Annotated in this window: 92 protein-coding genes and 4 pseudogenes; 59 read left to right on the top strand and 37 right to left on the bottom strand. The window is 70.9% G+C overall.

The window, feature by feature from the left end; genetic code table 11:
• The 4 genes and pseudogenes from ACZ4LX_RS26290 to ACZ4LX_RS26275 form a co-directional block, all read left to right on the top strand.
• A pseudogene (locus ACZ4LX_RS26290) lies at window positions 1-86 on the top strand (IS5/IS1182 family transposase); the annotation flags it as partial.
• A 45-nt stretch (window positions 87-131) separates the two neighbouring features.
• Window positions 132-1,355 carry an FAD-dependent oxidoreductase gene (locus tag ACZ4LX_RS26285; protein WP_467638628.1) on the top strand — a complete coding sequence of 408 codons (1,224 nt, stop codon included), beginning with the start codon at window positions 132-134 and terminating at the stop codon, window positions 1,353-1,355.
• A 3-nt stretch (window positions 1,356-1,358) separates the two neighbouring features.
• Window positions 1,359-2,369, top strand: a complete 1,011-nt coding sequence (locus ACZ4LX_RS26280; protein ID WP_467638625.1) for an NAD-dependent epimerase/dehydratase family protein — start codon at window positions 1,359-1,361, stop codon at window positions 2,367-2,369.
• A gap of 448 nt (window positions 2,370-2,817) precedes the next feature.
• Window positions 2,818-4,935, top strand: coding sequence for an eCIS core domain-containing protein (locus tag ACZ4LX_RS26275; protein WP_467638622.1), 2,118 nt, complete (start codon window positions 2,818-2,820; stop codon window positions 4,933-4,935).
• 234 nt (window positions 4,936-5,169) lie between these two features.
• Here the strand turns inward: ACZ4LX_RS26275 and ACZ4LX_RS26270 are convergent, their stop codons facing one another.
• The gene (locus tag ACZ4LX_RS26270) at window positions 5,170-5,460 is read right to left on the bottom strand and encodes a hypothetical protein (protein ID WP_467638619.1); all 291 of its coding nucleotides are present in this window, start codon (window positions 5,458-5,460) and stop codon (window positions 5,170-5,172) included.
• Between the two features lie 821 nt (window positions 5,461-6,281).
• On the opposite strand from ACZ4LX_RS26270, the gene ACZ4LX_RS26265 reads away from it, so the two are divergent.
• The 10 genes from ACZ4LX_RS26265 to ACZ4LX_RS26220 all read left to right on the top strand — a co-directional run bounded on the left by ACZ4LX_RS26265 (window position 6,282) and on the right by ACZ4LX_RS26220 (window position 29,540).
• The gene (locus ACZ4LX_RS26265) at window positions 6,282-7,895 is read left to right on the top strand and encodes a PhpK family radical SAM P-methyltransferase (RefSeq protein WP_467638616.1); all 1,614 of its coding nucleotides are present in this window, start codon (window positions 6,282-6,284) and stop codon (window positions 7,893-7,895) included.
• Window positions 7,896-8,120: 225 nt separating this feature from the next.
• Window positions 8,121-14,306 (top strand): SDR family NAD(P)-dependent oxidoreductase, encoded by a 6,186-nt coding sequence (locus ACZ4LX_RS26260; RefSeq protein WP_467638613.1) that lies wholly within the window; start codon window positions 8,121-8,123, stop codon window positions 14,304-14,306.
• Window positions 14,307-14,323: 17 nt separating this feature from the next.
• On the top strand, window positions 14,324-19,942 hold the full coding sequence (locus ACZ4LX_RS26255; RefSeq protein ID WP_467638610.1) for a type I polyketide synthase: 5,619 nt from the start codon (window positions 14,324-14,326) through the stop codon (window positions 19,940-19,942).
• The gene (locus ACZ4LX_RS26250) at window positions 19,939-23,214 is read left to right on the top strand and encodes an amino acid adenylation domain-containing protein (protein ID WP_467638608.1); all 3,276 of its coding nucleotides are present in this window, start codon (window positions 19,939-19,941) and stop codon (window positions 23,212-23,214) included. The genes ACZ4LX_RS26255 and ACZ4LX_RS26250 overlap by 4 nt, the downstream gene beginning before the upstream one ends.
• A gap of 1 nt (window position 23,215) precedes the next feature.
• Window positions 23,216-23,449 carry an MbtH family protein gene (locus tag ACZ4LX_RS26245; RefSeq protein ID WP_467638605.1) on the top strand — a complete coding sequence of 78 codons (234 nt, stop codon included), beginning with the start codon at window positions 23,216-23,218 and terminating at the stop codon, window positions 23,447-23,449.
• Window positions 23,446-24,243 carry a thioesterase II family protein gene (locus tag ACZ4LX_RS26240; protein ID WP_467638602.1) on the top strand — a complete coding sequence of 266 codons (798 nt, stop codon included), beginning with the start codon at window positions 23,446-23,448 and terminating at the stop codon, window positions 24,241-24,243. The genes ACZ4LX_RS26245 and ACZ4LX_RS26240 overlap by 4 nt, the downstream gene beginning before the upstream one ends.
• A 56-nt stretch (window positions 24,244-24,299) precedes the next feature.
• Complete coding sequence (locus ACZ4LX_RS26235) at window positions 24,300-25,568, top strand: MFS transporter (protein ID WP_467638599.1); 1,269 nt, start codon at window positions 24,300-24,302, stop codon at window positions 25,566-25,568.
• A gap of 49 nt (window positions 25,569-25,617) precedes the next feature.
• Entirely contained in the window at window positions 25,618-26,955 is a 1,338-nt protein-coding gene (locus ACZ4LX_RS26230) for a condensation domain-containing protein (RefSeq protein WP_467638596.1), read from the top strand.
• Between the two features lie 190 nt (window positions 26,956-27,145).
• Window positions 27,146-28,420, top strand: coding sequence for a DUF1266 domain-containing protein (locus ACZ4LX_RS26225; RefSeq protein ID WP_467638593.1), 1,275 nt, complete (start codon window positions 27,146-27,148; stop codon window positions 28,418-28,420).
• A 166-nt stretch (window positions 28,421-28,586) separates the two neighbouring features.
• Complete coding sequence (locus ACZ4LX_RS26220) at window positions 28,587-29,540, top strand: DUF4862 family protein (protein ID WP_467638590.1); 954 nt, start codon at window positions 28,587-28,589, stop codon at window positions 29,538-29,540.
• A gap of 33 nt (window positions 29,541-29,573) precedes the next feature.
• On the opposite strand, the gene ACZ4LX_RS26215 is transcribed toward ACZ4LX_RS26220, so the two are convergent.
• Window positions 29,574-30,941 (bottom strand): M64 family metallopeptidase, encoded by a 1,368-nt coding sequence (locus tag ACZ4LX_RS26215; RefSeq protein ID WP_467638588.1) that lies wholly within the window; start codon window positions 30,939-30,941, stop codon window positions 29,574-29,576.
• A gap of 215 nt (window positions 30,942-31,156) precedes the next feature.
• Between ACZ4LX_RS26215 and ACZ4LX_RS26210 the strand changes: the two genes are divergently transcribed.
• Together ACZ4LX_RS26210 and ACZ4LX_RS26205 are read left to right on the top strand one after the other, a co-directional pair.
• Window positions 31,157-32,593, top strand: a complete 1,437-nt coding sequence (locus ACZ4LX_RS26210; protein WP_467638585.1) for a helix-turn-helix domain-containing protein — start codon at window positions 31,157-31,159, stop codon at window positions 32,591-32,593.
• Window positions 32,594-32,761: 168 nt separating this feature from the next.
• Window positions 32,762-33,598 carry an alpha/beta fold hydrolase gene (locus tag ACZ4LX_RS26205; RefSeq protein ID WP_467638582.1) on the top strand — a complete coding sequence of 279 codons (837 nt, stop codon included), beginning with the start codon at window positions 32,762-32,764 and terminating at the stop codon, window positions 33,596-33,598.
• Window positions 33,599-33,702: 104 nt separating this feature from the next.
• Here ACZ4LX_RS26205 and ACZ4LX_RS26200 read toward each other — a convergent pair whose 3' ends face one another.
• From ACZ4LX_RS26200 to ACZ4LX_RS26185, 4 genes are all read right to left on the bottom strand, one after another.
• Window positions 33,703-34,695 carry an NAD(P)H-dependent flavin oxidoreductase gene (locus ACZ4LX_RS26200; protein WP_467638655.1) on the bottom strand — a complete coding sequence of 331 codons (993 nt, stop codon included), beginning with the start codon at window positions 34,693-34,695 and terminating at the stop codon, window positions 33,703-33,705.
• Window positions 34,696-34,766: 71 nt separating this feature from the next.
• The gene (locus tag ACZ4LX_RS26195) at window positions 34,767-35,546 is read right to left on the bottom strand and encodes a CoA-transferase subunit beta (protein ID WP_467638580.1); all 780 of its coding nucleotides are present in this window, start codon (window positions 35,544-35,546) and stop codon (window positions 34,767-34,769) included.
• The gene (locus ACZ4LX_RS26190; protein WP_467638653.1) at window positions 35,543-36,391 is read right to left on the bottom strand and encodes a CoA transferase subunit A; all 849 of its coding nucleotides are present in this window, start codon (window positions 36,389-36,391) and stop codon (window positions 35,543-35,545) included. Before ACZ4LX_RS26190 ends, ACZ4LX_RS26195 begins: the two co-directional genes overlap by 4 nt.
• 14 nt (window positions 36,392-36,405) lie before the next feature.
• Window positions 36,406-37,161 (bottom strand): enoyl-CoA hydratase family protein, encoded by a 756-nt coding sequence (locus ACZ4LX_RS26185; RefSeq protein ID WP_467638577.1) that lies wholly within the window; start codon window positions 37,159-37,161, stop codon window positions 36,406-36,408.
• A gap of 216 nt (window positions 37,162-37,377) precedes the next feature.
• On the opposite strand from ACZ4LX_RS26185, the gene ACZ4LX_RS26180 reads away from it, so the two are divergent.
• Window positions 37,378-38,298 (top strand): SDR family oxidoreductase, encoded by a 921-nt coding sequence (locus ACZ4LX_RS26180; protein ID WP_467638574.1) that lies wholly within the window; start codon window positions 37,378-37,380, stop codon window positions 38,296-38,298.
• A gap of 56 nt (window positions 38,299-38,354) precedes the next feature.
• Here the strand turns inward: ACZ4LX_RS26180 and ACZ4LX_RS26175 are convergent, their stop codons facing one another.
• Complete coding sequence (locus ACZ4LX_RS26175; protein ID WP_467638571.1) at window positions 38,355-38,846, bottom strand: nuclear transport factor 2 family protein; 492 nt, start codon at window positions 38,844-38,846, stop codon at window positions 38,355-38,357.
• Window positions 38,843-39,718 carry an LLM class F420-dependent oxidoreductase gene (locus ACZ4LX_RS26170; RefSeq protein WP_467638569.1) on the bottom strand — a complete coding sequence of 292 codons (876 nt, stop codon included), beginning with the start codon at window positions 39,716-39,718 and terminating at the stop codon, window positions 38,843-38,845. Before ACZ4LX_RS26170 ends, ACZ4LX_RS26175 begins: the two co-directional genes overlap by 4 nt.
• Before the next feature lie 209 nt (window positions 39,719-39,927).
• Between ACZ4LX_RS26170 and ACZ4LX_RS26165 the strand changes: the two genes are divergently transcribed.
• Together ACZ4LX_RS26165 and ACZ4LX_RS26160 are read left to right on the top strand one after the other, a co-directional pair.
• The gene (locus ACZ4LX_RS26165) at window positions 39,928-40,542 is read left to right on the top strand and encodes a TetR/AcrR family transcriptional regulator (protein ID WP_467638567.1); all 615 of its coding nucleotides are present in this window, start codon (window positions 39,928-39,930) and stop codon (window positions 40,540-40,542) included.
• A 120-nt stretch (window positions 40,543-40,662) separates the two neighbouring features.
• Entirely contained in the window at window positions 40,663-41,439 is a 777-nt protein-coding gene (locus ACZ4LX_RS26160; protein ID WP_467638564.1) for an SDR family oxidoreductase, read from the top strand.
• 67 nt (window positions 41,440-41,506) lie between these two features.
• On the opposite strand, the gene casG is transcribed toward ACZ4LX_RS26160, so the two are convergent.
• Window positions 41,507-43,162: a steroid-24-oyl-CoA synthetase gene (gene casG, locus ACZ4LX_RS26155; RefSeq protein WP_467638561.1), complete on the bottom strand. Its 1,656-nt coding sequence runs from the start codon at window positions 43,160-43,162 to the stop codon at window positions 41,507-41,509.
• A gap of 331 nt (window positions 43,163-43,493) precedes the next feature.
• Between casG and ACZ4LX_RS26150 the strand changes: the two genes are divergently transcribed.
• The 7 genes from ACZ4LX_RS26150 (at window position 43,494) to ACZ4LX_RS26120 (ending at window position 51,966) form a co-directional block, all read left to right on the top strand.
• A complete protein-coding gene (locus tag ACZ4LX_RS26150; RefSeq protein WP_467638560.1) occupies window positions 43,494-45,113 on the top strand; it encodes an ABC transporter substrate-binding protein in 1,620 nt (539 codons plus the stop codon).
• Window positions 45,114-45,270: 157 nt separating this feature from the next.
• Complete coding sequence (locus tag ACZ4LX_RS26145; protein ID WP_467638557.1) at window positions 45,271-46,239, top strand: ABC transporter permease; 969 nt, start codon at window positions 45,271-45,273, stop codon at window positions 46,237-46,239.
• Complete coding sequence (locus tag ACZ4LX_RS26140) at window positions 46,232-47,266, top strand: ABC transporter permease (RefSeq protein ID WP_467638554.1); 1,035 nt, start codon at window positions 46,232-46,234, stop codon at window positions 47,264-47,266. Before ACZ4LX_RS26145 ends, ACZ4LX_RS26140 begins: the two co-directional genes overlap by 8 nt.
• The gene (locus ACZ4LX_RS26135; RefSeq protein ID WP_467638552.1) at window positions 47,263-48,315 is read left to right on the top strand and encodes an ABC transporter ATP-binding protein; all 1,053 of its coding nucleotides are present in this window, start codon (window positions 47,263-47,265) and stop codon (window positions 48,313-48,315) included. Before ACZ4LX_RS26140 ends, ACZ4LX_RS26135 begins: the two co-directional genes overlap by 4 nt.
• Window positions 48,312-49,346, top strand: coding sequence for an oligopeptide/dipeptide ABC transporter ATP-binding protein (locus ACZ4LX_RS26130; protein ID WP_467638549.1), 1,035 nt, complete (start codon window positions 48,312-48,314; stop codon window positions 49,344-49,346). Before ACZ4LX_RS26135 ends, ACZ4LX_RS26130 begins: the two co-directional genes overlap by 4 nt.
• Entirely contained in the window at window positions 49,343-50,569 is a 1,227-nt protein-coding gene (locus tag ACZ4LX_RS26125; protein WP_467638546.1) for an NADH:flavin oxidoreductase, read from the top strand. Before ACZ4LX_RS26130 ends, ACZ4LX_RS26125 begins: the two co-directional genes overlap by 4 nt.
• A complete protein-coding gene (locus ACZ4LX_RS26120; RefSeq protein ID WP_467638543.1) occupies window positions 50,566-51,966 on the top strand; it encodes an amidase in 1,401 nt (466 codons plus the stop codon). Before ACZ4LX_RS26125 ends, ACZ4LX_RS26120 begins: the two co-directional genes overlap by 4 nt.
• A gap of 106 nt (window positions 51,967-52,072) precedes the next feature.
• Here the strand turns inward: ACZ4LX_RS26120 and ACZ4LX_RS26115 are convergent, their stop codons facing one another.
• From ACZ4LX_RS26115 to ACZ4LX_RS26105, 3 genes are all read right to left on the bottom strand, one after another.
• Window positions 52,073-52,852, bottom strand: coding sequence for a hypothetical protein (locus ACZ4LX_RS26115; RefSeq protein ID WP_467638541.1), 780 nt, complete (start codon window positions 52,850-52,852; stop codon window positions 52,073-52,075).
• A 221-nt stretch (window positions 52,853-53,073) separates the two neighbouring features.
• A complete protein-coding gene (locus tag ACZ4LX_RS26110) occupies window positions 53,074-53,412 on the bottom strand; it encodes a hypothetical protein (RefSeq protein ID WP_467638538.1) in 339 nt (112 codons plus the stop codon).
• Between the two features lie 45 nt (window positions 53,413-53,457).
• A complete protein-coding gene (locus ACZ4LX_RS26105; protein WP_467638535.1) occupies window positions 53,458-53,691 on the bottom strand; it encodes a hypothetical protein in 234 nt (77 codons plus the stop codon).
• 202 nt (window positions 53,692-53,893) lie between these two features.
• On the opposite strand from ACZ4LX_RS26105, the pseudogene ACZ4LX_RS26100 reads away from it, so the two are divergent.
• From ACZ4LX_RS26100 to ACZ4LX_RS26065, 8 genes and pseudogenes are all read left to right on the top strand, one after another.
• Window positions 53,894-54,818: pseudogene (locus ACZ4LX_RS26100) on the top strand (RNA polymerase sigma-70 factor).
• A gap of 427 nt (window positions 54,819-55,245) precedes the next feature.
• Complete coding sequence (locus ACZ4LX_RS26095) at window positions 55,246-56,097, top strand: HipA family kinase (protein WP_467638532.1); 852 nt, start codon at window positions 55,246-55,248, stop codon at window positions 56,095-56,097.
• The gene (locus ACZ4LX_RS26090; protein ID WP_467638529.1) at window positions 56,094-56,477 is read left to right on the top strand and encodes a DUF3037 domain-containing protein; all 384 of its coding nucleotides are present in this window, start codon (window positions 56,094-56,096) and stop codon (window positions 56,475-56,477) included. Before ACZ4LX_RS26095 ends, ACZ4LX_RS26090 begins: the two co-directional genes overlap by 4 nt.
• A 216-nt stretch (window positions 56,478-56,693) precedes the next feature.
• A complete protein-coding gene (gene fabG / locus ACZ4LX_RS26085; protein ID WP_219567929.1) occupies window positions 56,694-57,455 on the top strand; it encodes a 3-oxoacyl-ACP reductase FabG in 762 nt (253 codons plus the stop codon).
• A 20-nt stretch (window positions 57,456-57,475) separates the two neighbouring features.
• Window positions 57,476-58,231 carry an SDR family oxidoreductase gene (locus ACZ4LX_RS26080; RefSeq protein WP_467638525.1) on the top strand — a complete coding sequence of 252 codons (756 nt, stop codon included), beginning with the start codon at window positions 57,476-57,478 and terminating at the stop codon, window positions 58,229-58,231.
• A 118-nt stretch (window positions 58,232-58,349) separates the two neighbouring features.
• Window positions 58,350-59,930 (top strand): ABC transporter substrate-binding protein, encoded by a 1,581-nt coding sequence (locus ACZ4LX_RS26075; RefSeq protein ID WP_467638522.1) that lies wholly within the window; start codon window positions 58,350-58,352, stop codon window positions 59,928-59,930.
• Between the two features lie 116 nt (window positions 59,931-60,046).
• On the top strand, window positions 60,047-60,730 hold the full coding sequence (locus ACZ4LX_RS26070; protein ID WP_467638520.1) for a uracil-DNA glycosylase: 684 nt from the start codon (window positions 60,047-60,049) through the stop codon (window positions 60,728-60,730).
• Window positions 60,731-60,892: 162 nt separating this feature from the next.
• A complete protein-coding gene (locus ACZ4LX_RS26065) occupies window positions 60,893-61,378 on the top strand; it encodes a hypothetical protein (RefSeq protein ID WP_467638517.1) in 486 nt (161 codons plus the stop codon).
• Window positions 61,379-61,475: 97 nt separating this feature from the next.
• Here the strand turns inward: ACZ4LX_RS26065 and ACZ4LX_RS26060 are convergent, their stop codons facing one another.
• A complete protein-coding gene (locus ACZ4LX_RS26060; RefSeq protein ID WP_467638514.1) occupies window positions 61,476-61,925 on the bottom strand; it encodes a hypothetical protein in 450 nt (149 codons plus the stop codon).
• Between the two features lie 421 nt (window positions 61,926-62,346).
• Between ACZ4LX_RS26060 and ACZ4LX_RS26055 the strand changes: the two genes are divergently transcribed.
• Window positions 62,347-63,246 (top strand): Gfo/Idh/MocA family protein, encoded by a 900-nt coding sequence (locus ACZ4LX_RS26055; RefSeq protein WP_467638511.1) that lies wholly within the window; start codon window positions 62,347-62,349, stop codon window positions 63,244-63,246.
• A 109-nt stretch (window positions 63,247-63,355) separates the two neighbouring features.
• Entirely contained in the window at window positions 63,356-63,712 is a 357-nt protein-coding gene (locus tag ACZ4LX_RS26050; protein ID WP_467638508.1) for a hypothetical protein, read from the top strand.
• Window positions 63,713-63,811: 99 nt separating this feature from the next.
• Here the strand turns inward: ACZ4LX_RS26050 and lnt are convergent, their stop codons facing one another.
• The 3 genes from lnt to ACZ4LX_RS26035 form a co-directional block, all read right to left on the bottom strand.
• Complete coding sequence (gene lnt / locus ACZ4LX_RS26045) at window positions 63,812-65,464, bottom strand: apolipoprotein N-acyltransferase (protein ID WP_467638505.1); 1,653 nt, start codon at window positions 65,462-65,464, stop codon at window positions 63,812-63,814.
• Between the two features lie 145 nt (window positions 65,465-65,609).
• Window positions 65,610-66,107 carry a nuclear transport factor 2 family protein gene (locus ACZ4LX_RS26040; protein ID WP_467638502.1) on the bottom strand — a complete coding sequence of 166 codons (498 nt, stop codon included), beginning with the start codon at window positions 66,105-66,107 and terminating at the stop codon, window positions 65,610-65,612.
• A 119-nt stretch (window positions 66,108-66,226) separates the two neighbouring features.
• Window positions 66,227-67,093, bottom strand: a complete 867-nt coding sequence (locus tag ACZ4LX_RS26035; protein ID WP_467638499.1) for a universal stress protein — start codon at window positions 67,091-67,093, stop codon at window positions 66,227-66,229.
• A gap of 194 nt (window positions 67,094-67,287) precedes the next feature.
• Between ACZ4LX_RS26035 and ACZ4LX_RS26030 the strand changes: the two genes are divergently transcribed.
• The 3 genes from ACZ4LX_RS26030 to ACZ4LX_RS26020 all read left to right on the top strand — a co-directional run bounded on the left by ACZ4LX_RS26030 (window position 67,288) and on the right by ACZ4LX_RS26020 (window position 68,703).
• Window positions 67,288-67,674, top strand: a complete 387-nt coding sequence (locus tag ACZ4LX_RS26030) for a hypothetical protein (RefSeq protein WP_467638496.1) — start codon at window positions 67,288-67,290, stop codon at window positions 67,672-67,674.
• 36 nt (window positions 67,675-67,710) lie between these two features.
• Entirely contained in the window at window positions 67,711-68,331 is a 621-nt protein-coding gene (locus tag ACZ4LX_RS26025) for a flavin reductase family protein (RefSeq protein WP_467638493.1), read from the top strand.
• Between the two features lie 213 nt (window positions 68,332-68,544).
• Window positions 68,545-68,703, top strand: coding sequence for a hypothetical protein (locus ACZ4LX_RS26020; protein WP_467638490.1), 159 nt, complete (start codon window positions 68,545-68,547; stop codon window positions 68,701-68,703).
• A 122-nt stretch (window positions 68,704-68,825) separates the two neighbouring features.
• Here the strand turns inward: ACZ4LX_RS26020 and ACZ4LX_RS26015 are convergent, their stop codons facing one another.
• From ACZ4LX_RS26015 to ACZ4LX_RS26000, 4 genes are all read right to left on the bottom strand, one after another.
• On the bottom strand, window positions 68,826-69,050 hold the full coding sequence (locus ACZ4LX_RS26015; protein ID WP_326734886.1) for a hypothetical protein: 225 nt from the start codon (window positions 69,048-69,050) through the stop codon (window positions 68,826-68,828).
• 254 nt (window positions 69,051-69,304) lie between these two features.
• Complete coding sequence (locus ACZ4LX_RS26010; protein ID WP_467638487.1) at window positions 69,305-69,961, bottom strand: class I SAM-dependent methyltransferase; 657 nt, start codon at window positions 69,959-69,961, stop codon at window positions 69,305-69,307.
• A 195-nt stretch (window positions 69,962-70,156) separates the two neighbouring features.
• Entirely contained in the window at window positions 70,157-72,208 is a 2,052-nt protein-coding gene (locus tag ACZ4LX_RS26005) for a pentapeptide repeat-containing protein (protein WP_467638484.1), read from the bottom strand.
• A 531-nt stretch (window positions 72,209-72,739) separates the two neighbouring features.
• A complete protein-coding gene (locus tag ACZ4LX_RS26000; protein WP_467638481.1) occupies window positions 72,740-73,315 on the bottom strand; it encodes a TetR/AcrR family transcriptional regulator in 576 nt (191 codons plus the stop codon).
• 63 nt (window positions 73,316-73,378) lie between these two features.
• Here ACZ4LX_RS26000 and ACZ4LX_RS25995 point away from each other — a divergent pair, with 63 nt between their 5' ends.
• The gene (locus ACZ4LX_RS25995; RefSeq protein WP_467638479.1) at window positions 73,379-73,882 is read left to right on the top strand and encodes a hypothetical protein; all 504 of its coding nucleotides are present in this window, start codon (window positions 73,379-73,381) and stop codon (window positions 73,880-73,882) included.
• Window positions 73,883-74,080: 198 nt separating this feature from the next.
• Here the strand turns inward: ACZ4LX_RS25995 and ACZ4LX_RS25990 are convergent, their stop codons facing one another.
• Window positions 74,081-74,380, bottom strand: coding sequence for a hypothetical protein (locus tag ACZ4LX_RS25990; RefSeq protein WP_467638476.1), 300 nt, complete (start codon window positions 74,378-74,380; stop codon window positions 74,081-74,083).
• Window positions 74,381-74,784: 404 nt separating this feature from the next.
• Between ACZ4LX_RS25990 and ACZ4LX_RS25985 the strand changes: the two genes are divergently transcribed.
• Window positions 74,785-75,699: a hypothetical protein gene (locus ACZ4LX_RS25985; RefSeq protein WP_467638472.1), complete on the top strand. Its 915-nt coding sequence runs from the start codon at window positions 74,785-74,787 to the stop codon at window positions 75,697-75,699.
• A 208-nt stretch (window positions 75,700-75,907) separates the two neighbouring features.
• On the opposite strand, the gene ACZ4LX_RS25980 is transcribed toward ACZ4LX_RS25985, so the two are convergent.
• Window positions 75,908-76,780 carry an undecaprenyl-diphosphate phosphatase gene (locus ACZ4LX_RS25980; protein WP_467638469.1) on the bottom strand — a complete coding sequence of 291 codons (873 nt, stop codon included), beginning with the start codon at window positions 76,778-76,780 and terminating at the stop codon, window positions 75,908-75,910.
• 181 nt (window positions 76,781-76,961) lie between these two features.
• On the bottom strand, window positions 76,962-77,675 hold the full coding sequence (locus tag ACZ4LX_RS25975; protein ID WP_467638466.1) for a TVP38/TMEM64 family protein: 714 nt from the start codon (window positions 77,673-77,675) through the stop codon (window positions 76,962-76,964).
• A 49-nt stretch (window positions 77,676-77,724) separates the two neighbouring features.
• Here ACZ4LX_RS25975 and ACZ4LX_RS25970 point away from each other — a divergent pair, with 49 nt between their 5' ends.
• The 4 genes from ACZ4LX_RS25970 to ACZ4LX_RS25955 all read left to right on the top strand — a co-directional run bounded on the left by ACZ4LX_RS25970 (window position 77,725) and on the right by ACZ4LX_RS25955 (window position 81,747).
• Window positions 77,725-78,465 carry a DNA alkylation repair protein gene (locus tag ACZ4LX_RS25970; RefSeq protein ID WP_467638463.1) on the top strand — a complete coding sequence of 247 codons (741 nt, stop codon included), beginning with the start codon at window positions 77,725-77,727 and terminating at the stop codon, window positions 78,463-78,465.
• A gap of 317 nt (window positions 78,466-78,782) precedes the next feature.
• The gene (gene tuf / locus ACZ4LX_RS25965; protein WP_467638460.1) at window positions 78,783-79,958 is read left to right on the top strand and encodes an elongation factor Tu; all 1,176 of its coding nucleotides are present in this window, start codon (window positions 78,783-78,785) and stop codon (window positions 79,956-79,958) included.
• Between the two features lie 75 nt (window positions 79,959-80,033).
• Window positions 80,034-80,879, top strand: a complete 846-nt coding sequence (locus ACZ4LX_RS25960) for a patatin-like phospholipase family protein (protein ID WP_467638457.1) — start codon at window positions 80,034-80,036, stop codon at window positions 80,877-80,879.
• Between the two features lie 22 nt (window positions 80,880-80,901).
• Window positions 80,902-81,747: a spermidine synthase gene (locus tag ACZ4LX_RS25955; RefSeq protein ID WP_467638455.1), complete on the top strand. Its 846-nt coding sequence runs from the start codon at window positions 80,902-80,904 to the stop codon at window positions 81,745-81,747.
• On the opposite strand, the gene ACZ4LX_RS25950 is transcribed toward ACZ4LX_RS25955, so the two are convergent.
• Together ACZ4LX_RS25950 and ACZ4LX_RS25945 are read right to left on the bottom strand one after the other, a co-directional pair.
• On the bottom strand, window positions 81,709-83,016 hold the full coding sequence (locus tag ACZ4LX_RS25950; protein ID WP_467638452.1) for an MFS transporter: 1,308 nt from the start codon (window positions 83,014-83,016) through the stop codon (window positions 81,709-81,711). The genes ACZ4LX_RS25955 and ACZ4LX_RS25950 overlap by 39 nt on opposite strands.
• Window positions 83,017-83,069: 53 nt before the next feature.
• On the bottom strand, window positions 83,070-84,173 hold the full coding sequence (locus ACZ4LX_RS25945) for a DUF8017 domain-containing protein (protein ID WP_467638449.1): 1,104 nt from the start codon (window positions 84,171-84,173) through the stop codon (window positions 83,070-83,072).
• 461 nt (window positions 84,174-84,634) lie between these two features.
• Between ACZ4LX_RS25945 and ACZ4LX_RS25940 the strand changes: the two genes are divergently transcribed.
• Window positions 84,635-85,390: a DedA family protein gene (locus ACZ4LX_RS25940; protein ID WP_467638446.1), complete on the top strand. Its 756-nt coding sequence runs from the start codon at window positions 84,635-84,637 to the stop codon at window positions 85,388-85,390.
• Between the two features lie 36 nt (window positions 85,391-85,426).
• Here the strand turns inward: ACZ4LX_RS25940 and ACZ4LX_RS25935 are convergent, their stop codons facing one another.
• Window positions 85,427-85,957, bottom strand: coding sequence for a gamma carbonic anhydrase family protein (locus tag ACZ4LX_RS25935; RefSeq protein WP_467638443.1), 531 nt, complete (start codon window positions 85,955-85,957; stop codon window positions 85,427-85,429).
• 165 nt (window positions 85,958-86,122) lie between these two features.
• Between ACZ4LX_RS25935 and ACZ4LX_RS25930 the strand changes: the two genes are divergently transcribed.
• From ACZ4LX_RS25930 to ACZ4LX_RS25920, 3 genes are all read left to right on the top strand, one after another.
• Window positions 86,123-86,860 (top strand): acyltransferase, encoded by a 738-nt coding sequence (locus ACZ4LX_RS25930; RefSeq protein WP_467638441.1) that lies wholly within the window; start codon window positions 86,123-86,125, stop codon window positions 86,858-86,860.
• Window positions 86,861-87,037: 177 nt separating this feature from the next.
• Entirely contained in the window at window positions 87,038-87,610 is a 573-nt protein-coding gene (locus tag ACZ4LX_RS25925; RefSeq protein WP_467638438.1) for a helix-turn-helix domain-containing protein, read from the top strand.
• A 44-nt stretch (window positions 87,611-87,654) separates the two neighbouring features.
• Window positions 87,655-88,215, top strand: a complete 561-nt coding sequence (locus ACZ4LX_RS25920) for a YbaK/EbsC family protein (RefSeq protein ID WP_467638435.1) — start codon at window positions 87,655-87,657, stop codon at window positions 88,213-88,215.
• Window positions 88,216-88,305: 90 nt separating this feature from the next.
• Here ACZ4LX_RS25920 and ACZ4LX_RS25915 read toward each other — a convergent pair whose 3' ends face one another.
• Both ACZ4LX_RS25915 and ACZ4LX_RS25910 read right to left on the bottom strand, forming a co-directional pair.
• Window positions 88,306-89,196 carry an AAC(3) family N-acetyltransferase gene (locus ACZ4LX_RS25915; protein ID WP_467638432.1) on the bottom strand — a complete coding sequence of 297 codons (891 nt, stop codon included), beginning with the start codon at window positions 89,194-89,196 and terminating at the stop codon, window positions 88,306-88,308.
• 60 nt (window positions 89,197-89,256) lie between these two features.
• On the bottom strand, window positions 89,257-89,667 hold the full coding sequence (locus ACZ4LX_RS25910; protein WP_467638429.1) for a CoA-binding protein: 411 nt from the start codon (window positions 89,665-89,667) through the stop codon (window positions 89,257-89,259).
• Window positions 89,668-89,726: 59 nt separating this feature from the next.
• On the opposite strand from ACZ4LX_RS25910, the gene ACZ4LX_RS25905 reads away from it, so the two are divergent.
• The 3 genes from ACZ4LX_RS25905 to ACZ4LX_RS25895 all read left to right on the top strand — a co-directional run bounded on the left by ACZ4LX_RS25905 (window position 89,727) and on the right by ACZ4LX_RS25895 (window position 94,759).
• Window positions 89,727-90,353 (top strand): YigZ family protein, encoded by a 627-nt coding sequence (locus ACZ4LX_RS25905; protein ID WP_467638427.1) that lies wholly within the window; start codon window positions 89,727-89,729, stop codon window positions 90,351-90,353.
• 210 nt (window positions 90,354-90,563) lie between these two features.
• On the top strand, window positions 90,564-91,730 hold the full coding sequence (locus ACZ4LX_RS25900; RefSeq protein ID WP_467638424.1) for an exonuclease SbcCD subunit D: 1,167 nt from the start codon (window positions 90,564-90,566) through the stop codon (window positions 91,728-91,730).
• Window positions 91,727-94,759, top strand: a complete 3,033-nt coding sequence (locus ACZ4LX_RS25895; RefSeq protein ID WP_467638421.1) for an AAA family ATPase — start codon at window positions 91,727-91,729, stop codon at window positions 94,757-94,759. Before ACZ4LX_RS25900 ends, ACZ4LX_RS25895 begins: the two co-directional genes overlap by 4 nt.
• On the opposite strand, the pseudogene ACZ4LX_RS25890 reads toward ACZ4LX_RS25895, so the two are convergent.
• Window positions 94,650-95,137: pseudogene (locus ACZ4LX_RS25890) on the bottom strand (Lrp/AsnC family transcriptional regulator). The gene ACZ4LX_RS25895 and the pseudogene ACZ4LX_RS25890 overlap by 110 nt on opposite strands.
• Before the next feature lie 2 nt (window positions 95,138-95,139).
• Here ACZ4LX_RS25890 and ACZ4LX_RS25885 point away from each other — a divergent pair.
• Window positions 95,140-95,618 (top strand): annotated as a pseudogene (locus ACZ4LX_RS25885) (rhodanese-like domain-containing protein); the annotation flags it as partial.
• 52 nt (window positions 95,619-95,670) lie between these two features.
• Here the strand turns inward: ACZ4LX_RS25885 and ACZ4LX_RS25880 are convergent.
• The gene (locus ACZ4LX_RS25880; protein WP_467638418.1) at window positions 95,671-97,356 is read right to left on the bottom strand and encodes a DUF885 domain-containing protein; all 1,686 of its coding nucleotides are present in this window, start codon (window positions 97,354-97,356) and stop codon (window positions 95,671-95,673) included.
• A gap of 35 nt (window positions 97,357-97,391) precedes the next feature.
• The gene (locus ACZ4LX_RS25875) at window positions 97,392-97,913 is read right to left on the bottom strand and encodes an Lrp/AsnC family transcriptional regulator (protein WP_467638416.1); all 522 of its coding nucleotides are present in this window, start codon (window positions 97,911-97,913) and stop codon (window positions 97,392-97,394) included.
• 59 nt (window positions 97,914-97,972) lie between these two features.
• Here ACZ4LX_RS25875 and ACZ4LX_RS25870 point away from each other — a divergent pair, with 59 nt between their 5' ends.
• Window positions 97,973-99,220, top strand: coding sequence for a trans-sulfuration enzyme family protein (locus tag ACZ4LX_RS25870; protein WP_467638413.1), 1,248 nt, complete (start codon window positions 97,973-97,975; stop codon window positions 99,218-99,220).
• On the opposite strand, the gene ACZ4LX_RS25865 is transcribed toward ACZ4LX_RS25870, so the two are convergent.
• The 3 genes from ACZ4LX_RS25865 to ACZ4LX_RS25855 form a co-directional block, all read right to left on the bottom strand.
• Complete coding sequence (locus ACZ4LX_RS25865) at window positions 99,150-100,556, bottom strand: GNAT family N-acetyltransferase (RefSeq protein WP_467638410.1); 1,407 nt, start codon at window positions 100,554-100,556, stop codon at window positions 99,150-99,152. The two genes, ACZ4LX_RS25870 and ACZ4LX_RS25865, sit on opposite strands and share 71 nt — an antisense overlap.
• A gap of 229 nt (window positions 100,557-100,785) precedes the next feature.
• The gene (locus ACZ4LX_RS25860; protein WP_467638407.1) at window positions 100,786-102,366 is read right to left on the bottom strand and encodes an alkaline phosphatase D family protein; all 1,581 of its coding nucleotides are present in this window, start codon (window positions 102,364-102,366) and stop codon (window positions 100,786-100,788) included.
• Between the two features lie 364 nt (window positions 102,367-102,730).
• Window positions 102,731-103,564, bottom strand: coding sequence for an alpha/beta fold hydrolase (locus ACZ4LX_RS25855; RefSeq protein WP_467638404.1), 834 nt, complete (start codon window positions 103,562-103,564; stop codon window positions 102,731-102,733).
• Window positions 103,565-103,718: 154 nt separating this feature from the next.
• Here ACZ4LX_RS25855 and ACZ4LX_RS25850 point away from each other — a divergent pair, with 154 nt between their 5' ends.
• Together ACZ4LX_RS25850 and ACZ4LX_RS25845 are read left to right on the top strand one after the other, a co-directional pair.
• Entirely contained in the window at window positions 103,719-104,603 is an 885-nt protein-coding gene (locus ACZ4LX_RS25850) for an RNA polymerase sigma-70 factor (RefSeq protein WP_467638401.1), read from the top strand.
• Window positions 104,604-104,963: 360 nt separating this feature from the next.
• On the top strand, window positions 104,964-105,731 hold the full coding sequence (locus tag ACZ4LX_RS25845) for a GntR family transcriptional regulator (RefSeq protein WP_467638398.1): 768 nt from the start codon (window positions 104,964-104,966) through the stop codon (window positions 105,729-105,731).
• 118 nt (window positions 105,732-105,849) lie between these two features.
• On the opposite strand, the gene ACZ4LX_RS25840 is transcribed toward ACZ4LX_RS25845, so the two are convergent.
• From ACZ4LX_RS25840 to ACZ4LX_RS25830, 3 genes are all read right to left on the bottom strand, one after another.
• Window positions 105,850-107,007 carry an ROK family protein gene (locus ACZ4LX_RS25840; protein ID WP_467638394.1) on the bottom strand — a complete coding sequence of 386 codons (1,158 nt, stop codon included), beginning with the start codon at window positions 107,005-107,007 and terminating at the stop codon, window positions 105,850-105,852.
• Between the two features lie 144 nt (window positions 107,008-107,151).
• Window positions 107,152-107,802 (bottom strand): response regulator transcription factor, encoded by a 651-nt coding sequence (locus tag ACZ4LX_RS25835; RefSeq protein WP_467638391.1) that lies wholly within the window; start codon window positions 107,800-107,802, stop codon window positions 107,152-107,154.
• A 4-nt stretch (window positions 107,803-107,806) separates the two neighbouring features.
• Window positions 107,807-108,979: a sensor histidine kinase gene (locus ACZ4LX_RS25830; protein WP_467638388.1), complete on the bottom strand. Its 1,173-nt coding sequence runs from the start codon at window positions 108,977-108,979 to the stop codon at window positions 107,807-107,809.
• 107 nt (window positions 108,980-109,086) lie between these two features.
• On the opposite strand from ACZ4LX_RS25830, the gene ACZ4LX_RS25825 reads away from it, so the two are divergent.
• The 3 genes from ACZ4LX_RS25825 to ACZ4LX_RS25815 all read left to right on the top strand — a co-directional run bounded on the left by ACZ4LX_RS25825 (window position 109,087) and on the right by ACZ4LX_RS25815 (window position 111,348).
• The gene (locus ACZ4LX_RS25825; protein WP_467638385.1) at window positions 109,087-110,031 is read left to right on the top strand and encodes an ATP-binding cassette domain-containing protein; all 945 of its coding nucleotides are present in this window, start codon (window positions 109,087-109,089) and stop codon (window positions 110,029-110,031) included.
• Between the two features lie 2 nt (window positions 110,032-110,033).
• Complete coding sequence (locus tag ACZ4LX_RS25820; protein WP_467638382.1) at window positions 110,034-110,771, top strand: ABC transporter permease; 738 nt, start codon at window positions 110,034-110,036, stop codon at window positions 110,769-110,771.
• A 139-nt stretch (window positions 110,772-110,910) separates the two neighbouring features.
• A complete protein-coding gene (locus ACZ4LX_RS25815; RefSeq protein WP_467638379.1) occupies window positions 110,911-111,348 on the top strand; it encodes a hypothetical protein in 438 nt (145 codons plus the stop codon).
• The last annotated feature ends 397 nt before the right edge of the window (window positions 111,349-111,745 follow it).

The raw sequence follows: 111,745 nt of genomic DNA, 5'->3' as shown, positions 1-111,745 counted from the left end.
GGCAGATCTTCCGAAGATCCCGCATCAGCCCCAACCGCATGAGCGTCATCACGAAAGCCGTCCTCACCCTGGAGAGGCAACGCTGAAAATGCTCACTGACGTCGTCCGAGCGTGGCCCTGATTGCGACTATGTGGTGATCGGCGGCGGGTTCGCGGGGCTGCACTGTGCGCGTCGGCTGGCTGACGCGGGGTTCCAGGTCACGGTGCTGGAACGCACCGGGCGGCTGATGGCGGGGGCCTCGCACGCGAACATGGGCCGGGTCCACTTGGGCTGGCACTTCCTGGGAAGCCCGGAGACGGCGTTGGGTTGCATCCCGGCAGCGTTCGACTTCCTGGAGAAGTTCGGCGATGTCATGATCCCCGGCAGCCCCGCCGGCGGGCTGCCGTTCGCGTCGAGTCTGCTGGTCTTCGCCAAGGACTCCTTCAGCACCGTCGCCCAGCTCATGGATACCGCGGAGCTGATGCGCGCCTGCTACCGGGAGCAGTGCGAGAAACGTTCGGTGAGCTTCGGTGAGCCGGAACGGTTCTTTCGTGTGCGTGAGCCGGGAGCGTGCACCCCCGGGATCGATCCGGCCAGGGTTCAGGTCATGGCGGAGACCGTCGAGTCGTTCGTCGACCTGCCCGCGCTGGCCAGGCGCGTGACGCAGGCCGTACTCGACCATCCGAAGGTCACCGTGCTGACCGGCCACGACGTCGTCGGTGCCCGCCCCGGAGGCGAGGACAGCGAGGGTTTCGATCTCGACGTGCGGGTGGATCGCGGAGCCCGCACGGTGCTGAGGGCCCGGCGGGTCCTGAACGCCAGCTGGATTTCACGCCGTCGCCTGGACGCGGAGATCGCGGCCCACACCGGGGTGGGGCCACCGGCGGACACGGTCTACCGGCTGCGGGCGCTGCTGCGGGTGGGCCTGTCCGGCGAACAGCTGACCCTGCCCTCGGTGCTGGTGGCCCACGGTCCTTTCTGCACCTTCACCAACTGCGGCGACGGCACCGGACTGATGATGTACGAACCGGTCTCCAACCTCGCCACAGCCGAGGATCACGTCCCCGCGCATTGGTGGCCTCTCCTTGAGAAGTCGTTCCCTCCCGCGCAGAGCGACACCCTGGCCCGCACCATCCTCGCGGGGGTCGCGGACTTCATTCCGGCGCTGCGCGGCGCCGAACCCCTCGACGTCATGGCCAGTGCCCTCTATCACGGAGGCGAGGCCGACATCTACGACCCCGCTTCCGAGATCCACCACCGGCTCGGCACCGGAGTCAAGGAACTGTCCCCCCACTGGCTGTCCCTGGACAGCGGCAAGCTCTCCTGGATTCCCCGCTACGCCGACCACGTCGTCACCATCGGAATGAGCACCTGAGCCATGACCGACGCCACCTGGTCCACCCGTTTCTTCGGCCGCCATGTCATGATCGCCGGCGCCACCGGCTTCCTGGGATCCAACCTCACCACCCATCTCCTCGACCACGGCGCCAAGATCTCCACCCTCGTACCCGAGCACGAACTCGGAACCGCGGTGGCACCGGCCCCGCGGTTCGAAGAGGTCACCGTGCACGTCGGTACCGTCGCCGACTACACGGCCGTCGACCAGCTCATCCGGGGACAGCAGATCGACACCGTCTTCCATCTCGCCGCCATCGCCACCGCCGCCGCCCACGACGACCCGCGCCGGGCCTTCGACACCAACATCCGAGGCACCTACAACGTCCTGGAGGCCTGCCGGGTCAACGACGTGGCCCGCGTCGTGGTCGCCTCCAGCGACAAGGCCTACGGCAACGGTCCCCGCCTCCCCTACACCGAAGACATGCCCATGGCGGGCCAGGGCACCTACGACGTCTCCAAGAGCTGCGCCGATCTGCTAGCCCGCAGCTATCACACCGGCTACGGGCTGCCGGTGGCCATCGGCCGCTACGGCAATATCTTCGGTGGAGGCGACCTGCACTGGAGCCGCCTGGTCCCCGGCACCATCCGGCGCCTGCACCACGGCCAGGCACCCGTGGTCCGCCAGGCCGCGGCAGGTCCCTTCTCCCGCGACTTCCTCTACGTCACCGACGCCGTCACCTCCTACGTCGCCATGGCAGCCGCCCTGGACGCCGGCCACGGCGCCGGACAGGCCTACAACTTCGCGATGGGCCTGAACCTGCAACCGGTCGACGTCGTCCGGCGCATCCAGCACCTGATGGGCCGCCAGGACATTCAGCCGGTCCCCGCGCCCTCTCAGCCCGGGGAGATCGCCCACCAGCAGATCGCGAACCACAAGGCCGTACACACCCTGGGCTGGACCCCCTCCTGGACCCTGGACCAGGGCCTGGCCCGTACCGTCGACTGGTACCGCGCCTACCTCACCCACACAGGCCTCGGCCCCCTCATCTGACCGGAAGGCCCAGCAGGCCGGCGAGACACCGGGAGCCGACGGCAGCGTGAAGTCCGGGCCGGAACAGCTGCGCGGGAGACATCCTCGACCCCGCCATCGTCACCGGCTATGCCGCCGGCCGCACCGCCCGTGACCGGCATGAGTACCCCAAACACCGGTCACACCAGCCCTTTGACCCGCTACTCCGGATTGACGGAGGATCAGCGATGTCCCGGGCGTCCGGGACGGGGAAGGGACTGGCTCGCGGTCGCCCCTCGCGGAGGGGCGATCCGATGGCCTATGAATACACTGCGGTCGTCCCTCACACTCACTGATACCGGAGCGTCGGAGCAGCATCAGTGCTCACCGAAGCAGTCACGGGCTTCCTGGGCGGAGTCGCTGTCGATGTCCCCTGTCGGCTGTGCTCTCCCGGCCCAACACCACGGGCAGCACCCCGCGAGAGGATCCGATGCAGGAGAACGAACGCGCTCAGAATCCCGAGGGCAGGAAGCCGGCCCGTTCCGCCGCCAAGGATCCCGCGCAGGGTGGTGTCGTACCTGTCGGCCTTCTCGGCCACCAGAGCACCGCTGGCAACGCCGCCGTCGTCCAGATGCTCCGAGCGGCCGGCCACTCCTGGGCCCAGCCGGAGCAGCATCAGCACGGTGACGGATCCGGCCAAAGGCAGAACGGTCAGGCCGCGTCACAGCCTTCGGTGCAGCGCTCCGCCGTCCATGACGTCCTGCGCTCCAGCGGGCGCCCCCTGGACGAGGCGACGCGCACCGATATGGAAGGACGGCTCGGTGCGGACTTCTCCGACGTGCGGATTCACGACGACGCGGCCGCGAAAGCCTCTGCCGCCGAGGTCGGTGCCCGTGCCTACACCTCCGGCAGCCACGTCGTCATCGGCGACGGCGGCGCTGACAGGCACACCCTCGCCCACGAGCTCACCCATGTCATCCAGCAACGCACGGGGCCCGTCACCGGAACCGACAACGGCGACGGACTGCGCGTCAGCGACCCCTCGGACCGCTTCGAACGGGAGGCGGAGGCCAACGCCACCGCTGCGATGAACTCCCCGCTCACATCGGTGGGATCGGTCCAGCGAGCAGTGGCCGGCCTGTCGTCGCAGCCCGCGTCGGCGGGGGATCCGGCAGCTCTGCAACGGGCGATGAGTACCCGCGACATCGCGGAGGCATCGGCCGGTCAGGTCGCGGAGAAGGCCGAACCTCCCGCGGCGGCCGAAAATGTCGCAGGAATAGTCTCGCTCGCCCCGGTCGTTTTCAGCGAAAAGTTGAGCCTTGTCGAAATCGCCAGAAAGTACAGAACGGGATTCGACGAGGGCGTTCCGATGTCAGACCGATTCGCCCTGGTGATCGGTGTGAACTACTGGGACGGATTGAAGCCCGATCAAGGTAAATTGCTCTCGGCGAAAATCAAAGAGTTCCAAGAGCTGTGGGACAAGGAGGAAAATGCGTTCCCGGTGCGGGTCGTCGGGTTCGACTGGCACAACGACAAGGCCGATGAAGCGAACTATAAAGAGCAGAACATCATTCCCTACGGTCTCATCAGGCAGCGGATCATGGGTGACCCCGAAGTTCCGTCGATGATCCAGAGCCTCAAGGACTGCGGCAGGGAGCATGTCTACCTGCATACCAGTGACGCCGACACCGAATCGTTCCAGACCGACGCGGGACCGCTGTTCTCTGGGGCGGCGGGCCCGGAAGTGGCGGCGACGGAGGAGAATGAGGGCAGGGAGGCCGGTCCGCTTCAGAACGGAAAGCTGGACCTTTTCAGCGGCGGCTACACAGGTCGGGAGCCGGCCCCGGCCCCCGCTGGGAAGAGCGCAAAGAGCAAGGGTGCCAAGGCCTCTGCCGGCTCCGGAAGGGACCTCGTACTCTGGCAGGCCGGGCGGGTCGACCTGATCGTCCGGGACGCCATGGCACTGGTGAATTCGCGCTCTGTCTACTACCCCGAGCCGAACACCTTCGTGAAGGTGCTGCCGGATTACGAAGGTCTGGAGCCAGGTATCGGATTCGGGGAAGGCAGCCAGGAAGGGGCAAGCCTGGTGAACAGTCTGCGAGACAAGCGCACCACAAGAAACGCCGCAGGCAAGGGAGGTGCCGCAACGGAGAGGTTCGACTCCAGGTACGCCATCACCACTGACATGGAACGCATTGGGCAGAATGTCGAAACAGGTCAAGGCGGCAAGAAGAAGCCACCTGTCCAGGACATACTGAAGCAGATTTCCAACCTCGCGCAGAGCCATGCCAGTCAGACCACGTGGCAAGATCGCGTCGAGGAAACGTACAGCCTCCCTGCGGGGGTGAAGAAGAAGCTCGGTGATTTCGTCTATGCGGAGGCGTACGAAGGTAAAGACTTCGGAAACATTTCCGAAGAGGACATCGAAAGATCCTTCGTGAAGATGGTCAAGTCCAAGGGGAATGAAAGTCTGAAGACGGCGGTCTCCGGGATAGGGGTGGAAAATGGTGGCCCCCGGCAGCTGGTGGACATGGTGACGAAGAGCAGAAAAGCGCTGCTGACCGCCCTCGCGAGAGCCAAGGAAGTACTTTCCGGCCAAGCCGGCTGAGGGCTCTCCCGCAAGTGGGCGGGGGAGTGCCGGTACCGCGGCACCAGCGCCCGCTCGCATGGTTGATCAACGGAGGTCTGCTCGCCACTCGACCATCACATCGCGGGACTCGTCCAAGGCGGGATCGCGGCTTCCATCAGGTGCGCCACCTCGGCGACGCATGTCAGGACCGTCATGACCAACCTGCCTGGACCAGCAGTTACGGGACAAGTCGTGGGACGGTTTTCCGGAGGGTCACCGCGAGCGGGCCGCCTCGCGCGCTCCCACGATGAGAGCTTGCACGTTCATGACCACATCGTGGAGGCGTCCCGGCCGCACGCCTTCCCGTGCCATCCACTCATCGAGACGGGGATGGAGGCAACTGACGGCCCACGGCCCCGGGCGCCTCAGTATTGAGCGGCTGACCGAGATCTCTTCCTGGATCTCCCGACGCAACTCGTCTGTCCAGCCCTGCTCGCGATCAGTACTTCCCAGCGGAGCTTTCAGGGCGATCACGGCCTCACCGAGCGACTCTCGCAGATCCATGAGCTCTCCCGTCCGTGCATCTCAATCGTGAGCTGTGGCGCCCCTCGGTTCCAGCGGCACCGAGGTCGGCGTACAGCGGCGCAGTACCACGACAACCCTCCCGGCCCGCTCCTGGTGATCTTCGAGTGGGGCCGCTCGCAGCATGGACATCGCCGCTGCACCAGCGACTGCGGCGAGCGAGAACGCGCAGCGGACCCCGGAGGTCTCTACAGAACCGACGGTCGGCCAGGGTCCTCGCTTCGCCGAACCCAGGGACTTCGCTCCGCCGGCACGCGGTATGACCCGACACTCCTCTTCACGTGAGAAGTGCCTCTGGCCTGAGCCGGAACAAGGACCGGGGACTCACGTCCGTACGCCGACAACCTGAGCTGTGACGGAAGCGATACCCCGCTAAAACGCGGTGTTTCTGCGGTGAGTTGGGTCTGGTTGTGCGGGCTCGGTGCTGCCGGGGCCGGCTGTGCTCGGGGGGGTGCGTCGGCCGGCTGGTCGGGGTTCGTCTCGGGCAGTACCCACGTCCCCGCTCCGCCGCCGACGCGGCACCGCCCGAAGCCACAGGGCCTCTCGTGCCGACGGCGACAGATGCCGCACATACCCCACAAGATCACTCACACCCGCCCAACGCCCCAGAACCCAAAGCGTTTCGGGTCAATAGCACGAGATACCGCAATCGAAGATTTCGACGATCTTGATCGAAACAAAGGCTAGATGAGTGTTGCACGGATGTGCTCTAATCGGCCCCGAGTAGATGATCAACGGCGCGCCGAGCGGCACCGCTGCATGTTTAGCCTCGATGTCCGAGGTTGGTCCGATTTGGGAGAATCGTGGATTGTTTGCTGGTCGGTTTCAATGACGCACCTTTCGCGGATTACGTGGAAACTACTCGCGCGATGGGGGAGGAGTCCGGTGCGTTCCAGGACCTTCGCCTGGCCTACGCGGAGCACGAGGGTGAGCCGCTTCGCTCGCTGGATCTCCTGACCCGGCTGCACAATGAAGAGTTCCCGGACACTCCTCAGAACTTCCACAACGCCGATTTCCTTTGGCCGGTGATTACGTATCTGGGAACATATCTTCACCGGGCCGGGCTGTCCTTCGACTACGTGAACCTCTTTCACCTGGAGAAGGACCAGCTGCGGGAGAAGCTCCAGTCGCAGGACGTCCTGACGGTCGCCATCACGACGACGCTGTACGTGTCGGCCCAGCCGATCATCGAAATCGTCGAGTTCATTCGCCGGTGCAACAAGAAGGTCAAGATCGTCATAGGCGGCCCCTATGTGGCGAATCAGGCGCAGATGGTGTCCGGACCCGACCTGGAAGCCCTGCTGGACTATCTGGGCGGCGACATCTACGTCATCGGCCGCGAGGGTGAGAAGACGCTCGCCCGGCTGATCGAGGCGCTGCGTGACGGAAACGACCTGGGCGGTGTGCCGAACCTGGCCTATCGGAAGGGCGACACGTTCGCCCTGACGCTTCCCGAGGTGGAGTCCAATCCGCTGGAGGAGAACATGGTCGACTACCAGCTGTTCCCGCCGGAGCAGATCGCCGAGTTCGTCACCACCCGCACGGCCAAGTCGTGCCCGTTCTCCTGCGCCTTCTGCGGATTCCCGCAGCGTGCGGGCAAGTACACGTACCTGGATCTTGAGCACGTCGAGAAGGAACTGGATGCGCTGAGCCGACTGCCTCACGTCAGTACGGTCACCTTCATCGACGACACCTTCAACGTTCCGAAGGTCAGGTTCCGCGAGATCCTCCGGCTGATGATCGACAAGGGGTACGGCTTCCGCTGGAACTCCTTCTACCGAAGCGATCACGGCGACACCGAGACCATCGGCCTCATGCGTGAGGCCGGCTGCGAGGGCGTGTTCCTGGGTATCGAGTCCGGTAGCGACGCCATGCTCAAGCGGATGAACAAGACGGCCAGGCGCAAGGACTACCTCACTGCGCTGAAAGCCTTCAATGATGTGGGTATCTCTGCCTACGCATCCCTGATCGTCGGTTTCCCGGGGGAGACCGAGGAGACCGTCGAGGAGACCATCAGTCTCATCGAGGAGGGGCGCCCCGACTTCTACCGCGCCCAGTTGTGGTACGCGGACCCGGTCACCCCGATCTGGCAGCAGCGCGAAAAGTACGGAATCCAGGGTGAGGCGTTCAACTGGACGCACGACACGATGGATTCCGCAACCGCCTGCGATCTGATCAACGACATGTTCACATCGGTTCAGAACTCTGTCTGGCTGCCGCAGTTCGGGTTCGAGCAGTGGAGTGTCTTCTACCTCCAGCGCCGCGGAATGCCGCTGAATCAGGTGAAGAATTTCCTCCGGCATTTCAACGCCGCCGTGGCCGACCAGATGACGCACCCGGGACGCCGTCACATCGAAGCGGAAATACTGGGCCATCTCCGGGAGAGCGCGCGCTTCGACGTCGTCGCTCACTCCTGAGCGCAATACCATTCTTCCTCGGTTGACAGGGAGTCCATTCGCCGTGCGCTCCGACGCGATACGCGAGGACGAATTTATGGATGCGGCGGCCCTCGTACACATGTGGGAACGGTCCCCGAGCCGACCCGGCATCGCTTCGTCCCGGCGCCACGCACCGGCCGGGCAGACCTCCTACCACCCCACAGACCAGGCCGACGATTCCTCTGCCCCTGGAGCCAACGAGTGATGCGACGAGCCAACACGCCCGCGGACCGCGAACCCGGCGCGAGCCCCACTCCGTCCGTCAGCGAGGTAAGTGGGCTGATCCTGGCCGCGGTTGCCGACCGTACAGGCAGCACGCAGGACCGGCTGGACGCGCGGGCCCGGTTCAGCGAACTGGGCCTGGACTCCCTCGCCGTCACCTCGCTGACTCGCGAGCTCGGCGAGGCGTTCGGGCTCGATCTGCCGCCCACCCTTGCCTGGGAGTACCCGACCGTCGAGGCACTGGCCCAGTACGTGGCCGGGGGATCCAAGGCCGCCGGACAGACAACGGCCGGTTCCGCCACGCCTGTTGCGGAGCCCGTCGCGGTGGTCGGCATGGCATGCAGGTTCCCGGGCGCCGGGGACCTGGACGCGTACTGGCGGCTGCTGCTGGACGGCGTGGACGCCGTCACCGAGGTACCGCAAGGCCGTTGGGACGCCACCGCCCTGTACCACCCGGATCCGGAGGAGCCGGGCCGGGCATCGACCCGTTGGGGTGGGTTCCTGGACGGCGTCGATGGGTTCGACCCGCAGTTCTTCGGGATTTCCCCCCGCGAGGCGGCACACATGGATCCGCAGCAGCGGATCATGCTGGAACTGGCGTGGACGGCGCTGGAGGACGCGGGCTCGGACCCTGCCACACTGCGGGACCGCCGCATCGGCGTGTTCACGGCGGCACTGTGGAACGACTACGCGCGCCTGACCGGCAGACGCCCGCAGGCGATCGGCCGGCACACCGCGACCGGCGAGGACCTGAGCGTCATCGCCGCACGGATCTCGTACACGCTGGGCCTGCGAGGCCCGAGTGTCGGCGTCACCACCGCGTGTTCGGGCGCTCTGACGGCGATGCACCTGGCCTGCCAGAGCTTGCGCGACGGGGACAGCGAGACCGCTCTCGCGGGCGGCGTCAACCTGCTGCTGGCGCCGGAGAGTACCGTGGCGATGACGAAGTTCGGCGCGATGTCCCCGCGCGGCCGCAGCCGGGCGTTCGCCGCCGGCGCGGACGGCTACGTGCGTGCCGAAGGCGGCGGCCTGGTCGTCCTCAAGCTGCTCTCCAAGGCACGTGCGGACGGTGACCGGGTCTACTGCGTGATCCGTGGAAGCGCCCTCAACAACGACGGATACAGCAACGGCCTGACGGCACCCAGCCCGCAGGCGCAGGAGGACATGCTGCGCCAGGCCTACGCCCGGGCCGGTGTCGCGCCCCACGATGTGGACTACGTCGAGGCGCACGGCACCGGAACCCCGCTCGGCGACCCCATCGAGGCGGGCGCCCTGGGACGGGTTCTGGGCGCCGGACGCCCGGACGACGCCCCCCTGCTCATCGGGTCGGTGAAGACCAACCTCGGACATCTGGAGTCGGCCGCGGGCGTCGCGGGGCTGATCAAGACGGCGCTCGCGCTCCACCACCGGACGCTGCCACCGAGCCTGCACTTCGCAGAGCCGAGCCCGCACATCGACTTCGCCGGGCTGGGCCTGGAGGTGGTCGGCCGGGCCCGTCCGTGGCCGCAGCGCGAGGACGGCACCCCGGCCCTGGCGGGCGTCAGCTCCTTCGGCTTCGGCGGCACCAACTGCCACGTCGTCCTGGAGGCGACGGCGCCGGAGCCCCGGCTCCTGATGCTCTCGGCACCTGACACCACCGCACTGCGCACGCTCGCAGGCGACCTGGCCGACGCCACTGCCGGGGCCGCACCCGGTTCCGGTACCGCGCACCTGCTGGCGGAGGCACACCGACAGGCCGAACCCGGGTCCGCCCGGTCCGCGGCCGTCGTACGCTCGGTCCCCGGCCTGGTGGCCGCACTGAGGGACGCGGCGGTCTCCGACGGGGGCCGGGAGAAGCCGGCCCGGCTCGCCTTCGTCTTCTCGGGCCAGGGCTCCCAGTGGGCCGGGATGGGCCGGGATCTCCTGCGCGAGGAACCCGTGTTCGGGGCCGCCGTCGACGCCTGTGACCGGGTCTTCGCCGATCTGGCGGGCTGGTCCGTACGGGAGACCCTGCTGGAGGGCGACGCCGGGCAGCTGCGGCGGACAGAGATCCTCCAGCCCCTGGTGTTCACCGTGCAGACCGCGCTGGTGGCGTTGTGGGGCTCCTGGGGCGTACACCCGGACATCGTGCTCGGCCACAGCCTCGGAGAGGTCGCGGCAGCGCACGCCTCGGGCGCTCTCGGCCTGTACGACGCGGCGCGTGTCGTGCACCACCGGAGCAGGCTGATGGCACGCATCGACGGCGCGGGTGCCGTGGCCGTGGTGGAGCTCGACGCGGACCGGGCCGCCGAGGCCGCCGCCCGCTACGGTGCCGGCCGGGTCGAGGTGGCCGGGCGGAACAGTCCGTCGGCCACGGTGCTCGCCGGAGACCCGGACGCGGTCGAACAGTGCCTGACCGCCCTGCGCGAGCAAGCGGTGCCCGTGCACCGTGTCGCCATGGGCGTGGCCTCGCACACCGCCCACTGCGATCCACTGCTGCCCGAACTGGCCACGGAGCTGGCCGGGATCCGGCCGCTCCCGCCCCGGACCCCGCTGCTCTCCACCGTGACGGCCGCGCCACTCGTCGACGGCCCGGACGCCGGCTATTGGAGGCGGAACCTGCGCGAGCCGGTCCTGTTCGCCGACGCCGTCGGGCGAGTGCTGGACGACGGCCCCGTCGCGTTCCTGGAAGTCGGCCCGCATCCGGTGCTCGGCCGGGCGATCTCCGAGACCGCTGCCGCGCGCGGCCCGGACGCCGAGCACGTCCCGGTGTGCGCCTCACTCCACCGCGACCAGGACGCCCGTACCTCGCTGCTCACGGCGGCGTCGCGGCTGCACCGAGCCGGGTTCGACGTCGCCGCGCCCACGCCCGGACTCCCGGGCCCGTCCGCGCCGACGGCTGAGCCACGGCTGCTGACGCTGGCCGCACACAGCCCGGAGGCGGCCCGCGCCCAGGCCGGTGCGGTGGCCGACCTGCTGGACGCCGCCGCCCCGGAGGCGGCCATGGACGCCGTGTGCGCTGCGGCGGCCCGGCTCAGGAGCGGCGGAAGGCACCGGGTCGCCGCCGTGTTCCGGGACCGCGATGACGGGGTCGCCCTGCTGCGCCGGGCCGCAGCGGGCCTGCCGGACGCCTCGCTTCGGGTGGGCTCCGTGTCGCGGCGGCCGCGCAAGTCGGCGTTCGTCTTCTCGGAACAGGGCACCGAGTGGGCCGGCATGGGCCTCGGCCTGAGTCGCCGCGAGCCGGTGTTCCGCGCGGCGCTGGAGCGATACGACGGGATACTCCGCGACGTGGCCGGCTGGTCACTGTTCCGCGTCCTCGGGGAGGCGGAGGACCACCTCCGGTTCGACTCCACCTCGGTCGCCCAACCTGCGCTGTGCGCGGTGCAGCTGGCACTGGTGGAGCTGTGGGACCACTGGGGTGTACGGCCGGACGCGGTTGCCGGTCACGGCGCCGGAGAGATTGCCGCCGCATGCGTGGCCGGCGCGATGGGGCCGGAGGACGCGCTGCGCGTCGCGGTCGAACGGGGCCGTGTGGAGGAACAGGCCGTCGGCCATTCCTCCCACGGCCCGCAGAGGGAGCCCTTCGCCGCCGAACTCACCGAGCGACTGGCCCGGGTGCGCCCGGCAGCCGGCCGGCTGCCGTTCGTCTCCACCCTCACCGGAGGCGAGGCCCGGTGCGTGGACCTGGACGCCGCGTACTGGGGCCGGACCGTCCGGCACCCGGCCCGGTTCCGCGACGCCGTGGACGCGCTCGGCGGGCTCGGCTGCGACGACTTCGTGGAGATCGGCCCGCATCCGGTGCTGACTCCGGCCGTAGTGGAGTGCCTGGCGGACCGTCATGACCCTCGACGCGTCGTCGTACCGTCGCTGCGCCGGGGCGACGACACGCACACACCGCTGGTGTCACGCGGCGCGCTGTGGGCGGCTGGGCATCCGGCGCGCCGGGAGGCGGTGCCGTCGCCCGCGGCCCGTTCCGTCCGGTTGCCCGCCTACCCGTGGCAGCGGGAACGGTACTGGGTGGACGAGGCGCCCTTGGAGGCCCGCACCCGGACGGAACCGGTGTTCCAGGAACAGCTGGAGGCGCTCGCCGCCCGGCTCGGTACGCGGTCGGACCTCGGAGAGGCCGAACGAGCCGCGCTTCCCCGGCTGTTGCGTCTGCTCTCCGAGGAGGCCGAGCGGCGGACCCCGGACGGCAGGGAGACAGCTGCCGGTCCGGCGGCCGGTGAACAGGGCCCGTCGGCGCAGCTGCCCCGCTACACCGTGCGGTGGACACCCCTGCCGGCCCTGCCCGCTCCGGACCACGGGAATCTCGCGGGTCATTGGCTGCTCGTCGGCGGGCAGGCGCTGGCCGGGGAACTGGCCGACCGGCTGCGCGCGGCCGGCGGCACGGTGACGGCCGTTCCGGCGGAGACCGACGATCTCGGCACGGCCCTGACGGCGGCGCTCGACCGGATGGGCGGCCCCCTGCGCGGAGCCGTCCACCTGCACGCCGCCCAGACCGGGACCGGTACCGGCGGGGACCTCATGGGTGAGGTCACCGCGTCGGCCCTGGCACTGGTGCGGTGCCTGGCGGCCCGCTCCCCGGCGGACGCCGGCCGGCTGTGGTGCGTGACCCGGTCGGCCCGCCCGGACGCGGGGTCCGTCACCGGTTCCGAGGCCGCGACCGGGAACGCCGCCGCGGCCGGGGCGGCGCTGTGGGGCTTCGGAGCGACGGTGGCCCAGGAACACCCCGCTCTCTGGGGTGGAGTGGTCGACGTCGACGGCTCCGCGCCCGGCCTGACCGCAGACCTGCTGGCGGCCGAACTCCACTCGGCCGGCAGCGAGGACCGGCTCGCTCTGCGCGCCGGAGCGCGGCTCGCGGCGCGGCTCGCCCCGGCGGCGCCGGAGCCCGGTGACGCGCCGGTCCCGTTCCTGGACCCGGACGCCGCCTACCTGGTCACCGGTGGCACCGGAGGCATCGGACTGCTGGTGACCCGCCACCTGGCCGGACTCGGCGCACGCCGGCTGTTCCTGGCTGCCCGCGGCGAACCGTCCGCTCAGGCACGTCACGTACTCGACGAGGTGAGGGAGACCGGCGCCCGGGTCACCGTCGTCCGCACCGATCTGGCCCGCCGTGACGATGTCGAACGGCTGGTGCGGCTGATGTCGGTCGAGGCGGCGCCGCTGCGCGGCATCGTCCACGCGGCCGGTGCGCTCGACGACGGCGTCCTCCTTCAGCAGACCCCGCAGCGCCTGCGCCACGTGCTGGCGGGCAAAGCGGGCGGCGCACTGCTCTTGGACGAGCTGACCGGCGACATGCCGCTGGACTTCTTCGTGCTCTTCTCCTCCTTCACGGCGGCACTCGGTTCGGCCGGCCAGTCCGGGTACACCGCCGCCAACGCCGTGCTGGACCGGATCGCGCTGGGCCGTAGGGCGCGCGGTGTGACGGCCGCCAGCATCGGCTGGGGACCGTGGCACGAGGTGGGCATGACGTCCGGTGAGGCAGCCCGGCAGCGATGGCCGGAACGGGGGCTGACTCCGCTGGATCCGCAGTTGGGCCTGCGGGCGTTCGACCGGGCGCTCACCGGCGCGGCCGGACCGCACGAGCTGGTCCTGGACATCGACTGGGCAAGGTACGCGGCGCAGTTGCCGCGCGCCTCGGCCCCGGCCCACCTGCGCACGGTGCTGGCCGAGGACGATGTCCCGGCCCGGACGGAGACGCGGGAACCGCGGCTTGGGCAACAGCTGGCCCAGGCCCGTCCCGAAGACCACGGTGCACTGCTCGGCGACCACGTCGCGCTGCGCGTGGCCGAGGCCCTGGGCATGACCGATCCACGACGGGTGGACCGCGAGGCCGGGTTCTTCGACCTCGGCCTGGACTCCATGGACGCCGTGGGTCTCGCGGAGAGACTGAGCCAGGACCTCGGCGACGAAGTGAAGCTCCCCGCCACCACCGTCTTCGACCACCCCAGCGTCGCCGCGCTCACGGCGTACACCGCCGGACTGCTGGTGACGGCGGAGAACGCGACGCGCGAAGCCGCCGCCGCCCAGGCCTGCGTGCCCGAGGCGGACACGTACCCCACCGGAGGGGACGACGGCCGGGCACAGCCGGCCGACCGGTATGCCGGGACGGGTGGCTCGGACACGGACCTGGAGACGCTGCTTGCGGAGATCGAGGGTCTGTCCGAGGAAGAGGCGGTTCGCCGCCTGGCCGAGCTGTCCGACGACTGATTTCAGGGGAAAGAACTATGAAGGATCTGTCGGAGCGTCTGGCCGGCCTCTCTCCGGAGAAGCGCGCCCTGTTGGAACAGGTGCGCGCGCGCCCCAGCGGCTCCCCGCACACCGGCACCGCGCCCGCCGCAGCATCGGGAACAGCCCCCGACGACAGGGCGCCGGCCCCGGCCGGGAAGCACGGCGCCGAGCCGATCGCGGTGGTAGGTCTCGGCTGCCGCTTCCCGGGCGGCGCCGACGGACCACAGGCGTACTGGCAGCTGCTGCGCGACGGCGTCGACGCCACCCTGCCGGTGCCGCCCGACCGCTGGGACGCCGACCGGCTGTACGACCCGGACCCGGAGCGTCCCGGACGCGTCTACGCACGACGCGGTGGCTTTCTCACCGAGCCGGTCGACCGTTTCGACGCCGCGTTCTTCGGGATCTCACCGCGGGAGGCGGAGAGCCTCGACCCGCAGCAGCGGCTGCTGCTGGAGGTGTCCTGGGAGGCCCTGGAGCACGCGGGCCAGGCACCGGGCACGCTGTCCGGGTCACGGACCGGGGTCTTCGTCGGCATGGGCATCGACGACTACAAGTCGCTGCAGACGGCTGACGAGGAGGCCATCGACGCCTACACCGGCACGGGCAACCTGTTCTGCGCCGCCGCGGGCCGCATCTCGCACACGCTGGGGCTGACCGGCCCCAGCATGGCGGTGGACACCGGCTGTTCGTCCTCCCTGGTGGCCGTGCACCTGGCGGTGCGCAGTCTGCGTCTGGGCGAGAGCGACATGGCCCTGGCCTGCGGGGTGCATCTGATGCTGACGCCGGAGATCACGCTGTTCCTGTCGCGCGCCCGCGCGCTGTCCCCGGAGGGGCGCTGCCGCACCTTCGACGCCGACGCGGACGGCTACGCTCGCGGCGAGGGCTGTGGTGTCGTGGTGCTCAAGCGGCTGTCGGACGCCGTGGCGGCGCAGGACCAGGTACTGGCCGTGATCCGGGGTTCCGCCGTGAACCACGACGGGCCGAGCGCCGGCCTGACCGTGCCCAACGGTGCCTCCCAGCAGTCACTGTTGCGTGCCGCGCTGGCCGACGCGTCCACCGAGGCCTCCGAGGTGGACTACCTGGAGGCGCACGGCACGGGGACGCCGCTCGGTGACCCCATCGAGGTGGGGGCGTTCGGTGCCGTGCTGGCGGCGGACCGCCCGGCCGGAAGGCCGTTGGTCGCCGGGTCGGTGAAGACGAACATCGGGCATCTCGAAGCGGCGGCCGGCGTCGCCTCGCTGATCAAGGTCGTGCTGGCCCTGCACCATGGCGAGATCCCCGCGCACCTGCACTTCCAGCGGCCCAGCCCGCACATCCCCTGGTCGCAACTGGCAGTGCGGGTACCGGTGGAGGGCACGCCGTGGCCCGAGAACGAGAGCGAGGGCGACCGCGTCGCGGGTATCAGCTCCTTCGGGATCGGCGGCACGAACGCGCATGTCGTGGTGGCCGGGGCGCCGCCTGCGGCGCGTGCCGAGCGGCCCGCGACAGCCGACACCGAGCGTCGCCCTCGTCTGCTGCCGCTGTCGGCGCGGGATCCGCTGGCGCTGCGCGCGCTCGCGGCCCGCTACGCCGACCGGCTCGCCGAGGACGGCCTGCCGTGGGCCGATGTGACACACACCGCCGGGCGCGGGCGCGGCCATTTCAGCCACCGGCTCGCCGTGGTTGCCTCCGGCGGCGCCGAGGCGGCGCGGCTGCTGTCCGCGCAAGCCGCCACCGACCACGCCGTGCGGGCAACTGCACCGCGGGTGGCCTTTCTGTTCACGGGACAGGGCTCGCAGTACGTGGGCATGGGGCGCGGCCTCTACCGGGACCAGCCGGTGTTCCGGGCGGCCGTGGACCGGTGCGCCGGATGGCTCGACGATGTGCTGGAACGCCCTTTGACCGAGGTCATGTTCGGCGCCGGAGGCGACGACGACGCGGCCGTGCTGGACGACACGGCGTACGCGCAGCCGGCGGTGTTCGCCGTGCAGTACGCCCTGCTGGAACTATGGGAATCCTGGGGGGTCCGGCCCTCCGCGGTGCTGGGACACAGTCTCGGCGAGTACGCGGCGGCCTGTGCCGCGGGTGTGCTGCTGCCGCGTACCGCCCTGCGTCTGGTCGCCGAGCGCGGCCGGCTGATGTCGGCCACGCCCGGCGACGGCGCGATGGCGGCCGTGTTCGCGGCCCCCGAGCAGGTGAGCCTTGCGGTGGCCGGCCACCGCCGGACCGACGGTCCGCTCTGCGTGGCCGCGTACAACGGGCCGCGGGAGACCGTGGTTTCGGGCGCGCCTGCGGCCGTGGATGCCCTGCTGGCCGAGCTTGCCGCCGTCGGTGTGCGGGGGCGGCGGCTGGACGTGGCGCACGCCTTTCACTCGCCGCTGATGGACCCCGCGCTGGAGGGGTTCGCGCCGAGGCTGTCCGAGACCGCGCTGAGCCCTGCGCGGCTGCCCTTCTTCTCCACCGTGACCGGTGAGCGCCTCGAACCGGCCGATCCGGCGGACCCGGGGTACTGGCTGCGCAACCTTCGCGAGCCGGTCCGCTTCGACCAGGCGGTGCGTGCCCTGGCGCGGGACGGCTACGACGTCTGTCTGGAGGTCGGCCCCCAGCCGGTCCTGACAGGTCTGGCCCGCCGCAGCGAGGTGGCCCCGCCCGGTCAGGTCCGCTGGCCGGCCTCCATGGTGCGGTCCGCGGACGGGACGACCCAGATGCTGGACGTGCTGGGACAGCTGTACGTGCTGGGCGCGCACGTGACCTGGGAAGCGCTGGACGAACCGACGGCGAGGCCGAGGAAGGCGGCACTGCCGACCTATCCGTTCCAGCGGCGGCGACACTGGCGGGACACACGTGGTGCCCGGCAGGCCACGCCCCGTGGACCGGCCGCCACGTCCGGCTCTCACCTCGGGACGCGGCTGCGCTCGCCTGCCGTACGGGGCACCGTCTTCCACCGCCCCTACGACGAGCACTCCCCGGGGCACCTGCCCGACCATCTGCTGTTCGGCACGGTCGTGGTGCCCGGAGCGTCCCACCTCGCGCTGCTGCTGGACGCGGCGCGGGCGGAGTACGGCGCGGGATCCTGCCGCGCCCACGAGCTGATGTTCCCCCGGGCGCTGTCGCTGGCCGAGGGGCGGACGCGCGAGGTTCAGATCGTGCTTGCCGCGCCCGCCACGGACACGGACGGCCATTCCTTCCAGGTGGTCTCCGCCCCCGCCGACGAGGAGCGGCCCGTGTGGACGAGCCACGCCACGGGCGTCGTCGAGACCGGAGGCGGACCGGCGGAGCGGGCCGAGGTCCGTGAGCCGCTCGCCGACGTACGCGAGCGATGCACACAGGAGACCGCGGGCGAGGAACTGCACGCCCGGATGGACCGGGCCGGCTACGGCCTCGGCCGCTCCTTCCGGTGGATCCGCCGGATCCGGCACCGCGGCGGGGAGGCGCTGGCCGAGCTGATCCGGCCGGAGACGGCCGGTTCCGGACACGTCCTGCACCCCGGCCTGATCGACTCGTGCTTCCAGGCCGCCATGGTGCTGGTGCCCGAGGGCGCCCCGGGCAGCACGAGCCTGCACGTCCCGGTGCAGGTGGACCGGTTGGTGTTCCACAGCACGCCGGCCGAGGACGCCACACTCTGGCTGCACCTGCGCGAAGGGGCCTCGCCGCAGGACGACGGGGACGACCTGGTCGTCGACGTGCGTCTCGTCGACGACCGGGAACACCCGGTGCTCGACATGACGGGCGTGCGGCTGCGCCAGGTGGACAGGGCGACGTTGCTGGGTGCCGGTGGCGAGACCGTGCTGCGTACGGTGCGCTGGAAGGCGGCATCCCCGCTGTCTCCCGTGGCCGCCCCCGAGGGCCGGGCAAAGCGCTGGCTGGTGGTCTCCGAGGACGCCGAAGCCGGCGCCGGACTGGCCCGGGCGCTTCGGGAGTCGGGCAGAGCCGAGTGTCTGGTGGCCGACGGAATCGGCCTGGGCCGGCCCGAGGAGATCGCCCGGGCCGTGGCGCGTGCGGCGGGCGGCCCGGTGGACGGCGTCGTCGGACTGTGGACCGGTGCCGTCGGTGAGGTGCAGCCGGCCGCCGGGGCACTGCACCTGGTGCAGGCAGTCGCCGCTGCGACAGCCACGCCGCACCTGTGGCTGGTGACCCGCGGCGCCCAGTGCGTGGCCCCCGGCGAGCGGGCCGTACCCGAACTCGCCTCCGTATGGGGACTGGGACGGGTCGCCGCCGCCGAACTGCCGGAGAGCGCCTGTTCATTGATCGACCTCGACCCGTCCGAGCCGGTGGCCTCCGGCGAACTGGACCGGCTTGCCTTCGAGTTGACCAGGGGGGACCGGACTCATCGGACTGTCGTGCACCGTGCGGGCCGGCGGCTGGCTCCACGGATCACCGACCTGCCCCCGGCCGGGGCCGAACAGCCACGGCTGCGCGAGGACGCCCTGTACCTGGTCACCGGCGGCACCGGCGGTATCGGGCTGCGGGTGGCCCGCCATCTCGCCGAGCGCGGGGCGTCCCACCTGGCGCTGCTGGCGCGCGGGCCGCTGAGCCCGGAGGCCGAGACCGAGGTGAAGGCGTTGCGCGCGAAGGGCGTCACGGTCCGGCTGCCGCGCGCCGACGTCAGCAGCGCGGAGGCCCTGCGCGCGGCGCTGGCCGAACTGCGCCACGACGGGCCGCCGCTGCGGGGCGTGGTGCACGCGGCCGGTGTGCTCGACGACGGCATCCTCGTACGGCAGGACGCCGGCCGGCTGCGTGAGGTGGCCGCACCCAAGACGGCTGGAGCCCGGACGCTGCGCGCGGCGCTGGAGGGCGCCGACCTCGACTTCCTCCTGCTGTTCTCGTCGGCGGCGGGCACCCACGGCACGCTCGGGCAGGGCGGGTACGCCGCGGCCAACGCCGCCCTGGACGCACTCGCGCACAGCTGGCGCCGCGAGGGGCTGCCGGTCACCTCGGTCGCATGGGGCGCGTGGGCCGACACCGGCATGACGACCCGGCTGGCATCGCGGGACCTGGACCGGCTGGCCGCCCAGGACATCGGCGTCCTCGCACCGGAAGAGGCCGCGGGGCTGCTCGACCGGGTGCTGGCGGAGCCGGTGCCCGCCCATGTGCTCGCGCTGCGGACGGCGCCGCCGGTGGCCCCGGCCGCCGTGGACCGCGGCAGCTGGCATCCGCGGCCGGCCGGCCTCGGCGCGTACCAGGCGCCGACGGGCAGCGAGGAGGAGGCACTGGCCGAGCTGTGGCAGGAGGTCTTCCGGATCCGCCCCATCGGTGTCGAGGACGACTTCTTCGCCCTGGGCGGCGACTCGATGATGGCGCTGGCCATCACCACCCGCGCGCGCCGACGGAGCCTGGTGCTGAAGGAGTCGGAGTTCTTCCGCAGCCCCACCGTCCGAGGGCTCCTGCGAGCACGGCGGGACGTGGAGACCGAACCCCAGGAGCCCGTGCGTGCCGAAGGTGTGGCGGACGCGGCGACGCCCGTGCTGAGCGAGGCGAGCCGGGTCCTGCTGCTTGATCAGCTGAGTGGCAGCCCGCAGAAGGCCCCGGGCCCCGTCCCCTCCCTGCTCGCGGCACGGCTGCGCGCGGCCGGGGGCCGGCTGCCGGAGCGAACACGAACGTCCACGCATTTCGAGGCCGGAGAGGCACAGTCATGACACTCGATTCCCCGGAAGGCGTCTACCGACTGTCCTTCATGCAACAAGGCCTGCTGTACCACAGCCTGGTCGACCCGGAGGCGGCGTTCTACGTCGACCAGGTCGTCCACACCCTCGACGGGCCGCTCGACGAAGACCGCTTCGAGCAGGTGTGGCGGAGTGCGATGGCCCGCCACGAGACACTGCGCACCTCCTTCCACTGGGAAGGCATCGAGGAACTCGTGCAGGTGGTGCACCGCGATGCGGAGCTGCCCGTGGAACGCCACGACTGGCGCGACCGGCCCGGCTCGGACGACCGCGCCCTGGAGGATTTCCTCGCCGCGGACCGGCGGCGCGGTTTCGACCTGGAGCGGCCGCCGCTGTTCCGGCTCAGCCTTGTCCGGCACGCCGACGAGCGCCGGACCTTCGCATTCCGGTACCACCATCTGCTGCTGGACGCCTGGTCCGCGCTGATGGTTCTGGACGAGGCGTTCACCGACTACGCCGACGCGGCCGCCGCGCCCCGTCAGGCCGTGCCGCCGTACCGGACGTACGTGGCCTGGCTGCACCAGCAGGAACTCACCGGAACCGAGGAGTACTGGCGGCACGCCCTCCACGGTTTCGCCGAGCCGACCCCGCTGCCGGGCACGGCACAGGTACGTGGTGCCACGTGCCCGCCGGCGGAAGGGGAGGAGGCCGGGGAGACAGGGGAGAGCCCGGAGGAAGTGCTGACGCTCTCCCGGGAGACCACCGCCACGCTCACCGCGCTGGCCCGCCGGCACCATCTCACCCTCAACTCGGTGCTCCAGACCGCCTGGGCACTGGTGCTGGGCCGGTACAGCGGCCGGGACGACGTGGTGTTCGGGACGACCGTGTCGAACCGGCCGCCGCAGCTGCCCGGCGTGGAGCACACCGCAGGTCTGTTCATCAACACACTGCCGGTGCGGGTGCGTCTCACGCCCGGGGAGTCGTTCGCCGACTGCTGTGCCCGGCTCCAGCAGGAGGAGGGCGAGCGGCGGGCCCATGACCACAGCCCGCTGATGCAGGTGCAGGAGTGGAGCGAACTCCCCTCCGGTACACCACTGTTCGAGACGATCATGACATATCTGAATGTGCCGGGCATCGAGACGCTGGGCGGTCGCGAGGGCGCGCTGCGGGTGCGTGGTGGCACCTACCGGTACCGCACGAACTACCCGCTGTCGGTGATGGTGGTGCCCGGCGCCGAACTGTCGGTCCGGCTGGGGTACGACCGCGACCGCTACGACACCGTGGCGGTGCGCCGTCTGCTGGGCGCGCTGCGCGGTGTCCTGGAAGCCGTCGCCGCCGGACCGGAGCGGGCGATCCATGACATCCCGCTGCTCGACGCGGCGGACGAACACCTGCTGGTGGGCGAATGGGGCCGGGCCGGTGCGGAGGGACCCGCGGTCCGCGACTCCGCTGTACGTGCCCACGACGTGCTTGACGAGGCCGTGCGGGCCCGTCCTGACGCCACGGCACTGGTGCACGGCGACGTGTCCCTCACCTACGGGGAACTGTCGCTGCGGGCCGACCGGCTGGCCCGCTATCTGCGGCGGCTCGGCGTGGGCCCCGACGTGCCGGTGGGCGTGTGCCTGGAGCGGGGCGTGGACCTTCCGGTGGCGTTGCTCGCCGTGCTGCGGGCCGGTGGTGCCTACCTGCCGCTGGACCCGGCCTATCCGCAGGAACGGCTGGCGCACATGCTGCGCGACGCGGCCCCGCCCGTGGTGCTCAGCCACCGGGCGTTGCGGGACCGGCTGCCGCGTGAGGGCCGGCGCACGGTGCTGCTGGACGCGCATGCGCGAGCCATCGGGCGGGAGAGCGGCGATCCGGTCGAGGACGACGGGGTGCGGCCCGGCAACCTGGCGTACGTCATTTACACCTCCGGCTCCACCGGCGTGCCGAAGGGCACCATGCTCACGCACCGCGGCCTGGTGAACCTGATGACGGCGCAGCGGGAGACGTTCGCGCTGACCGGCGACGACCGTGTGCTCCAATGGGCGTCCGCCAGCTTCGACGCCTCCGTGTTCGAAATGGTGATGGCGCTGGCCGCCGGGGCCCGGCTCCACCTGGCGGGACGCGACGAGGTAGTGCCCGGACCGGCTCTGGCGCGGCTGCTCGGGGACGCGGGGATCACGGTGCTGACCATCCCGCCGTCGGCACTGGCCGCGCTGCCCGAGGCCGCGCTGCCCGGGCTGCGGCTCCTGGTCGCGGCCGGGGAGGCGCTGCCCGAGGCCCTGGTCGACCGCTGGGCCGGGGGCCGGCGGATGGTCAACGCCTACGGCCCCACCGAGACCACGGTCTGGGCGACGTGGCAGGAGGCGCGAGCCGGCATGGGCGGTCCGCCGATCGGCGCTCCTGTGCCCGGCTTCCGCGCCTACGCGCTGGACCCGGCGCTGCGCCCGGTCCCGGTCGGTGCGATCGGGGAACTGTATCTGGCCGGTCCCGGTGTCGCCCGGGGCTACCTGGGAATGCCGGGCCGCACCGCCGCGGCCTTCCTGCCCGACCCGTACGGGCCGCCCGGAGCCCGCATGTACCGCACGGGCGACCTGGTGCGGTGGCGGGCGGACGCGGCCATGGTCTTCGCCGGACGGGCCGACGAGCAGGTGAAGTTGCGCGGTTTCCGCATCGAGCCCGGAGAGATCGAGGCGGCGTTGGCCGCTCATCCCGATGTCGTCGAATCCGCGGTCGTGGTGCGACAGGGTGCCGGCCCGGAAGCGGACAGCGCCGACGCCCGGTTGCTGGCGTACGCGGTGCTGCGCTCGGCCACGGCCGAGCAGCGTCTCGCGACGGGCGGGGAGCTGCGGGCGCACGTGGAGAAACTGCTGCCGCAGCACATGGTGCCGTCCGTCGTTGTCGTCCTGGACCGGATGCCACTGACCGGAAACGGCAAACTGGACCGGGCCGCGCTGCCCTCACCGGAGCAGGCCGCCAGTCAGGACGGCAGGGTCTTGCCTCGTACGGAGACCGAGGAGTTCGTCGCCGGGATCTGGTGCGAAGTGCTGGGCGTGACGAGCCCCTCGGTGGTGGACGACTTCTTCGCCGCCGGCGGCAACTCGATCAAGGCAACGCAGCTGGGTTCCCGCATCAGCCGAGGTGCCGGGGTGGACGTCCCGCTCCGGGATGTCCTGCGGGCCCGCACGATCGAGAAGTGCGCGGTGCTGGTGGAGGAGGCCCTGGAACGGCACTTGGAGGACCTGCCCGAGGACGAGGCAGGCGTCCTGGCCGAGGGCCGGCCCGCAGCCCACCGATCCGACGCAGGCCAGGAAAGCAGCTGAGATGTTCACTGACAGAAGCGACCCGTTCGACGAGTACACCGTCGTGTTCAACGGCGAGGAGCAGTACTCGATCTGGCCGACCGCCCTGGATCTTCCCGCGGGCTGGTGCGAAGCGGACGAGCGCGGTTCGCGCACGTACTGCCTGGACAGGATCGAGGAGCGATGGACCGACATGCGTCCACGCAGCCTGCGCGAGTCGGCGCCGGGACCGGTCGAAGACGGAGGGCACGGATGACGGGCACCACGCTGTCGGACGCTGTTTTCCCGTTCCCCGACCGAGTTCTCCTGTGGTCTGCGACGGGCCGTCCGCTGTACCGGCTGGTGTGCCTCCACCACGCCGGGGCCGGTGCCTCCGCGTACGCGCCGTGGATGTCCCGGCTGCCGCAGGACGTCGAGCTGTGCGCGGTGCGGCTCCCCGGCCGTGAGTCACGGATGGGGCAAGCGCCGTACAGCTCCCCGGCGTCCGCCGTCGCCGAGGTCGTGGAGACGCTGGAGGCACTGCTGGCAGACGGTCTGCCATGGGCGCTCTACGGTCACAGCATGGGGGGCCTGCTCGCCTACGAGGTGCAGGCGGAGCTGACCGCGCGCGGAGTGCGGCCACCGCTGTGTCTGGCCTTGGGAGCCACGGTGGCACCACAGCGCAGGGCAGCCGTGCCCCCGCGCCTGCCCCGGCCGTACGGCCGTGCGGACCTGGTCGATGTCCTCCGGAGCTACGGCGGCACCCCGCAAGAGGTTTTCGCCCACCGGGAGTTGCTCGATCTGATCCTTCCGGTGCTGGCCGCCGACCTCACTCTGTTCGACAGCTATGTGCCGGTCCTGCCGCCGGCACCCGTACGGTGCCCACTGCTGGCGTTCGCGGGAGCCCAGGACTCGATGGTCGAGGCAGCCCACGTCGCCGAGTGGGAGGCGTGCGCGACCGGTGGGTTCGAATACCGGCTGCTGGATGCCGGTCACTTCTTCGTGGGCTCGCACGCCGACGAAGTAATCACACTGCTCGATGCTTCGGCGCGCTCTGCGTTTTCCGTGTAACAGACGGACGCAGCTGCTCATCCATGAGCGATCCACAATCATCGAGGAGAATTTGCATGTACGCCGTACTGCGCAATCGAGATTTCCGCCTGCTCCTGAGCGCGCAGTTCCTGTCGAGCGTAGGCGACTGGTTCATGCTTCTCGCCGTATCCTATTACGTCCTGAAGCTGACAGATTCACCCATGGCCAGTGGAATGTCTCTGGCGGTGGGAGCGATTCCGGCCATTCTCATCGGGCCGTTCTCGGGCGTTCTGGTCGACCGCTGGAATCGCCGGAAAACCATGCTCGTGTCGAATCTGATTCAGGCAGTCGCCGTCTGTTCGATGTTCTTCGTGCGTGACCCTTCCGATGTCTGGATCATCTATGTGGCATTGATGGTCGAGAGTTCCATCGGGCAGTTCTTCAACCCTGCTGCGCAAGCGATTACGCCCGCCATCACAGGGCGAGCGGAAGGGCTGGCAGAAGCGAACTCTCTTTCGGCGACGGTCCGATCGCTGGTACGTCTCGGCGGCGCTCCTGCCGGCGGAGCCGTATATGCGCTCACTGGTTTTCAGGCCATTGTCCTGGTAGATGCGCTGAGTTACCTCCTGTCCGCCATCCTGATCTTTGCGATCAGGCATGAGACGCCCATCTCTGATCGCAGTGCGACCGCATCGGAACCGCGTCAGGTGCGTGCGGCACTCGCCAGTTTTCGCACCGAGCTTGCCGAAGGATGGATCTACGCCCTCAATACCCGAGGCCTCCCCGCCATTCTGATGATGTCCCTCATGATCAGTCTGGCATCGGGCTCGATGAACTCACTGCTGGTTCCTTACACATCGAACATCCTGGGTGTCGGCCCTGTCGCGCTGGGACTGCTGATGGCCGCATTCGGCGGGGGGACACTGCTCGGGGCGGGACTGAGCAAAACAGTTCTGAGCAGACTCGACATCCGTCGAGCGTTGTTCGCGGCCTTTCCGATATCCGGGCTGCTTTTCATTCTGGCGTTCAATGTGCGGAATGTGATATTTGCCGGAGTCTTCTTCGCAGCCATCGGCGTTCCCATGGTCTGTATATCGGTGATCAACCTGACGATGATTCAACGGTACTCGGGAGACAAGATTCTGGGCCGTATCTCATCGGTCGCGATCCTCATGGGGGCGCTCGGACAACTGGCAGGCACGGCAGGTGCGTCGGTGATGGGTGAGCAAATCGGAATCGTATTCACCATGAACATCGCCGCCGGCATCATGGCGCTCACCGGGATCGGTGCGGCCTTCATCCCCTCGGACAGGCCGCAATCCGTACCTGCGGAGGGGCAGCCGTCCAGCTCTCCGACCAGTTAGTGCAGAACGGTTCGACACCGCGCCGATCGAAGGATGAACTGGAGGCATCATGAAAGAAATGTTGACGGTCGATTTCTCGGGCTCTCGCGGCGGCCGTGCGCCGGCCACGTGGGCGCAGAAAGGGACATGGCAGGGAATCAGGAGAAAGGGGCTCATCCCCAAAATCCAAAAGATGGCACAAGGGGCGGACCTCGAAAGCCTGACGGATGCCTTGCGGTGGGCCATGGAAAATTTTGAGGCCCTGCGCACCAGATACGTCATCGACGAAACCGAAGGTCTGACGCAGATAGTCGAATCGTCAGGAAGCATGGAGATCGTGATCCAGGAAATGGATGACGATCAGCATGCGGCGACGGCCGACAGGTTTGCCGCGTACGTGGCTCGGTTCGACTACGATCCGGGTACACACCTACCGGTGCGCTGGGGAATCCTCACGGTCAACGGAAATCCAACGCACCTGATCATGGCGGCCACACATCTGGCCCTTGACGGTCTGGGTTGTGCTGCTCTCCAGGAACACTTGGAGAGGCGTCTTTCGGATGGCCAGTACCAGATTCCCGCGGCCGCGAACCTCCAGCCGCTCGATCGCGCAAGGAAGGAACAGGAGAAGCCCGCCAGGGCTACGCATGCCTCAGCGCTCCAGCACTGGGAATCGATTTTCACCCGGTACCGCGACCGAAAGTTCCTGAATCCCACAACCCTCATGAGCTCGCCTGCGGCATGGCGAGGCGCGGAGATCCTGTCTGAACGTTACGCGGTGACGACTTCATCGATATTCCTGGGCACCACGGCCGCCCTGGCCGGTGTGCTCACCGGCCTTGAAGACTGTACTTTCAAGGCGCCGTCCGCCAATCGCCTCGACGAATCCGACCATGCATATGTCGGCCACTTGGTGCAAGACGCCTTCGGGATGGTCGGAAACCTCAAGGCCGGGTACCGCGACATTTGTTCCGGTGCGTTCGACGCCGCCCTGGACGCCTATTTCAACGGCCAGTACAACCCTGATGAACTCAGGCGGCTCCGCCAGGAAATGGAGTACCTGGACTCGGTGGCCATGGTCCCCGACTTCGGGTTCAACGACATGTCCGGTCCGCAGGCGGGAGGATTCTCGAAGAAACCCCTGGCCGAGCTCGCCGGCAAGACGGAAATCCGGCATGACGGCGGCATCTTCTACGAAGCGGGTTCCAAGTGCCTCACGATCCTCCTCTACGGGGATTCCCGAGGGGAGGTACCTGGAATCATCCTGACCGTCGAAAGCATGACGCGCCACATGGAAGGCGAGCGCCTGCTGCTCGCCTTCGAGGATCTGATCGTTTCGGCCGCTTCCGGCAACTCCTCGGCCGAGGAATCTCCCTGCGACTTCCTGTCGGCGCGTCTGAACCCATGACACCGGATGCCGGAGCGAACCGACGTCGGGCTTTCACTGAGGTTCGTCCGGACCGTGGCCGGGAGAGCGAAAGCGCCTTCCGGGCGGGACGACGAACCCCGAGGTGCGCCTCGGTGCCCTCGCTCAGGCCGTGACCCACGCCCGAAGGCCCGGCACCCGACCGTGCCGGACCGCCCCTTAAAGTTTGCGCATGGGTCTGACAGCAGGTCACGACGGAGGATCCCTGGCCAATCCGACGGCCATGGCGCAAAACTGGCAGGCACCGAGTGCGGTCGAACGGGGGCTGTACGAGGCGAAGGCGCGCGGCGACTGGCCCGCGTACTACGACCTCGTCGCCCAGGCCGACCTGTACATGATGCAGTCGAGGGCGTACGTCGACGCGAACCCGGGCAACACCCGCTTCCACCCCTACTGGAGCCCGCAGACCGGGACCGCGTGCCTGGCCGTCCACACCGGCGGCATGCTGCCACCGCCCGTCGCCGACCCGGTCTACAACTGCTACGACTTGGGCTGGTTCGCGCAGGTCTGGCAGCAGAACGACCCGCCCTACCTCGTGGTCAACCCCGGCAGCCCCTGCGAGGGCGTCCTGCCGGCCGGGCCGGAGGGCCGCGCCCTGTGGCAGCGCCACTCCGCTCCGGTCGAACGGCCGGGGCTGGCCCGGGACGCCGTCCACACCCTGGAGTTGGGCGGGCCACGCAGCGGTCCGGTCGCCTTCGGCCTCGCGGCCGGCGCGCACATCAATGTGCGCAACGGGCACTACTGGAACTCCTTGGCCTACCACGGTGGCGGCTACCGCGACGAGAAGCGCACGCTGGAACGCTGGTGGAGCGTCACCACCCGCGAGGACTGGCAGGAAATGCAGGAGCTGTTGCTGCGCGCCGGGATGGTCAGCGGTGTCTGGGAGTTCGTCCTGCGACTGCGCCGGTTCATGGCCCTGGACTTCGCAGGCCCCGTCGACGTCCACCACTGGCGCCAGGCCGCGGCCAACGTGGTGCGCCGACGCACCGAGGCCGCAGCCGAACCCTCCCTGACCGCGGACGGCGTCACCCGGGGAAGCACCGTCACCGCCGCGGAGCTGGAGGGCCAAGTGGCAGGCGTGCAGCGGCTGGTCGGCCGCATCGCCCGCTACGAGGCGCGGTTCCGCGCGGACGGCCTGCTGCCCGAAGGAGGCTTCGTCCGAAGTGTCGAGGGCTGGGACTACGGCCGGGCTTCCGGCATGGCCCTCTGGGGCCTGGCCGCCCGCTTGTGCTCCCTGGAGGAGACGGAAGCGGCCGTGATCCGTGCCGGCCGTCTCGTCCAGGCCAACTACCGCTCGTGGGAGGACTTCTCGGCCGCCTACGTGCTCGGCCGCTGCCTCCACTTCGACGAGGAGGAGTTCGGCACATGGTATGAGACTGCCCTCGCGACCCATCGTGCCCTGACCGGGGATCCGGCCGGGCCGTGGCGCACGCTGCCCTGGGTCTGAGGTGTGAGGGCGGGCCGGGGGTGTACGGACGGCGCCGCCAGGGCGGCTCCTGGCTCGCGTTCCGCCGAGGCCTCGCGAGTTCGGGCCCGCAGCGACGATGAGCACCGGGAGTACGCACCGCCAACCCTAGACATCTGATGTCTTACCTTAGGTAGAGTGCGACACCATGAACATCGAACGGCCCGCCGCTCTCGTCGGCGCCTATGCGGCCCTGCCCTCCCTGCGTGCCGACCGGGAACACTTCTACGAGGGGCTCGCCGATGGAGGTGTTGCCGACGGGCTGGAGATCCCGTTCCGCGACGGCCTCGGTGAGGACGCGGACTGGCTGGCGACGCAGATGCGCGGCCGTTTCACCCGTTCGGTGATCACGCTGATCCCCGGGACGATGGCGCGCGTGGGTGCCTCGGGCACCTTCGGGCTCGCCTCCGGGGACGAGGACGGCCGGCAGGCCGCGCTGGAGTTCGTGCGCGAGGCGCGCATCGCCGCCGAGGATCTGAACCAGCGCACCGGCGAGCAGTCGGTCTCCGTCCTCCACATCCACACCGCGCCCTCGGTGACGGCCGTCGCGGAGAGGTTCGCCCGTTCGCTCGGTGAGATCGCGGCGAGCGAACCCGCCTCCGCCGCCTGGTCCACCCGGCTCGTCCTGGAGCACTGCGACGCGTACGCGCCGGCCGTCCCCGGCGAGAAACGGTTCCTGTCGCTGGAGGACGAGATCCCCCTCGCGCGCGACGGAGGGATCGGCGTCGCCGTCAACTGGGGCCGTTCGGCGATCGAGGCGCAGGACGCCGGCCGCCCCCTCGCCCAGATCGCCCGGCTCGCCTCCGAGGGCCTGCTGGCAGGCGTCATGTTCTCCGGAGCGGGCCCGACCGCCAATGAGTACGGGGGGCCGTGGGCGGACGCGCACCTGCCCCTCGCCGAGGACGAGCCCACCTCGCTCATGGACGCCGAAGAGGTACGCCGCTGCCTCCGCGCGGCCGATGGCGCGATCTCCTACGCGGGCGCCAAGATCCAGGTGCCCGGCGGCGCGGCGGTGGGCGAGCGGCTCGCGATGGTGGGCCGCGTCATGCGGCTCGTGGCCGAGCGCGGGGCGGCCCCGGCGCCGCACCCGCCGGGGCTGTGAGCGGGAGCGGGTGCGACGCCGTGCGAAGGCCCGTCAGCGGCGCTTCGGGGTCTTCGGCCCTGAGGCCTTGACCGTCCAGGTCAGCCGCTCGGTGGCCTCGGCGCGGACCAGCGGGTCGCGGACCGACTCGGTCCGGTCGGTGGCCTCGGCCGTGACGGTGTGCTTCCTGCCGTCCGCGGGGACACCCAGTGCGGCGGGGACGGCAGCGGTCAGACCCTGTGCCCGCTGCACCCGGACGCCGTCGACGTACCAGCGCAGCTCCGGTGCGGCGAGGCCGGTGAGCCCGGCCAGCGAGACGTTGATGCGGCTGGACCTGGAGACCGCGCTGCCGGTGCCGACGTCGCTGCTCAACGCGTTGGCCTCGCGGTAGAAGCCGGCGATCATGGCCTCTCGTCCGGGGAGGTTGAACTCGCTGATGTTCAGGGCCCGCATGAGGGAGTTGGACGTGGGGCGGTAGATCCCGAACGGGTAGTAGCTGCTGCCCTCGTACGTACCGACGGTGCTGCCCGTGGGGTCGCTCTCGCCGAGCCAGCGGTACCACTTGGTCCGGTTCGCGGCCATCTGCTGGGCGGTGAGGACGCTGGAGTTGACGTCCCGAAGTTCGCCGCCCGTCCAGGTGCCGTAGCTGTCGTACGTGTACTCGTCCGCCAGCAGGCCCACCGAGTGGGCGATCTCGTGGGCGGCGATCATGCTCGACTGGGCGTTGTCCGAGGAGAGGGTCGAGACGCCGTCGAACGGGTATCCCTCCGCCTCAAGCCCCGAATAGCCGGCGCCGCCGTACTTGGTGGAGTGGGAGACGACGACGACCAGGTCGGCCTCGGGGGCCTTGGCGGCGTACGACGCGACCTTGTCGATGTCCGCGCAGATCAGGCGCTCTGTCTCGGAGCACCAGAAGTAGCTGCCGAGGGCGGTGTTCCTCGTGACGTCGGCGGTGGGGTCGCCGGAGATGCCGGATTCGGCGGACACCGCGTCCACGGTCCACACGTTCATCAGGCCCTGATAGCTCGCATAGGGCTCGATGCCGGTGATGTCCGCCCACTTGGCGGCCGCCGCGGCGTGGAAGGCGTCCTGCTGGTCGGCGGTGTAGCCGTCGCCGACGATGACGACGTCGAGCCGGTCGGCCGACGGGCCGGTCACGGCGAGTTCGCCGACCTCCCCGTCCGTGGTCGACGCGGCGGGTGCGGCGCTCCGGGCGGTGGCCCGGCCGGTCGCCGTCTCCGTGGTGAGCGGCACCTCCGTCCGCCGGCCCTCGCCGCCGGGCTGGGGGAAGTACTCCACGGACACCCGCGGTTCCGGGGCGGGCTCCGGGTCCACGGCGACCGCGGGAGTGGCGAGGGCCGCCCCCATGATCGCCGTGAGCGCGAGGCCCACGGATATGGCGGCTGTTCTAGAAGTGCGCATGTCAAACCTCGCTCTGGTGTCCGGCCGGAAGTGACGTAAAACGCTGATGTAAATGTGCTTAACTTTTCGCATAACCTAGGTGGGCGGCGGGCCTGTTGGCAACAGCCCCGCAGGCGCCGGGGACGGGATCCGGCCCCTGCGGTGCCCATGGCGGAGTCCGGACCACAGAATGATCCAGCCGGTGACCACCGGCAGACACGGCACGGGGGGCAGCCATGGCGGGAACCAGCGGGGCGACCGGCGGACCGGAGCGGTCGCCCGGGGCGGGGAATCCGGCCCGGCCGCTCCGGGGCCATGGCGAGGAACGGGACGCACCGGCCGCGATCGGCCTCCGGGTGAAACAGCTGCGCAAGGCCCGTGAACTGACGCAGCGACAACTCGCCGAGCCCGCGTACACCGCCGCGTACGTCTCCACCCTGGAAGCCGGCAGGGTGCAGCCCTCCGAGGCCGCTCTCCGTCATATCGCCGGCCGGCTCGGTGTCGCCTACGAGGAGGTCGCCACCGGCAGGCCCACCCACATCACCACGGCGCTCCGGATGGAACTGGCCGACGCCCAGCGGATACTGGCCGTCGAGGACGCCGCCGACGCAAGGGCCGCCTACGAGCAGCTCCTCGCCCGTACCGAGGAGTACGGACTCACCCAGGAGCGGGCGTCGGCGCTCGTGGGTCTCGGGGAATGCGCGCTGGAGACGGGCGAACTCGCCGAGGCCCTGGCCCGGTTCGAAGCGGCCGAGCACGCACTGGCCGGTGATCCGCTTCCCGCCCGGGCGCGGGCGGTCCGGGGCAGGTCGGTCGCCCACTACCTGGCCGGTGAGCTGCGCTACGCGTGCTATCTGCTGGAGAGCGCCATCGACGAACTCAACACGTCCGGGCTGCACGACCCGGGCGCGCTGCTCCAGCTCTACACGGCCTCGATCGCCCCGTACATGGACATGGGCGCCCACGCCCGTGCCGCGCAGGCGGCCGAACTCGCCCTCGCCCTGGTGCCGCAGGTGTCCGACCCCGCCCTGGTCGCCGCGATGCACCGCACGGTGGCGCGCACCCTGCTGGCCGAGGGGAGGATCGACGCCGCACAGGCATCGCTGGCCCGCGCCACCGAGCTCTACCAGCAGCTCCAGATCCGTACCGAACTCGCCCACTGCCACTGGATGCGGGGCTATGTCTGCGCCCAGCAAGGCGACCTCGCGCAGGCGGAGAGGGAGCTGCGCACCGCGCACTCGATGCTGATGTCCAAGCGGGCGGCCCTGTACGTCTCACAGGTGGAGGTCGAGCTCGCCGACGTCCTGCGAAGGGGCGGGAAGTCGGTGCAGGCCGCGGAACTTCTGGAGAGCCTGCTGGCCGGACTCACCTCCGGCCGCGGTGCGTTGCACGCAGGCGGCGCCCACCGGCTTCTCGGACTGATCGCCGAGGAGGCCGGTGACGCCGAGGCGGCCGAACTGCACTACGCCACCGCGCTCTCCCTGCTCGAACAGACGGGAGCCGCCGGGGACCTCGCCGACATCTGCCGGCTGCTCGGAGACCTGTTGCGCGGTGAGGGACGGACGGAAGAGGCGCTGAACGCCTACCGGACCGGCCTCGGACACCGTGCCGAACCGGGTACCACCACTCTCGGCCCCGCCCCCGCCCGGCCGCCGTTCGGCCGCTGGGCCTGACGGAGGACGCCCCGCCCCGGGCCGTCCTCGGCCGTCCTCGGCCCTGCCCGGCCGTCGCCTCGGCAACTGTCGTCGCCCTGGCGACCCCCGTCGTGCCGGCCACTGCCTTCGCCCGCACGACGACATTCGTACAAGACCCCTGGCGGACAGCCCCGGCACCATCCCGGCATGAGTGAATTCGACGCTGAACTCGCGCACGGCATGCACGTGGTCCACGACGGCCCGAGGGAGGGGCCACCGATGCTGCTCATCCATGGATCGGGGGCCTCGGGCGGCACCTGGAGTCCGATGGTCCCGGCACTCGCCGCCCGCCACCATGTCATCCGGATCGACCTTCCCGGCTGCGGCCAGTCCCCGCCCGCGGCGTCCTACGACGTGCCCGCGCAGGCGGGCCGGCTGGCGGCGCTCCTCGACGGTCTCGGCCTCCGCCAGGCCGCCGTGGCCGGGCATTCCAGTGGCGGCTACGTCGCCACCGCGCTCGCGGAAGGGCGACCGGACCTGGTGCGGTCGCTCGCACTGCTCAGCACAGGACCGAGTCTCGACGCGTTCCTTCCGCAACCGGCCGTCCTCCGGCTCCTGCTGGGCCCGCCCTTCGGCCCGCTCCTGTGGTCGCTCCGCTCGGACGCCGCGATCCGCGGCGGGATCGGAGCGACGGCCGCTCGCCCGGTGGACATCCCGGACGACCTCGTCGCCGGGGTACGGGGCACCACGTACCGCGCGTTCCGGGCGGTGTCCCGCCGGAACATCGCCTACGTCGACGAGCGGAGCGTGCCCGAGCGTCTGGCCGCCCTCAAGGTGCCGCTGCTGGTGGTCTTCGGAGACGCGGACCCCCGCTGGGAGCCGTCTTCGGCGCTCCGGTACGGGGCGGTGCCGGGCAGCCGGGTCGAACTGCTGCCCGGCGTCGGGCACCTGCCGCTGCTCGAAGCGCCGGAGGCGACCAGCGATCTCCTCCTGCGCTTCGCGGCCGAGACCGCCGGCACCCCGCCCGCCGCTCCGGCGGCCTGAGGCCGTCGTACGGATCATGCCGGACTCCGCGAGCCCGGCATGATCCGTACGAAGGGTCCCGCCGCGGTGGCGTCAACCCGCCCCGGGCAGACGCCGCGGTGGCATCAACCCGCCCCGGGCAGCGCCTTCAGCGTCGCCAGGGCCTCGTCCATGATCCGTTCGACCAGCTCCGAGCAGGACGGCAGGTCCTCGATCAGCCCCGCCACCTGCCCCGAGGCCATCACCCCGATGTCCGTACGCCCCTCGACCAGCGAGGCCTTCAGCAGCATCGGGGTGTTGGCGGCCAGCAGCACCTGACTCCAGGTCAGTTCCTTGCCGTGCTTCATCGCCAGCCCGTCGCGGACCAGTTGGGGCCAGCTCGCACCGGACTCCTTCCGGAAGGCCGAGGCGTGCCGCAGAGCCCGCAGCAGCGAGGTGGCGCGGCCGGAGCGCTCCAGCGAGTCGACCATGGAGGTACGCAGCATCCGGTGCGGCAGTCCGTCGACCCGCGTGGTCACCGTGACGTCCTTGACGGTGGCCGCCAGGTACTTCGCCTTCACCGCGTCGGGGACGGTGCTGTCGGAGGTGAGCAGGAAACGGGTGCCCATGCCGATGCCCGCCGCCCCGTAGGCCAGCGCGGCGACCAGACCGCGGCCGTCGTGGAAACCGCCCGCCGCGATCACCGGGATGCCGACGGCGTCCACGACCTGGGGGAGCAGCACGGTGGTGGCCACGTCACCGGTGTGACCGCCGCCCTCGCCGCCCTGCACCATCACCGCGTCGGCTCCCCAGGCGGCGACCTTCTCCGCGTGCCGGCGGGCGCCGATGGAGGGGATGACGACGACACCGGCGTCCTTGAGCCGGGCGATCAGGTCCCTGGAGGGGGCGAGCGCGAAGGACGCCACCCGCACCCCCTCGTCGATGATGACGCGGACCCGCTCGCCCGCGTCACCCGCGTCCGCGCGCAGATTGACGCCGAACGGGGCGTCCGTGCGGGACCTGACCTCGCGGACCGCCGCGCGGAGCTGCTCGACGGTCATCGTCGCGGAGGCCAGGATGCCGAGCGCCCCCGCGTTGGCGGAGGCCGACACCAGCCGGGGACCGGCCACCCAGCCCATCCCGGTCTGCACGATCGGGTACCGCACTCCGGTCAGCTCGGTGAGCGCGGTCGGGAACGGCACGGGCCCGCTCACGCCGGGACCTCGCGCTCGCGCAGCCCCCGGGGGTCGATGACCTCGCGGATCAGCCGGAGCTCGGCCTCGGTGGGCTCCCGGGTGAACGGCACCTCGTCGGGAATGGTGAGGGCGAAACCCGTTGCCTCGGTGACCTGTTCGACACTCACACCGGGGTGCAGCGAACGCAGCCGCATCGTCCGGCCGGGTGTCTCGAAGTCGAATACGCCCAGATTGCTGACGACTTCGGGGATGCGGTGGTAGCGGGTCGCGGAAGGCCCGGCCTCGGCCGCCCGGTCGTACCCGACTCCGCTGACCATGTCGACGTGCTCCACGAACACCCGCGCCGAGTGCTTGGGCACCCAGTAACTGGTCGGGTTGTTCAAGGTGTTGACAGGGGCGCCGCGCACCCCGAGCAGCTGGCGCGTGGGCCTCGCCCAGTCGCCGATGCAGGAGATGTTCTGGTTGCCGTGGCGGTCGATCTGGCTGGCGCCCATCATCACATGACGGCGGCCCGTGGCGGTGAGCGTCAGATGCTGGCGGAACGGCAGCCACCCCTCGACGCTCCCCGCCTTCGCCCCCACGGCGGGAGTGTCGGCGATGAGCAGCGCCTCCCCGTCGGTCAGCAGCAGTTCGGGGGAGAAGGTCAGCCGTGCCAGCCGGGCTCCGATGGCCGGGACGGTGCCCATGGGGCTGGCGAGGATCTCGCCCGCGCCCCGCCATGCCTCCGCGCAGGCCACCACGCAGTACTCGGCGCGGGTCGCCGCCTGGATGCCGGTGGTCTCGGTGCCGCTCATGCTTCCTCCTGGTGGAACGCGGTGACGGCGGCCTGGTAGGCGGCCTCGTCGCCGGACAGGAACCGTTCGGCGAAGGCGGGCCAGGCCTCGGGGTCGCGGGCGGCCCGGACGTAGGCGCGTTGGAAGGCCTCGTCCCGGTCGTGGTCGGGCACGCAGGAGGTGAAATGCGCGCCGTTGGGCGTTTCGACGACCCCGTCCACGAACATCCGCTTGATCAGCAGCGTCTGCGGCCCGTGCTCCTTGAGCAGGTCCGAGGTCTCCACGATCCGCTCGCAGGAGACGAAACCCTGGTCCGCGGCCTCGCAGAACAAATCGTCGAAGTACGGGTCGGGGCCCAGGTACTGAGCGTTGCCCTGGACATCGCAGCGGTTGAGATGGACCAGGGCCGCGTCCAGCCGCAGTGCCGGAGCCGCCACCAGCCTCTCCCCGTCCTCGTAGGGCGAAGTGACCGTACGCAGAGCGGGGTTGACCTCCATCAGGTCCGATCCCAGTCCGGCGCGCACCGGCATGAACGGCAGCCGCTGCGCCCCCGCCGTCAGGCCCCACATCATCATGGCCTCGTCCATCTCGACCATCTCGAAGGCGCCGCGCTGCCGGGCCGCCGTGAAGTGCGGCTCCAGCGGTATCGAGTCCAGCGTCCCGAAGGCCGCGACCAGCTTGCGGATCTTCCCGGCCGCCGCCAGCAGGCCCACGTCGGGACCGCCGTACGACACCACGGTCAGATCGGTGACGTCCGAGCGGAGCAGGGCCCGCACCAGGGCCATCGGCTTGCGGCGCGAACCCCAGCCGCCGATGCCGACCGTCATTCCGCTCTCCAGCCGGCCGACGACGTCGTCGGCCGTCATCGTCTTGTCCTGTGTCACGTCTGCTGCTCCTTGTCCGAGCCGAAGGTGTCGCGCACACGGTCGGCGACGCCGCTGAGATTGGCCTCGAAGGTGAAGCCCTGCTCGAAGCGGTAGCTGCGGCGTACGTCGACGGGGTCGATGCCGTTGATGGCGGCCTTGGCCAGCCGGATCAGAGAACCGTCCTTCGCGGCGATCTCCGCGGCGAGATCCAGGGCCGCCCCCGCGAGCCGGTCACGCGGTACGACGTCGAACACCGATCCGTGGCGGTGCAGTTCGCCGGCCGACACGGTGCGTGAGGTGTAGTACAGGGTCCGCATCAGATGCTGCGGGACCAGCCGTGCCAGGTGCGTGGCCGCGCCGAGTGCGCCGCGGTCGAGCTCCGGCAGGCCGAAGGACGCGTCGTCCGCCGCCACGATCACGTCGGCGTTGCCCACCAGGCCGATGCCGCCGCCCAGGCAGAAGCCGTGCACGGCGGCGACCACCGGGACCTCGCACTCGTAGACCGCCGCGAACGCCTCGAAGCAGCCCCGGTTGGCGCCGATCAGCGCCTCGGGCCCGGCCGCGCGCTGCAGCTCCTTGATGTCCACGCCCGCGTTGAAGCCGCGCCCCTCGGCGCTGAGCACCACGCAGCGGATGTCCGGGTCGGCCCCGGCGGCGCGTACCGCCGCGGCCAGGTCGTACCAGCCCTGAACGGGCAGGGCGTTGACCGGGGGGTAGTCCACGGTGACGAGGGCGATGCCCTCGCGTGGGACGGAGGTGGAGACACCCATGAGCAGATCAGCTACCTTTCCACCAAACGTTTGTTAGGCCCAAAAGGTAGCAGCGATACGGACGCCGCGGGAGGGTGTCATGCCACTCAGCGGTACCGGCGCCCTGTTCCCCGCGCATCGGACCCGCGCACCGGACCCCGCGCGTCGCACGTCGCGTGCGCACGCCGGACAGCGCACGTCGCTCACTGCCTGCCGCCCGTCGAAAGGACACCCGTCATGACCTCACCGACCGCCCTGTGTGCCGGACGCGTCGCCGTCGTCACCGGCGCCGGCCGTGGACTCGGCCGCGCCCACGCCCTCGCACTCGCCGCCGAGGGGGCGAAAGTCGTCGTCAACGATCTGGGCGTGGGGCTCGACGGCTCAGGCTCGGGCACCGGGCCCGCCCAGCAGGTCGTGAAGGAGATCCGCGCGGCCGGGGGCGATGCCGTCGCCCACAACGGTGACATCGCCACATCCGAGGGCGCCGCCTCCCTGGTCGCCACCGCGCTCGACTCCTTCGGCCGGCTCGACACACTCGTCAACAACGCCGGATTCCTCCGGGACCGGATGCTGGTCAACCTGGACGAGGACGACTGGGACGCGGTGATGCGCGTCCACCTCAAGGGGCACTTCCTGCCGCTCAAGCACGCGGCGGCACACTGGCGGGCCGAGGCGAAGGCCGGCCGGATGCCCGCCGCCCGCGTCGTCAACACCAGCTCGGGGGCCGGGCTGCTGGGCAGTGTCGGCCAGGGCAACTACGCGGCCGCCAAGGCCGGCATCGTCGGCCTGACCCTGGTGGCCGCAGCCGAGATGGGCCGTTACGGAATCCAGGTCAACGCGATCGCACCGGCCGCCCGGACCCGGATGACCGAGGCCACGTTCGCCGAGACGATGGCGGCCCCCGGAGAGGGCGCCTTCGACGCGATGGCCCCGGAGAACGTCTCGCCGCTCGTCGTCTGGCTGGGCTCCGCCGCGTCCGCCGGGGTGAGCGGCCGGGTCTTCGAGACCGAGGCCGGACGGATCACCGTGATGGAGGGCTGGCGGCCCGGCCCCACCGCCGACAAGGGCGCCCGCTGGACCCCGGCCGAGGCCGGAGCGGCGGTGACCGGTCTGCTGGCCGCCGCCGAGACGCCGCAGCCGGTGTACGGCGCCTCCTGACGCACCGGCGCGCGGGGTGGTGGCCCTACGTCACCACCCCGCGCGGCTACGGGCGTTCAGGAACCGGCCGGCTCACCCCGTACCCCGGCCACCAGCAGCACGGGAGACTCCTCGCGGCCGTCCAGGATGCGGTTGGTCCGGGTCACGACCTCCCAGCCGGACGCGGTGCGGCGCAGCCGCCAGTGGTTGGCCGTCGCCCGCCGCACCACGTACCGGCCGGACTCGTGGACCACCATCAGCGAATGGCACACCGCCACCGCCTCGTCGCCGTCCACCGTGATGTGCGGCGGGCCCACGACGTGGGCGCAGCCCTGCCGGATCCAGCCCTGGTGCGCGGGGGAGCGGACCATCTCACGGATCCGCTCCCGGCCCGCGAGGAAGATCTCGTCGATGTCGTACACGCCGTCAGGTGCCCACAGAGCGGCCACCGCCTCCGCGTCGCCCCCGTCCACCAGTGGCCCGTACGAAGCCATCGTGCGCGCGACGTCGCGCTCGTCCTCCAGCAGCCCGAGCCGTGCCTCGACGGCGGCGAGACGGTCCTCACTCATACCCGGGCCTCCGTAGCCGCCGTGAGGCCCGCGAGCGAGGCAAGGGCCTCCAGCTGCTCGGTGTAGTGGGCTGCCGACTCCGCGGTCAGGGAAGCGCTGACCAGCGTGGCACCGGCCTCGGACACCTTCCGCAACGCCTCGGACGTGCCGTCGGGATCGCCCGACGGATCGAGCGGGCGGCCCGCGCTCAGCACCACCTCGAAGCCCTCGGGCGGCGAGGCCGCGCCGACCATCTCGCGGAGCCGGTCGAGCGGCAGCCCGAAAGGCACCCAGCCGTCGCCGAGCGCGAGCGCCCGGCGCAGTGAACGCGGCGTGCGGCCCCCGATCCACAGCGGTACCCGGTCCTGCACGGCGTGCGGCTCCACCACCAGACCCCCGTAGTCGAAGTGCTCCCCGTGATAGGCCGGTTCGCGCCGGGACAGGGACGCCCGCAGGGCCGCGAGGGCGTCGTCGGCGATGGCCCCCCGTCCCTCGAACGCGGCGCCGAGCAACCGGAACTCCTCCTCCAGACTGCCTACGCCGAGACCCAGGACGACGCGCCCGCCGGAGAGACGGTCCAGCGTGCCGTAGCGCTTCGCTATCTCCAGCGGATGGTGGTAGCCGAGGACCAGGACCTGGGTGGCGAACCGGATCCGGTCGGTCCTGGCCGCCAGATAGCCGAACGTGGAGAGCGGGTCCCAGTAGGTGCCGCCGCGCTGCCCGGCGATCTCCGCGGGCACCGCGACATGCTCGGAACAGGTCAGATGGTCGAAGCCGAGCCGGTCCGCGGCCTCGGCGACCGCCCCCAGCTCCTCGATGCCGGCGGTCCGCTCCCAGGGGGAATGGACGCCGGGGACTGCCGTGACGACGGGACTGTTGATGCCGAGCCGCATAGGGGCACCTCTCTGGGGCAGAACGGGAGGGGTCGCAAGGGGAAGGTCCATCCAAGTCCGCCGCCCGGTCGCGTGCAGGCTCCGTCCCGGTGGGCGGGAGGCACCCGGGACGCCCGGGGCCGCGGGGCCGTCCCACTCAACGGAACGCCGCCTGCCGGGCCCGCGCGGCGCACGAGAACATCGGCGGCCGGCGGAAGGACGTCAGCACCGTGGCCCGGACGAACGGCGAGAGAACCCCCGCGCACCCCAGCTCACCCAGGCAGCACCGGCGCCACGCCCGCATGCTGCGGGCCGCGGCGCACCTCGGAGCCGTACACGGTCTCGAAGGCATGCAGATGCACGACGTGGCCCGGCGGTCCGGCGTCGCGATCGCCACGCTGTACCGCTACTTCCCCTCCAAGACGCATCTGTTCGCCGCCGTCCTCCACGACCAGGTGCGGCGCCTCGAAGACAGCACCCCGCCGCCACCGCCGGGCACGGCCCCGGTGGAGGCGGTGAGCGAACTGCTCACCGGGGCGAGCGCGCTGCTCTTCGAGCATCCGCTGCTGGCCCTGGCCATGCTCCAGTCCAACAACGTCTCCCACACCACCGGCGGCTCCGAACGCCACACGGACGAGATCATCGCGGACCTGGTCCTGCGCACGGCGGGGGTGACCGACCCCCGTGACGAGGACCGGCGCGTCGTCCGCATCCTGGAGCAGGCCTGGTACGGCCTGCTCACCACCGTTCTGTACGAGCGTTCCTCGGCCGAGGCGGCGCAGGACGGGATCCGGACGGCCTGCCGCCTCCTCCTCGGCCCGGTCCTCGCCGACCGGCGCCCCTGAGATCCCGGGGCCCCGCCCGCCCCTCGGCGTGCGTCCGTTCAGCGGGACGGCGGATGCCGGTCCTGTGCCGCACCTCCTACGGTGCCCGGGTAGGCAGCACCGACCACCCGAGGAGTACTCATGCCGCGCAACGTCGTCGTCACCGGATCCGGTTCCGGGATCGGTGCCGCTCTCACCGCCCTGTTCCGCTCCCAGGGAGACCGGGTGATCGGCGTGGACCTGCGCGGGGGTGAGATCGACGCCGACCTGTCCACGCCCGAAGGCCGTGCCGCAGCCGCCGCCGCGGTCGTCGAGGCGGCCGGGGGTGTGGTGGACGCGGTCGTCACCTGTGCGGGCACCTCCGTACCGGGAACCGCGATGGTGACCGTCAACTACTTCGGCACCACGGAGTTCCTGACGGCGCTGCGACCGGCTCTCGCCGCGGCCGAGCGGCCCCGCGTCGTGGCCATCGGCTCGATCTCCGGCACCCAGCCGCACGACCCGGAGGTCGTCGCCGCCTGCCTGGCCGGCGACGAGGCCACGGCCCTGGAACACGCCGGACGTGCCGTGGCCGACGGCCGCGCCCGGCAGCTGTATCCCTCGTCCAAGGCGGCTCTCGCGCAGTGGGCACGGCGCACCGCGGGCTCCGAGGGCTGGGCCGATGCCGGGATCCCCGTGAACGTCGTCGCGCCCGGCATCGTCCTCACCCCGATGAGCGCGGGCCTCTTCGACGATCCGGAGATGAGGAAGGTCATGGACGCGGCCGTCCCCATGCCGCTCAACGGCTATCTGGAGCCCGAGGACGTCGCACGGGCCGTGCAGTTCCTGGCCTCCGACGAGAACAGCCACATCACCGGGCAGGTGGTGTACGTGGACGGCGGCGCCGAGGCGACCCTGCGCGGGCCCGACCGGTTCTGAACCGTCGCACGACGGGTGGTGCCCCGGCAGCGTCACGCCGCCGGGGCACCACCCGCGTGTGTGCGTGTCAGACGCGCACCTCGGCACGGATCACCTTGCCGGTCGCGTTGCGCGGGAGGGCTTCGGTGGTCAGCCGCCACTGCTTGGGCACCTTGAAGTACGCCAGTGAGGCCGCCGCGTACTCCTGGAGCGCCTCCTCGGTGACCATCGAGCCCGCGGCGAGCACCACGACGGCGGCGACCTCCTGGCCGAGGTCGGGGTGCGGCACCCCCAGCACCAGACACTCACGGACGTCCGGGTGCTCGACGAGCACCGTCTCGATCTCGGCGGGGTACACGTTCTCGCCACCGCGGATGATCAGGTCCGACCGCCGGCTGCTCAGGAACAGCCGGCCCTCGCGCAACTGCCCCAGGTCCCCGGTGCACAGCCAGCGGTCCGCTCCGATGGCACCCGCGGTGGCCCGGGGATCGCGCCAGTAGCCCAGCATGTTGAACTGGCTGCGGACCCAGACCTCGCCCTCCTCGCCCTCCCCGAGCACCTCACCGGCGGGGTCGCGGATCTCCAGCTGCACACCGGTGACCGGCCGGCCGAGGGTTCCGGGAGCGGCCGCCAGTTCCTGCGCGCTCGCCGCGGCGACGCCGGTGCAGGTCTCCGTCAGCCCGTAGCTGTCCACCAGCGAGTCCTTCGCGAACGGCAGGCCCTGGCGCAGCCGCTCCTTGAACGCGGTCGACGACGGCGCCGAGGCCAGCGAGAACGACGTGAGCGAGGACGTGTCGTACCGGTCGGCGCCGCCGTGTTCGAGCATCCGGTGCGCCATGGTCGGCACCGCGCCCCAGTTGGTGACCCGCTCGCGCTCGACCATGCCCAGGACCGCGTCCACCTTGAACGAGCCCTGGTGCAGGGCGATCCGGCTGCCGGTGGCGAGCCGGGGCACGGCCAGATTGTGCAGGCTCGCGATGTGGAACAGCGGCAGCGTCAGCAGGTAGACGCGGTCCTGCGGTGCCAGCGGGTCGCCGAACTCCTGGAACACCGCGTCGTTCAGCCGGTGGTACTCGACGACGGCCAGCAGGTTGCGATGCGTGTGCACCGCCCCCTTCGGCCGGCCGGAGGTGCCCGAGGTGTAGAGGATGACCGCCGGGTCGTCCTCGGCCACGTCGGCGGACGGCAGCGGTGCGCCGGGGTGCGCCTCGACGAAACCGGTGATGTCGTCCTCCATGGACAGCACCGGCACCCCGCAGCCCGCCAGCTTCGGCTGCTGCCGGGCGTCGGCCACCACCAGAGCCGGCTCCGCGTTGTCGATGCCGTGCGCCATCTCCCGCGCCGACCACCAGGCGTTGAACCCGACCGCCACCGCGCCGATCGACACCGTGGCCCAGAAGGTCTGGATCCACTCGGGGGAGTTGGCGGCGGCGATGGCCACCCGGTCGCCCTTGGCGATGCCGTACTCCTCCCTCAGCACCTGCGCCAGCGAGGCGACCTGGGCAGCGTGCCCGGCGAAGGTGATCCGCCGGTCCGCGGTGACGATGTACTCCCGGTCGCCATGGGCGACGGAAGCGTGCAGGACCTCGTGCAGGGCCCGCTGCCGGTGGGTGAACACCGGCAGGCGGGTACCCAGCACATCGGCTTCGGACAGCTCGAAACGGCCGCCCGGGCCGGTGAGCCGGCCGATGATCTCGGCTGCTCCGGCGGGAGCGGCCGAGGAGTGATCCGTATCGCTGGACATCAGGTGACTCCTGTGCGTCTCGAACTCCACTGGGATCGCGGTCGAGGTCAGTGTCAGCAGGACCGGGCTCTTTCCTCATGGCTGATTCCGGTCACTGGGACACCGTTTCACGGCAGCGACCCGGCGACCACGGCCACATCACGCGCGCGGACGGGGCGGCACACGGCTCCCGGTGAGTGGGATACGTCACGTGGGCCGGATTTCGACGGCCGTAGCGTCCCCCCACCTGCTCCGGCCCCGGCCTCCCCACTCCGGTGCCACCTGCCTTCGGGCACCCGTTTTTCCCACCTTCCGGCACCGGTCCGACCGGCCCGGGCTCATGGAGGAAGAAATGAAGCGAGCACCACGGCACCGAGTCCGACTCGCCGCCACCCTGGCCGTCGCGGCGATGCTCACCTCCGCGTGCGTAGCGTCCGGCACCAAGGAATCCGACGGCGCCAAGACGCAGAAGACCGAACGCGGCCGGTACACCTTCGGCCTCATCGGCAAACAGCCCGACGGCGGCGCACCCGTCGACGGAGGCACCCTGCGCATCGCCGACTACGCCGAGGCCCGCAGCCTCAGCCCCGCCGTCACCTACGCCACCGGCGCCTCCGGCGGCTCCGCGCTCGCCGCTGTGTACGACGTACTGATGCGGTACGACACCGCCGCCAGGAAGTACGAACCCCAGCTGGCCAAGTCCCTGCGGAGCAGCGACGACCTGAAGACCTGGACGCTGAAGCTCCGTGACGGCGTGAAGTTCTCCGACGGCACCCCGCTCGACGCCGACGCGGTGACCGCCTCCCTCGCCTGGTACCAGAAGAACAAGGGCGCCGACACCGCGCTGCTCGCCCCGAACCTGGCCAAGGCCGAGGCCGCCGACGACTCCACCGTCGTCTTCACCCTGCGCAGCCCCTGGGCGACGTTCCCCGCGATGCTCGCCCAGGCACCCGGCATGATCGTCGCCCCCGCCGCGTACGCCGGAAAGACCTTCAAGCCCATCGGGGCCGGTCCCTTCGTCCTGGGCACGTACGCCCCCCAGGAGGAGATGGTCCTCAAGGCCAACAAGAACTACTTCAAGGGCAGGCCCCACCTCGACGCACTCCGCTTCACCTGGCCGCAGTCCGACCGCACCAAACTGGAGTCGCTCCAGGACGGCACCGTCGACCTGACGTACATGCGCAGCCCCGATGTCGTCGACGAGGCCGTGAAGGCGGGCCACCCCGGGGAGCTGACGCTCACCGGTCTCGGCAACATGATCGTCATCAACACGCGCAAGGGCCGGCCCGGCGCCGACCTGCGCGTCCGCAAGGCGATGGCCCTCGCTCTGGACCCCGAGCTCGACACCGAGCGCGCCTACCAGGGCAAGGGCCTGCCGGGCAAAGAGATCTTCCCGCCCGAATCGCGCCTGCACTCCGGGGTGAAGCCGCTGGGCGTCGACCTCGACCGGGCGAAGAAGCTCCTCGCCGAGGCCAAGAAGGACGGCTACGACGGCACGGTCACCTACATGGACGGCACCGACCCCGTCGCCAGGGCCAAGGGCGTCGTCACCAAGGCGATGCTGGAACGCGTCGGGTTCACCGTCAGACTCGACCTGGTCTCCTCGATCGCGGACCGGACGTCGAAGACCTATGTGGAGCACGACTTCGACATCAGCCGCGGCGCGGCGAGCATCTCCGAGAGCGATCCCTACCACCGGCTCCAGAGCGTCCTGAACTCCACGAGCTACGGCAACCCCGGCGGGTACGCCAACCCGAGGATGGACGCCCTGCTGGCCCGGCTCCAGGCCGCGGACGGGGACGCCGGGACCCAGCAGATCCTCGACGAGGTCCAGACCCTCTTCAACGAGGACGTCCCCCTGGTCAACCTGGGCGCGAGCGCCGCCTTCACCACCTGGGGAAAGAACGTGCACGGCATCGTTCCCACCGACGAGTACATGACTCTCTTCGGTGAGGCGTGGATCAGCAAGTGACGTCCCGAGGGCCGGACGGCCACCGCGGCACCCGTGGTGCTCCCGCTCACCGGGACACCGCCCCGGGCCGCCCGGCCCGCCCGCCCGCAGCCTCACCGCACCGCGATGCGCATCCCGTAGACCCGTGTGCCGCCACCGGGCAGAACTGGAGGAACCCATGAGTCCCGCCGCGCTGCGCCGGCCCGCCCTCAAGGTCCTGGAACTGGTGGGCGTGCTTCTCATCGCGAGCATGGGGGTCTTCTCCCTGGTGGTCCTGCTGCCCGGTGACCCCGCCGTCGACATCCTGGGCGCCGGCCGCTCGCCCGCCGAATACGCCGAGCTCCGCACGGAACTCGGCCTCGACCAGTCCCTGGTCACCCGCTACCTCGACTGGCTGGGCGGTGTCCTCACCGGGGACCTCGGCCAGTCCGTCGTACCGCCGCAGAGCGATGTCACCGACCGGGTGCTGTCCGCGCTGCCCGTCAGCTTCGAGATCGCCGCCCTCGGGCTGCTGATCGCCCTGCTGATCGCCGTACCGCTGGCCATGTGGTCGGCGTACCGCGAGAACTCGGCCGCCGACCGGATCATCGGCGCCGCGACCTTCGGGGTGCTGTCCGTGCCCGGCTTCCTCGCCGGACTGCTGCTGACCCTTCTCCTGGTCAACTCGGCGGGCTGGTTCCCGCGTTCCGAATGGGTCCGGCTCGGCGACGGCGACCTGCTGGGCAACCTGCGCCACGCCTTCCTGCCTGCCCTGACCGTGGCCCTCGCCGAACTCGCCATGTTCACCCGGGTCCTGCGCGGCGACCTGATCGTGACCCTGCGGGAGGACTACATCCTCGCCGCCCGCGCCAAGGGCATGAACCCGCTGCGCATCCTGTTCACCGACGCCCTGCGCCCCTCCTCGTTCTCCCTGGTCACCCTGCTCGGCCTCAGCCTCGGCCGGCTCATCGGCAGCACCGTCGTCGTCGAGTACCTCTTCTCGCTGCCCGGCATGGGGACGCTCGTCGTCAACGCGGCGGGCCAGGGCGACTACCCGATGGTCCAGGGCACCGTGCTCACCATCGCCGTGATCTACGTGGTGATCAACGCCGCCATCGACCTCTCCTACGGCTACCTCGACCCGAGGACGCGACGTGCTCATGTCTGACATCGCCCCGCGCACGCGGGCCGCCTTCCCGCCGCCCCTGCTCACCGCCCTGACCCTGACCGTCGTCGGCCTCGTCCTGCTGGGGTTCGGCGCGACGACGCCCCAGCTCGTGACGTCCGCCAAGGCGGCCCTCGCCCTCCTCGGCCTCGCCATGACGTTCGCCGGAGCCTCCAGACTCGGAAAGCACTGGGCCGGTCCTGGATTCGACCTGGTGTTCTGGTTCGGTGCGGGCTGGCTGATCCTGCTCGGCCTCGCGATCCTGCTCGCGCCGTGGCTGCCGATCGGAGAGGACCGGGACGTCGCCAGTACCGTCCTCGAACCGGTCTTCGCCACCCCGACGTTCACCGGGAGCAGTCCGCTCGGCACCAACGCCTTCGGCCTCGACCTGCTCGCCCGGTCCCTGTACGGTGCCCGGTCCTCGCTGGTCATCTCGCTGTCCGCGGTCGCCATCGGCACCGTGCTCGGCGGCGCGATCGGCATGGTGGCCGGCTACTTCCGCAAGGGCGTCGACCGCGCGGTGGGCATCGCCACCAACTCACTGCTCGCCGTGCCCCCGCTGATCCTGCTCATCGCGCTCGCCACCGTGCTTGAGCCGCGTCTGCGCAATGTCGCCCTCTCGCTGGCCCTGCTCACCATCCCCGGCATGGTGCGGCTCGCCCGTGCCACCACGATGGCCTACGCCAACCGCGAGTTCGTTGTGGCCGCCCGTGCCATGGGAGCCACCCGCTCCCGCATCCTGCTGCGCGAACTGCTGCCCAACGTCCTGCTGCCGCTGCTCTCCCTGGCGGTGGTGATGATCTCGGTCCTCATCGTCGCCGAGGCCTCGCTCAGCTTCCTCGGACTCGGCATCCAGCCGCCCGAACCCACCTGGGGAAACATGATCGCGGAGGGGGAGGGACACGTCTTCGAGGACCACCCGCACATCGTGCTCGTACCCGGCGCGTTCCTCTTCCTCACCGTCTTCGCCTTCAACATCGTCGGCGAGAAGGCTCGCGGGCGCTGGGACTCCCGGAGCGTGAAACTGTGACCACCACACCGTCGGCCGGTGCCACCGCACCCACCGGCCCCGAAGCGCCGGCACTGCTGACCGCCACCGCCGTACGCACCGCCTTCCACACCCCGCGCGGTCCCGTGCGGGCCGTCGACGGCGTCAGCCTGTCGCTCGCCGAGGGCGAGACCCTCGGCATCGTCGGCGAGTCCGGTTCGGGCAAGTCCGTGCTCGGCCGCACCCTCATGGGACTGATCACCGACGGCCCCGGCACCACCGTCTCCGGCACCGTCCTGCTCGGTGGCGAGGACGTGCACGCACTCACCCCGTCCGGCCGCAGATCCCTGTGGGGCACCGAGGTCGCCATGGTCTTCCAGGACCCGATGACCTCGCTGAACCCCGTGAAGAAGGTCGGCGCGCATCTGTCCGAGAGCGTCCGCGCGCACCTCGGCCTCGGCCGCGCCGAGGCCCGGGACCGAGCCGTCGACCTGCTCCGGCAGGTCGGCATCCCCGAACCCGCCCGGCGGGCCGGCCAGTACCCGCACGAGCTCTCCGGGGGCATGCGCCAGCGCGTCGTCATCGCCATGGCCCTGGCCTGCGGCCCGCGCCTGCTCATCGCCGACGAACCGACCACCGCGCTCGACGTGACCGTGCAGAAGCAGATCCTGGACCTCCTCCAGTCACTGGCCCAGGACCTGCGCATGGCGACCATCCTGATCAGCCACGACCTCGCCACCGTCGCCGGCCGCACCGACCGGGTCGCGGTGATGTACGCCGGCCGCCTCGTCGAGTACGCGCCCACCGAGGCCGTGTTCGCACGCCCCCGGCACCCGTACAGCAGTGCCCTGATCGCCTCGATCCCGCGCCTGGACCTGCCCCCGCACACCCTGCTCCCCACCATCGAGGGCCGACCGCCCAATCTGCTCCACCCGCCCCCCGGCTGCCGGTTCGCCCCCCGCTGCGATGCCGCCACCGATCACTGCGGGACCGAGTCACCGCCGCTCACCGGATACGCCGGTGACCGCGACACGGGCGGACTCGTCGCCTGCCACCACCCGCTCGGCGCCGTCGAGGAGGCCGCCGTATGACGACCACCCGCACCACCGCCACCACACCGGGCCCGAGGCCGCCCGCGCTGAGCGCGGAGAACCTCGTCGTGGAGTTCCCGGCCGGCGGCGGCCGCAAGGTACACGCCGTCTCCGGCGTCGGCCTGGACGTCGCGGTGGGCGAAACCCTGGGCATCCTGGGCGAGTCCGGCTGCGGCAAGTCCACCGTCGGCCGCTCCCTGATCCAGCTGCCGCCCCCGGACTCCGGCACCGTACGCCTCGGCGACGTCACGCTCACCGGCCTCGCGCCCGGCGAACTGCGCAGGGCACGGGCCCGGATGCAGATCATCATGCAGGACCCGGTCTCCGCCCTGAACCCGCGCCGCAAGGTCAGGGACCTGGTGTGGGAGGGCCCGTCGATCTGGGGGAGCGGCGATGACACCCGCGACAAGGACACCCGGATCGACGAGGCCCTTCGGGATGTCGGCCTCGACCCGGCGACCGTACGCGACCGCAGGCCGCACGAACTCTCCGGCGGCCAGTGCCAGCGCGTCTGCATCGCCCGCGCCCTGCTCCTGGACCCCGAGGTGCTGATCTGCGACGAACCCGTCTCCAGCCTCGACGTGTCCGTACAGGCGCAGATCCTCAACCTCCTGGAGACGGCGACCCGGCGGCGCGCGCTGAGCATGGTCTTCATCGCCCACGACGTGTCCGTCGTCAAGAACATCAGCGACCGCGTCATGGTCATGTACCTCGGCAAGGTCTGCGAGGTACTGCCCTCGGACGGAATGCAGCACGAGGCCGTCCACCCCTACACCCGGCTGCTGCTCGCCTCGCTCCCCGAGGCCCAGCGCGGCCCCGGACCCGGCGGGGACCCCGAGGACCCGGCCGCGGCCGCCGGAGCGGCCGGTGACCTCCCCTCGCCCCTTGACCCGCCCTCGGGCTGCCGCTTCCGTACCCGCTGCCCCCTGGCCACCGGCCTGTGCTCCGGGACGGAGCCACCACTCAGGGACATCCGGCCCGGCCACCGGGTCGCCTGCCACCACGTCGAACCGCAAAGGAACCCCGCGTGACCACCACCGAGACACCCGACGTCCTCGCCCCCGCCCAGCTGGGCCCGCTCAAGCTCCGCAACCGCGTCATCAAGGCGGCGACCTACGAAGGGCTCAGCCACAAGTCCCTGGTGACCCAGGACCTCGTCGACTTCCACGTCGCCTACGCGCGAGGCGGCGTCGGCATGACGACCGTCGCCTACTGCGCCGTGTCGAAGGAAGGGCGGACCGACCGGCACCAGATCCACTGGACCGACGAGGCGATGCCGGGGCTGCGCGTACTCACCGACGCCGTGCACGCCGAGGGCGCCGCGGTCTCCGCGCAGATCGGCCACGGCGGCCCCGTCGCCAACCCCAAGGGAAACGGCGCCCCCGCCCTCTCCCCCTCCAGGCACTTCCACGCCACCACCATCAGCTGGGCCCAGGAGGCGTCCCTCGACGACATCCGGCGCATCACCGAGGCACACGCCGAGGCCGCCCGCCGCGCCGTCGACGCGGGCTTCGACGCCGTCGAGGTCCACCTGGGCCACAACTACCTGGCCAGTTCCTTCCTCAGCCCCAAGGTCAACCACCGCACCGACGCCTACGGCGGCAGCCTGGAGAACCGGGCCAGGTTCGCCCGGGAGATCATGCGTGCCGTCCACGCGGCGGTCGGTGGCCGGATCGCCGTCATCGCCAAGATGAACATGGACGACGGGGTCCCGGGCGGCTTCTGGCTCGACGAGGCCATCCCCGTCGCGCAGTGGCTCGAACAGGACGGCACCGTCGACGCCCTGGAGATGACCGCCGGCAGCTCGCTCCTCAACCCGATGTACCTCTTCAAGGGCGACGCCCCGCTCGACGACTTCTCCGCGATCATGCCGCAGCCGATCAAGCTCGGGGTGAAGCTCGTCGGCAAGCGGTTCCTGCGCGCCTACCCCTACCGGGACGCCTATCTCCTGGAGGACGCCCGCCAGATCCGCGCCGCCGTGAAGCTGCCGATGATCCTGCTCGGCGGCATCACCGACAAGCCGGCCATGGACCTCGCCATGCGCGAGGGATTCGAGTACGTGGCCATGGCCAGGTCGTTGCTGCGCGAGCCCGACCTCGTGAACCGGATCAGCAAGGACGCCACCACCCCGTCCCTGTGCATCCACTGCAACAAGTGCATGCCGACCAACTTCACCGGCACCCGGTGCGTGCTCGTCGACCGTGGCACCACCCGCCGCGAGACCTGGGGCAAGCCCGCCGGGTACGTGGCGTGAGGCGCCCCGACGCCGTCGCCACGGCCGAGGCGGTGAGGAACGGCGAGACCGACGCCCGTACCGTCACCGAGCAGGCGATCGCCCGCGTCGAGCAGCACAACCCACGCCTCAACGCGGTGGTCCGCACCCGGTTCGAGGCCGCGCTCGCCGAGGTGGCGGCCGGTCTGCCGGACGGCCCGCTGCATGGCGTTCCCGTGCTGGTCAAAGACCTCGGCACCGAGGTGGCGGGGCTGCCGGCGACGGGCGGCAGCCGGCTCTTCGCCGACGCGACCGCGCACCGCGACAGCGAACTGGTGGCCCGCTACCGGCGTGCGGGGGCCGTCGTCCTCGGCACCACCAACACCCCCGAACTGGGTCTCAACGCCTCCACCGAGCCGGTCCTCTTCGGCCCCACCCGCAACCCGTGGAACACCGGCCGCTCACCGGGCGGCTCCAGCGGCGGCTCGGCCGCCGCCGTGGCCGCCGGAATGGTCCCGGCCGCGCACGCCAGCGACGGCGGCGGCTCGATCCGCATCCCGGCCGCCGCCTGCGGGCTGTTCGGCCTCAAGCCCAGCCGGGGACGCGTCTCTCCCGCCCCCCGCCCCACCACCCTGTCGGGCCTGGTCTCGGGCCACCACGCCGTCACCACGACCGTCCGGGACAGTGCCCTGCTCCTCGACGTCGTCGCCGGTCCCCTGCCCGGGGACGCGTACGCCGCACCGGCACCGGCCGCCCCCTTCGCCGAACTGGCCCGCCGCGACCCGGGGCGTCTGCGGATCGGCCTGATCACCGCGCTCCCGGACGGCCCCGACGTCCACCCCGACTGCGCCGGGGCCGCACGTGCCGCCGCCCTGCTGTGCGAACGGCTCGGCCACGCCGTGACCGAGACCACCGCCCGCTACCGCCCCGCCGAGGTCGGCCGCACCTCCGGAGTCCTGATGGGCGCCGACCTCGTCGCCCAGATCGACGCCCGGCTCGCCCAGCTCTCCAGACCCCTGGCCGACGACGACATCGAGCCGTTCACCCGCGTCCTGTACGACACCTACCGCGCCATGCCCGCCGCCGACGTCAGCCGGGCGCTGCGGCGCGCACAGGAGATCGGCTGGGAAGTCGGTGCGGCGTTCGGGCAGTTCGACGTCCTGCTCAGCCCGACTCTGGCGAGCCCCACCCCGCCGCTCGGCACCCTGGACACCACACACCCGGAGTCGGTGTACCGGCACGCGTCCGTGTTCTCGGCCTTCACCAGCGTGTACAACGTGACCGGGATGCCTGCCATGTCCGTTCCGTTCGGCCGTGACGGCGACGGCCTGCCCCTGGGCGTCCAGTTCGCCGCCCCGCTCGGCGGCGAGGGAACGCTGCTCGCGCTCGCTGCCCAGCTGGAACAGGAGGCACCCTGGGGGCCGCCGCCCGAGGGGTGACCGAAGGCGCCCGGCGGCAGCCGTCCCCGTACACTCCGGCATCCGTGCCGGGACACCGGCGAGGACGTGAGCCGCCGGCCGCGCCCCGGGGTGTGGGCGCCCGGGATCAGCCGGCGAACGGATCGAGCCCGCGCGCGTCTTCCTCCCGGACCACGTCGTCACGGTCGGGGCGCCGCACCTCGACCGGCGCGTCGTAGTCGTCGATGTCGACCAGTACGGGAGCGTCCTGGACTTCGAACTCGATGGCGCGGGGCGTGGGCGTCCCCGTCCCCGGCACGTGCACGACCACCTCGCCGTCCTCAGTCGTGTGCGTCAGCTTCACGCGCCGCTCGCCGTTCTCCGTACGGAGCCCGCCGCGCTCGGCGCTGGTCACGGAGGCAGGCACTCCCGTATAGGCGGTGTCCATCCGGCACAGGGACAGGGCGGCCCGACCGGTCAGGTGAGCGGCCGGTGACTCCACGTACTTCCCCTTCGCCTTCGCCACCGCGTCCTCGGCCGAGGCCAGCGCCTCGGGCCCCACGGTCCGCGCTGCCTCGATGGAGTCGCTCAGCGAGGTGTCGTCGTACGCCGACCAGGCACGGTCGCCGATGATGACGAACTCGGTTGTGGCGCCGAGCGTCGTGTAGCTGCCCGTGCAGTTGCCCTGCCGGTCGACGTGCAGATCGACACGGGTCCCCACCTCGTCCCTCACCTCCCCTTTGAGGCCGAAGGACCGGTACCCCTTGAACAGCGTCAGCGCCTGAGTCATCCGCTGTGCGTCGCTCACGGTCGGCTCGGGCGACGGCTTGCCACCCCCGGTGCCACCGCCGTCCCCGCCGCACCCCGCCAGTGCGCCCGCTGCCACCACGGCTCCGAGCACCACTGCGACCGTTCTTCGTGCCACCACTTTCCGGCACCTCCCCCTGTACGGCCGTGCCCGCCGTGGTCCGGCAGGCGGCTCAGCATCGCACCACGCCGGCCAACGGCCCGTCCCGGGGGTGCGGGTCGGACCCTCGGCCGGCCCCGTCCGTCAGGACGGCGTTGCGGCGCCCTGACGGACGGGGCCGGCTCGGTGGCTTCATGCCGATCCGCCTGCGGCCGACGACACTTTCTGCCGAGCGTCGCCGGCTACTTCCACACGACGGCCACGACCACCGCGGCCGCCGTGGCCGTGGCCACCGCGTAGAAGGCCCAGGCCGCTCTGGTGCGCATCCCTGCCAGCGCGATGACCGCCACCAGGACGTCGAGGGCCAGTTTCACGCCCATCTTGGCGTGCGGCACCGGCAGATCCTGGGCGAGACGGGTCCATATGAGGCCGAACCCGGTGACCAGCTGGATCACCGCGCTCGTCACCATGTAGCCGCCGGTCACAGGGTCCTTGCCGCGCAGCTGGTAGAAGATGCCGCCCAGGATCGCGGCGAACCCGAAGAGGTGGAAGACGAGGAACACATACCGGAGGGTTTCCATGACAGTGGTCTTTCTCTGTGAAGGCGGGTGGAAGGGGTGGTCAGGTCAGCCGGTGAAGGGAGCGGGGCCGAAGCGTCCCCGGCCGACGAACGCGGCCAGGACGGGATGGACGAGGTCCTCGGTGACCGTGGCTCGCTCGCCCCGGCGCAGCCGCCTCACGGCGGCGCCGCTGAACAGAACGACGAGTCCGGCTTCTCGCGGGCCACGATCGTCTTGAGAGCTGCCCGCGAGGCAGACGGCGGCCAGCACTCCGGCGGTGATCCACAGCGCGGTGTTCATCAGCAACTCCCTGTTCGAGGTCCTCCGGACCCGAGACGAGGCAGGGGGCGGTTCCGTGACATCGTGGCGCCCGATTCCAGGGAGATGTGGATCACATCCGGCAGGCCGTGGCCGCGATCTCCGGGTTCAGCGGAATCGCCCCGCCGCAGGCCGGGAAATGCCATGATCCGCAAGGGGTGTTCGCACAGTGGGGGAGCAAGGCGTGGGCAAGACGGATGAGTTCGTGGAGCTGAGACCTCTGCTGTTCTCGATCGCGTACCGGATGCTGGGCAGTGTCAGCGAGGCGGAGGACGCGGTACAGGAGACCTGGCTGCGCTACGACGCCTCGTCCACGCAACCCGGTGTCCGTCAAGGCGTTCCTGTCGACCACGGTGACCCGGATCTCGATCGACGTACTGCGCTCCGCGCGAGTGCGGCGGGAGGATTACGTCGGGCCGTGGCTGCCCGAGCCGCTGCTCGACGATCCGTACGAGGACCCGGCTCGCGCCGCGGAGCTCGCCGACTCGCTCTCGATGGCGGCGCTGCTGCTTCTGGAACGGCTCAGTCCGCTGGAGCGGTCGGTGTTCGTACTGCGGGAAGTCTTCGCCTTCGAGTACGAGGACGTCGCCGAGGCGGTCGGCCGTTCGCAGGCGGCGTGCCGGCAGCTGCTCGTACGGGCACGGCGTCACATGCAGGAGGGCAGGCCCCGGTTCGAGGCCGGCCCGGAGGAGCGGGACGAACTGGCGCGGCGGTTCTTCGACGCGATGGCGCAGGGGGACATGGAGGGGCTGCAGAGTCTGCTGTCCGACGACGTCCGGCTCGTCGGTGACGGGGGCGGCAAGGCGCCACAGCTGGCCAGGGCCGTCGCCGGTGCCGAGAACGTCGCACGGCTGCTGGCCACCGTTCACCCCGTGATGGTGCGTACCGGCGTCACCTGCACGCCCTGCCGGATCAACGGTCAGCCGGGGGCGCTCTTTCGCGATCGCGAAGGGAACGTCCTGCACACCTTCGTGCTGGATGTGCTGGACGGGAAGGTTCAGATGGTCCGTTCCGTCATCAACCCCGACAAGCTCGCCCACCTCGGACCGGTGGCCGACGTCTGGGCCGTCGACCGCGAAGTCCGGCGGGCTCGTCGGTCGCCGGCGTGAGTGCCCGGCCGGACCGGGGAGGCCGGCCGCCTACTCGATGAGCCCCGCGGCATGCCGCCTTCGCGCCGCCGCGTGCCGAGAGGGCGAAAGTCTGACGGCAGGCGGCAGTTTCGGAGGGCGGTTTCCATGCGCTTCGGCGACATCTCCGCCTCGGTCGTGCGCGAGCCGGAGAGGCCGTCGTGCCCCTGGCCCGGTGGCCGGATACTCCCTGCCGGCGATCACCCTCGGTTACTATGTTCGCTTATGCCGGATGCCGGAAGCGAGGGGGCACGGCGCCGTTGGCGGTCTGGTGGGGAGCGGGGAGACCGGCCTGCCGGCCAGGACTCCCCGGATTCTTCCCCACGCCGGCGGCCGGTGGTTCCCGCCTCTGAGTCCCGGAGAATTGGTCCGTGGATTATGAGGCTGAAGAGATAGGTGGCCTGGGAAAGTGTTGCAGGAGGTTGTAGCGACCCGCTATGTCACGCCTTTGCGTGAGGGGGGCTCGCTCCCCGGGATCGTCGAGGCCGACGACCTGGGTACGTACGTCATGAAGTTCACCGGAGCCGGACAGGGCCGCAAGACGCTCGTCGCGGAGGTGATCTGCGGGCAGCTCGGGCGGCGGCTCGGACTGCGCGTGCCTGAACTCGTGCAGATTCAGCTGGACCCGGTCATCGGTCTCGCCGAGCCCGACCAGGAGGTGCAGGAGCTGCTCAAGGCCAGCGGCGGGCTGAACCTCGGGATGGACTTCCTTCCCGGCTCCCTCGGGTTCGACTCGCTGGCCTATCAGGTGGACCCGCGCGAGGCCGGGCGCGTCGTCTGGTTCGACGCGCTGATCAACAACGTCGACCGGTCCTGGCGCAATCCGAACATGCTGATCTGGCACGGCGACCTGTGGCTCATCGACCACGGCGCCACCATGATCTGGCACCACAACTGGCCGGGCGCCCAGGCGTCCGCCGCCAAGCCGTACAACGCCTCCGATCACGCGCTGGCACCTTTCGGACCCGACATCGCGACGGCCGCGGCCGAGCTCGCCCCGCTGGTCACCGAGGAGCTGCTCACCGAGGTCGCGGCCGACGTCCCCGACGAATGGCTGGTCGACGAGCCGGGCTTCGAGTCGACGGACGAGCTGCGCCGTGCCTATGTGGCGGCGCTGCTGCCGCGCGCCGCCACCATTCACGAGCGGATCACCCTGGACGCGCCGACCGCGTCCAAGCCCTCCCAGGCCCCGGGCTGGCTGCTGGAGCGCCTCGCTCCCCGGCACGACGACGAGAACAGTGACAAGGGCGGCCGGCCGTGAGTGAGCGCGATGTCTTCGAGTACGCCCTCCTGCGTGTGGTGCCACGGGTCCAGCGCGGCGAGTTCTTCAACGCGGGTGTGGTGGTCTACTGCCGTGCCAAGGGGTTCGTCGCCGCCCGGACCGACCTCGACGAGGCCAAGCTCCGGGCCCTGGACCCCCGCGCCGACGTGACCGGGGTGCGGGCCGCCCTGTACGCCGTCGAGGGCGTCTGCCGAGGCGGTGCGGACGCGGGCCAGGCCGCCGGTGACGACGCCGGGCGGCGGTTCCGCTGGCTGATCGCGCCGCGCTCGACCGTCATCCAGCCCAGCCCGGTGCACAGCGGCCTCACCGCCGACCCCGCCGCCGAGGTCGAACGGCTGCTGGACCTGTTGGTGCGCTGATCGCACCCCTTCGGCGCCGCCCCCGCACTGCGCGGGGGCGGCGCCGTCCGGTGTGACATGCGCCGCTGCGTCCTCGGGCCGTTGACACCGGGTGCCAGGGCTTCTAGCGTCTCGTCTGCTGAAGGTACTAAGCGGTTGCTCAGTTGTCGGGGACGTTCTCGCGGGAATGTGCCCGACGTCCGCTGAGCCGCGATCCAAGGGCGAGGAGAGCCAAGCATGTCCACCACCGAGCAGCGCGTAGCCATCGTGACGGGAGCCGCACGGGGCATCGGTGCCGCCACCGCGGTACGCCTGGCGGCCGAGGGCCGCGCCGTCGCCGTACTCGACCTCGACGAGGCGGCCTGCAAGGACACCGTCGAGAAGATCACCGCCGCGGGCGGCCGGGCCCTCGCCGTCGGCTGCGACGTGTCGGACAGCGCTCAGGTGGAGGCCGCCGTCGCGCGGGTCGCCGCCGAGCTCGGTGCCCCGACGATCCTCGTCAACAACGCCGGTGTGCTCCGCGACAACCTGCTCTTCAAGATGAGCGAGTCCGACTGGGACATCGTGATGAACGTGCACCTCAAGGGCGCTTTCCTGATGGCCAAGGCCGTCCAGAAGCACATGGTGGACGCCAAGTTCGGCCGGATCGTCTCGCTCTCCTCCTCCTCGGCGCTCGGCAACCGCGGCCAGGCCAACTACGCCGCGGTCAAGGCGGGCCTGCAGGGCTTCACCAAGACGCTCGCCAAGGAGCTCGGCAAGTTCGGCATCACCGCCAACGCCGTGGCGCCCGGTTTCATCGTCACCGAGATGACCGCGCAGACCGCGGAGCGCGTCGGCATGGGCTTCGAGGAGTTCCAGGCCGCCGCCGCCACCCAGATCCCGGTGCAGCGCGTCGGCTTCCCCGAGGACATCGCCAACGCCATCGCCTTCTTCTCGGGTGACGACGCCGGCTTCGTCTCCGGCCAGGTCATGTACGTCGCCGGCGGACCGCTCAACTGACCCGAAGGGCTGCGGACATCATGACTGTGCAGGACAGTGGCAAGGTCGCGCTGATCACCGGGGCGAGCCGGGGCATCGGCTACGGCATCGCCGAGGCGTTCGTCGCGCGAGGCGACCGGGTGTGCATCACCGGACGGGGTGAGGACGCGCTGAAGGAGGCCGTCGAAAAGCTCGGCTCCGACCGGGTCATCGCCGTCGCGGGCAAGGCGCACGACGAGGCGCACCGGGTGGTAGCCGTGGAGCGCACCATGGAGGCGTTCGGCCGGGTCGACTTCCTGGTCAACAACGCCGGTACCAACCCGGTCTTCGGGCCGATCGCCGAACTCGACCTCAATGTGGCCCGCAAGGTCTTCGAGACGAACGTGATCTCGGCGCTCGGCTTCGCGCAGCAGACCTGGAAGGCCTGGCAGAAGGAGAACGGCGGCGCGATCGTCAACATCGCCTCCGTCGCCGGCGTCTCCGCCTCGCCGTTCATCGGCGCGTACGGCATGAGCAAGGCGGCGATGGTCAACCTGACCCTTCAGCTGGCGCACGAGTTCGCGCCGGTCGTCCGGGTCAACTCGATCGCCCCCGCGGTCGTGAAGACCAAGTTCGCCCAGGCGCTGTACGAGGGCCGTGAGGCGGAGGCGGCCGCCGCCTACCCGCTCGGCAGGCTCGGCGTCCCGGCGGACATCGGCGGGGCCGCGGCCTTCCTCACGTCGGGCCAGTCCGACTGGATCACCGGGCAGACCCTCGTCGTCGACGGCGGGATCTTCCTGAATGCCGGCGTGGGCTGAGATCGGCCTGCGCCGGTTTGGCCCTGATTGACTCAAGTGCCCCGCCAGGCCAGCTGATTGACCTGGTGGGGCACTGCGGTATGGTCTGCCGACCCATGGCTGATCGAGGAGCGTGCGCGTGTTCTACCGGGCCAGTCTGCAGGCTGCTGCAGCCCTTGCTTCCCTGTCTCTGCTGGCCGGTTGTGGTCTGCTCCCCGGCGACGGTTCGAAAGTGGACCAGAAGCTGGCGGTCGGGACCACGAGTGAGCCTTCCACACTCGACCCCGCTGCGGCCTGGGACAACTCCTGGGAGCTGATGCGCAATGTGTTCCAGACTCTCGTGAGCCTCCCCACCGGCAGTACGAGCCCGCAGCCCGACGCCGCGGACAACTGCAGGTTCACCGACACGACCAGCACCGCGTACCGCTGCGAACTGCGCAAGGGGCTGAAGTTCTCCAACGGCGAGACCCTCGACGCCGAGGCGGTGAAGTACTCCATCGACCGGATCAGCACGCTCGCAGTCAAGGGCGGCCCGATCGGGATGCTCGGCTCTCTCGACCGGGTGGAGACCAAGGGCGACGACGTCGTCATCTTCCACCTGGTCAAACCGGACGCCACCTTCCCGTTCGTGCTGACCACCCCCGCCATGTCGCTCGTGGCGCCCGGCGAGTACTCGAAGAACAAGGTCCGCAACGACGGCAAGGTGACCGGGTCCGGTCCCTACCTGCTGGACCAGTACAAGCCGGGCGACCGCTCCGTGCTGGTGCGCAACCCCCACTACAAGGGCTTCGCCGATCGCAAGAACGACGCGGTGACCATCCGGTACTTCAAGGACTCCGCCGACCTGGTCCCGGCCCTCAAGAAGGGGGACATCGACTTCACCTACCGGGGCCTGTCCGCCGAGCAGGTCGTCGGTCTTGAGGACAACAAGGACAAGAAGAGCGATCTCCAGATCGTCGAGTCGGTCGGCGCGGACATCCGCTTCCTCGTCTTCAACCCGAACGACCCGGCCGCCGGGAAGCCGGCCGTACGGCGCGCGATAGCCCAGCTCGTGGACCGTGACGCACTCGTGGCCAAGGTCTACCAGGGCACCGCCGAGCCGCTCTACTCCATGGTGCCCAAGGGCATCGCGGCACACACGACCAGCTTCTTCGACACGTTCGGCGATCCGGACGCGAAGAAGGCCAAGAAGATCCTCACGGACGCCGGTATCACCAAGCCCGTCGCGATGACGTTCTGGTTCACCACCGACCGTTACGGATCCTCGACCGCGCCCGAGTTCGCCGAGCTCAAGCGCCAGCTGGAATCCTCCGGGCTCTTCCGGATCACGTTGAAGAGCAGGCCCTGGAAGACCTTCCAGGAGGGCTTCACCAAGGGGCAGTACCCCGTCTTCGGCCGAGGATGGTTCCCCGACTTCCCGGACCCCGACAACTTCATCGCCCCGTTCGTGGGCAAGGACAGTGTCACGGGCACGCCGTACCTGAAGACCGAGATCACCAAGGAACTGCTGCCCCAGACGCGCAAGGAGAGCGACCGCGGCGCGGTCAGCAAGCAGTTCGAACGGGCCCAGAAGATCCTCGTCGACGACGTCCGGCTGCTGCCGCTGTGGCAGGGCAAGCTCTATGTGGCCGCGGGCGAGGACATCGGCGGCGGCGAGCGCGCCCTGGACCCGCAGACCGTCATGCAGATGTGGGAGATGTACCGCAAGGCCAGCTGGTAGGCGCCCCGGGGGCCCGGCCGCGCGCCGCGGCCCCTGTGGGAGTCGAGGAGTCCGCTGTCAGTGGCTCCCGGTAGGTTCTGGGATCAAGAACCGATTGTTTACCGGAGGTTGTTGACGTGACCGACACCTACGCGCTGCCCGAGTCCTGGCGCGGCGTCCTCGGCGAAGAGCTGGAGAAGCCCTACTTCAGGGAACTCACCGAATTCGTCGAGAAGGAGCGGGCCGACGGACCGGTCTATCCGCCCCGGGAGCAGGTGTTCGCGGCCCTGGAGGCGACTCCGTACGACAAGGTGAAGGTCCTGGTCCTCGGCCAGGACCCGTACCACGGCGAGGGCCAGGGCCACGGTCTGTGCTTCTCCGTCCGGCCCGGTGTGAAGACGCCGCCGTCGCTGCGCAACATCTACAAGGAGATGAAGGAGGAGCTCGGCCTGCCGGTGCCGGACAACGGATATCTGATGCCGTGGGCCGAGCAGGGCGTGCTCCTCCTCAACGCGGTGCTGACCGTGCGCGCGGGCGAGGCCAATTCGCACAAGGGCAAGGGCTGGGAGAAGGTCACCGACGCCGTGATCCGTGCCGTTGCCTCACGGCCCGACCCGGCGGTCTTCGTGCTCTGGGGCAACTACGCGCAGAAGAAGCTCCCACTGATCGACGAGGAGCGCCATGTCGTGGTGAAGGGCGCGCACCCTTCACCGCTCTCGGCGAAGAAGTTCTTCGGCTCGCGCCCGTTCACACAGATCAACGAGGCGGTCGCGGCGCAGGGGCACCAGCCCATCGACTGGCGCATCCCCGACCTGGGGTGAAGGCTCGCCCGAGTGCGCGTGCACGCTGCCGCGGCTGGCGTCGAATCGGATGTAACCGGATGGAACCGGCAGAAACTGCCATGATCCATAAGGAATCATCCGGAGTGGGTCGGCATCGGCCGATCGGCCGGGCGCGGGCGGACAGGTGCGAGGGAGACCGTAGTGACGGAGCAGCAGGAGGCGTCGCCGGACGTCGTCATGACCAGAATCGGCCAGGCGATCATGCTGCTCCACGGCGGCGACCGCGAGGAGGCCCGCAACCGCTTCGGCGCGCTCTGGGAGGAGATCGGTGCGGGGGGTGACGCGTTGCACCGGGTCACCCTCGCGCACTACATGGCCGACACCCAGGACGACCCCGTCGACGAACTGGTCTGGGATCTGCGGGCCCTTACGGCCGCGGAGGCACTGACGGCCGAGCGTGCGCCGCAGCACCGGGACACACTCGCGGTGCGTGCGTTCCGCCCCTCGCTGCACCTCAGCCTCGCAGCGGACTATGTGAGGCTCCGGCGCCCCGCAGCCGCCCGGTTCCATCTGGACCGGGCGCGAGAGGCTTCGGGCGTCCTCGCGGAGGACGGTGCGGACGACGGGTACGGCGGAGGTGTCCGGGCCGCCATCGGCCGCCTTGAGCTGCGGTTGCGGGAGCTCTGACCTCCCGGCCGGCCACAGGCGTGCGGGGGAGTCCGGGAAACGGCGGCCCGCCCCCGCAGGGCCACCCGACGCCGGCCGCCCTGCGCGGGGCCGCCGCTCAGTGGCCGTACGCGTCGTCGCAGATCCGCGACTGCGGACTGCCCGCCGGCCAGTGCCCGTACCCCCGGCCCAAGGCGCATACGTCGGCTCCGGTCACCGGTACGGGCAGAGCCGGGACGGGGACGTGGACGGGCGGCGCGGTCCGGCGCGGCTCCGGGCGGGCCTGACCGGGATGGTGCTGCTGCGGGGGCCGCGGCCCGCCGTCCAGGGCTGCGGGGGGCGACGGGGCCGCCCTGCGGGAGGCCGGGGGCGAGGGCTTCGGATCCGGCAGCGCTTCCAGTGTGTCGCGTACCGGAGGCCGGATGATCTGCGGGTCCAGCTCCTGGGCCGGCCGGCTGCTCTCAGGGTGTGCCGGCGCGCTCGGCGACGGTTGTACGGACACGCACCCGGACAGGGCCGTGACAGCCACGCCGACGAGGAGCTTCACGGTGGTTCTGGTTCGATGCACCTGATCAACTCTGCGGTGCGGAGGCGCTGTCGGGCGAGCAGGGGAGCCCGGATTGGCTCGCACGAGTGACCCGGTCAGCGTGGTGCCCCGCGTGTCGCCGGTCTCCGGCCGCCAGCCTTCTCGTAGGCGCCTCCGGTGGCTCCGGCCCGCTCGTACGCGTCCCCGGCCGATGCGGCCCGCCTCTTCCTCGGCGGCTGCCGCGTAACGGACTTCCCGATGCCCTCGGCGTTCCGGTCGGGCACGGGTCGGTCCCGGGTACGTTCGACGGCATCGCCGACCGGCCGCCCGCGCAGCACCCGTATGCTGCCCGGACGAAGGACGCGCAGGTCCGGCCGGGGCGCTCCCACCGGGAAAACCGCGACGTGCGGCCATGACGAGGAAGACCGCGACGTGCGGCACTGAACAGTGAGAAGGAGACCACGTGAAGGTCGGCTGCATCGGGCTCGGCGACATCGCGCAGAAGGCGTACCTGCCGGTACTCACCGCCCTGCCTGGGGTCGAACTGCATCTGCAGACCCGCACGCCCGCCACCCTGGCCTCGGTGGCAGCCGCCCACCGCATCCCGGCCGGGCAGTGCCACACCGACCTCGACTCCCTGCTCGCCCAGGGCCTGGACGCGGCGTTCGTCCACGCTCCGACCGCCGTGCACCCCGAGATCACCGGCCGGCTGCTCGAAGCGGGCGTCCCCACCTACGTCGACAAGCCGCTGGCCTACGAACTCGACGAGTCCGAGCGCCTGGTGGAGCTCGCCGAAGCACACGGCGTCTCCCTCGCGGTCGGCTTCAACCGGCGGGTGGCACCCGGCTACGCGCAGTGCGTCGAGCACCCGCGCGAGCTGATCCTCATGCAGAAGAACCGGGTCGGTCTGCCGGAGGAGCCGAGGACCATGGTTCTCGACGACTTCATCCACGTCGTCGACACACTGCGCTTCCTGGCTCCCGGACCCATTGAGCAGACCGTCGTCCGGGCCAGGATCCGTGACGGCCTGATGCACCACGTCGTGCTCCAGCTGTCCGGCGACGGCTTCACCGCCATCGGGGCGATGAACCGGCTCAGCGGCTCGACCGAGGAACGGCTCGAGGTCTCGGGCCAGGACTCCAAGCGCGAAGTGCTCAACCTCGCCGAGGTGATCGACCACAAGGGCCAGCCGAGCGTGCGGCGGCGCGGTGACTGGGTGCCGGTGGCCCGGCAGCGCGGCATTGAGCAGAGCGTCCTGGCGTTCCTGGACGCCGTGCGGACAGGAACGCTGCTGAGCGCCCGGGACGCTCTTCAGACGCACGAACTGTGCGAGCGCGTCCTGCGGGACATCGACTGCGCGTAGCACCCGCGTCCGGTGGGCCGCCGACGGTACCGGCGGGGGCTCCGGATGCGCACGGACCGGCCCCGATGCAGGCTGGGTGGATGGACCACCGGCCCGTGGAGGTGACCTGGTGAAGCCCCACCGTGAGCCACCGGGCTGGGGTGCCCTCCAGCCCCCTCCCGGCTACTACTCGGCCGACGGGCGTCCGCCCGACGCCATGCAGCGTGCCCTGATCCTCGACTGGGCGGTCAACCAGCGGATCGCCGGCGGCTGGCGGGTGGAGTCCCGCTCCGAGACTCAGGTCGTCATGGTCCGGGGCCGGCTGCCGAACCATGTGCTGCACGCCGTTCTGACGGCCTTCACCTGCTTCCTCTGGGCCCCGGTGTGGCTGGTTCTCGGTGTGACCGGCAAGGTCGAACGGGTCGCACTCACGGTCGACGCCATGGGCGACATCGTCACGGTGCATGGACCGGGCCGCACCGCCTGAGACCCTCCAGGAATCGGACCGCCAGGGCACCGGACCGCCCGCGCGCCGGACTCGCCATGCCCGCGCGCCGGACTCACTGAGGTGCGGACTCCGCCGGACTCACTGAGGTACGGACTCCGCCGGAGGCCCGGCAGCGGTGGGGCCGGAGCCCACCGGCGCCGCACCACCGGCCGGGACCACCGAGGCCACCTCGCCCACCGGCCCCGCCGGACCACGCCCGCGCACGGACCGTACGCCCTCGAAGGCGCAGAAGGCGGCCAGCACACCAAGCGCCCCGTACAGCGGCCAGTCGCCCAGCCGCACATACAGCGTCGTGCCCCGGGCCAGCGGCACGTCGTACACCGCCGCCCCGCTCGTGTCCGTACCGAGCGGAGCCCCTGCGCGCTGCCCCTGAGGGCCGTACACCGCGCTGACGCCCGTGAGGGTGGCGTGCACCATCGGGCGGCCGTTCTCGGCCGCCCGCAGCGCGCCGAGCGAGGCGTGCTGGGCGGGCGCCCAGCTGTGCTGGAACGAGGACGTGGACGACTGGGCGATCAGCAGCCGGGCGCCGTCACGGGTCAGCCGCCGGCTCATGTCGGGGAAGGCGGACTCGAAGCACACGAGGGGACCGATCCGCAGGCCGTGCGCGCCGGGCAGTGTCATGGTCACCGGACCCGTACCGCGCAGGCGGTCCTCGCCCGCCGCCTTGCCCATCGAGGTGGCCCACCCGAGCGCCGAGCGGGCCGGGACGTACTCGCCGAAGGGGACCAGACGCATCTTGTCGTAGCGGTCCCCGGTCAGACCCTGCGGACCCACCAGCACAGCGCTCTTGAAGATTCCGGTCCGGCCCGACGCATCGGTCTGCCGGGCATCCACGTTCACCAGCACATCCGCGCCCACCAGGCGCGACAGCGCGGCAAGCCGGGCGGTGACATCGGGCCGCCGCACCGGATCGACGCCGACGCTGCTCTCACCCCACACGACCAGGTCGAGATCCTGGCCCGCAAGCGAACGCGTCAGCTCCTCGCTGCGCGCGAAGCGGTTCCGTACGCTGCCGGGCCCCTCGATGACGCCGGGCTGTACGACGGCGATCCGGGCGGTCCCGGCGCGCTCCGGCCGCGGCGCCCACACCCACACCGAGCCCACGGCCACGGCTGCCACCACGAGCGCGACAACAGCCGTCGCACGGGCGGCGGGGCCCGTGAGCAGCAGGACGAACGCCGTGTTCACCGCGACCACGAGCAGGCTCACCAGCCAGACCCCGCCCACCGACGCAAGCCGGAGCGCCGGCGGTACCTGCCACTGGCTCGCGCCGAGCAGCCCCCAGGGGCCGCCGAGCCCCTCCCAGGAGCGGACCGCCTCGATCATCAGCCAGCCGCACGGAACCAGGGCCACGGCTGCCACGACCCCGCTGCCGGAGACCGTCCCTCGCAGCAGCCGGCCCGCCAACAGCCCCCACGGGGCCCACAGAAGACCGAGCAGGGCCGCCAGCACCACGATGAACACATGCAGGCTCGGCATCAGCCAGTGGTGCACCGCCAGCATGTAACCGGTCCCGCCGAGCCAGCCGTCGAGCGCCGCCCTGCGCCCCGTACCGGCGGACCGGATCAGCAGCAGCAACGGGACCAGGGCGACGCAGGCCAGCCACCACAGCCCCGGCGCGGGGAACGCGAGAGCCGGCAGCGCTCCGGCCAGGAGCGCGGCGCCTCCGCGCCCGGGGGCCGAGCCGAGTATCCGGTTGCCCCGACCGCGCCACCCAGCCCCGCTCGGCATGCCGCGCCTCCTCGTCCTGCCAGGTGGCAGGCATCATCCTTGAATCCGTTCCCCTGTTGTTCCCCCAGTGTGGGGCAGTGGAAGCAAGTCGGCGCGGATCATGGCGCATCACGGGCGGATCACCGCGGGCGGACTGCCGGGCGGATCACCGGGCGCCGAGGGCGCCCGACAGGCTTCGCCACTTCTCGTGGACCGTCACGCCCTGGATCCGCCATCCGGCGGCGGTACGGAGCAGCTCGAAGGCATACCGCCCGCCCGAGACGAAGTTGGGCGCGGTCTCACCGTCCGAGGCACCCGCACCCCCGTCCGGTCCGCTCACGAGCCGCATCGGGTTCGTGTAGTCGGCCTGCACGCGGGCACGGTCGCCCGGATAGCCGCCGAGATCCTGAAGGTCCAGGCGGCGGTTGACTATCAGGTGCTGCCGTACGGGGAAGAGCAGCATGGTCTCCGAGAGCCATTGCGCAACCTCGGCGGCGGCACCCTCGATGCCGCCGGCGGTGCGGTAGTCGGCACGCCCCTCCTTGGTGAACAGGGCCCGGTAGTCCTGCCACGCACCGTCGTCCACCGCCACCGCGTAGCCGGTGATCACTGCATCGATGGAGAGCCGGTCCATCACGGTCGAGAGATCCACGCGCTGCGTCATCGGGTCAGTGTGGGCCCACGGGCGGCAGGGGCCAAGGGCCGTGCAGCCCCTGGCGGGCCAGGAGGGGCAGGAACCGGCCGCCGAAGGGCCCGGCGGCCGGGCGGGGGCCGTGCGGCGGCTCAGCAGGGCACCACGGCCACCGGACCGAGCGCGTGCGTGAGCGTCGTCTGCGCCACCGGGGAGAGACCGAGCCCGAGGGATTCGCCGCCCTTGCGCCTGCCGATCACCGTCAGGGCAGCGGTCGCCGACGCGGTCACCAAGGTGCGTGACGCGGAGCCGTTGACGGGCTCCTTCATGACCTCGACCTGCGGATACCTCTCGCGCCAGCCCGCCGTCAGCTCGGCCAGCGAACGCTCGGCGGCGTCGGCCGCCGCGTCCCGGTCGAAGACGGGGCCGCCGGAGAGCATCGACGAGAACATCGTCCAGCCGTGCACGATCCGCAGCCGCGCGCCGGGACGAGCCGTCGCCGTCTCGAACGCGAACTCCAGCACCGCCTCGCTGCTCTCGTCCGCGGCCACCCCGGCGACGACGTCCCGGCAGGACTCCTCGGCGCCCGCGCCCGGCTCCTCGTCCGGCTGCCCGCCGTTGACGACGACCACGGGGCAAGCGGCCATCGAGGCGGTCGCCAGGCTGTTGGAGCCCAGCATCAGTGAGCGGAACCCGCCGAGTCCACGTGATCCGAGCACCACCAGCGACGCGTCACGACTGAGCGAGACCAGCGCTGCCGACGGGAAGTCGAGCGGTGCGAGGGTCGTGGGACGCAGTCCGGGAGCGACCTGGTTCACGCGGCGTACGGACCGGTCGAGGAGCTCCCGCGCCTCACGCTCCTGAGCCTCCTGGCCGGTACGCCGGGTCAGGAGGCGGACATGCACGACCATCAGGGGAAGCCCCCGCCCGGCCGCCTCACGGGCCGCCCAGTCCAGCGCGTCGCGGCTGTGCGTGGACCCGTCGACCGCGGCGATCACGGGAAGACCGGAACTGGTCATGCGTGCCTCCGGTGGTGCGGTGGTACCTGCTCCGGGCCCGTCCGTCCGCGTGGCGCTGCGGCGCCCTGCCCCGTCGGGCCCCGCCTCGTACGCTACGGCCGGTCGGCCGCCACCGCAGGGCCTGGCCCCGGCACGGCGGACCGGCCGGGGCCGTTGTCCTCGTCGGCCGGTGCGCCTGCACCTATGCTCGCGGGATGGAGCAGAGCGAAGTCGTGAAACGTGTGATCGGCATCCTCACCGAAGCGGGCGAGATGCGCCGCCTCTTGGAGGAGAACCCGGACCGTGACGACCCCAGCACCGATTCGACCGTGGTGACCGCGCTTCTCAACGAGACGATGCCGCGGATCGCGATCCCCGAGAACGCCACGATCGAGGACGTGGTGGTGCTGGTCGGCAGGGAGGTCGGCGGCGCGGTGGAGCAACTCGTCGGCGCGTTCACTCTGGCGTTCGCGATGCTGGCGCAGGTGCACGACTCCGGGCAGACGGACGTGTCCTCCGCCGACGTGCTCCAGGACCTCGCCCTGCGGGCCGAGCAGTTCGGTTCGGAAGGACAGGGAGGACCGGGGGACCCGGAGGCGTAGGAAGGAGCGGGAGGGCCGGACGCCATACTCGGCGTCATGCGCATCGACTTCGATCCCGGGACCACCGATACCGGCGCGTTCTACCGGCTGCTCACCGCCGTGGTCGTCCCCCGGCCCATCGCATGGGTCTCCACCGTCACCCCCGACGGCGAGACGGCCAACCTGGCCCCCCACTCCTTCTTCACGATCGCCTGCGTCACCCCGCCCGTCGTGCAGTTCACCTCGGTGGGACGCAAGGACACGCTGCTCAACATCGAGACGACCGGCTCCTTCGTGGTCAACTTCGCCCCGGAACACCTCTTCGAGCAGATCAATGCCACGGCGACCGACTTCCCGCGCGGAATAAGCGAGTTCGAGGCCGTGGGTGTCGAGCGGGAACCCAGCCTGCGGGTGAAGCCGCCGCGCGTGGCGGGCTCACCCGTCGCGCTGGAATGCGAACTGCACAGCACGGTCCTGCTCGGCGACTCCACCGTCGTGTTCGGCCGCGTGGTGCACGCCGCGGTCGACGAGGCCGTCATGACGGGCGGCCATCCGGAGATCGCCGCGCTGCGCCCGCTGACCCGGCTCGGCAAGGACGAGTGGGGAACCCTGGGGGGCGTACGGGAGATCTCCCGCGTCCCGTACACCCGGTGGCAGGAGGACCGCGAGGTGCGCTGACGCGGCTGTGCAGGCGAATGACGGGCGGGACCGGGCGACGGTGCCGACCGCCGGGGCCGGGACAGCGGATACTCTCAGCATGCCTCGTCGGATACCGGTGCCCTGGTGGGTGTGGGACCGGGACGGTGCCACACACCCCGTTGCCGCCGCGGTCCGAGGACCGGACGGTGCCTCGGGGCCCTCAGAAGCAACTGCGAAGCAACAGGAGACCCGATGGCTGAAACCCCGCCCCGCCAGGTTCAGCGGCGCTCGGACGAGAGCGCGGCGGGCTCGGCGTCCGAGGCCCCGGGCCGAGTCGAGGCCGTGCCGACACCGCGCTACCAGGGGCTGTTCGTCGAGCCCGATCTTCCGCCCTTCGTCGAGGCCGACTGACACCACCCGCTCAGAGGCCGGTGCTGCCCCCGTGCCCGCTCCGGCGGGTACGGGGGCAGCACCGTGTCCGGGGCCGGACAGCCCCGGGGTGCGGACGCACCGTCTGCCGGGGTGGCGGCCGTTCAGGCCGCTGCGAAGTCGTGGGCGGCGGCACCCTGCCACTCGACGAGCGACGGGGTGTCGAGGGCTCGTGCCGGGTCCGCCATTCCGGCGTCGGCGAGGAACACGATGACGTCGTGATCGCTGTGGGCGAGCCCGAGCCTCTCCTCGCGGCCGGCGAGGTGCACGGTGACGAGCCGCGCGCCGGAGGGTGTGGGCCGGTGGATCACAATCGGGGGAGTAGCCATACATCCAGCCTGGCCCCGTGCGCGCCGGCCCGCATCCGGTTCGGGTGCGGGGGCGGGGCGGGGGCGGGGAAACGGCCCGGACCCGCCCGCGTACGGCACCGGCCCGGGACTGCGTAAGGCACTGAGTACGGAACTGCGTACCGCACCGGACCGCATCGCCCCACGGGTGGTGCCGGGACCCGGGACGGACCCCTTGGGCGGGCCGGCTCGTCCGCCCGGTACCCGCCCCTCACATGCCCGGCGCGCCGGCTGGGTCAGCGCCGGCGCCAGACCAGCGTGTAGCGCCAGAAGAGCCGCCGCCGCAGGCGTGCACCCGGCAGTTCGTGCCGGGCTTCGCCGACGATGGCCGCGAAGTTCATGGTTGCCGGCCGGGTCGGGGCAGTCATCGAGGCCGGACGCGGTGAAGTGCGGCCCTTGGTCCTGATCCATGCCATGGCGACATTCGACGGAATGGCGAGGGCTTCGATCAGGTGGTCGCTCGGGGACCGAGGACGGTAGAGGCCGATGACCACCAGGGTTCCGCCGGGTGCCAGGTGTTGCCGGAAGCGGGCGACGGCGTCGCTGAACGGCAGGTGGTGGAGGGTGGCGACACAGGTGATGACGTCGTAGGGGCCGGGAGGTATGTCGTTCAGCGCGTCTCCGACGGCGAAGGTCACCCGGGCCTCGGCGGGGGTGAGCTCACGCGCGCGGGCGACGATGGCGGCGTCGGCATCGATGCCGTGCACCGCTTCGGCCCGTGAGGCAAGGAGCCTGGCCAGGTCACCGCTGCCCGAGCCGATGTCCAGTGCGCTGTCGAAGCGTCTCGGGAGCCGTCGCAGGATCAGCCGGTGGTAGTGGGCGTTGTGATCCCAGGGATGGGCGGCGTGGAACCGTTCAAGTGCGCGCAGGACGCGGGGCAGTGGTGACTTCACGGTGTGAGTCCATCAGACGCCGCTCCTCCGGAGCACCGTGGAACCCGGTGACGGCGATGACACCGTCAGCGGACTGAGCCCGGAGGCTCGCGGAGGCGCATCCGGAATCCGTAAGTGGCCCTTGCCCATGCGCCATCGGCCATCGGGCGTGAGCGGGCCTCCTTGAGGTACCGCGCAGCTCCGGAGTGCGCCGGGTCAGCGTTTGATACGGCTGCGCAGGGCGAGGACGGCAAGGGCGAGCAGCACGGGCTCGGTGAAACGGCTGACCATCTCCGTGTACGTGCCCCAGGTGGTGAGGTCCTGGCCGCTGGCCCGGAACACGACAGAGTTCAGGACCACCTGAACCGCCTTGTCGGCCCGTTCCCCGGTGAAGCGGTCTCCGGCAGGCAGCGTCAGCCGGGGGTCCTCCCTGTCCACCGTCAGCGTCACCCGCCCACCACCAGGAGGGACCGTGCCCGTGGCGACCTGCCGCGGCGAGGAGTCGGGCAGACCGAGAGCCATCATCAGCACGACGGTGACCGCCACGGCGGCGAGCAGCCAGCCGAGCGCTCGCGAGGCACGTAAGCCGTATCCGGAGAGCAGCCAGTATCCCCACAGCAGGAACCGTTCGCCGGCGGTGGTATCGACGTGGTCGTGCCGGCGCATTTCCATCTCGCCGTAGTAGAAGTCGGCCGCGCCCGGTTCGTTCTTGGCATCCTCGAACGCCTTGCGCAGCTGCCGGTAGAGAGCGGCCACGTCCTCCGGGTCGGGGGTGAGGGCAGGGTCGGGATGGTGCGGACCGGGGTGCCAGTCCCGGGGAGACGGCGGACGCTGAGTCGTGGGGGCGGGTTGGCCGGCCGTCTGCGCGCGCCAGTGGTGCTCCTCGGCCAGGGTGCGCCGGCGGCTCCAGCGATGCGGCCGTACGAGGTGGCGGCGATGGAGGCCGGCGGGGGTCGAAGCGAAGGTGCAGCGGCCTTCCAGCCGGAGCTGGTCCAGATGGAACGCCCCGGCGAACAGGCACCCGGCCAGGTCGGTGTCGGCCAGTACCAGGTGCGCGGCGTCCACCCCGCGCACGGAAGTCACCCGCACTCCTGTCGGGCCTGCCAGGAGGCGTTCCACCACGGCCGTACCGGAGTCGGTGACGAACGGGGCTGGATGGGCGGTGACCGAGACAGGGAACTGCAGCACCGCATGGCTGAGGTCCACGCTCGCGTACCGCAGACGCAAGGTCGCTGTGGATTCCCAACGAGTCCTCTCGCAGTCCAGTTTCCGTGCGGCTATCTCCAGCGTCACGGGAACGTCGAAAACAGCTCCGGACAGGTCGACCTTGCCCGCGCACACCACCGGGCCGAAGCGAGGCAGCTCGGAGAATCGGACGGCTGGGAAGAGTGCCTGGCCGGAGAAGTGGTTGTTCGTGAACGAGACGCCGGTGGAGAACTGTGCCGCGGTGAAGCAGGCGTCGCCGGTGAACTCTGCGTCGTCGAACCAGGTGTTGCCGTTGAACTGCGCATCATGAAAGTGGGCGTCTCCGGAGAATCGCGTGCCCTTGAAAAGGGTGACGCCGGAGAATTGTGAGGCGCTGAAGTGAGCCGGGCCGGTGAACTGCGCGTAGTCGAACGAAGCGGCGTCGGAGAAGTGGGCTGAGTCGAACGTGGCGGTACCGGAGAAGCGTGCCCGAGTGAAGCGGGCATCGCCTTGGATTCGGGTGTCGGTGAACCAGGTGCTGCCGGATGACTCTGCATCGTGGAACGAGATTCCGCCGGAGACCCGGACCTTGCAGAAATTAGCTCCTGCGGCCATGTGGGCGCCGTCAAAAATTGCGCTTCCGGTGATCTGTGCCTCGTCGAAGTCGGCGCCTGCGAAGAATTGAGCCTGACTGAAATTGGCGCCGCTGCGGAAACTTGCCCCGACGAAGTCGGCAGCTCCGGAGAATTGCGTGTCGTTGAATTGTGCGACGTCGGCGAACTGTGCCCCGCGAAAGTGCGCCCTGCCGAAACGAGACATCTCGGCCGCCGGATCGTGGAGGGCTCGGCGAAGGGCGTCGAGGAGCGGCCCGGTGAACGCCGTGTCCCGGTGGTCGATGTCGGCGCCGGGGGCCAGGCTCGCGAGATAGGCGTCGCGGCCGGCGTCGGCGATGTGCGCCAGGCATCGGGTGTGACCCGGAACAAGTGTGCCGGAGCACCCCAGGAACCCGGCCCCGAGGTTCGCGTCGTAGCCGCAGATCTGTCCCGGCAACGGGGCCGGGTCCGGAGCCGGTGTGGGGCTCATTTCGGCAACTCCCGAGGTGCGTCGAATCATGAGGGGCAGGAGGGGCCTCTCCGACCGTCGAGCCCCGGGTGGCGCAGCCTAGGAGCGCGTCTCGGCAACCGGCAACCCGCCTGCTTCGTACGCTCTTTCGTGCGGGACGTTCCCGGGGCGGCCGGAACGAGGAAGCCGGCTAAGGGCTGTCCCGCAATACCTGGCGGGCGCACGACGACAGCTACGGCACCTCGCCGCGTTGTCGGAACGCCCGAATACATCCAGTATGCGGGCGCCCCTCCGCCTTGCGATGCACCGCATCTGACGCCGCGCGCTGATCCACCAGGTATTGCGGGACAGCCCTTACGGCCGCGTTCCCACCGCCGCTGTCCGCGCCGTCTTCGGTGACAGTGGCGCCCGGCTCGCCGGCACCTGGCACGGGCCGGAGCGTGCGTCATGGCGGAGCAACTGACGGCCGGTGAGGTGCCGAATGCGCCGGCAGCCGAGGGTGTGACGGCGAGACAGGCCGCAGACCTCAGGGTGTGTCCGGAGGATCAGGCCTCAGCGCCCTTGCCCGTATTCGATGGGCGTGCGGGTCGGCAGACCGCGCAGGAGGGTGTCCAGATACAGGTCGAACCTCGGCGCCGGGTTGCCGAGGCCCGGGTCGCCGGCGGTCGCGCCCAGCCACTGCACCACCCCGAGCCCGAACACGTACCAGCTCTGCTCGGCCTGTTCCTCGTCGGCGCCGGCCGCCCGGAATGCCGCGACGACCTTTCCTTTCAACCGCCCGAAGGACGTCGCGTGACGACGGTGTGGACGGGCGACATGAGCGGCGTACCCGGGCACGGACAGGAACTCGTCGTGCATCGCCCATGCGAGCCGTGCCAGCCACTGGCGCCAGTCGTCGGGACCCGGTTCCTCCGCGGGCAGCACCCGTTCCACCATGACCTCGCTGACCAGGTCGAGCACCCCGTTTCGATCGGGGACCCAGCGATACAGGGACGAGTGCGAGACGCCGAGTCTGGTCGCCAGTTCCCGCATGGTCAGCGTTGCCACGTCCCCCTGGAGCGCGGCCTCGACGATCCGCTCGTGGCTCAGGCGCGGGGGCCGCCCAGGGCCGGTTCCGGTCTGCTTCATCGCGGCAAGACTATGCGAACCTCATTAGTGACCAATGGTCGCTAATGAGGTTAGGCTCTCCCCATGAAGATGGATGTGCACCAGATGGACGCGACCGGGCTGCCCATGGCCGAGGCTCAGGAACTCGTCCTTCGTGAATTGCGGAGGCTCACCGAGCGGGCCCGGCCCTTCGCGGCCGTCCTGCTGATGCCCGCCCCGCCGCAACAGCCCGGTGGCCCGCCCGCCACCAACCGGATCCGCGCCCTCAAGGAGATCCGTCCCGGGCTCACGGCCCACTGCCGCGGCCTTGCTTTCGTTGCACCGGCGGAGATCCCCGCCGAGCGGACCAAGGCGATTCACAGCGGGGCCACACTCTGGGGCTGCCCGACGACCGCCACCCAGGACGTGGCCGAGGCCCGGTCTTGGGCGCGGAGCCGCCTCACCGGAAACGCCGAGGCCCCGCGAGCCGTCATTCCTCCCGGCCGGGACGGGCAGAAACCGGCCCGGCGTCAGGGCCTGTCCGGCCGTTGTCGTGGTGCGGGGTTCATGACGGCTCGTGGTCCGTTCACCGGCGGCACGGCCTGGTGACGGGAGCCTCGTCGGCCTCGTCGCGGGAGGGCTGTTGCGGCGGTAGGGGCACGCCTTGCCGCCGCCGACAGGCTGGTGGCCTCCGCCAACGCGATCGGCGGAGGCCACCGGGCTCCCTGCGTGCACCGTGCTCATCCGGGGTACGTCACCCCGGATGAGGCCCCGACAGCACCTGAACGATGCCGGCCGATATCGGGCTCAGCAGTGCCTGGTCAGCTTCACGCCGAAGGTGTTGGCCATTTTGGGAGTCGTCTCGAAGGCCTTCGCCTGACCGTTCGCGTTGTACACGACCGGGGTGCCGGAGAATGTGAACGTCACACGCACGAAGCAATCGTCGCCATCGTCGAGGTCGGTCAGGACTCCTGAGACCATCGACCAGGTATGGGTACCGACCGGCGCCGAGCACCTCGTGTATTTGACCTTGCCCCAGGACGTCTGGGTCGTCTTTGCCTTGCCGCACTTGTAGCTTCCGGCCGTGGCGGGTGCTGCCGTTGCCACGGACAGACCTGCTACCGCGACAGCGGTGCTGCCGAGGAGCGCGATTGAGCGTCGCAGACTCGTCATAACAATCCCCCGAGTGTTGTGGATGGACCTGCGCCCATCAGTCTGCCGCAATCTTTGCCCCTTTATGGCCTGGATTTGGGAATCCGAAGGGTCCGGGCTCCGGTCCGCCGTCGGCGTTGTGCCGGAACGACGCTTTCCGCACAGGGATCGGACGCCCGCCATCTGGCGTCCATGTACGGACACGGTTCGCCGTCTGTCCTCGCACCTCGGCCCATTCCCATGTATGCGGGGAGCGGACCGAGCCGGTCACAGGCGTGCGAAGCTCAGGGGACCGTCCCCGCGCGTACCACCCGGGGCTGCCGCGTTGCCGATGTTGCGCCATGGAGAGTGCTGATCTGATGGACCGGACCTTGTATGCCGAGAGCTTCGTCGAGCGCCGTGACGGTGAGGCACCTGAGACCCTGCGGTGGCTCTCCGGGATGTACAGGGCCGCCGCGGCGCGGCTGGAGAAGCTGGAGCGGGAGGCAGAGTACAGATATCCGGGGGTCTTCGAGCGCCTGGACGCGGAACGTGCGGCAGCCGAGGGCGCTCTCCCCTCGTGGTGCTGGCTTCCGGTGGCCCGGGTCCAAGAGGTGCTGGCGCACTACCGCACCGGCCACGGCACGGGTGCCGAAGGCACCTTCCCGTCAGCACGGAGTTCGGTCGATGCCACGCGGCTGGCGTCGATCGGGGCCTGGCGGGCCGCAGGGCGGCACATGGTCCACCCGGACGACGCGCTCATCGCCTGGCCGCCGGAGGAAACCTGCGAAGCGGGTGACCAGTTGCCCGCCGGACTGCCCGGGCGGTGGCCTCTCTTCGGCCTGTACGTGGTCTTTCTGTCCCCGAACCCGGCTGTCCAGGCCGAGGGAGGCTTTCTGCACCTGGAGTGGGACGAGCAAGAGCAGCAGGCCGTATTGCGCGTCATGCCCGACACGGAGCCGGTTGCCGAACTGGATCGGCTGGATACCCAGTCGCTCCACCTGGTGGGCGAGACAATTCTTGAGGCGGCCCGCGGGACTGCTCGCGCCGCCGGGCCGGACACGCTCCGTACTCCGGTCTCGGGTGGTGGCCCGGACTGGGCAGCGGCACGCCTGGCAGGACAGAGCCGGTTCTGGGTACGGGCAGCTGGCAAGCTGACCTCGCCACAGGTCGCCTTCACGGACGCCGCACAGGTCCTGGATCGCGCCCCGGGGGCCCTGTGGCCCCCCGAACAGGCGGAGACGAAGGGACGAAGGGCGCCTCTGCTGTGGCTGGCGGTCGCGGCACCCGCGTAGTCCTGTGTGGAGGTGCTGACCGGCCCGCGCACGGACAATCGCGCGGGCCGGCCACCCCCGCAGTGGCTGCTTCCGAAGAGCCTGACCAGGTGCTGCGTGTGGGGGGTATTCCGCATCCCCAGTGGGAGACAAGTGGGAGATGATCATGGCGTGGTGCTGCAATCAGGCACTGGGAAGTGCTGGACAGCGCTGCCTGTGCGGCCCGGTCTCAGCCGCCGGATTCACCCGCGTGCGGGCTCAGAGCCCCCGCGCCGACCAGGATGAACAGCAGAATGCCCAGCGCGATGCGGTAGATCACGAACGGCATGAAGCTCTTGGTGGTGATGAACTTCATGAACCAGGCGATGACCGCGTACCCCACGCCGAACGCGATGAAGGTCGCGAAGATCGTCGGGCCCCATGAAACATGGCCCTCGCCCGCGTCCTTGAGCTCGAAGACGCCGGAGGCGAGCACCGCCGGAATGGCGAGCAGGAACGAGTAACGTGCCGCCGCCTCGCGGGTGTATCCCATCAGCAGACCACCGCTGATCGTTGCGCCCGACCGGGAGACGCCCGGGATCAGGGCCATCGCCTGGCAGAAGCCGAAGATCAGGCCGTCCTTGACGCCGAGCTCCTTGAGCGACTTGCGCTCCTTGATGGCCCGGTGCTTGCCGCCGGCCTCGTCGCGTGCGGCAAGGCGGTCGGCGATGCCGAGGACGATGCCCATCACGATCAGGGTGGTGGCGATCAGGCGCAGATCGCGGAACGGTCCCTCGATCTGGTCCTTGAACGTCACACCGAGCACGCCGATGGGAATCGAGCCGACGATGACCAGCCAGCCCATCTGCGCGTCGTGGTCACTGCGCATCGAACGGTTCGTCAGCGACCTGAACCACGCCGAGACGATGCGGACGATGTCCTTGCGGAAGTAGATGAGGACCGCGGCCTCCGTGCCGATCTGGGTGATCGCGGTGAACGCCGCGCCAGGATCGTGCCAGCCGGCGAACGCCGCGGTGAGCCGCAGATGTGCGCTGGAGGAGATCGGCAGGAACTCGGTCAGTCCTTGAACGAGGCCGAGGACGAACGATTCGAACCAGCTCATGGGGGTTGGGCCATCCCGGAGTGATCATGCATCGGCCGACGGCGTGGAGCCGTCGGCGGCGTGCGGATTGCGGTCGTGCGATACCAGGGCCGCACCGGGCCCGGAGATCGTCAGTCGGTCGCGGGCAGCGTATCGCTCCCGGATGAACACGGCGACGACTGCCCCCGCGCAGCAAGCCCCGTCACCCCGCGCCCAGCCGGTGGCGGCGGCGCCAGGCGACCACGGCCCCGCCCGCGCCGGTCAGCACGATGAAGCCCATCGCGGCCAGGAAGGCAGGCGAGGTCGGAGAGGAGGCCGAGCTTCCCGCCACGACGTACGCGGCCGTGTTCGGGATCGACCCGAGACCGGTCGCGACGAGGAACGGCGGATACCCCATGCGCGAGACGGCGGCGCAGTAGTTGGCGGCGGCGAACGGCACCCCGGGGAACAGCCGCAGCGCCAGCATCGAGCGGAATCCGTGCCGGCTCAGCTGACCGTCCGCCGCCCGCATCCAGCGCCCGCGCAGCAGCGTACGCAGCGCCTCCTGCCCCAGGACCCGGCCGAGCATGAACGAGATACCCGCGCCCAGCACCGTTCCCCCCAGCGCAGCCGCCAGTCCCGCCTGTGAGCCGAACAGCGCACCGGCGGCGAGATTGAGCAGCGGTCTCGGCACGAAGGCCACCGTGCAGGCGCCGTACGCGAGACCGAAGAGCACGACCGCGACGGCCCCGCCGCTCAGCTCGGCCGGCCAGCCGGCGGCCAGCAGCCGCTGGGGTTCCAGGAGCAGCATCGCGGTCGCCGCGGCCAGCAGCACCGCTACGAGCAGGGAGAGCCGGGACCAGGGCGACAGCAGCACCCGCGTGCAGCGCACGGCGAGGCCGGCCGAGGGCCGGGTGGCGGGGACGGGGTCGAGCATTCGGGGAGAGTAACCGACACCGCGGTGTGATCGCCGTAATGTGACCGTGATGAGCCATGGAGCCGAACCCGTCGGGAAGAGCGCGGAACCGGGACCCGGCCTGCCCCGCAGCGCGCTCGCCGACACGGTGCTGGAGCGGCTGACCCTGCTGTACCCCACGGCCGCCGACCCTGTGCGCGCCCGCTCGGCCGCCGCGTACATGAAGCACGTCGCGCCGTTCCTCGGCATTCCCGCTCCCCGGCGCCGGGAGCTGTCCCGTGCCGTCCTCGAAGGCACCGCGCGCCCCGGCGAGAACGACTGCGCGGCGATCGCGCTGCGCTGCTGGGCGCTGCCCGAGCGGGAGTACCACTACTTCGCCGCCGACTACCTGCGCCGCCATGCCGCACGCTGTTCATCCGGATTCATCCCTGTATTGCGGCACCTTGTCACCCACGTCTCCTGGTGGGACACCGTCGATGCCCTGGCGGCCCATGTCGCGGGACCGCTGGTCGCCGCCGATCCGGAACTCCGGACGGTCATGGACGAGTGGATCGAGGACGACTGCCTCTGGACCGTCCGCACCGCCCTGCTGCACCAGCTCCGCTACCGGGAGGCCACCGACACACGCCGGCTCTTCGCGTACTGCCTGCGCCGTGCGGAGCACCCCGACTTCTTCATCCGCAAGGCGATCGGCTGGTCCCTGCGGGAGTACTCCAAGACGGACCCGCGGGCCGTCCGGGACTTCGTCGAGGAAGCCGGGGACCGGCTGTCGCCGCTGTCCGTACGCGAGGCCACCAAGCACCTCCGGTGAGGGCCTGGGCCCAATCCCCGTACCGGCAGGAGAAATTCGCTCGACGGGCAGGCGGCCGTCGGACATGATCGAGCCATGTTCCGGTACGCCTTCCTCGCAGCGCAGTCCGCAGTCGCGGACACGCCGAAGGCTGCCGTGAGCCTCCTCGCAGCATTTGTCGCAGCAGCAGCTGTCGCAGCAGCGTTCACCGCTGCCGCAGCGCCCCTCGGCGGCGCCCGAAGCTGACCCTCCCCCGACTGTCCGGCGGACCCCGCAAGGGGAGGGTCGGCCGGGCCCCGGGGTCCTCTCTCCCAGCTTCGCATCCCAAGGACTGAGCCATGCCCAAGACGGCATACGTGCGCACCAAGCCCCACCTCAACATCGGCACCATGGGCCACGTCGACCACGGCAAGACCACGCTCACCGCCGCCATCACCAAGGTCCTCAGCGACCGCTCCGGTGGCAGCACCTCCTATGTTCCGTTCGACCGCATCGACCGGGCGCCCGAGGAGGCGCAGCGCGGCATCACCATCAACATCGCGCATGTCGAGTACGAGACCGGCACCCGCCACTACGCACACGTCGACATGCCCGGACACGCCGACTACATCAAGAACATGGTGACCGGAGCCGCCCAGCTCGACGGGGCGATCCTCGTCGTCTCCGCGCTCGACGGGATCATGCCGCAGACCGCGGAGCACGTGCTGCTCGCCCGGCAGGTGGGTGTCGACCACATCGTCGTCGCCCTCAACAAGGCGGACGCGGGTGACCCCGAGCTGACCGACCTGGTCGAGCTGGAGGTGCGCGAGTTGCTGTCCGCGCACGGCTACGGCGGCGACAGCGTGCCCGTCGTGCGGGTGTCCGGACTGCGGGCGCTGGAGGGCGACCCACGCTGGACCGCGGCGGTCGAGGCGTTGCTCGACGCCGTCGACACGTACGTGCCGATGCCGGTGCGCTACACCGACGCGCCGTTCCTGCTGTCGGTGGAGAACGTCCTGACCATCACCGGCCGGGGCACGGTCGTCACCGGCGCCGTGGAGCGCGGCACCGTCCGGGTCGGCGACCGGGTTTCGGTGCTCGGAGCGGACATCGAGACGGTCGTCACCGGTCTGGAGACCTTCGGCAAGCCGATGGAGTCCGCCGAGGCCGGCGACAACGTCGCGCTGCTCCTGCGCGGCGTCGAGCGCGACCGGGTACGCCGCGGGCACGTCGTCGCGGCGCCGGGCAGCGTCACCCCGAGCCGGCGCTTCACCGCGCAGGTGTACGTGCTGTCGGGGCGCGAGGGGGGCCGCACCACCGCGGTCACCACCGGCTACCGGCCGCAGTTCTACATCCGGACCGCGGACGTCGTCGGCGACGTGGACCTCGGAGCGGTGGCGGTCGCGCGGCCCGGCGAGACGGTCACCATGACCGTCGAACTGGGCCGGGACGTGCCGCTGGAGGCCGGACTCGGCTTCGCCGTCCGGGAGGGCGGCCGCACCGTCGGCGCGGGCACCGTCACCGAAGTGCTCTGAGGCTGAAGGCTGTTGAGGGCCCGTCTCCCGCACCCCGCGGGAGGCGGGCCCGGCGCCGTGCGGCAGACTGGCTGCATGGCAGACACAGCATTGGTGCTCGGTGCCGGCGGCATCACCGGGGGCGCCTGGGAGACCGGAATCCTGCACGGCCTCGCGAAAGCGGGACTGGACCTGTCCACCGCCGATGTGATCATCGGCAGTTCGGCCGGGGCGGTCGTCGGGGCACAGCTCGCCTCCGGACAGTTCGGTCCGCAGGAGTTGTACGAACTCCAACTGGCCGACGCCGCCGGTGAGCGGGGCGGCAAACTCGGCCTGGTCACCATCCTGCGCTACGCGGGGGCCGTGCTGACCTCGCGCAACCCGCAGGCGTACGGGCAGAAACTGGCCCGCGTCGCCCGTGGAGCCCATGTCGGCCTCTCGCCCGAGGAGCGGCGGGAGGTCATCGCGAGCAGACTGCCGTCGCCGGAATGGCCGGAGCGCGGGCTGCGCGTCACCGCGGTCGACGCGGACACCGGTGAGCTGCACACGTTCGACAAGGACAGCGGGGTCTCCCTGGCGGACGCCGTCACGGCGAGCTGCGCCGTCCCCGCCGTCTGGCCCGTCGCCTCCTTCGGCGGACGCTCCTGGATCGACGGCGGTGTGCACTCCCCGGCCAACGCCCACCTCGCCGCCGGATACGACCGCGTGGTCGTCATCGCACCGACGGCCTCCGGCAACAAGGCCATCGCCTCACCCCGCGCCCAGGCGGAGGAACTCGCCGCGCAGGGCGCCCGGACCGTCGTCATCACCCCGGACGCCGCGGCGAAGAAGGCCTTCGGCCGCAACCCTCTCGACCCCAGCAGCAGGGCCGCGGCCGCCCGCGCCGGGCTCGCCCAGTCGGCAGCGCACACCGAAGCCGTCGCCGCGGTCAGGAACAGCTGATCACACGCCGCACAATAGGGGCGTGAACGAGTCGATACCCGTCGTCCGTGACGTGGACCAGGGCACAGCCAGACTGCTCCCCGATGTGGACCGGGAGCGGGCCTGGCTGCTCACGGTCGACGGCGCACCCCAGTCGTACGTCGATCTGGACGCGCCGGAGCACCTCGAATTCGAGTACGCGCGACGGCTGGCCCACGTCCTGGACTGCGCCGCCGGACCGGGCCTGCCGATGGACGTCCTCCACCTGGGCGGCGGCGGCCTCATGCTGCCCCGCTACGTGGCCGCGACCCGGCCGGGCTCCCGCCAGGAGGTCGCGGAGGCCGACCGGGGGCTCCTGGGCCTCGTCACCGAGCACCTCCCGGTGCCGCCGGACAGCGGGATCACCGTGCACGCGGCGGACGCCCGCAGAATGCTGGAGGAAACCGCACCCGGCTCCGTGGACGTGGTGGTCGCGGATGTCTTCGGCGGCTCACGGGTGCCCGCCCACCTCACCTCCGTGCCCTACGCGCGCGCCGCCGTACGGGCCTTGCGCCCGGACGGCATCTACCTGGCCAACCTGGCGGACGGGGCGCCCTTCGACTTCCTGCGCTCGCAACTGGCCACCTTCGCGACCGTGTTCGCGGAGCTGGCGCTGATGGCCGAGCCCGCCGTGCTGCGCGGAAGGCGCTTCGGCAACGTGGTTCTCGTCGCCTCGCGGACTCCCGTCGACACGGCCGCCCTGATCCGCCGCTGCGCCGCCGACGCGTTCCCGGCCCGGGTCGAGCACGGCGACGCGGTGGCCGCGTTCATCAAGGGTGCCCGGCCCGTGGGCGACGACGAGGCGGTCGCCTCACCCGAGCCGCCCGACGGCGCCTTCAGCGTCGGCTGACGCGGCAGGGATCCGGGACACCACCTCGGTGGACGCGGTCCTGCGGGTCAGATTGCGTACGTCCGGAACGAACAGCACCGCTCCGGTGACCAGCACGATCAGACCCGCACAGCCCCACAGGGCCTGGCTGCGTCCGACCAGCGACTCCACCGGTCCGGCGAGCGCCGTGGCGACGGGCATCATGGCCACCGAGCCGAACCAGTCGTACGCCGAGACGCGTGAGAGCTTCTCCTCAGGGATCTCCTGGTGCATGGCCGTCATCCAGGAGACACCGAACACCTCGATGGCCGCACCGCTGACGAACATCACCGCGCACAGCCCCGCCACCGGCAGCGGCACGGCGAGCCCCGCCGAAGGCAGGGCCAGGGGGAAGACGCAGAGCGTCCCGGCCAGCAGCAGGCGCCGGGGCTTCCACCGCATCATCAGCAGCGCCCCGGCCAGCGTGCCGACGCCGAACGCGGCAAGCGCGAAACCCCAGGGGCGGGCGCCGCCGAGCTCGTCCCGGGCGACGAGCGGCCCGTACACCGCCTCCGCGGCCCCGACCGCGGCGACGACCACGGAGAACTGGGCCACGACGGCCCAGAGCCAGGGACGGCCGATGACCTCCCGCCAGCCGTCCCGCAGATCGGCGAAGAGGCCGTTGCTGGGCTCCCGCGCAGGGATGTGACTCACATCGAGGAAGGCGCGCAGGGCACCCGCCACCGCGAAGGCGGCGGCGTCGACGGCCAGCACCCAGCCCGGGTCCATCGCCGCGATCATGGCGCCGCCGAGCGCCGCGCCGCCGATGGCCGCGCCCTGCATCGACATCCTGAACAGGGCGAAGGCGCGGCTCGCCTGTTCGCCGCTGACGCTGGACATCAGCATGCCCTCGGCCGCGGGGTTGAAGAACGCCTGCCCGGTGCCGCACAGGGCGGTCAGCAGCATCATCTGCCACAGCTGGGGGTCACCGGCCAGGACCAGCCAGGCGAAGACACCCTGTGAGGCGAAGTTGAGGGTGTTGGCCGCGACCATGACGCGGTGGCGCGGAAGACGGTCCGCTATCGCCCCTCCGATCAGGAGGAAGAGCACCAGCGGAGCGGTCCTGGCGGCAGCCACCAGGCCGACGTCCCCGCCGTCGCCGCCCGCCTGCAGAACCGCGAACGCCGCCGCGATCAGCGCGCCATGGGTGCCCAGGCCCGTGATGATCGCGGCGGCGGTCAGCAGCCGGTAGTTGCGGCCCGCCGGGGTGGGGCGGTCCGAGGGGGATGCGTGGTCGGCTGCGTCAGTCACTCAGGGACTATCGCGGCAGTGACCCCGTTGTGCCAAATGCGTTCCGGCCGGAGTCAGGACTTCGTGATCTCCACCAGCCGTACCGTGCTGAGGATCTTCTGGATCGTGGAGTCCGGCAGTTCGTCCTCGACACCCGCCGCCGCGTACAGCACCCAGGAGGAGAAAGCGCCGCTGCTGTTCTTGAAGGTGAAGGCGTAGGTCTTGCCGTCGCTGTCGCACTTCGTCTTCTTGGTGACGTTCGGGGCGGTGGCGGTGACCAGGCTGCCCGTCAGCCCCGACTGGGTGGTGTACTGCTTGGCCTTGCTGATCTTGATGGTCTTCTTCGGCATGTGCTGCGCGTACGCGCCCCAGGCCCAGGTGCCCGCCTCGTTCCGGGCGTTCACCGCGGCGTCCGTGGCGCCCTCGGCACCTCGGGTGCCGGTGCCGGCCAGGCTGTAGTTCTCCTTGGTGCCGTCCTTGTCCTCGTCGTCGACGCACCACTTCTTCTTGTAGTCCGCCGGCGCGGAGAAACCGATGAGCGGAGGCTTCTCTTCCTTCGATTCGTCCTCGAAGTACGAGAACACGCCGGGGGCCGCGACCTCCCAGTCTCCGGGCACATCGAACTGGGTGCCCCACTTGGGGTTGGTCACGACCTTCCAGCCGGCGACGAGCGGCTTGGCGTCCCCGTCCGAGCCGCGCGGGTTCGCCTCGGGCGACGACGCGGATTCGGAGGGCTTGGCGGGCGCGGACGACTTCGTGTCGTCGGCGACGTTCTTGCCGTTCTCGTCGTCGTCCTTGTTCAGCACGACGACACCGGTGACCGCCGCGGCCACCACGACCGCGGACGCCGCGACGATGGCGATGACGGTCGTCTTCTTCTTGTCGTTGCCGGGCTGGGGCCCGCCGGGCTGACCGGGCACCGCGTACTGCGAGACGGTCGGCTGCTGGTAGGGATTGGGCTGCTGGTACCCCGGCTGACCCTGCTGCTGGTACCCGGGCTGCTGCCCCGGCTGACCCTGCTGCGGGTAGCCGTACCCGGGCTGCTGCTCGGGCCCCGGCTGCTGGTACCCCGGCTGTTGATAGGGGTTCGGCTGCTGGTACCCCGGCTGCTGGTACGGGTTCTGGTTCCGGTCCTGCGGGTTTTGCTCGCCCCCGGGCGGCTGCTGTCCTGGCCACATGGCGAGTAACGATAGAGGTGCGGAGTCCGGGCGGCTACGGCCGCCCCCGTGAGCGGACGGTGAAGGATGCGGCCGGGGCGCGGGTGTGTGGCCGAGTGGTCATGCCCAAATCGGGCTACTCGTCACCGAAGCCGGCGAGGGGCGGGGTCATGGCGGCCGCCGCCCTCGGCCGCCCGGTGGCCGAAGGCGGCGGCCGCCGAACTCGACGCGGGCCGGTGCCCCGGATTCCCGCTGGACATCCGGATCGAGCTGGCCGACGGTGACGTGACCGTCGAGACGACCGTGCTCCGGACGCCGCGCCCCCACAGCTGATCCGCGCCGCCGCAGGGGTGCCACGCATCCGGGAGGGAGCGGGCGGCCCTTCGCGCTGTCCGGGCGGGCGGGGCGACCGGTAGGCTTCCCGCCGTGCGCCGAGGAGTTGTCCGGCGGGCGATGAGGACATCACTACGGAGGAACCGGCGTTGCACATCCAGGAGTGGCTGGAGACCGTCCCCGCGATCAGCGTGTACGTCCTGGTGGGCGTCGTTATCGGACTGGAGAGCCTGGGTATCCCGCTGCCCGGTGAGATCGTCCTGATCAGCGCGGCGCTGCTGGCCGCGGGACACGACGGAATCAACCCGTGGATCCTGGGCGCCTGCGCCACGGCCGGGGCGGTGATCGGTGACTCGATCGGTTATGCCATCGGCCGCAAGGGCGGACGGCCGCTGCTTGCCTGGCTCGGCGGGAAGTTCCCCCGTCACTTCGGTGAGGCCCAGATCGCCATGGCGGAACGGTCGTTCCAGAAGTGGGGCATGTGGGCAGTCTTCTTCGGCCGCTTCGTCGCACTGCTGCGCATCTTCGCCGGACCGCTCGCGGGTGTCCTGCACATGCCGTACTGGAAGTTCCTGATCGCCAACGTGTTCGGCGGGATCGCCTGGGCGGGAGGCACCACGGCGGTCATCTACTCCGTGGGTGTCGTCGCCGAGGAGTGGCTCAAGCGGTTCTCGTACCTGGGGCTGGCGATCGCGGTCCTGATCGGGCTCGCCTCGATGCTGATCATCAAGAACCGTGCCAAGAAGGCAGCCGCGCACTCCACGGCGGAGCCCGTGCGGTCCGCCACCGAATCCGCCCCCGGCGCGGCCGAGTCCGTTCAGTCCGCCACCGAGCCCGCACCGGCAGACGCCAGGGCCACGGCCGAGACCGCTCCCGAGCCGGGGGCCGTGCCGGTCACCGACTGACGGACGGGCCCCGGCCCGGGGCCGGGGCCTTCGCGCTCAGTCCTCGTGCGCCTGTCGGTGGGCCTTGGCCAGCTCCACGTAACCGACCGCGTTGAACCTGATGCCTTCCAGCTCCTCCTCGGTCAGCTGCCGCTTGACCTTGGCGGGCACGCCGGCGACCAGTGAGCCCGGCGGCACACGCATCCCCTGCGGGACGAGGGCCTGGGCGGCGATCAGCGAACCGGCGCCGATGTGGGCGCCGTTGAGCACCGTGGCACCCATGCCGACCAGGACGTCGTCCTCGATGGTGCAGCCGTGCAGCACGGCGTTGTGTCCGACCGAGACGCGCTCACCGACCGTGACAGGGAACCCGGGGTCGACGTGGACGCTGCAGTTGTCCTGGATGTTCGACGCGGCGCCGATGACGATCGGACCGCAGTCCGCCCGCAGCACCGCGTGGTACCAGAGGCTGGAGTCCTCGGCCATCGTGATCTCACCGATCGCGACGGATGTCGGTGCGGTAAAGGCATCCGCGTGGATGACCGGCTCCTTGCCGCCCATGGCCGTGATCAACGCCTGCTCTGCCATCGCGCGTCCTTCCCTGTACCGGTGATGTGGGGCGAGCCCGGTCGTCGCCGGCCGGTCCCGCCCGGGAAACGGTAAGCGACGGTTGAGCCGCCCGGCGGCGCGGTGGGGTGAAGATCACAGGCCGGTGCGGGGGCCGCCCGAGGGCCCGCCGACTACCTTGTGCGAGTGCCCAAGAACAGAAACACGTTCTCTTCCCTGACCGCCTGGCGGCGGCGCGCCCTGTCCGGGGCCGTCCATCGCTGCTGGCGCTGGGTGCAGAGGGCGGGTGCGGTCACGGCAGCACACCCCGGAGGGCTGCGGTTCGGCAGGATCGGGGAGGGCACCCGGCTGGCCTTCCCGCAGGGAACCGTGTTCGGGGAGCCGTGGATCGAGCTGGGCGCCCACTGCGTCATCGGCGAACAGGTCACCCTGACGGCGGGACTCATGCCCGATCTGGATCTCGGATCCGATCCGATCCTGACGCTCGGCGACGGTGTGGTGCTGGGCCGGGGGAGCCACGTCGTCGCCGACACCACGGTGACCATCGGCTCGGACACGTACTGCGGACCGTACGTCTACATCACCTCGACCAATCACAGCTACGACGATCCTCAGGAGCCGGTCGGCAAGCAGTGGCCGAGGATGGAGCCGGTGGCCATCGGCCCCGGCTGCTGGATCGGCACCGGAGCGGTGATCCTGCCGGGCGCCAGGCTGGGCCGCAACGTGGTGGTCGCCGCCGGTGCGGTGGTGCGCGGCGAGGTGCCCGACTATTCCGTTGTCGCCGGGGCCCCGGCGCGTGTCGTGCGCAGCTGGGACGCCGACAAGGGGTGGCAGCCGCCCCTGCGGACGCCGGCACCGGTGCCGATCCCCGCGGACATGACGCCGGAGCAGCTCCTTGCCGTGGCGGAGCTCGACGAGAGCTGAGGGCGCCACCGTCGCGTCGGCCCGGAACGGGGGCCGACTGCCGCCATCCGGCGGTGGCCCGACCGGACGGACGGCGCTGTCGCGAGTCGGCCTCGCAGTACAGTGCGGTGAACGCGTTGGTATACCACACCGCAGTGTCGTATTTTCGACCACGGCATCCAGAATATTGGACGGAATGTGACTGATCTCGACCATCTGACCCAGTGCCTCGCGCGGAATCTCAAGCGCTGGCGCGCTGAGCGGGGCTTCACCCTGGACGCACTCGCCGTCCGGGCCGGGGTCAGTCGTGGAATGATCATCCAGATCGAGCAGGCCCGTACCAACCCCAGCGTCGGAACCACGGTCAAGCTCGCCGACGCCCTGGGGATCAGCATCACCACGCTGCTCGACCACGAACAGGGCGCGCCGGTCCGCCTGGTCCCCGGGAGTCAGGCGGTCCGCCTGTGGTCCACGGAGGCGGGCAGTTCCAGCACCCTGCTGGTCGGCACGGACGCCCGGGGGCCACTGGAGCTCCTGTCCTGGCAGCTGATGCCCGGTGACGACAGCCCGTCCGATCCTCACCCCGAAGGAACGGTGGAACTCCTCCACGTCACCGCGGGAATTCTCACGCTGGTCGTCGGCGACACCGAGTACGCCGTGCCCGCCGGCACCTCCGCCACCTTCGAGGCGCATCACGCGCACGCCTACCGCAACGACGGCTCCGAGCCGGTCGGCGTCACCATGGTCGTGGCCGTTCCGCCCGCCAGGTGAGACGTCCAATCGGCCTGGAAGCAGGGGCTGTTAGCGTGGTGCGCATGCGCGCACCCATCGGCTCCTTCGAGGACGCCAGCCCCGCTGCCGACCGTCTCGAACTCCTCACCGCCCCGGTGGCCCGAGCGGTACGGGAGGGCTGGGGCGGGGTGCCCGCGGAGCAGATCATCCACGTCGACACGGACCCGGAGATCGCCGACACGGCCGCCTTCGTCGAGCATCACGGTACCGAGCTGCTGAACCGTTCGGCCAACTGCGTCGTCGTGGCGGGCAAACGGGGCGGCGAGGTCACCCTGGCCGCCTGCCTCGTTCTCTCCCGCTGCCGCATCGATGTGAACGGCGCCCTCCGCAAGCAACTCGGTGTCCGCAAGGTCAGGTTCGCCCCGATGGACACCGCGGTCGGCGAGACGGGGATGGAGTACGGCGGCATCACACCCGTCGGACTCCCGGACAGCTGGCCCCTCTTGATCGACCCCGCGGTGGTGGACGAGGAATGGATCCTCATCGGCAGCGGCACCCGCCGGGGGAAACTGATCATGCCGGGCAAGGCGCTGGCGGCGCTGCCGGGTGCGGTTGTGGTCGAAGGTCTCGGGATCACCGGCTGAGGCCGTGGCCGCGTATCCGCTGCGCGTGCCGCGACGGTGACGGCGCACGTTCCACGATGCCCGCCTCAGCGGACTGATGCCCCTGAGGAGTCAACAGGCCGGTGACGCCGGGTGGCAGAGGGTACGGCCCTCCGTATCCGGCGCTTGCGCGGGAACGGTGGGGCGGTGCGCCGGCAGCCATCGCGCGGCGAATGCCACCGCTGCCGGGAACCGGAACAGGCGGCCCGTCGTGGAGCCCACCGGAGCGGCGCGGACGGCCGTGCCGCCGTCCGATCTTTCGAACTCGGCGCCCAGGGCCGCGAAGTCGCTGTCGTCGAGCGCCACGTCCTCGTACTCCCACCACCGGCGGCCGCCCCCCTCCCTCACCACGCACCGATAGGTGCGGCGGGGCGGGGACGGGACGCGGTACTCGGCGAGGTGGAACGCCGTGCAGGAGCCGAAACCGGTGCCCAGCAGCAGGATCTGGGCGCGCACTTCGTGGAGGCGGGCCAGGGGCGACTCCTCGCCCAGGTGGCAGTCGGGGCGATGGTCCGCCACCAGATGGCGGGCCAGGGGGCCGAGCGCGGCGAAGGAGGTCTGCGGGTGCGCGCTCCGGGCGGCGCCGGGGGTCAGGCGTACCGCTTCGGACAGCCGGCCCATCGACGGGGCAGCCGTGGTGGCCTGATCGAACGCGGGCATCGCCGCCCGGACGGCTTCCCGCTCGCGCGTGCCGAGGCCGCGGACCCGGGCGCGGTACTGCGCGGAGGTGTCGGAGTTCTCCGGAGTGAAGGCCGGGACCACCAGCGTGCCCTCCGGGCCCAGCGCCTCGCGCAGGGCGGCCGCGACCGCATCCGCGCCGCCTTCCACCGCCCCCACCGCGCGCAGCGACGCGTGCACCATCAGCACGCTGCCGCGCTCGACACCGAGCGCGGCCAGCTGTCCGGCCAGGCGGGCCCTGCTGTGCGGAACATTCGGCACCCTCGGGGCGCGGGCAGCACTCACAGCAGGTCATTGTCCCCGTGCGGAGCGGAATGTGACACCCCGCACAGGCGGGCGACCGAATCAGCGGTTCAGCGCGGGGATTTCGATGGCGGGGCAGCGGTCCATGACCATGTCGAGTCCGGCCGCCCTGGTGCGTCCGTACGCCTCGGCGTCGATCACGCCGAGCTGGAACCAGACAGCCGAGGCGCCGATCGCCACCGCCTCGTCGGCCACCGCACCGGCCAGCTCACTGTTGACGAAGACGTCCACCACATCGACCGGGAAAGGGATGTCCGCCAGCGAGGCGTAGCCCTCCTCGCCGTGCACCCGCTCGGCCTTGGGATGGACGGGTACCACGCGTTTGCCGAACCGCCGGAGCACCTCGGCCACCCCGTAGGCGGCCCGCGAGCGGTTGCCGGACAGCCCGACCACCGCCCAGGTGTCGCCGCTGTCCTCAAGAATCCTGCGGATCGTCTCCGTGTCTGCGTACATGATCCGGACAACGGACGGCCGCGCCGGACCATTCCCTCGGCTGCGCATAGGCTGGCCGGATGCAGGAGCAGTACCGGACAGTCGCCCGCGCGGGCGTGCACGAGACCGAGATCGGCCGGTCGCGCTTCATCTGCGCGCTCGCCCCCGCCGCCACCGAACAGGACGCCCAGGACTTCGTCGCACATGTCCGCCGGGAACACCCGGCCGCCACCCACAACTGTTTCGCGTACGTGATCGGCGCCGACGGCTCCGTACAGAAGGCCAGCGACGACGGCGAGCCGGGCGGTACCGCCGGTGTCCCCATGCTGCAGATGCTCACGCGCCGCGAGATGCGGTACGTTGTCGCCGTGGTGACCCGCTACTACGGCGGCGTGAAACTCGGTGCCGGCGGGCTGATCCGGGCCTACGGGGGAGTGGTCGGCGAGGCCCTCGACGCCATCGGCACGATCACTCGGCAGCGGTTCCGGATCGTCACGGTCACCGTGGGGCATCAGCGCGCCGGCCGGCTGGAGAACGAACTGCGTGCCACCGGACGCACCGTGCGCGAGGTCCGTTACGAGGAGGCGGTGACCATGGAGATCGGGCTGCCGGACGCCGAGGTCGAGGAGTTCCGGCGCTGGCTGGCCGATGCCACGGCCGGCGAGGCGGAACTGGAGCTGGGCGCGGAGGCGTACGGGGACGCCTGAGCGGACCTGACCCGGCGAGCTGCCCCGGCCCTTCGTCTCCTCCGCTGCCCGGCCGCGCGCCGGGTGATGGGAGACTGTGGTGAGTGAGCGGACAGGGGCAGGGGGCGCACGAGTGGCGGGCGCCGGCACCGGCGCCCTGAACCGGCGCGGTGCGCAGCCGGACAGGACCCGGGGGACGAGGAAGCGAAACATGCAGGTCGGAGCCGGCTCTTGAGGATTTTGCACACATCGGACTGGCACCTGGGCCGGTCGTTCCACCGAGTCCCGATGCACGAGGCGCAGGCCGTCTACCTCGACCACCTGGTGGCCACCGTCCATGAGTACGCGGTCGACGTCGTGCTCGTGGCCGGTGATGTGTACGACAGAGCGGTGCCGCCGCTCTTCGCGGTGGAGCTCTTCGACGACGCGCTGCACCGGCTTGCCGCCGCCGGAGTGCCCACGGTGATGATCTCCGGCAACCACGACTCGGCCCGGCGGCTCGGGGTCGGCGCGGGACTCATCGGGCGGGCCGGTATCCATCTGCGGACCGATCCCGCCCACTGCGCCACCCCTGTCGTGATTCCCGACGCGCACGGCGACGTGGCGTTCTACGGCCTTCCCTATCTGGAACCCGCGCTCGTCAAGGACACGTTCAAGGCGGAGCGGGCCGGGCACGAGGCGGTGCTGACGGCCGCCATGGACCGGGTCCGCACCGATCTCGCCGGGCGGCCGGACACCACCCGGTCCGTGGTCCTCGCCCACGCCTTCGTCGCGGGAGGCGAGCCGAGCGACAGCGAACGCGACATCACCGTCGGCGGAGTGGCGGCCGTCCCCGCCGAGGTCTTCGACGGGGTCGACTACGTGGCGCTCGGACACCTCCACGGCTGCCAGACCGTCGCCGAGCGCATCCGCTACTCCGGCTCCCCGCTCGCGTACTCCTTCTCGGAGGCCGCTCACCGCAAAACGATGTGGCTCATCGACCTCGACGCCGAGGGCGCGATCGACGCGGAGCGCATCGACTGCCCGGTGCCCCGACCGCTCGCCCGGCTCCGGGGCCGGCTCGACGCCCTCCTCGAAGACCCGGCCCTCGACCGGTACGAACACTCCTGGGTCGAGGCCACCCTCACCGACCCGGTCCGCCCGGCCGAGCCGATGGCCCGCCTCGTCGAGCGCTTCCCGCACACCCTCAGCCTCGTACTCGAACCGGACCGGGCACCCGACGACCCGCACACCTCCTACGCCCAGCGGCTGAGGGGACGCGACGACCAGAGCATCGCGGAGGACTTCGTGGCCCATGTCCGCGGCGGACACGGCATCGACGAACAGGAGCGGACCGTGCTGCGCGGCGCCTTCGACCAGGTACGGGTCGACGACGGCGTACGCGAGGTGAACCGATGAGGCTCCACCGGCTCGCCATCACCGCCTTCGGCCCGTTCGGCACCACCCAGGAGATCGACTTCGACGCGCTGTCCGAGGCCGGGCTCTTCCTGCTTCACGGACCGACCGGCGCCGGCAAGACCTCCGTACTCGACGCCGTCTGCTACGCCCTGTACGGAGCCGTGCCCGGCGCCCGGCAGAGTCCGGGAACCTCGCTGCGCAGCGACCACGCCCCCGCCGAACTGCCCACCGAGGTCCGGCTCGAACTCGGCGTCGGCGGGCGCCGCCTGGAGATCACCCGGCGCCCGGCCCAGCCACGGCCCAAAAAGCGGGGCGGCGGCCACACCAAGGAGAAGGCGCAGAGCCTGCTGCGCGAGTACGACACCGAGCGGGGGTGGCGGGCGCTGAGCCGTTCGCACCAGGAGATCGGTGAGGAGATCACTCAGCTCATCGGGATGAGCCGGGAGCAGTTCTGCCAGGTGGTGCTCCTGCCGCAGGGCGACTTCGCCCGATTCCTGCGGGCCGACGCGGAGGCCCGCGGCAAGCTGCTCGGCCGGCTCTTCGACACCCGCAGGTTCGCCGCCGTCGAGGAGCGCCTCGCCGATCTCCGCCGGGCCGCCGAGAGCCAGGTCAGGGCCGGGGACGAACAGACCCTCGCGCTGACCCAGCGGATCGCCCAGGCCGCAGGACCGGCCGGGCGCGAATGCCCGATGCCGGACCTCCAGCCGGGCGAACCGGGGCTCGCGGACGCCGTACTGGCATGGGCCGCGACCGCCCGCAGCAGTGCCCGGGAGCGGCTCGACATCGCCGCCGGGGTGCTGTCCGCGGCCGAGCGCCGTCATGCGGCCGTCAGCTCCGCTCTGGACGCCGAACGGGAACTGGCCGCACTTCAGCAGCGGTACGCCGAGACCGGGCGCCGCGCCGCCGCGTCGGAAGCGGGCCGCTCCGGACACGACGACGCCCGGGACCGGCTGTCCCGCGCCCGCAAGGCCGACCGCGTCGCCCCGGCACTGGAACTGCGCGACGAGGCGGAGCGGGCGTACCGGCGCGCGAACACGGCCCGCGACCGCTCGCGGTCCATGCTGCCGGACGGCCTGGCCGACGCCGGCGCCGAGCAGCTGGCGGTGCTGGAACGCCGGCTGCGCGAGGAGCTCGGCGGCCTCGACGCCGCGCGCCGCGCCGAGCGGCGCAGTGCGGAGATCGACAGCGAGCGCACCGCGCTGGAGCGGCAGGCGCGGGCCGATGACGATCTGATCAGCGACGCCGAGGGCTGGCTGGCCGGCTGGGAGGCCACCCGCGGCGGACTGCGGGCCCGTATCGAAGCCGCGCAGGAAGCCGCGACCCGCGCCGAGCTGCTGGCCGGGCGGCTGGATCCGGCCCGGCGACGGCTGGATGCGGCCCGCCGCCGGGACACGCTGGCGGTCGAGTCGTCGTCCGCGGAGGTCCGGCTCGCCGCGGCCCACGAGGATGCCCTGGGCACCCGGGAGCACTGGCTCGATCTGCGCGAGCGACGGCTGCGCGACATCGCGGCCGAACTCGCGCGGGAACTCGTCGACGGCGAGGCCTGCACGGTCTGCGGTTCCGCCGACCACCCGCGGCCGGCCCGTGCCGGGGACGGGCACGTCGACCAGGCGGCGGAGGACGCCGCGGAGGCCGCCCACCGGCGTGCCGAGCAGGCGCGCACCGAGGCGGAGCACGCGCTGGGAGCCGTACGCGAACGGTATGCGGCGGCGCGTGCGGAGGCCGTGGAAGGCGCGGAGTCGGGCGGCGCGGACCCGGCGGCCGACGCGCTCGCCGCCCTGGTGGACACACTGACCCATGAGCACACGCAGGCGTACCGGGCCGCTGCCGGTACGCACGCCGCACGCGAGGCGCTCGCAGCCGCCGAACGCGAGCAGGCGCAGCGGGCCGAGGACCGGCAGCACGCCGAACGGCGGGCCGCGGCCCGCACCTCCCGGCGCGAAGGCCTCGACGGTGAACAGGCCGCGCTGGAAGAGGTGCTGGTGCGGGCGCGCGGCGAGTCGGGCAGCGTCACCGAACACGCCGCACTGCTGCAGAACCGGGTCGCTCTGCTCGTTGAGGCGGCCGCGACGGTGCGCGACGAGGAGAGCGCGGCGGCGCGGCTCAAGGAAGCCGACGACCGGCTCGCGGACTCCGCGTTCAGGGCCGGCTTCGACACCCCACAGGCCGCGGCGGACACCCTGCTCACCGACTCCGCACAGCGCGCGCTTCAGCACCGCATCGACGCCTGGCAGGCCGAGGCCGCCGCGGTGGCCGACCGGCTGGCCGAGACCGACGCCCGTGCGGCCGCCGACCGCGCGCCGGCCGAACCGGATGCCGCCCAGCAGGCGTACGACGCGGCCGAGCGCCGGCTGCGGGACGCGTCGGCAGCCCTCGCGTCGGCACGGGAACGCTGCGCCGAGCTCGACCGGCTCTCCCGCCGGGCTGCCGAGGAGGTGCGCGGCCTGGGGCCGGTGCGCGAGGAGTTCGAACGGGTCGCACGGCTCGCCGGGCTCACCGCGGGCACGTCCGCGGACAACGAACGCAAGATGCGGCTGGAGTCGTATGTGCTGGCGGCCCGTCTCGAACAGGTGGCGGCTGCCGCCACCGCCCGGCTCCTGCGCATGTCCTCCGGCCGCTACGAGCTGGTCCACTCCGATGCCCGAGCGGGAGGCCGCCGGGCAGGACTCGGGCTGCATGTCGTCGACGCCTGGACGGGAAGTGAACGCGACACCGCCACGCTCTCGGGCGGCGAGACCTTCTTCGCCTCGCTCGCTCTGGCGCTCGGCCTCGCCGACGTGGTCACCGACGAGGCGGGCGGCGTACGGCTGGACACCCTGTTCATCGACGAGGGTTTCGGCAGCCTCGACGAGCAGACCCTCGACGAGGTGCTCGATGTGCTGGACTCCCTGCGTGAGCGGGACCGGAGTGTCGGCATCGTCAGCCATGTCGGCGATCTGCGACGGCGTATCCCCGCCCAGCTCGAAGTAGTGAAGGAACGGCACGGATCGGCCGTACGGCACCGGACCGCGGGCGGGATCGGCGGCTGATGGCCCGCTGACACAGTGGCGAGGAGTGGACGACGCCGGTGGTGACGGATCCGAGGGCGCCGATCTTCCCGGTCACGGCCTCCGGATGCCGCGTGGACCGGGCTGTCACCTTCAGCACGAAGCAGTTGTCGCCGGTGACATGGTGGGCCTCCACGACTCCGGCGTCGTATCGAGCAGGTCGTGGAACGGCTTGTGGTTGCCGTTCGGATACCGCAGTCGTACGAAGGCGAGAAACGGCAGACCGAGGCGTTCCGGGTCGACCGCGGCCGTGTACCCGCTGATGATTCCGGCCTCTTCCAGCCGGCGCACCCGCTCCGTCACGGCACTCGGCGACATCGCGTCCGCCCACGCGAGTTGGGCGGACGTCGCGGCGTCCACCGATACCGCTCCCGCACCTGGCCACGAACCCCGTACTGCGTGTTCCGACGGCGGCTCCTGCCGTCGCCGCAGCCCACTTCGCCGCCTCGCTCGCCTTCCACGCCGATGTCTCGGACGTCGCCGCCGCACTGGCCGACGACGGCGACCCCGGCTTCGTGCTCCTCGACTCCCGCTCCACCGAGTCCTGGGTCCAGGGGCACATCCCCGGGGCCGTCCATCTGCCGACGGCCCTCATCGCCGGGCGGACGCGGGACCTGCTCGACCCGGCCGTGCCCGTGGTCACCTACCGCTGGGGACCGGGATGCAACGGAGTCACCCGTGCCGCGCTCGCGCTCGCCGAACTCGTCTACCAGGTCGAGGAGATGCTCGGCGGCTTCGAGCGCGGGGCGCGTGAGGGCTCGCGTTCGAGACCTGGCGGGGGCCCGAGCGGTGTACCGCCGATCCGCTCCCCGCACCGGACGAATCCGGCGACTGCGGATGCCGACACCGCCCGCCGGCCCCGGACAGCAGGTCCGGACCGGCGGGCGGTCCGGTCAGAGCTTCGACAGCTCGTCCACCAGATCGTCCAGACCCAGCGGCCCCTGGGACAGGGCGGCCATGTGCCAGGACTTGAGGTCGAAGTCGTCACCGTGCGCCGCGCGGGCGTTCTCCCGGCCGAGCAGCCAGGCACGCTCGCCCAGCTTGTAACCGATGGCCTGACCCGGCATCGAGAGATAGCGGGTGAGCTCGCTCTCCACGAAATCGGCGGGCCGGCCGCTGTGGTTGCCGAAGAACTCCTGGGCCAGCTCCGGCGTCCACCGCTCACCGGGGTGGAACGGCGAGTCGGCCGGGATCTCCAGCTCCGCGTGCATGCCGATGTCCACGATCACCCGGCAGGCCCGCATCATCTGGGCGTCCAGATAGCCCAGCCGCCGCTCGGCGTCGGGCAGGAAGCCCAGCTCGTCCATCAGACGCTCCGCGTACAGGGCCCAGCCCTCGGCGTTGGCGCTGACGATGCCGATGGAGGCCTGGTAGCGCGAGAGGCTCTCGGCGACGTGCGCCCACTGGGCCAGCTGGAGGTGATGGCCGGGAACGCCCTCGTGGTACCAGGTGGAGACCAGGTCGTACACCGGGAACCGGGTTTCGCCCATCGTCGGCAGCCAGGTGCGGCCGGGGCGCGAGAAGTCCTCGGACGGACCCGTGTAGTACGGCGCCGCGGCGCCACCGGGCGGAGCGATGCGGGACTCCACCTTGCGGACCCGCTCGGCGAGTTCGAAGTGCGTCCCGTCCATAGCCTCGATCGCCTCGTCCATCAGGCCCTGCAGCCACACCTGGACCTCGTCGACCCCCTCGATGTGCTTGCCATGCACATCGAGATGGGCCAGCGCCTCCCAGGGGCCCGCGCCGGGCAGCACCTTCTCGGCCTCGGTCCGCATCTCGGCGAGCAGCCGGTGGTACTCCGACCAGCCGTACGCGTACGCCTCGTCGAGATCCAGGTCGGTCCCGTTGTAGTAGCGCGACCAGCGGGCGTACCGCTCACGGCCCGTCGTGTCCGGAGCACCCTCGATCGTGGGGGCGTACACGTCACGCGTCCAGTCCCGCAGCTCCTCCAGCGCCCGGGTGGCCTGCGCCGCGGCGGCGGCCAGTTCGGTGCGCAGCGTGTCCGGTCCCGCGGCGGCGAAGTCCTGGAAGAACCCCGGCGTGCCGTCGCCGATCCACTCGTCGAGCTGGCCGATGAAGGTGGCGGTGGCGCGCGGGCCGCCGTACAGCTTCCGCTCCAGGCCGAGCGCGAGGCACTCGCGGTAGCCGGACAGCGCGGCAGGAACCGCCTTGAGCCGTTCCACGACGGCAGCCCAGTCCTCGTCCGTCTCGGTGGGTGTCACGGTGAACACCTCACGGATCGAGTGGGCCGGGGAATGCAGATTGGAAACGGCCCGCAGCGCCTCGTCGGCTTCGTGAACGGCGAGTTCGGCTGTCAGACGCTCACGGAGGAGGCGGCCGCAGCGGCGTTCGGAGTCATCGGCGGCGCCGGGAAGCTGCTCGGCCCGGTCGAGGAGCGCGAGCGTGGTGCGGGCCAGCTCGGCCAGTGCTTCCTGGCCGGCGGGGGAGAAGTCGGGAAGGCGGCGCGAGCTCTCCGCGACACCCAGATAGGTGCCGCAGATCGGGTCGAGTTCGATAAATGCGTCGACGTAGGTGTCGGCGACCTGGCGGGGCAGCGCGCTGCTCGGAGTGTCTGACATATGGACATCCTCGTACGGAGAGGGGCTCCGCGTCACTACCGATCGGCGCCATGGACCTGTCCCGGCCCCGCTTCGGCCGTCCGGGCCGGCGGCGGCAGCAGCGGACCGCACTCCCACTGCTGGAATATCAGCCGGGTCTCCACGCGTGCCACTTCGCGCCGAGACGTGAACTCGTCCAGGACCAGACGCTGAAGGTCCGCGGTGTCGGTCACGGCCACATGGACCAGATAGTCGTCGGGGCCGGTCAGATGGAACAGCGCACGCGACTCGGGCAGCGTCCTGATCCGGTCGACGAACGGTCCGATGAGCTCCCGGCGGTGCGGCCGGACCTGCACGGAGAGGAACGCCTCAAGGCCGCGGCCCATCCTGGCAGGGTCCAGCCGCAGCTGATGGCCGAGGATGACGCCCGTGCGGCGCAGCCTGGCGACCCGGTCCAGGCAGGTCGACGGGGCGACCCCGACCTCGGCCGCGAGCTCGCGGTACGTGGTCCGGGCATCGTTCTGGAGCAGCCGCAGAATGTGCAGATCCACCGTGTCGAGAGCGACGGAATCGGTCATTCGCCGAACGTAGCACGGGGTATCGCGTGTCTGACCCGATGACTGTTCAGAGTGGGTGCATGGACATCCAATCCTCGACGGCGTCCGCGACGACACCCCCGTACCGGGCGCCTGCCACCGAAGCCGTGCACGCCGGACGCGAAGATCTCGCGGCACTCGGACTGCACGCCCCGCCGATCGACCTGTCCACCACCTACCCCAGTTACGACTCCAGGGGTGAGGCGGAACGGATCGACTCCTTCACGGCCACCGGCGCCCGGCTCGACGGGCCGCCCGTCTACGCCCGGCTCGACAATCCGACCACTGCCCGGTTCGAGACGGCCCTGGCCCGCCTCGAAGGGGCCGAGAGCGCCGTGGCGTTCGCCAGCGGTATGGCCGCGCTCACCGCCGTACTGCTGGCCCGCGCGAGCATGGGACTGCGCCATGTGGTGGCCGTCCGCCCGCTCTACGGCTGCAGCGACCATCTCCTGGGCGCCGGGCTCCTCGGCACGGAGGTGACCTGGACGGATCCCGCGGGCATCGCCGACGCGATCCGCCCCGACACGGGGCTGGTGATCGTCGAGACGCCGGCCAACCCGACCCTCGCGGAGGTCGACATCCGGGCGGTCGCGCACTCCTGCGGCTCGGTGCCGCTGCTGGTCGACAACACCTTCGCCACTCCCGTTCTCCAGCGGCCCGTCGAACACGGGGCGCGGCTCGTGCTGCACAGTGCCACGAAGTACCTGGGCGGCCACGGTGACGTCATGGGCGGAGTCGTCGCCTGCGACGAGGAGTTCGCGGCCCGGCTGCGCCAAGTGCGCTTCGCCACCGGCGGGGTGCTTCATCCGATGGCGGGATACCTCCTGCTGCGCGGTCTCGCCACGCTGCCGGTGCGCGTCCGGGCCGCCTCGGCCAACGCCGCGGAACTTGCCCGCCGGCTCTCCGCCGACCCACGGATCGCCCGTGTGCACTACCCGGCACTGGGCGGCGCGATGGTCTCCTTCGAGGTCTACGGGGACCCTCACGGGGTGATCGCCGCAGTACGGCTGATCACTCCCGCAGTCAGTCTCGGCAGCGTGGACACCCTGATCCAGCACCCGGCCTCCATCAGCCACCGCATTGTGGATGAAGGAGACCGTCAGTCCTCGGGGGTCGGCGACCGGCTGCTGCGCATGTCGGTCGGGCTGGAGGACGTGGAGGACCTCTGGGCCGACCTGTGCCAGGCGCTGAGCGGGGATGGGCCCGCGCGGCAGGCTGTCAGCGATCAGCCTCAGCCTGCCCATACGGCGGCAGGGGCAGTACCGGTGTCGCGCCCAGCCGGGCGGTGATCACGAGCGTCCCCTCCTCGATCTGGTAGTCGAGGGGCAGCGAGAGCGCGCGCATGGCGGCGACCATGCCGGTGTTCGACGCCTGGGTGACGGCGTAGACGCTCTCGCAGCCCGCCTCGACGGCGAGCGTCACCAGGCGGCCCAGCAATTCGGAGCCGATGCCGCGGCGCTGCCAGTCGTCCTCGACGAGCAGGGCGACCTCGGTCTCGTCCCCGTCCCACAGGAGATGGCCGAGGGCCACCGTCCGGCCGGAGGCCGTCTGGACGGCGAGCGTGCGCCCGAAGCGCGGGCTCAGCAGGTGTTCGAGATAGCGGTCGGCGTCCCGGACCGGCCCGTGGTACCTCAGGCGCAGGGTCTGCTCCGAGCAGCGGTCGTGCATGGCCCTGGCCGCTTCGAGATCGCTGCTGTCCGCCCGGCGGACGGTGATCGCGTTGCCCTCGGGCAGGGTGAGTACGTGCTCACTGCGCGGGACGCGGGGGCCGAGCCGGGCATCCAGCTCGACCAGGGCGCGCGCCCTGGCGAACTCGGTGGGCGTGAAGGGGAGATAAGGGCGCTCGACGGTGATGACACCGCCCGACGGATCGCGCAGCCGCATCACCGTCTCCTCCAGCACTCCTTCCACGGGCGCGGTCTCCCCGGTGGCGCGTCCGGTGATCGACACGGCGGGCAGCGAGTGGATGGTGCACCGGCCGAGCAGCTGGCGCAGAGCCAGGGGGAGTTCCGCGGCGTCGAGAGCCGTGCGGGTGGCGAGGCCGAGCACCCGGGTCGGGGTGTCCACCAGATCGTGGGCGTCGGCGCGCTCGATCCAGGTGGAGCTGCCGCCGGCCTCGGAGACGGCGCGGGTCAGTTGCGCGGCGGGCAGTGCGGCGGGTGCCCGCAACAGGAACTCGTCGACGGTGCCGTCGGCCAGCGGATGGGTCTGAAGGGTCAGGATGTCGATCCGGTGGCGGGCCAGCACAGTGCAGAGCGCCGCCAGGCTGCCGGGAGCGTCCCGGACCGTCGTGCGCATCCGCCACAGCACCGTCTCGGCGTCTGCGGAGTCCGGCGACGGGGTGTCGGACGCGGTGGCCTCACCCACGGCCTGGGCGTCCGCACCGTCGGCATCCGGCGGTGGTGCGTGGCTGTGACGCCGCGCCCACCAGGTGTGGAACGCGGCGGTGGCGGTCAGCGCCACGGCCGAGGCGATGAGCAGATACGGCCCGTCCGGCTGGTGTCCGATCAGGTTCGCGATCGCGTCGGCGACGGCGACCGCGGTGAACAGGGCGGCGAGCTCGATGAGGTCCCGCCGCCAGTGGTGGGGGCGGCGGGCACTCTTCGCGGAGGTCACATCAGTCATGACCCCACTGTGACCGAACGGTGTTGCCTGATCACGAACACCTTGTGACCGATGGGTTAAGTGTGGATCTAGTCGGCTATCGTCTGTTTTTGGCCGGTTGGCATGCTGAATTTGAGCGAGGTCCGGGAGGGGACTCGGCGCGTGGCGCGTGGCGGGAGGCGAGGTGGGAGTGCCGGGCAGGAAGGTTCTCAGCCGGACGGGCCGGTGCCGGCGGACCGGGACGTTGGGCTCACTGCCCGACGCGTCCCGGCTGGAGCACCTTGCTGAACAGGACGGATCCGCCGTGTTCGCGTAGGCGCACGGTCAACTCGCCGCTGTCGCCGTCGATGTCCACCTCGCCGAAGAGCGAAGGCGTCTCCATCGGTGAGACGTTGGCCCGGTCGGGTGCCTGAACGAACACCTGGTGGGGGCCGAACGTGCCGTCGAGTGCGTTGGACGGGAACTGGCCGGCCGCCAGCGGTCCGGTGACGAACTCCCAGAAGGGCGCGAAGTCCTTGAAGGCCGCCCGGTCGGGGACGTAGTGCTGGGCCGAGGTGTAGTGCACGTCCGCCGTCAGCCACACGGTGCCGGTGATCCGGCGGTGCTTGATGAACCTCAGCAGTTCGGCGATCTGCAGCTCGCGGCCGAGCGGAGCCCCCGGATCGCCCTGCGCCACGGCCTCGAAGTCGGTGGCGCCGTCGGCGACGACCAGTCCGAGCGGCATGTCCGCGGCGATCACCTTCCACACCGCCCTGGACTTCGACAGTTCCCGCTTGAGCCAGGCCAACTGCTCGGCGCCGAGGATTCCGGTGGCGTCGGCGGCCTGCCGACCCGGGGAGTTGGCGTTGCGGAAGGTCCGCATGTCCAGCACGAACAGGTCGAGAAGCGGTCCGTGCCGCACGACCCGGTGGATTCTGCCCCCGCCCGTGACGTCGTGCGGAGCCGAGACCGGGAAGTACTCGCGGAAGGCCTGCGCCGAGCGTGCGGCCAGCACGTCCACGTCCTTCTCGGTGTACCGGGCGTCGTCGAGAATCTGCCCCGGATACCAGTTGTTGCGCACCTCGTGGTCGTCCCACTGAATCACCGAGGGCACCTGCGCGTTGAACCTGCGGAGGTTGTCGTCCAGCAGGTTGTAGCGGAAGTTCCCCCGGTACTCGGCGAGCGTCTCGGCGACCTTGGCCTTCTCCTCGGTGGTGACGTTGCGCCAGACACGTCCGTCGGGCAGCGTCACGCTCGGTTCGATCACCCCGTCCGCGTAGATGTTGTCGCCGCTGCACAGGAAGAAGTCGGGGTCGAGGCGGCGCATCTCGTCGTACACCCGGTAGCCCCCGATGTCCGGATTGATGCCCCATCCCTGGCCCGCGATGTCGCCGGACCACAGAAAGCGCACACCGTCCCGACGGCGGGCCGACGCGGTCCTGAAGGTGCCGTACACCGGTTCGCCGGTGCGGCGGGGGTCGTCCGCAGCGGAGAGCGTCACCCGGTAGTGCACCTGCTCGCCGGGCGGCAGCCCGTGGAGCGGCGTCGTCCCGGTGAAGTCCGTGCCGGAGCCAAGGAGCGGGCCGTGCCAGGTGCGGGTGCGCCGGAACGACTCCGTCGCCGACGTCTCCACCACCATCCGGGCAGGCCGGTCCGACCGCACCCAGACCAGTGCGGAGGAGGACGTGACATCACCCACCTGCACACCCCAGGCCGCGTCGGGACGGCCGGACCGCGCGAAGGCGGGGACCGCCGCGCCCGCCACGGGGAGTCCGAGAGCGACCGAGGCGGCCAGCGAACCGCGCAGCACGGTACGTCGGCCGGGGGACGGGAATCGCGGACGGGACGGCATCGAAGGGCCTCCGGGGCGGCTGGTCGGACGTACGGACTGAGGGGCGGGACTCACCCTCGCGTCTGCCGGAGGCGGGCACACCAACGCGAGGTGAATACCCGGACCCGCCGCGGGCTCCTCCGCTTTCCCTGCCGCGAGCCGGCCGGCAGACCGAGGCCGGGTCGGCCTCCGCACTCCGCGCGACGTCCGCCGACGGCAGGTGCGCTCAACCGCGCACCGGAGCGACGCATCCGTCGGCCGGGTGGTCGGGTGGCCGGGTGGCGGGGCGGCGGCGGTGCGGCCTTCCTCGCGGGGCTGATCCCTGTCCGGGGTGGCGACGCGTTCTGTCGTTCTGCGCCGACGGGGTCCTGACCGGGTGGTGGACTCAGCGGCTGGTGTCGAGGATGACTCGCGCCACCAGCGCGGGGTCGTCGTTCATCGGGACGTGGCCGCAGCCGGGAAGCCGGACCAGGCGGGCGCCGGGGACGGTGCGCTTGGCCCGGATGCCCTGGCGTCGCAGGAGCAGCCGGTCGCGGTCGCCCCAGGCTATGGTCACCGGCAGCCCCGGCACGTCGTCGGCGAACAGGACGTCCCGCCCGGCTGCCAGCGTCCGGTGGAAGCCGGGCGCCTGACGCAGGGCCAGGGTCTCGGCCACGGCGGCCTCCGGTGGACGCCGACCGGGCCGGGCGTAGATGGTGCTGGTCAGAGCGGTGCGGCCGGCTGCGGAGTGGGACAGCCGCTCAATGAGGGGCAGCGGCATCGATTCCGCTGCCAGCCGCATGGCGCGGAGCGTTCCGAACGCATACCGGCGTTCACGTTCCGTCCAGAACCCGGCGGGTGAGAGCGCCGTCACCGAGCGTGCCAGCTTCTCGCGCCCCAGTTCCAGCGCGAGCAGGCCGCCGAGCGAGTTCCCCGCCACATGGGGGCGGTCCACGCCGATCGCCTCGCAGAAGGTTCCGAGCAGTGGCGCCACGGTCGTCAGGTCGTAGGCAAGGTCGTCGGGGAGCCCGGGGGAGGCGCCGAAACCCGGTAGGTCGATGGCGATGACATCGCGTTCCACGGCCAGGACCGGTATCACCGGGTCCCAGGCATGACGGTGGTGGCCGATGCCGTGGAGCAGGAGCAGTGGCTGGCCGGAGCCCGACCGTTCGTAGGCGACGGACACGGTCCGCGGTCGTCCTCGGGGTGACTCGACGGTGAACGAGACCGTGGTGGCCATGGAAGGTACTCCTGGGTGAGGGCGACACGTAGGAACCGTGCCGGCAAGCGGATTAGACATCCCGTCAAAAACAATTACCGCCAGGTAGCTTGTAGTTCAAGAGGGTGGCGGCGTCGAACTGGACACCGCGCTGCGGGTCGGCTGGTATGGGCGGGTGACAACCGAAACCGTGACCGAGGTCTTCGAAGAGCACCGGCCCGTACTCACCGGAGTGGCCTACCGCATGCTCGCCCGGCGCGCCGACGCCGAGGACGTGGTCCAGGAGGCCTGGCTCCGTTGGTCGGCCGCTTCCCGGGAGGACGTGCGTGAACCGCGTGCCTTCCTGGTCAGGATTGTCACCCGCCTCGCCATCGACCGGCTGCGCCTGCTCCGTACGCGACGCGAGGCGTACGTCGGACCCTGGCTGCCGGAACCCCTGGTCACCGACTTCGGTCCGTCCGTGCCCGACACCGAGGAACAAGCTGTCCTCGCCGACTCCGTCTCCGTCGCTGTCCTTGTCGTGCTCGAGTCGCTGTCTCCGCTGGAGCGTGCCGTCTTCGTCCTCCGTGAGGCCTTCGGTTTTCCCTACGCGGAGATCGCCACGACGCTGGACAGGACCGAAGCAGCCGTGCGCCAGCTTGCCGGACGCGCCCGCCGTCACGTGGAGGAACGCAAGCCACGCTACGACGTCGACCCCGCTCAGCGCCGTGACCTCACGGAACGCTTTCTGGCCGCGGCCGCCGGCGGTGACATCGCCGCTCTGCTCACGCTGCTCGCCCCCGACGTACGGCTCGTCGGTGACAGTGGTGGAAAGTCGAAGGCGCCCCTGCGGATCCTGCAGAGCGCGGACAAGGTCGCCAGGTTCCTCTTCGCTGTCGCGCACAGCCAGATCCCCGACCTGACGATTCGCTTCCTGGAACTGAACGGCGGTCCGGCGGTACTGGTTCTCTCCGGTGGCAAGCCGGACTCCGCGGTCCAGGTGGAAGCGCGGAATGGAGTCATCCAATGCGTATACATCGTACGTAATCCTGACAAACTAACCGCTTTCGCCGGCGAGTAGGCGACCGGACCCGATCGGTCACTTCCCGGAACCGGCATCCGGTTCCCGGCATCTGGCTCCCGGGACCGGTCCCTGGCGCCAGTTCCCGGGACCGGCATCCGGCTGCTCGTACCGGGACTTGCCCCACCCGCCGCCCAAGCCCCACGGACCCGCCCCAGGACGTGGGGCTTTGCGCTGCGTACGGCTCTCCTTCCGCGAACGTCCTGTGAACGCTGCACGGCGGATCGCCGGTTCGCGGCCCCTCGGCCCCAGGATTGGTCTTGACCAAGGGGGTGTGCCGTCCTATGGTCTCAACGTTAAGACAGGAACCTTTAATAAATAACGTCGCGGAAAAGCCGCTGGGCGATGTCGGAGGACAGGGTGGGGACCACGCAGCTGGAATCGGTGCAGGAGCCGAAGTACTGGCACCTCAAGACCGTGCTCAGTGAGGCACTCGACTCGGACTTTGCGGTGGGGGAGATCCTCCCCAATGAGCGGGAGCTCGCCGCCCGGTTCGGCGTCGCCCGGGCCACGCTCCGGCAGGCCCTGGAGCAGCTCGAACTCGAAGGCAGGCTGCAACGCCGCCGCGGAGTCGGTACCACCGTCGCACCGCCGCGTGTGGGCGTCGCTGTCTCCACGGCTCAGCACGACTGGACCGGCGGCGGTGCGGGCGAGGCATGGCAGTCGGTCGACTGCCGGACAGCAGCGGCACCGGCCGCCGTGGCCGGCGTGCTCGACGTGGCAGGTGACGAGCCTGTCCACATCGTGCGCAGGATCCGGCTCACCCACGGACAGGCGGTGGCGGCGGAGCTGCTGTACGTGCCGGCGGCCTCCGTTCCGGATCTCTCCGCGATAGACAGCCCGTCAGGCCCCGCCAGGGCCCGCAGTGTCGTACGCGAACTGCACCGGCTCGGCCTCGACGGACAGGATCGTTCCGTCGAGCTCGGCTCGGCGCGCGCGGACGACGCCAAGGAACTCGACCGGCTTCCCGGTGCCCCCGTCCTTGTTGTGACGACCCGCTACCTCGCGGCCGGCGGCACAGCAGCCGTCTCCGTCGCCACGTACCGGGCCGACACGTGCCGACTCACCTTCGGCGACTCGGGCGACCTGGAAATCAGCCACCACGACCAGACCCGCCAGGCATCCTGACCGGACCAGACCCGCCAGGCATCCTGACCGGACCAGACCCGCCAGGCATCCTGACCGGACCGGGTGACCGCCCGCACGGGCGTCACCACACCGCCGTGCACCGTACGGCCCGTCGCACTCAGCGGCGGGCCGTCACCGTTCCCTCCACGGCGAAGAGCTGCTCCTCCACATGGTCGAGCGCCAGCCGCAGCGCGCCCGTGGCCACCGCGGCCTCGCCGAGCAGCGACAGTGCCACCCGAGGGGGGCGCAGACAGTACCGGGCCAGCTCATTTCGGAGAGGGTCCAGCACTCCGTCCAGTCCGGCGGCCCAGCCGCCGATGACCACCAGTTCCGGATCGAGCGCCAGGACCAGCGCCGCCACGTCATGGACCAGGCGCTGAATGAACCGCTCGACTGCTGCCTGAGCCTGATCGTCGCCGTGCCGGGCCTTGGCGAACACCGCCGCGACCGCGTGCTCGTCCAGCGGGTCCAGAGGGGTGTCGGTCGTCGACAGCAGTCTCTCCGGCGTGACGTCGCGGCCCAGGAGATGCAGCGCCCCGATCTCGCCCGCCGCCCCGCCGAAACCCCGGTGCAGCCGTCCGCCGATCAGTGAGCCCGCCCCTGGACTGAGACCCGCCAGTACGAACACGATGTCGTCGGACTCCGTGGCCGCGCCCTTCCAGTGCTCCGCGACGGCAGCCGCGTTCGCATCGTTCTCCACGAGAACGGGGCAGCGGAACGAGCGCCTCAGGCGCTCACCGAGCGCCAGGCCCGTCCAGTCCGGAAGAGCCGTGCCCAGACGGACGGTGCCGTCGGCCTCCACGATGCCCGGACTGCCCACGCCCACCGCGCGCAGGCTGCTGCGGGCCACGCCCGTGCGGCGCAGGACGTCGGCGACTACGGTCCGTACCTTGTCGAGACGGTCGTCCGCGCCGGCGGCCTCCGAAACCTCACGAGATCCGGCGCCGATGATCCGGCCGTCCAGCCCGGACAACAGCGCCGAGACCCGGTGCGGGCCGATCTCGATGCCCAGCAGATGCCCCGCCTCGGCCCGGAAGCGGAACCGGCGGGCGGGCCGTCCCTGACGTCGTGCCTCGGCACCGTCGGGGGCCGACTCGACGACCAGCCCGGCCTCGAACAGTCCCTCCATGACGCCCTCGACTGTGGGCCGTGACAGGCCCGTGATCCGGGTCAGGTCCGTGAGGGTCGGTGATTCCGCGCCCCTCAGGGCATGCAGAACCACCGCGGAATTGATCCGACGCAGCAACGACGGGTCCCCACCGGTCAGCCGGCCCACGGTGTGTCCTCCCAGCTCGTGCGCATGTCAGGCGGATCGTACTCGCTGCTCAGGGACTGGGCGAGTGTGGGCGGCAAGTCGCCGGACCGGGGTGGCAAGGCCGTCGAATCCCCGAGCGGCAGGGCGGCCCGGAAACAACTGGCTTCAGCTCGGAGCGACGAATCCCGACTCGTAGGCGGCGATGACCGCCTGAGTGCGGTCCCGCGCACCCAACTTGGCCAGTACGGCGCTGACATGGGTCTTCACCGTTTCGACGCCCACCACGAGCCGGGCGGCGATCTCGGCGTTGGACAGGCCCCGGGCCATCAACCGCAGTACGGCCGCTTCACGCTCGGTGAGGGAGGCCCTTTCCATTGCCTCCCGAGCCTTGCTTGTGCCGTACTCCGCAGCGAGCTGACGCACTGCCGCCGGGAACAGCAGGGACTCGCCCTCTGCCACCAGACGCACCGCGTGCACGATCTCGGCCGGCCGGGCCCGCTTGAGAAGAAAGCCGTCCGCACCGGAACGCAGCGCCTCGTAGACGTACTCGTCGTTCTCGAATGTCGTGACCACCAGGATCTTCGGCGGATCCGGCACCGTGCGCAGCACCACCCGAGTCGCTTCGATGCCGTCCATCAGCGGCATGCGGACGTCCATGGCCACCACATCGGGACGTAGCTGACGCACCAACGGGATCACTGCTGCGCCGTCACCCGCCTCTCCCACCACCGCGATGTCGGGCTGGGCCTCCAGGACCGCGCGCAGTCCCGCACGGACCAGAGGTTCGTCATCGACAAGAAGCACGGTAACCGGCATTCGATCAGGGTATGCCCTGCAGAGGAAGGCTCGCTCGCACTATCCACTCCCCCTTGTGCGGTCCGGTTCTGGCGCTGCCGCCCAGCAGTGCGGCTCTCTCCCTGATGCCCCTGAGCCCGCTTCCACCCACAGGAGCGGCGGCCGAACTCATGAGCGGATTTGTCACCTCCAGATCAAGTCGGTCGTCGACTACGGTGATGCGGACGCGGACCGCCAACGATCCGGAATGGCGCAGGACGTTGGTCAGTGCCTCCTGGAGGATGCGGTACCCCTCCCGTGACACCGAAGCCGGTACCTGTTCCAGCGGCCCCGAAAAGTCCGCATCGACCTCGGCCCCGGAACCACGTGCGGAGTCCAGCAGACGGTCCGCCTCGCTCAGCGACGGACGCTGCCCCGGCGGCGCCCCCGATTCGCGCAGCACTCGCAGCACCCGTTCCAGGTCGTCAAGCGCATCACGGCCCGTCTCCTCGATCGCCGCCAGCGCCCGCTCGGTGAACTCCGGGTCGCGCGCCGCCCGGGCAGCCCCTGCCTGAACCACGGCGACCGTCAGGGCGTGCCCGATCGAATCGTGCAACTCGCGTGCGATCCGGTTGCGTTCGAGCAGTTGCTCCGTACGCTCTTCCAACACGGTCATCCGCTGTTTCGGGGTGGGGCCGAGCAGCCACCGGGCGGCTGCGGTGATCAGCTCTCCGCAGCCCACGGCCATCGCGATCAGCATCACCAGGGGAACGGGCGCGAGGATCGCAGCCCACCAGTGCGTTCCCAGTCCGGCGGCGAACCATTCGCCACTGGGCTCCGATCCGGCTGCGGAACGCAGGAGATCGACAGCCGTGGCCGACAGCCACACCGTTGCTAGGCCGGCCAGCCCGGCACACACCAGCCGGACCTCCAGCCAGAGCGCGGTCCGCCACCGTTCGGACCATGATGTGGAGGGCGCCGCCGAGATGGTTGCCTCGGGGTCGCCCCGTTCCTCGGGTGTGAGCAGCAACTGGGCCTGGATTCCCTCGGCGAGACGCATGCCGGGGATCAGCCCCACCAGAGCTGCGAGGACGACCGGCACCCAGGGAGTGTCCATCGAGATGAACAGCCAGACACTCACTGCGGCACCGGGCAGGAGCAGATGAAGCCACCGGGTGTAGGTGACCGGTGCGGTCAACGGGCGGAGGAAGCTGAACATGCTGTCATCGTGCCAGCGCGCTCGGCGCTCCGGCTCCCCCGAGCGGGGGAGATGATCCACACCGGTGGGGGAGGAGACTGCCTGGCGCGGCGGCCAGGCTGAGGGACATGACCACTATCCAAGTCAACGAGCTCACCAAGAACTTCGGCGCCATCCGCGCCGTTGACCGTCTCACCTTCAGCGTGCGGCCCGGCCTGGTCACCGGCTTCCTCGGTCCCAACGGGGCGGGAAAGTCCACCACCATGCGGCTGGTCCTCGGCCTCGACCGGCCCACCGGCGGTTCCGCCACGATCGGGGGGCAGACCTACGCGGCTCTGGACGATCCGCTTCGCCATGTGGGGGTACTGCTTGACGCACAGGCGGCCCACGGCTCGCGGACAGCGCGTAACCACCTTCTGGCGTTGGCCGCAAGCAACGGCCTGGGTGGGGCCAGAGTCGAGGAAGTGCTGGAGGAGTCCGGACTCGATCACGTCGGGGGTCGGCGGATCAGAACGTTCTCCCTCGGCATGCGCCAGCGCCTCGGTATAGCGGCGGCATTGCTCGGCGATCCCGAAGTGGTCATGCTCGATGAGCCGTCGAACGGGCTGGATCCGGAGGGCATCATTTGGATCCGGGAGCTGATGAAGCGGCTGGCGCGGGAGGGGCGCACCGTTTGGGTGTCCAGCCATCTGATGAACGAGACATCGTCGTTCGCAGACCATCTGATCGTCCTCGGCCGGGGGCGCCTGCTCGCCGACCTTCCGATGGAGGATTTCCTGACCTCTCGAAGTCACCCCCGGGTGCGGGTGCGGGTCCACATGACTGAATCGCGCCGGCTGGGTGAGGTCCTGGCAAACAGGGGGTACAGGGCCGAACAGGGCGAGGCAGGGTGCTGGACGGTCGAAGGAGTCAAAGCGGAGCAAATCGGTGCACTCGCTGCCGTGGAAGGGCTGCCGGTTCTTCAGCTCGTGGACGAGCGGCCCACGCTGGAACAGGCTTACCTGGATCTCACGGCCGGGGCAGCGGAGTTCGAGTCCCCTGCTTCCACATCCATCACACACCAGGAGGCCTGACCATGTCGGTCATCGCTGTCCTGCGCTCCGAGTGGATCAAGATCAGATCGGTGCGTTCCGTCGCCGGATCCCTGTCGGCGGTATTCCTCGCCACCATGGCAGTTACGGTGCTCACCTTCGCCACTGTCGGTCAGGCGGAGGCGGACAACGCTGATGCGGACCTCGTGTTCGGCGCCTTCTACGCAGTCAACTTCGGCCAGATCGCAGCCATAAGTTTCGGAGCGACAGCGATCTCGTCCGAGTACGCCAATGGCGCGCTGCGCATGTCGCTGGCGGCGGTCCCGCGCCGCACCCTCTTCTATTCGGTCAAGATGTCACTCATCGGAGGAGCAGCTCTGGCCATAGGGCTTGTCACGAGCTTCAGCTCGTTTCTGGTCGGTCAGTTGTTCATGGGGGAGTACGCCATCGGGCTGGGAGAACCCGGCGCCCTGAGGGCCGCTGCCGGCGGCGGCATATATCTCGCCCTGATGACTCTCTTCGCCGCTGGGCTGACTGTCCTTTTCCGCAGCGCGGTTGCTGTGCTCGGCCTGCTCATTCCCTTCACCCTGATCGTCTCGTTCGTCGTCGGCGACATCGCGGGCGGCGTGGCTGACTATCTGCCCGATCGTTCCGGACAGTTGGTGCTGCACCAGCATCCGGAAAGTGGTCTGGGACCCTGGGCAGGGCTCTGTGTGACGGCGGCGTGGGCCGGGGCGGCATTGCTGGCCGGATGGTGGGTGCTGCGCCGCAGGGATGTCTAGGGTGCGCTGTCGGGCGGGTAGTCAGTTGCTCGAAGAAGTCTCGCGGTGGCGGCTGTGTCAGCAGCCGGAGGGCGGCTGAAAACGTCTCAAGGTGTAGGGCGAAGGATCCGTTGTCAGTGCCGGACGGTTTACTGACGGCATGACCACCGCACATCACCTCCGTCTCATCGACGGGATGCGCAGCCGAGAGTTTCCCACGGATCGCCGCCGGTCGGGTTCGGGAGTCAGCGGGCCCGGCTACCACACGGCGTCTTTGCACGCCGACGACGATCACTGGGACGACGACGAGGCGGGGCGGCTGGACCACCGTGCGCAGTGTCTCGCAGAGCACGATGCTCTGATCACCGTGCTTGGTGCACGCTGGGGCGATCCGCAGCTGATCAGCCTGTGGAGTGCTCAGGAGCGGATGATGACCGGCGAGGAGATACCCGACCCGTGGGCCGAGACGGTCGCGGGCTGTGAATACCTCCGTCTCTGGTACGTAGAGGGCCGGTGGATCGCCCTGGCGCTGTACTTGGAGGGGGAGGGCCTCGGGTGCGAGCTCAGCGTGGTGGTGACCGAGATCGATCCTCCGTGAACCCTGTCGCGGGTCAGCGAGGCGGTATGCCGCGTGCGGGGGTGCCGGAGGCCGGGCGGGGGCATGCGAGAGAGGCTGCCGGCACATGGTGGTACAGGCGGAATGCGGGGCACGGTCCACCCCGTAGGACCTTCAGATCTGGATCGTTCCGGGGCCAAGCAGCCAAGCCGGGACCGGCCGGGGCATGGCACTGTCCGGGGATGAAGTCCCGAGGGTAATCCGTCCGGATGGTAGGGCGCCGGGGCGGGGGGGGGGGGGGGGCGGGGGGGGGGGCGGGGGGGGGGGGGGGGCCCCCGGGGGGGGGGGGCCCCGGGGGGGGGGGGGGGGGGTGGGGGGGGGGGGGGGGGGGGGGGGGTGGGTGGGGGGGGGGGGGGGGTAAGCGGTGGGCAGCACAGGC

The sequence above is a fragment of the Streptomyces sp. NPDC026062 genome (genome assembly GCF_055568375.1).
Note: the sequence above shows the minus strand (reverse complement) of the source record. Positions and strands in the feature narration are given on the sequence as shown.

What these genes read in the sequence shown, in the direction of transcription:
- ACZ4LX_RS26280 (WP_467638625.1), top strand. Translation starts at nt 1,359, where the DNA reads ATGACCGACGCCACCTGGTCCACCCGTTTCTTCGGCCGCCATGTCATG.
- ACZ4LX_RS26275 (WP_467638622.1), top strand. Translation starts at nt 2,818, where the DNA reads ATGCAGGAGAACGAACGCGCTCAGAATCCCGAGGGCAGGAAGCCGGCC.
- ACZ4LX_RS26270 (WP_467638619.1), bottom strand. Translation starts at nt 5,460, where the DNA reads ATGGATCTGCGAGAGTCGCTCGGTGAGGCCGTGATCGCCCTGAAAGCT.
- ACZ4LX_RS26260 (WP_467638613.1), top strand. Translation starts at nt 8,121, where the DNA reads ATGCGACGAGCCAACACGCCCGCGGACCGCGAACCCGGCGCGAGCCCC.
- ACZ4LX_RS26255 (WP_467638610.1), top strand. Translation starts at nt 14,324, where the DNA reads ATGAAGGATCTGTCGGAGCGTCTGGCCGGCCTCTCTCCGGAGAAGCGC.
- ACZ4LX_RS26250 (WP_467638608.1), top strand. Translation starts at nt 19,939, where the DNA reads ATGACACTCGATTCCCCGGAAGGCGTCTACCGACTGTCCTTCATGCAA.
- ACZ4LX_RS26245 (WP_467638605.1), top strand. Translation starts at nt 23,216, where the DNA reads ATGTTCACTGACAGAAGCGACCCGTTCGACGAGTACACCGTCGTGTTC.
- ACZ4LX_RS26240 (WP_467638602.1), top strand. Translation starts at nt 23,446, where the DNA reads ATGACGGGCACCACGCTGTCGGACGCTGTTTTCCCGTTCCCCGACCGA.
- ACZ4LX_RS26235 (WP_467638599.1), top strand. Translation starts at nt 24,300, where the DNA reads ATGTACGCCGTACTGCGCAATCGAGATTTCCGCCTGCTCCTGAGCGCG.
- ACZ4LX_RS26230 (WP_467638596.1), top strand. Translation starts at nt 25,618, where the DNA reads ATGAAAGAAATGTTGACGGTCGATTTCTCGGGCTCTCGCGGCGGCCGT.
- ACZ4LX_RS26225 (WP_467638593.1), top strand. Translation starts at nt 27,146, where the DNA reads ATGGGTCTGACAGCAGGTCACGACGGAGGATCCCTGGCCAATCCGACG.
- ACZ4LX_RS26220 (WP_467638590.1), top strand. Translation starts at nt 28,587, where the DNA reads ATGAACATCGAACGGCCCGCCGCTCTCGTCGGCGCCTATGCGGCCCTG.
- ACZ4LX_RS26215 (WP_467638588.1), bottom strand. Translation starts at nt 30,941, where the DNA reads ATGCGCACTTCTAGAACAGCCGCCATATCCGTGGGCCTCGCGCTCACG.
- ACZ4LX_RS26210 (WP_467638585.1), top strand. Translation starts at nt 31,157, where the DNA reads ATGGCGGGAACCAGCGGGGCGACCGGCGGACCGGAGCGGTCGCCCGGG.
- ACZ4LX_RS26205 (WP_467638582.1), top strand. Translation starts at nt 32,762, where the DNA reads ATGAGTGAATTCGACGCTGAACTCGCGCACGGCATGCACGTGGTCCAC.
- ACZ4LX_RS26200 (WP_467638655.1), bottom strand. Translation starts at nt 34,695, where the DNA reads ATGGGCTGGGTGGCCGGTCCCCGGCTGGTGTCGGCCTCCGCCAACGCG.
- ACZ4LX_RS26195 (WP_467638580.1), bottom strand. Translation starts at nt 35,546, where the DNA reads ATGAGCGGCACCGAGACCACCGGCATCCAGGCGGCGACCCGCGCCGAG.
- ACZ4LX_RS26190 (WP_467638653.1), bottom strand. Translation starts at nt 36,391, where the DNA reads ATGACGGCCGACGACGTCGTCGGCCGGCTGGAGAGCGGAATGACGGTC.
- ACZ4LX_RS26185 (WP_467638577.1), bottom strand. Translation starts at nt 37,161, where the DNA reads ATGGGTGTCTCCACCTCCGTCCCACGCGAGGGCATCGCCCTCGTCACC.
- ACZ4LX_RS26180 (WP_467638574.1), top strand. Translation starts at nt 37,378, where the DNA reads ATGACCTCACCGACCGCCCTGTGTGCCGGACGCGTCGCCGTCGTCACC.
- ACZ4LX_RS26175 (WP_467638571.1), bottom strand. Translation starts at nt 38,846, where the DNA reads ATGAGTGAGGACCGTCTCGCCGCCGTCGAGGCACGGCTCGGGCTGCTG.
- ACZ4LX_RS26170 (WP_467638569.1), bottom strand. Translation starts at nt 39,718, where the DNA reads ATGCGGCTCGGCATCAACAGTCCCGTCGTCACGGCAGTCCCCGGCGTC.
- ACZ4LX_RS26160 (WP_467638564.1), top strand. Translation starts at nt 40,663, where the DNA reads ATGCCGCGCAACGTCGTCGTCACCGGATCCGGTTCCGGGATCGGTGCC.
- casG (WP_467638561.1), bottom strand. Translation starts at nt 43,162, where the DNA reads ATGTCCAGCGATACGGATCACTCCTCGGCCGCTCCCGCCGGAGCAGCC.
- ACZ4LX_RS26150 (WP_467638560.1), top strand. Translation starts at nt 43,494, where the DNA reads ATGAAGCGAGCACCACGGCACCGAGTCCGACTCGCCGCCACCCTGGCC.
- ACZ4LX_RS26145 (WP_467638557.1), top strand. Translation starts at nt 45,271, where the DNA reads ATGAGTCCCGCCGCGCTGCGCCGGCCCGCCCTCAAGGTCCTGGAACTG.
- ACZ4LX_RS26140 (WP_467638554.1), top strand. Translation starts at nt 46,232, where the DNA reads ATGTCTGACATCGCCCCGCGCACGCGGGCCGCCTTCCCGCCGCCCCTG.
- ACZ4LX_RS26130 (WP_467638549.1), top strand. Translation starts at nt 48,312, where the DNA reads ATGACGACCACCCGCACCACCGCCACCACACCGGGCCCGAGGCCGCCC.
- ACZ4LX_RS26110 (WP_467638538.1), bottom strand. Translation starts at nt 53,412, where the DNA reads ATGGAAACCCTCCGGTATGTGTTCCTCGTCTTCCACCTCTTCGGGTTC.
- ACZ4LX_RS26105 (WP_467638535.1), bottom strand. Translation starts at nt 53,691, where the DNA reads ATGAACACCGCGCTGTGGATCACCGCCGGAGTGCTGGCCGCCGTCTGC.
- fabG (WP_219567929.1), top strand. Translation starts at nt 56,694, where the DNA reads ATGTCCACCACCGAGCAGCGCGTAGCCATCGTGACGGGAGCCGCACGG.
- ACZ4LX_RS26080 (WP_467638525.1), top strand. Translation starts at nt 57,476, where the DNA reads ATGACTGTGCAGGACAGTGGCAAGGTCGCGCTGATCACCGGGGCGAGC.
- lnt (WP_467638505.1), bottom strand. Translation starts at nt 65,464, where the DNA reads ATGCCGAGCGGGGCTGGGTGGCGCGGTCGGGGCAACCGGATACTCGGC.
- ACZ4LX_RS26040 (WP_467638502.1), bottom strand. Translation starts at nt 66,107, where the DNA reads ATGACGCAGCGCGTGGATCTCTCGACCGTGATGGACCGGCTCTCCATC.
- ACZ4LX_RS26035 (WP_467638499.1), bottom strand. Translation starts at nt 67,093, where the DNA reads ATGACCAGTTCCGGTCTTCCCGTGATCGCCGCGGTCGACGGGTCCACG.
- ACZ4LX_RS26030 (WP_467638496.1), top strand. Translation starts at nt 67,288, where the DNA reads ATGGAGCAGAGCGAAGTCGTGAAACGTGTGATCGGCATCCTCACCGAA.
- ACZ4LX_RS26025 (WP_467638493.1), top strand. Translation starts at nt 67,711, where the DNA reads ATGCGCATCGACTTCGATCCCGGGACCACCGATACCGGCGCGTTCTAC.
- ACZ4LX_RS26020 (WP_467638490.1), top strand. Translation starts at nt 68,545, where the DNA reads ATGGCTGAAACCCCGCCCCGCCAGGTTCAGCGGCGCTCGGACGAGAGC.
- ACZ4LX_RS26015 (WP_326734886.1), bottom strand. Translation starts at nt 69,050, where the DNA reads ATGGCTACTCCCCCGATTGTGATCCACCGGCCCACACCCTCCGGCGCG.
- ACZ4LX_RS26005 (WP_467638484.1), bottom strand. Translation starts at nt 72,208, where the DNA reads ATGAGCCCCACACCGGCTCCGGACCCGGCCCCGTTGCCGGGACAGATC.
- ACZ4LX_RS26000 (WP_467638481.1), bottom strand. Translation starts at nt 73,315, where the DNA reads ATGAAGCAGACCGGAACCGGCCCTGGGCGGCCCCCGCGCCTGAGCCAC.
- ACZ4LX_RS25995 (WP_467638479.1), top strand. Translation starts at nt 73,379, where the DNA reads ATGAAGATGGATGTGCACCAGATGGACGCGACCGGGCTGCCCATGGCC.
- ACZ4LX_RS25985 (WP_467638472.1), top strand. Translation starts at nt 74,785, where the DNA reads ATGGACCGGACCTTGTATGCCGAGAGCTTCGTCGAGCGCCGTGACGGT.
- ACZ4LX_RS25980 (WP_467638469.1), bottom strand. Translation starts at nt 76,780, where the DNA reads ATGAGCTGGTTCGAATCGTTCGTCCTCGGCCTCGTTCAAGGACTGACC.
- ACZ4LX_RS25975 (WP_467638466.1), bottom strand. Translation starts at nt 77,675, where the DNA reads ATGCTCGACCCCGTCCCCGCCACCCGGCCCTCGGCCGGCCTCGCCGTG.
- ACZ4LX_RS25970 (WP_467638463.1), top strand. Translation starts at nt 77,725, where the DNA reads ATGAGCCATGGAGCCGAACCCGTCGGGAAGAGCGCGGAACCGGGACCC.
- tuf (WP_467638460.1), top strand. Translation starts at nt 78,783, where the DNA reads ATGCCCAAGACGGCATACGTGCGCACCAAGCCCCACCTCAACATCGGC.
- ACZ4LX_RS25960 (WP_467638457.1), top strand. Translation starts at nt 80,034, where the DNA reads ATGGCAGACACAGCATTGGTGCTCGGTGCCGGCGGCATCACCGGGGGC.
- ACZ4LX_RS25945 (WP_467638449.1), bottom strand. Translation starts at nt 84,173, where the DNA reads ATGTGGCCAGGACAGCAGCCGCCCGGGGGCGAGCAAAACCCGCAGGAC.
- ACZ4LX_RS25935 (WP_467638443.1), bottom strand. Translation starts at nt 85,957, where the DNA reads ATGGCAGAGCAGGCGTTGATCACGGCCATGGGCGGCAAGGAGCCGGTC.
- ACZ4LX_RS25920 (WP_467638435.1), top strand. Translation starts at nt 87,655, where the DNA reads ATGCGCGCACCCATCGGCTCCTTCGAGGACGCCAGCCCCGCTGCCGAC.
- ACZ4LX_RS25910 (WP_467638429.1), bottom strand. Translation starts at nt 89,667, where the DNA reads ATGTACGCAGACACGGAGACGATCCGCAGGATTCTTGAGGACAGCGGC.
- ACZ4LX_RS25905 (WP_467638427.1), top strand. Translation starts at nt 89,727, where the DNA reads ATGCAGGAGCAGTACCGGACAGTCGCCCGCGCGGGCGTGCACGAGACC.
- ACZ4LX_RS25895 (WP_467638421.1), top strand. Translation starts at nt 91,727, where the DNA reads ATGAGGCTCCACCGGCTCGCCATCACCGCCTTCGGCCCGTTCGGCACC.
- ACZ4LX_RS25880 (WP_467638418.1), bottom strand. Translation starts at nt 97,356, where the DNA reads ATGTCAGACACTCCGAGCAGCGCGCTGCCCCGCCAGGTCGCCGACACC.
- ACZ4LX_RS25875 (WP_467638416.1), bottom strand. Translation starts at nt 97,913, where the DNA reads ATGACCGATTCCGTCGCTCTCGACACGGTGGATCTGCACATTCTGCGG.
- ACZ4LX_RS25870 (WP_467638413.1), top strand. Translation starts at nt 97,973, where the DNA reads ATGGACATCCAATCCTCGACGGCGTCCGCGACGACACCCCCGTACCGG.
- ACZ4LX_RS25865 (WP_467638410.1), bottom strand. Translation starts at nt 100,556, where the DNA reads ATGACTGATGTGACCTCCGCGAAGAGTGCCCGCCGCCCCCACCACTGG.
- ACZ4LX_RS25860 (WP_467638407.1), bottom strand. Translation starts at nt 102,366, where the DNA reads ATGCCGTCCCGTCCGCGATTCCCGTCCCCCGGCCGACGTACCGTGCTG.
- ACZ4LX_RS25855 (WP_467638404.1), bottom strand. Translation starts at nt 103,564, where the DNA reads ATGGCCACCACGGTCTCGTTCACCGTCGAGTCACCCCGAGGACGACCG.
- ACZ4LX_RS25835 (WP_467638391.1), bottom strand. Translation starts at nt 107,802, where the DNA reads ATGCCGGTTACCGTGCTTCTTGTCGATGACGAACCTCTGGTCCGTGCG.
- ACZ4LX_RS25830 (WP_467638388.1), bottom strand. Translation starts at nt 108,979, where the DNA reads ATGTTCAGCTTCCTCCGCCCGTTGACCGCACCGGTCACCTACACCCGG.
- ACZ4LX_RS25825 (WP_467638385.1), top strand. Translation starts at nt 109,087, where the DNA reads ATGACCACTATCCAAGTCAACGAGCTCACCAAGAACTTCGGCGCCATC.
- ACZ4LX_RS25820 (WP_467638382.1), top strand. Translation starts at nt 110,034, where the DNA reads ATGTCGGTCATCGCTGTCCTGCGCTCCGAGTGGATCAAGATCAGATCG.
- ACZ4LX_RS25815 (WP_467638379.1), top strand. Translation starts at nt 110,911, where the DNA reads ATGACCACCGCACATCACCTCCGTCTCATCGACGGGATGCGCAGCCGA.